The sequence below is a fragment of the Vogesella sp. genome, assembly GCF_046297735.1.
Taxonomy (GTDB): domain Bacteria; phylum Pseudomonadota; class Gammaproteobacteria; order Burkholderiales; family Chromobacteriaceae; genus Vogesella; species Vogesella urethralis.
Map to the genome: position 1 here is coordinate 1 of NZ_JBKBHK010000008.1, position 112577 is coordinate 112577.

Below are 112577 nucleotides of genomic sequence, written 5' to 3' on the forward strand. Positions count from 1 at the left end.
GGCCGCAGCAATGCGGCCAACCTTTTGCTTTTCTGGCTGCCCCGTTTTGCAGCAGCCAGGCACCATTTCAGGGCTGTTCGCCCACCAGATAGCGTTTGCTCATGCGGCGGAACAGGTCATTGCCCGATACCCGCAAGCACTCGAACAGCACCATCTCCCGCGTCACCAGCACCGCCCCGGCATCACGCATGCGCTGCAGGCCGTAATCGCGGTTCGTTTCACCCCGGCTGGACACGGCGTCTGCCACCACAAATACCTGCTTGCCCTCGGCCAGCAACTCCATCACCGTCTGCAACACGCAAACGTGGGTTTCCATACCGCACACCACCACCTGGCGCCGCATCATCAGGCTGTCGGGCAGGCATTGGCCGGCCACGCAGGAAAAGTGCAGCTTTTCCACAATCGCCGCCTGCGGTGCGGCCTCCAGCAGGCTGGGTACCGTGCCGCCCAGGCCCTGCGGGTATTGTTCGGAAAACACCACCGGCAGGCCAACATCTACAGCCATGCGCACCAGCCATTCGCAACGTGCCAGCATGCCGTCGGCGTCCAGCACCGCTGGCAACAGTTTGTCCTGAATATCCACCACCAACAGGGTGGCGACGTCTTTATCGATCAGCATGCATTGCCCTCCAGACAAGAACATCAGCTTAACGGCAGCCCCAAAGCAAGGGCAAACCCCTGATGGGTCAGCAGAAAAAGTGTGTCAACATCTGCCATCAATACAACATCGAAATCACACGCTGCCGGAGAGTGACATGCTGCAAGGTGCCTACCGCGAATTCCATCAACGTATCCTGGAAACCCTGCCGGCACGGCGCGTGTTTACCGACCCGCTGTCCACGCTGGCCTACGGCACCGACGCCTCCTGTTACCGGCTGACGCCGAAGATCGTCATCAAGACCGAAAGCGAAGCCGAGGTGCGCACCATCCTCGCCGAGGCGGCCAGCCTGCAGCTGCCGGTCACCTTCCGCGCCGCCGGCACGTCGCTGTCGGGCCAGGCGGTGAGTGATTCCATTCTGGTGGTGGCCAGCCACGGCTGGAAGAAGCTACAGGTGCTGGACGATGGCCTGGCCATCCGCCTGCAGCCGGGCGTGATCGGCGCCGAGGCCAACGCCGCGCTGCTGCCGTTCGGCCGCAAGATCGGCCCCGACCCGGCCACCATCAACTCGGCCATGATCGGCGGCATCGTCAACAACAACTCCAGCGGCATGTGCTGCGGCACCGCCGAAAACACCTACCAGACGCTGAAATCGCTGCGCATGGTACTAGCCGACGGCACGGTGCTGGACACCGGCGATGCAGCCAGCGTGACCGCCTTCCGTGCCAGCCACGCCAGCCTGCTGGCCCAACTGGACGCGCTGCGCCAGCGCATTCTGGCCGACGACACCTTGGCCGCGCGCATCCGCCGCAAGTACAAAATGAAGAACACCACCGGCTACAGCCTGAACGCGCTGCTGGATTTTGCCGACCCGGTGGACATGCTGGCGCACCTGATCGTGGGCAGCGAAGGCACGCTGGCCTTTGTGTCCGAGGTGACTTACCACACCGTGGTGGAGCACCCGCACAAAGCCTCGGCCCTGGTGTTCTACCCCGACATCAAGGCCGCCTGCGACGCCATCCAGATCCTGGCGCAGCACAAGGACGTGGTGTCATCCGCCGAGCTGCTGGACCGTGCCAGCCTGAAGTCGGTGGAAAACAAGGCCGGCGTGCCGGACTTCATCAAGACGCTGGGGCCGGACGCCGCCGCCATCCTGATCGAAACCCGCGCCGCCAGCCCGGACGCCATTGCGGCCAACGTGGCGGCCATCAGCGGCTACATTGCGCACATCACCACCGAAACCGGCATCCGCTTTACCAGCGACGTGGCCGAATACACGCAGTACTGGAACATCCGCAAAGGCATGTTCCCCAGCGTGGGGGCGATGCGTGCCGCCGAAACCACGGTCATCATCGAAGACGTGGCCTTCCCCATCGAGCACCTGGCCGAAGGCACGCTAAAGCTGCAGGCACTGTTCCGCCAGTTCCATTACCACGAGGCCATCATTTTCGGCCACGCGCTGGAAGGCAACCTGCACTTCGTGTTTACCCCCAACTTCAGCGGCCCGGCCGAGATCGCCCGCTACGAAGCGTTTATCGAAGCCGTGTGCCAGCTGGTGGCGGTGGAATACGAAGGCGCGCTGAAGGCCGAGCACGGTACCGGCCGCAATATGGCGCCGTTCGTGGAGATGGAATGGGGCCCGGCTGCCTACCGCCTGATGCAGGAAATCAAGGCGCTGTTCGACCCGCAAGGCATCCTGAACCCGGACGTGATCATCACCCACGACAAGCTGCTGCACGTGCGCGACCTGAAGCCGATTCCGGCGGTGGGCCCGCTGATCGACAAGTGCATCGAGTGCGGCTTCTGCGAGGTGATGTGCCCCAGCCGCGCCATTACCCTCACCCCTCGCCAGCGCATTGTGGCCAACCGTGAAATGGCACTACTGGAAAAAACCGGCGATAGCGAACGCCTGGGCGAGATTCGCGCCGCCTACCAGTACGCCGGCGACGAAACCTGTACCACCTGTGGCCTGTGCGAAACCGCCTGTCCGGTAGGCATCAACACCGGCAGCCTCACCAGCCTGATCCGCCAGGCCAGCCTCAGCGACGTAGGCTGGGCAGTGGCCGACACGCTGGCCGACCACTTTGCCAGCGCCACCAGCGGCGCCAAGCTGGGCCTGAAAGCGCTGGACGCAGTACACGCGGTAGCCGGCGACGGCGCCACCGGCAGCGTGATGCGCGTGTTGCGCAAGGTGGGCGGCCGCCATATCCCGCGCTGGAACCGCTACTTCCCGCGTGCCGCCGGCAAGATGAAAACGCTGGGCGTCAACGCGCACAGCCCGCGCCAGGTGGTGTACCTGCCCTCCTGCCTCACCCGCACCTTCGTGCCGTCGCGCCACATGCCTGACCAGCGCCCGCTGAACGAAGTGGTGGCGTCGGTACTGGCCAAGGCCGGCTACGGCATTGTGTACCCCGAAGGGCTGGCCAATCTGTGCTGTGGCACGCCGTTCAAGTCCAAAGGCGCGCAGGACGCGGCCGACAAGAAAGTGAGTGAGCTGGAAGCGGCATTGCTGGCCGCCAGCGACAACGGCCGCCTGCCGGTGATCATCGACAACGGCGTCTGCACTGCCGCGCTGCTGGATGGCATCCGCGACCCGCGCCTGCAGGTAATGGACGTCACCCGCTTTGTGCACGAGGTGGCCGCCGAACACCTGAGCTTTACCCCGCAAGACGAGCAGGTGGCGCTGCACGTGGTGTGCAGCATGCGCAAAAAAGGCCAGGCGGGCCTGCTGAACGCGCTGGCGCGCCGTTGCGCGACGCAGGTGCTGGAACCGCAGGGCATTACCTGCTGCGGCTTTGCCGGCGACAAAGGCTTCAGCCACCCGGAGCTGAACGAAAGCGCGCTCAGCGGCCTGCGCCAGCAGGTACGCGACTGCGGCAGCGGTTTCTCGACCAGCGCCACCTGCGAGATCGGCCTGTCGGAACACGGCGGCATTCCTTACCAGCACCTGATGGTGCTGGTGGACCGCGCCACCCAGCCGCGCCGCTAAGGTCTGCTGCTTGCGGCCAACCCTGCTGCCCGTGCCGGCTTGCCCGCACGGGCAGTTGCCATTTGACATGCGGCAATGGCAAGGTAGGGCTTCGGGCACGGCCAACCGCTGCCGCAGCCCATCAACTCCGGGAGCCCTCATGGCTTATACCATCCGTCGCCTGCAGCCCTCCGATGCGGCTGCGCTGTTCCGCCTGCGCCAATCCCCCGGCGTGGTGCGCAATACGCTGCAACAGCCGTTCCAGTCGCTGGCCGCCACCCAGGCCTTTCTCGACAACTACCCGGAAACCAGCCACGCGCTGGTGGCCTGTACCGACGACGGCGAGCTGGTCGGCTGTGGCGGGCTGCATGCCGGCCATCACAGCCCACGCCGCCGCCATAGTGCGCTGTTCTTCCTGTTTGTCCGCGATGACTGGCAGGGCAAGGGCGTAGGTAGCGCACTATTGCGGGCGGTGCTGGACTACGCCGACAACTGGCTGGATCTGAAGCGCATCGAGCTGGACGCCCTGCACGACAACCACGGTGCCATCGCGCTGTACGAGCGCTTCGGCTTCCGCCACGAAGGCGTTAGCCGCGGCTTCAACCTGCGCGAAGGGGTGTATGAAGATGCGGTGCTGATGGCGCGGTTGCGCTTTCGCGAAGGTGAGCTGGGCGCAGCGCGCGCTGAATTGCAGGACATGGCGGGCGAACGCGTGCCTGCCGGCAGCGCTTTCAGCCTGCGCCACGCCGAGCCGGGCGACGCCGCCGGCATGGCCGCGCTGATGGCTTACGACAGCACCTACGGCAACACGCTGCAGCTGCCCTACCCCAGCGCCGCCATCTGGCAGCAGCGGCTGAAACAGTCCGGCCGCACCGTGCTGGTGGCCTGCGACGCCGACGGTACCATCATCGGCCACTGCGGCGCCAGGACACCCAGCGACAACCCGCGGCTGGCGCACATCATCGGCGTGGGCATTACCGTCACGCCAGCGTGGCAAGGCCGTGGCGTCGGCAGCGCGCTGCTATCGGCCATGGTGCAGCAGGTACGCGATTACCAGCCATACCGCCGCATGGAACTGACCGTGTTTGCCGGCAACGCGCCGGCGATCGCGCTGTACCGCAAGCTGGGCTTCCAGCAGGAAGCGGTGCTGACCGGCTACGCCTATCAGGCTGGGCAATACCGCGACTGCCTGCAGATGAGTTTGTGGCTGAAATAAACAGGGTTGGCCGCACGCGGCCAACTTGCCCAAGGCAGGCACACCACCAGAAACGACAAAGCCCCGCAATGCGGGGCTGTTTTTTGACCACCTGGTGCGCTTAGCGCTTGCCGAAGTGGTAAGGCGACAGCTTGTAGTACGGGTTCAGCGGGTGCCAGCCGGACAGGGCCTTGGGCTGGCTGGCCAGGCGGGCCCGCACTGCGCCGGCCAGGAAGGCCAGCACGCCGCCTACCAGCGGCATCAGCAGGAAGTAGACCGCACACAGCACAATCAGGGTTTCCATGATGGTTCTCCAATAATGTATACACATTATCGGCCATGACAGCAGGAAAGTCGTTCAGGAACAGGACACTAGCTTTGTGCGGTGCGACATTACCCCAGCCTGGCACCAACGCCCGTCATGCCAGTCGCGATACGCACCAGCGCTGCGCCATAACAGTGCCTTCGCCCCCCACACCACCAAACAAAAAGCCGCCCGAAGGCGGCTTTTCGCGGATGTTGTCAGCGCGGATTAGGCAGCGGCAACAACAACGATCTTCACAGCAGCAACCACGTCGTGGTGCAGAGCGATTTCCAGATCGTATTCACCGATGGCCTTCAGCGGGCCGTTCGGCAGACGAACTTCGAAACGCTTAACTGCAACGCCAGCAGCGGTGATGGCTTCGGCGATGTCAACGTTGGTTACGGAACCGAACAGACGGCCGTCAACGCCGGCTTTCTGAGCGATGGTGAAGGAAGCGTCTACCAGCTTCTCGGCGCGAGCCTTGGCATCAGCCAGGATTTCAGCCTGTTTGGCTTCCAGCTCGGCACGGCGAGCTTCGAACTCTTTCAGGTTGGCTTCGGTAGCGCGTTTGGCTTTGCCTTGCGGGATCAGGAAGTTACGGGCGTAGCCGTTCTTCACGTTTACCACATCACCCAGGACGCCCAGGTTGGCAACTTGTTCGAGCAGAATGATTTGCATCTTGTCGTATCCTTATCCCGGAATTAGTGCTGGTCGGTGTACGGCAGGAAGGCCAGGAAGCGCGCGCGCTTGATGGCTTCGGACAGCTGACGCTGGTAGCCTGCTTTGGTGCCGGTGATACGGGCCGGGATGATTTTGCCGTTTTCGGCAATGAAGTCCTTCAGCAGATCAACGGATTTGTAATCGATTTCCTTGATGCCTTCCGCGGTGAAGCGGCAGAACTTCTTGCGCTTGAAGAGTTGACGAGCCATTTGATTAACCTTTAACAAATTCAACAGATTCGATGTGTAGAACCAACCGCGGATTCCGCATGCTGCGCTGATTCAGGAAGCCGGTGCAGTGCACGCTGTTTCCTGCCATCTTCCCTGCCAGCCGTTTGGCCAGTTCCCCCAGTACGACGGCCTGGATTTCACAGGTAACGTCGCGCTCCAGGGTGGCAATGGTTTGCCGAGAGTGATGCCTGAGCCACATCTCCAACACCGGCATGCCGGCGGGCGTGTGTCGCAGGGGCGCTTCAGTGGTGACCGTAGCGGTCAGTTCGAGCCGGTTCTGCAAGGGTGCAGCGTTGCCCAATTAGGCAGCGACTTCAGCCTCAGCAGCAGCTTGCTGGCCTTCCAGCAGGCTCTTGGCCTTCTCGTCCTTCATCATCGGGGATGCTTCGGTGATAGCACGAGTCATCTTGATGGTCAGGTGACGCAGTACAGCGTCGTTGAATTTGAAGGCGTGCTCGATCTCGGCCAGAGTTTCCGGAGTGCACTCTACGTTCATCAGAACGTAGTGAGCTTTGTGAACTTTCTGGATCGGGTAAGCCAGTTGACGGCGGCCCCAGTCTTCCAGACGGTGGATTTTACCGTCAGCGTTCAGGACCATGCCCTTGTAACGCTCAACCATCGCACCAACCTGTTCGCTCTGATCCGGATGGACGATGAACACGATTTCGTAATGCCGCATGTGAACTCCTTGTGGCTATAAAGCCCTTCGTCATGCGCGATAGCGAAGGGCAAGGGTTAAAAGCTGCAGATTGTACGGAGTTTGGCCAGCCATCGCAAGCCAAACGCGTGCATTTTCAGGCATTTGGCCGGCCATGCGGCCAACAGTGTCAGCCGATTACATCAAAACCGGCGTTTTCTACCGCCTGCTGCCAGGCGGCAGGCTGGGCGTCACCGTCAAAACGGATGGTTACCGCCTTGCTGGCCAGGTCTACCTGCACCTCGGCCACGCCGGCCACAGCTTGCAGTGCACGGGTTACACCCGCGGCACAACCGCCGCAGGTCATGCCGTCTACCTTGATGATTTGCTGATTCATGTCTGTTCTCCTGTTCAACGCATTTTCTTCAGCAGGGCCATCACTTCGGCGATGGCCTCGTCGCTATTCCCCTCGGTGACTGCTCGGCTCACGCAGCCCTTGAGGTGGTTTTCCAGCAGCTGCTGCGCCACGGCGTCCAGCGCCGAGCGGGCGGCGGCAATCTGGGTCAGCACATCCACACAGTAGCGGTCGCCTTCAATCATGCCAGCGATGCCGCGCACCTGGCCTTCCAGCCGCGCCAGGCGCTTGAGCAGCGCGGTCTTGTCCGGCTGCACCACGCTTTTGGGCGTGTGGCAGCAATCGTGTTGCGGTTCGGTCATGGCTTACCCCGGCAAAAAGTCGATCTGCGCCATCATGCCCTGGTCTTCGTGCTCCAGGATGTGGCAATGGAACATGCGCAGCCCCGGCAGCGTCTGCACGAAGCGCAGGCGCACCATGCCGCCGGCCGGCACGTTGACGGTGTCGCGCCAGGCCAGGAACGGCTCGTCTTCCCAGATGCCGTCCACCGTGCGTGCCAGCACCTGGAACTGCGTGCCGTGCAGGTGAAACGGGTGGTCCATGTGCGCGTCGGCGATCACTTCCCACTCTTCGATGCGGCCAACCTGGCCGGTACCGTCGATGCGGTTCATGTCGTAGCTTTTGCCGTTGATCAGGAACGGCGCTTTCGGGTCGGCCATGTTTTCCGACAGCACGATCTTGCGCCGGAAGCCCGGCGCGCCCAGCGGCGCAATCGGCCGCAGCGTGGCGGGCAGCGCCAGAGTTGGCCGCATGCCATAGGCGACGATACCGGCCAGGGTTTCGTCTTTTTCCTGCTCCGGGTGCATGCGCTTGCCGCGTTCGTACGGCTGGCTGATCAGGCCAGCTGGCTGACCCGGCTTGAAGCGCCCGGTTACCACCAGCTCGCAGCGCTCGCCCGGCGACAGCAGCACGCTGTCTACCAGCTGCGGCGCGCCGATCAGGCCGCCGTCGGTGCCCACCAGCTGCACCTCGTGCGCCGGCAGCGCCAGCTTGATGATGCGGCTGCTGGTGGCGTTCCAGATGCGCCAGCGCTGGCGCTCGCCTTCGGCCAGCGTGATCAGCGGCTGCCAGGCGCCGTTGATCAGCACGAACTGGCCTTCGCGGCCATCGTGCAGGTCGGCCATGTCGCTGGCCGGAATCTGGCGCTGCGCGTCCAGCTTGAGATCGGACAGCAGCAGGTGACGCTCCGGCAGGTGGCGCAGCGGGTCCTGCTTGCTACGGATGATCAGCGGGCCGGCCAGGCCGCGGAACGCCTGCTCGGCAGTATGGCCGTGCGGGTGCGGGTGGTACCAGTAAGTACCGGCGCAACCGGCGGGCAAGGTGTAACGGTAGCGGCGGCGCTGGCCGGGAGCGACCGGGTCTTGCGGGTTGCCGTCTTCCGCTGGCGGCACCGGCATGCCGTGCCAGTGGATGGTGGACGGCTGCGTCAGCGCGTTCTCGAACCCGATGTCCACTTCGTCGCCTTCCCACAGCTCGATCAACGGGCCGGGCACGCTGTCGTTGTAAGCCCAGAACGTGGTTTTGGCGCCGTCACCCCACAACGCCACCTGTACCGGCGCTGCACGCAGGCTGCCGACAAAGCGGCCGGCGTCGCTGCTTTCGTTCACCAGCGGCTGCAAGGCCGGCAGGCGTTCGCCGCTGGGCAGTTTCAGGCTGGCATCGGCGGCGGCCGGCATGGCGCCGTCGCTACCGTGGGCCATGTCGTGCCCCATGGCGGCGTGATCCATGCTGCTTTGTGCCAGCGCCGGTCGCAGCGCGGGCAAGGTGGCGGCCAACAGGCCGGCGGTTTTCAGGAAGTGACGACGCTGCATGACAACTCCTTGTATCAGTTACTGGTGACTATATACCCCACAAGGGTATACAGACAAGGTCGGAAACACCCGGTTCCAAGGCCATGGCAATAAAAGTCGGCCGCATGTAAAAAGGCCTGCCCGCAACAGCGGACAGGCCCCAAACCGGCAAGCAGGCAGATCAGCCTTGCTTCAGTACACGCTGGCGGCGGCTTTCACTCAACACCATGCCGGACGAGACCGAGACGTTCAGGCTTTCCACGGTACCGAACATCGGAATCGACACCAGCACATCGCAGTGCTCGCGGGTCAGGCGGCGCATGCCCTCGCCTTCGGCCCCCATCACCCAGGCCAGCGGGCCGCTGGCGTCGAAGTGGTACAGGTCGGTATCGGCTTCCATGGTGGTGCCGGCAATCCAGACGCCGGCGTCCTTGAGGTCGCGCAGGGTGCGCGCCAGGTTGGTCACCGTGATATACGGCACCACTTCGGCAGCGCCGCAGGCCACTTTTGACACGGTGGCGTTCAGCGTGGCGGAACGGTCTTTCGGGGCGATGACGGCGTGCGCGCCCATGGCGTCGGCCACGCGCAGGCAGGCACCCAGGTTGTGCGGGTCGGTCACGCCGTCCAGGATCAGCAGCAGCGGCGGCTCGGCCAGGTTTTCCAGCACATCGTCGAGGGTAACGAAGTTCTGGTTGGCGTCGATCATCGCCACCACGCCCTGGTGGCGGGCGTTGCCGGTGAGGCTGTCCAGCCGCACCTTGTCCACGATGTGGGCCTTGACGCTTTCGCTGGCGGCCTTGTCCAGCACTGCCTGGGCGCGGGCGTCCTGACGGCCGCCGGCCAGGAAGATTTCCAGCACGGATTTCGGGTTTTGCCACAGGCGGGCATTGACGGCATGAAAACCGTGAATGAGTTTCTTGTTGCTCATGAGGCATCACCAAATCGATAGAACCGCGCATTGTAGCGCTAAACGGCCGCCCTTGCCCGCCGCTGCCGGCCAGGCGGCCTGGCTGCTTACAGTTCGTCGTCGCCCTCGGCCAGCAGCGGCACCGGCTGCTGGCGTGCGGCCAACCATTGCGCCAGCTGGTCGGCCGGCAACGGCCTGCTGAAAAAATACCCCTGCAGAATGGCGCAGCCGGCGTGGCGCAGGAAGGCGCCCTGTGCCGCCGTTTCCACCCCTTCGGCGATCACGGTGAAGTGCAGCTTGCGCGCCATGGCGATGATGGCTTCGGTAATGGCGGCGCTGTCTTCGTCGGCGGGCAGGCCCTCGATGAAGGAGCGGTCCACCTTCAGGTAATCCAGCGGGAAGCGCTTGAGCGTGGACAACGACGAGTAACCGGTGCCGAAGTCGTCGATAGACAGTTTCACCCCCAGCGCCTTCAGCTCGCCCAGTAGCAAAACGGCTTCCTGCGGGTTCTGCATCAGCATGGACTCGGTGATTTCCAGTTCCAGCCGTGCCGGCTGCAGCCCGGTAGCCGCCAGCACATCGTTGACCTCGGTCAGCAGCGTTTGCTGCTCGAACTGCCGTGCCGACAGGTTCACTGCCAGCCGCGGTACCGCCAAGCCGGCTTGGTCCCAAGCCACCATCTGGTAGCAGGCCTCACGCAGCACCCAAGCGCCTATAGGCTTGATGAGGCCGGTTTCCTCGGCCAGCGGAATAAAGCGCACCGGCGCGATCAGCCCCAGCTGCGGGTGACGCCAGCGGATCAGCGCCTCCACCCCCTCCAGCGTCACGCCGTCGCACGACACCTGTGGCTGGTAGTGCAGCTCGAACTCGCCGCGCTCCAGCGCCTGGCGCAGGCCGCTTTCCATCAGCAGGCGCTCGAAAGTCTGGATGTTCATCTCGGCGTCGAAGAACTGGTACGTGTTCTTGCCCGCCTCCTTGGCGCGGTACATCGCCGCGTCGGCATTTTTCAGCAGGGTATTAGCGTCGATGCCGTCGTTGGGGTACACGCTGATACCGATACTGCCGCTGACAAACACCTCGTGCTGCTCCACGCGCATCGGGCGCGCCAGCGCCGCCAGCACTTCCTTGGCCATGCGGCCCAGGGTTTCGTGGCTATCAAAGTCGCGCACCAGCAGGGTGAATTCGTCGCCCCCCAGCCGCGCCACCAGGCCAAAACGCTGCGCCGACTGCGTCAGCCGCGCCGCGATTTCATGCAGCACCTCGTCGCCAGCCTGGTGACCGAACGAGTCATTGATCAGCTTGAAGCGGTCCAGATCGATGAACATCACCGCCAGCTGCGGCACCTCGTGGCTGGATTCGATAATGGTGTTGTCGATGGCTTCGATCAGCGCGCTGCGGTTGGGCAGCCGTGTCAGCGGGTCGTGGCTGGCCAGGAACTGCAGCCGGTCTTCCGCCTGCTTGCGGCCGGTAATGTCGGAAAACACGCCCACATAGTGGCTTAGCACGCCGTGAGTGCTGCGAACCGCGCTGATGGACAGCTCGGCCACGTAAGGGTCGCCGTTCTTGTGGCGGTCGAACATCTCGCCTTTCCAGTGGCCGTCGCGGGCCAGCGCCTCGACCAATGCCCGGTTGCGTTCGCGGTTGGCGGTGCGCAGCATGCGCGATACGCGACCGATGGCTTCGTCGGCAGCAAAACCGGTGATACGGGTAAAAGCCTGGTTCACCATCACGATGCGCCCTTCGGCGTCGGTAACCAGAATGCCCTCGGTGGCGTTGTCGAACACGGTTGCAGCCAGACGCAGCTCGGCGTTGGCCGCCACGCGGTCGGAGATGTCCATCACCACGCCGATCAGCGCCTTGCGGCCCTGGTAATCGAACAGCCGGCTGTGGATTTCTACATCCACGATCTCGCCATCCTTGCGTACTAGCCGCGTGGTGTAGTGCATGTTCTGGATATGGTCGGCAATACGGCGACGGATCTGGCTACGAATACGCTCGCCCTCGCCCGCAGGCAGCACTGACACAATATTGCGGCCAACCAGTTCTTCCGCCTCATACTGCACCAGGTCTGCCAGCTTGGGGTTGACGTACACCAGCTCTTCTTCTTGCGTGATGTAAATGCCTACCAGCGACTGCTCCACTACGGCGCGGTATTTCTCGGCAGCCTCGCGGCGCTGGCACTCCTCGGCTGCACGTTGGGTAATGTCTACCGAAATGCTACCCACACCGGATGGCAGACCCTCGCTATCAAACAGCGGAAACACGCTGGACAGCATGCGCAGGCAGGTATCGCCAACCGTAATGATTTCCTCAAACTGACGCGGCTCCAGGCTGCGCAGCACCTGCTGATCGTGCTCGGTGATGGCTTTTGCCTCATCGGCGGCATAGACGTCGCGGGCACTGCGGCCCTTGAAATACAGCGGCGAGTGGCCGAACAGGCGGGCGAAGTTGAGGTTGACCACCAGATAACGACCATCCAGGTCTTTCAGCGTCATCAGGCTGGTGCTCTGGTTCAACAAAGACTCGAAGCGCGCCTGCACGTCCTGCAACAGACGCTCGCGGCGGCGATAGCCATCACCAAACACCGCCACCATGCAGGCCAGTAACGCAAACAACACCAGCCCCGATGTAGCGGGCAAACCATGGATGACAGACCACGGTGGCTGGCCCCATACGCCGGGTAGCGACAGCAACATCAGCTGCAACACGCCTACGCCTGCCACGCCACTCATGCCGCCCCGCAAAGCAGCCATGAACAGCAAGGGTAGCAAGGCCAGCAGGCAGGAAGTCTGGCACTCCTCGTGCCCCAGCGCCCATAGCACAGCCACGACCAGTGCACTGCCCAGCATGGCAAGCAAGGTATCGCGGCGCATCAAGGAGGTAGGAAAAGCCACGTAAGCAAGTGGCAGTAATACAGCCAGCATCAGCCAGGCTTGCAGGACTGCTTGCACTAGCCAAGGCCACGATACCGCGGGCTGTGTAATGACCAAGGGCACGACAAGCAAAACGGCCGGCAGCAGCGTACGCAGTTGTAGCCACAGCATGGCCGGCAGGGTATCAAGGCGGAAGTCGGATGCCGGCACGGTAAACCACAGACCCAGCACCATGATAGCGAACGACAGGCTCCACAGGACAGCTTCCGGCAGCGGCATGGTGAGCATGGACACCAGCAGTACCGGCACGCTCCACCACCAGACCACACTCAAGCGCCCCATGGCAAAACGCCAGGCCAGTACACCGTGCGCAGCAAAGGCAGCCAGTGGCAGCCCGTCCTGCCACCTTAGCGGCCAGAACAGCATGCCCGCAGCAAAAAAAACCAGCGCGACCAGCGCGCCCAGCGTGTTTTTATCCACCACTCCCCTACCTGTTGTCTGTGTCATGCCGACCCGGCCTTCCCCCCGCAGGGACGGCAGTGTTCTTTCTTAGTCATGGAGAACTCACGGGTGGGCACCGGCTGTCGTTATCAGGATTTCGCTGTCTGGCGCAGCTGTTGTGCCGGTGTGGCTCTATAATACCCGCCTCCCCGAGAATGTGTAGCGATATGACCATCACACCGCGAGCATGGCCGGTACCCGGCCAGAAGACCCCGCTGCCCCGCCCGGCAGGCAGTGCCGACAGCGCGCTGATCGCCGACCTGCCGGAGAGCTGCCAACCACTGCTGATCCTGACCGCCAGCGCGCAGGACGCGCAACGGCTGAAGGCCGAGCTGCCGTTCTTCCGTCCGGACTGGCGCATCGCGCTGCTGCCGGACTGGGAAACGCTGCCCTACGACCACTTCTCGCCGCACGGCGACCTGGTATCGGAACGGCTGGCCACGCTGTGGCAAATCCGCAATGGCGAGTGCGACGTGGTCATTGCCCCCATCACCACCGCGCTGACGCGGCTGTCTCCGGTAAGCTTCCTGCTGGGCCGCACCTTCTGGCTGAAACAGAAGCAACGGCTGGACGTGGACCGCCTGCGCGCCGACATGGTCACGGCCGGCTACCAGCACGTGTCGCAAGTGGTGGCGCCAGGCGAGTTCTCGCTGCGCGGCGGCCTGGTAGACCTGTTTCCGATGGGCAGCGCGCTGCCGTACCGCATCGACCTGTTCGATGACGAAATCGACAGCCTGAAAACCTTCGACCCCGACACCCAGCGCACGCTGTACCCGGTACCGGAGATTCGCCTGCTGCCGGCACGCGAATACCCCACCGACGAAGACGGCGTCACCGCTTTCCGCCAGCACTATCGCGAAAAGATGGAAGGCGACCCGTCCAAGAGCCGCATCTACAAAGACGTCTCCAATAATCTGTGGCCGGCCGGTATCGAGTACTACCTGCCGTTGTTCTTCGACAGCACCGCTACCCTGTTCGACTACCTGGGCGACAACGCCCGCCTGATCGTGCACGGTGGCGTGATGGCGGCGGCGGAAGAATTCTGGCGCGACGCACACAGCCGCTACCAGATGGCCGGCGGCAACCCCGAACGGCCAGTACTGCCACCGGTAGAGCTGTTCCTGCGCCCGGACGAGCTGATGGGCGCGCTCAAGCCCTACTCGCGGCTGGAGCTGCACGGCGATGGCAACGCCGACTACCTGCCGCTGCCCGACCTGGCGGTAGACCGCCGCGCCGACAACCCGCTCACCAAACTGGACGACTTCACCCGCCGCTACAGCGGCCGGGTGCTGATTGCCGCTGAAAGCCTGGGCCGGCGCGAGACACTGTTCCACTTCTTGCAGGAACACGGCATCAAGGCCAAGGCGGTAGACGACTGGCACAGCTTTGCCCACGGCAAGATGGCGCTGGGCCTGATCCACGCGCCGCTGTTCAACGGTTTCGAGCTGCACCAGCAGCAGATCGCCATCGTTACCGAAGCCGAGCTGTACCAGCACATCGCCCGCAGCCACGGCAAACGGCGCAAGAGTGCGGCCAACAGCGACGCCATGCTGCGCGACCTGGCCGAGGTAAAAGTGGGCGACCCGGTGGTACACGAAGCGCACGGCATCGGCCGCTACATGGGTTTGGTGTCGATCGACCTGGGCGAAGGCGAAACCGAAATGATGCAGCTGGAGTACGCCGAAGGCGCCACGCTGTACGTGCCGGTAGCGCAGCTGCAACTGATCAGCCGCTACGCCGGCCACGCCAGCGACAACGTACAGCTGCACCGGTTGGGCAGCCCGGCCTGGGACAAGGCCAAGAAAAAGGCCGCCGAAAAAGCCCGCGACACCGCCGCCGAGCTGCTGAACCTGTACGCGCAGCGCGCCGCGCGCGAAGGCCACAGCTTCACGCTGAACCACCACGATTACGACGCCTTTGCCGCCGGCTTCGGCTTCGAGGAAACCCCGGACCAGGCCAGCGCTATCGAGGCGGTAATCCACGACATGACCAGCGGCCGCCCGATGGACCGCCTGGTGTGCGGCGACGTCGGCTTTGGCAAAACCGAAGTCGCGCTGCGCGCCGCCTTTGTGGCGGTGATGGGCGGCAAGCAGGTGGCGGTGCTGGTGCCCACCACACTGCTGGCCGAACAGCACTTCCAGAACTTCAGCGACCGCTTTGCCGACTGGCCGGTGCGCATTGCCGAGCTGTCGCGCTTCAAGAGCGCCAAGGAAGTGAAGCAGGCGATGGAAGGCTTGGCCGCCGGCAGCATCGACATCGTGATCGGCACCCACAAACTGGTGCAGCCGGATGTCAGCTTCAAGAACCTGGGGCTGGTGATCATCGACGAAGAACACCGCTTTGGCGTGCGCCAGAAAGAACAGCTGAAGCGGCTGCGCGCCAACGTGGACGTGCTGACGCTGACCGCCACGCCGATTCCGCGCACGCTGTCGATGGCGCTGGAAGGCCTGCGCGAGTTCTCCGCCATCACCACTGCGCCGTCGCGCCGGCTGGCAGTAAAAACCTTTGTCAGCCCGATCAGCAACGGCGTCATCCGCGAAGCCATGCTGCGCGAGTTCAAGCGCGGCGGCCAGGTGTTCTTCCTGCACAACGAGGTGGACACCATCGAGAACATGCGCGAAAAGCTGGCCGAGCTGGTGCCGGAGGCGCGCATCGGCGTGGCGCACGGCCAGTTGCGCGAGCGCGAGCTGGAACAGGTAATGCGCGACTTCCTGCAAGTGCGCTTCAACGTGCTGCTGTGCTCCACCATCATCGAAACCGGCATCGACATCCCCAACGCCAACACCATCCTGATCAACCGTGCCGACAAGTTCGGCCTGGCCCAGCTGCACCAGCTGCGCGGCCGGGTTGGCCGCAGCCACCACCAGGCCTACGCCTACCTGCTGACCGGCGAAGGCATGACCCGCGACGCGCAGAAGCGGCTGGAGGCGATCCAGGCCTCCGAAGAGCTGGGCGCCGGCTTCTACCTGGCCATGCACGACCTGGAAATCCGTGGCGCCGGCGAAGTGCTGGGCGAGGGGCAATCCGGCGAGATGCAGGAAGTCGGCTTCAGCCTGTTTACCGAAATGCTGAAGCAAGCGGTACGCGACCTCAAAAAGGGCCGCGAGCCGGACCTGGACGCGCCGCTGGGTGTTACCACCGAAATCAACCTGCACAGCCCGGCGCTGCTGCCGGACGAGTACTGCCCCGGCGTGCACGAGCGGCTGGTGATCTACAAGCGGCTGGCCACCTGCGATAGCGAAGACGAGATCGACACCATCCACGAAGAACTGATCGACCGCTTCGGCCTGCCGCCGCAAACCGTGAAGACGCTGATCGAAAGCCATCGGCTGAGGTTGGCCGCACGCGAGATGGGCATCCAGAAGCTGGACGCCAGCGAGGTGGCCATCCAGCTTACCTTCGTCCCCAACCCGCCGATTGACCCGATGAAGATCATCCAGCTGATCCAGAGCAAGCGGAACTACAAGCTGGCGGGCCAGGACAAGCTGCGGGTGGAAAGCCCAATACCGGAAGTAGCCATGCGCATCGTGCGGGTGAAGGAATTACTGCGCGAACTGCAATAAGGCGGCCAACTACTTCGCCGACACGCCCCGGACACCCCGGGGCGTTTTGCTGTCTGGCACGGTTGCAATTGTGCAGCGCAGCAGAACAGCATGTTCGCCAAATCGGCAATAACTGGTTCTCATTTGTACGACCAATTGTCATAGCATTGAAAGATCAATGCCATTTCTATAAATCGGCACAAAGAAAATAATACGCCCGCAGACGCCTAAAGGCGGGTAGCACTCGCACAACACAGCACCTGTAAGTACCTTTTCATCAATCGGTCCGAGGTGTTTCATGAAAATTGCCACCCGTCTGCAAATGCAGACCGCCGTTGCCGTCGCTGCTTTCAGCGTCATCCTGCTCATCGCCTTCGTCCAGCTCAACCGCATCCGGGATGCATCGGCCTACATCGCCGAAAAAACGGTACCCAGCGTCGAACTACTGGGCAACGCCAGCCTGAACTTCGTACAGCAGCGGGCAGCGCTGTTCAGCATGATGGGGCAGACGCCAGACAAACAAGGCGCGGTCATGCAGTCGTTCCAGCGCTACCGCAAAGAGCTGTACGACAGCCTGCAACGCTACGAAACGCTGGTGCGCGATGATGAGGAGCGCAAGCTGCTGAATGACTTCCGCCAGGGTGCCGAGCGCAGCAACCAGCACTTCGACGAGATCATCCGCACCTTTCAGGGCGGCGACGCCGCCGCTGCCATGACCCGGCTGAACAATCTGCGCGACGAGTTCCTGCAAGTACGCGACCAGGCACTGAAGCTGATCCAGCACAACCAGCAGGAAGGGCGCGACGCCCACCAACAACTGAAGGACGCCGAACACAGCGCCCTGCTATGGCTGGCCGTCACCGCCGTACTGGCCTTGCTGACGCTGGGCCTGATTGCGTGGCGCACTTACCTGCAAGTGGTGGGCAGCATCAATACGGCTGCTGCCGACATTGCCGACATGACCGAGCACCTGGACCTGTCGCGCCGCTGCAGCATTCGCCGTGAAGACGAAATCGGCGGCCTGTTGCAACACTTCAACCAGTTGACCACGCGCCTGCACGACAGCCTGCAACGGGTGGCCGACTCGTCGGCACAGGTCAGCACCACGGCGGCCAGCCTGGCCGCCGCCGCCGGCCAGGTCTCTGCCGGGTCGTCGGCGCAAAGCCAGTCGGCATCGTCAATGGCAGCCGCGCTGGAGCAAATTACCGTCAGCATCAATCACGTGGCCGACCGTACCCAGGAGGCCAACACGCTGGCGCAAGACACCGGCCACAAGGCGCGCCACGGCGAGCAGGTAATCGAAAACAGCAGCAGCACCATCCTCGGCATGGCCGACTCGGTGCGCGACGTGTCCAACCATATGGGCGCGCTGAACCAGCAGACCAACGCCATCCATTCGGTGATCAACGTCATCCGCGACGTGGCCGACCAGACCAACCTGCTGGCGCTGAACGCCGCCATCGAAGCCGCCCGCGCCGGCGAGATGGGCCGTGGCTTTGCCGTGGTGGCCGACGAGGTGCGCAAGCTGGCCGAGCGCACTGCCAGCTCCACCACCGAAATCGCACAAATGATCAATACCATGCAGGGCAAGTCGGACGACGCGACGGCGGGGGTTAGCCGCGCAGTGGGCAGCATGGAAAGCGGGGTGCAAGAAACCGAGCGTGCGCGACAGACCATGCAGGAAATCGCGGTGGCTGCCGACGACAGCAAACGCGTGGTGGGTGAAATTGCCAGCGCCATCCGCGAACAGGGTGCGGCGGCCAACAGCATTGCGCAGCAGGTAGAAACCGTGGCGCAGATGTCGGAAGAAAACGCCAGTGCGGCGCATAGCGTCACCGAGCAGGCGCGCCATCTGAACGAGCTGGCGGTACTGCTGGACCGCGAAGTCAGCAGCTACAAGTATAACCGGCAGGCCTCGCCCGCTTGCCGCAAGGCAGCGGGCAGGGCAGCTCGGCTTGCCGTCAGCTGCGCTGATACAGTACCCAGCGCTAATGCAAGGAGTTCAGTACTTGCTGCAGACTGCTGCCAAAGTAGTTCTGATAGAAATCATCCAGCTGGCCACTCTTGCGCAGGGCGGCGGCTTCGGCATCAATACCATCGCGCAGCGCCTGCAGGCCAGGGCGCAGGCTAATCGGCTGGCTGGTGCTACCTACCAACGGTTTGAGCTGGCGTACCCTGTCGCGCAGCGCTGCAGGCAGCGTGGCAGACGCCATGCTGTCGTCGAATACCACATCCACCCTCCCCCCTAGTAGCATGCGCATGCCACGCTCGGTGTCGATAACGTCAACCCGTTGCCAGTCCTGCTTCTGCTTCAACGCCACCGGATAGGCATAGGCGCCGACCCAACCTACTCGCTGGCCGCTAAAGGCATCCAGAACAGCAAAAGTATGATGGTGACTGGTAGCAGGTACCCAGGCACTGAGCAGCCAGTACACCAGCGGTTGGCGCGTTTGCACCCAGCCGGGCGGGCTGTCGGCAGCATCGGCAAAGGCCAGCATATCGACCTGGCCTTGACGGGCCAGACGCAGGCAGGCACCGGCAGATTTGAAGATATATTTGACCCGCAGGTGATGGGCCGCAGCTACCCGGCTGATGAGGTCGGCGGCAATACCGCGGGCCGGCTGCTTGTCGTCACTTTCAATAAAAGGTGCCCATGGCTCGGCGCACACACTCACCACCGGGTTGGCCGCAACAGGGGCTGCCAGGCACAACCATGCCAGCAGACTGCTACTCGCAATACGCTTGTTCATACTGCTCTCGCAATACATGACTCGATAAGTCAGATAAAGTCATTATGCGTATTTTTTATAAAAACACTACGACAGAATTACGACAGCAACCACATCACTGCCGCCTCGGCATGTAAGGCGGTGGTATCGAACAAGGGCATGTCGGTGTCGGCCGGGCCCACCAGCATCGCCAGCTCGGTACAACCCAGAATCACCGCCTGGGCACCGTCAGCACGCAAGGTGTCGATCATGCCTAGCAGGCGCTGGCGCGACCCCGCCTGCAGCTGCCCCAGGCATAGCTCGTCAAAAATGATGCGGTGCACCTCGGCACGGTCTGCGGCAGACGGCACGCAGACCGTCAAACCGGCTGCCAGCAGCCGCGAGGTATAGAAGTCGTCTTCCATGGTGAAGCGGGTACCCAGCAGCCCGACACGGCTGACGCCGGCACCTTGCAGCGCGGCGATGGTGGGGTCGGCAATATGCAGCAAAGGGATGCCCACCATCTCGGCCACCGGGGCGGCCACCTTGTGCATGGTGTTGGTACACAGCAGCAAGGCGCCGGCGCCGGCCGCCGCCAGGCCCTGCCCGGCCTGGCCCAGCACCTTGGCCGCAGCCGCCCAGTCACCGCGCTGCTGCATGTCGGCAATGGCGGCAAAATCGACACTGTGCAGCAGCAGCGGCGCCGAGTGCAGGCCGCCACGCGCCTGGCGCACGCCCCGGTTAAGGTAGGCATAGTAGTGGGCGGTGGATTCCCAGCTCATGCCGCCCAGCAAACCCAATAGTCTTGTCGTCATTTACAGTACTCCGCTCAGTGTCAGTTCATCCAGCAGCAGCCAGGCCGCCGTCGCCGCCATCGCGAGCGCCATGATGCCATTGAACACGCGGCGGGCACCGTCTTGGCTGAGGTAGCGGCGCAGGCCGTCGCCCAGTGCCGCCCACAAACAGATGCAGGGGAAGTTGATGGCCGCGCACAGCAGCGCCAGCCACAACGCCTGCGGCCAACTTGCGCCAGCCGGCAAGAACAGCAGGCTGGTGTTCACCACCATCACCCAGGCCTTGGGGTTCACCCACTGGAACGCTGCGGCGCCGATAAAGCTCATCGGCGTCACCGCGTCACGCGCCTGGGGCGCCCCGGCCAGCCACACCTGCCACGATAGCCAGAACAGGTAGCCACAGCCAGCCAGGCTGAGCAGCAGGCGCCAGTCGTTCAGCAGCGCCATCACCCAGCCCAGCAGCAGCGCCACGATCAGCACCTGGATACCGTGGCCGATGCTGATACCGAACAGGTGCGGCAGGCTGCGGCGAAAACCGAAATTGACGCCGGATGCGGCCAACATCAGGTTGTTGGGGCCGGGGGTAACCGACATCAGCGAAACGTAGCTCACAAGCGGCAAGCTCAGCATGGCACAGCTCCTTGGGGTAGGTGAGCCACCATCGTAGACAAGGCCGCTTGCCGGTGACAGGCGCAAGAATTTATTATTGTCATGGTGACAGTTTCACTTGTGATACCACTGTCACCTTTGTTTTTACCGCCTACTGTCCCAGCCGAGCCCGCCATGGAAAACGCCACCCTGTATCAGCAACTGGCCGACGATCTGTCCAGCGCCATCAATCGCGGCACCCTGCCCCCCGGCTCGCGCCTGCCATCGGTGCGCAAAACGGCGCACAGCCGCCAGTTATCGCTCAATACCGTGGTGGCCGCTTACCGCGTGCTGGAAGACCGCGGCCTGGTGGAGGCGCGGCCGCAGTCCGGCTATTACGTCAAGGCACGGCTGGCTTCGCCGGCACGTGGTGCGCTGCGCGAAGCGGGGCCGGCGCAAGGTACCGATGGCGCAGTGCTGGACCTGATCGGCGCCGCGCTGCAGGCGCAGCAGACACCCGGTTATATCGACATGGCGCTGGCCTGCCCGCGCGGCGGCGATTTCTACCCGGCCGGCAAGCTGGCACGGCTGATGGGCCAGGTGCTGCGCAAAAGCCCCGGGCTGGTCAGCAATTACGCGCTGCCGCCAGGTTCGGAACGGCTGCGTACCCAGATTGCTCGCCGTGGCCTGGAACTAGGCATGGCGCTGCAGGCCGACAACATCATCCTGACCCACGGTGCGATGGAGGCATTGCAACTGGCCTTGCGCGCCGTGTGCCGCCACGGCGACACCGTGGGCATCGAGTCGCCCACCTATTTCAACCTGCTGCCGCTGTTTGCCAGCCTGGGGCTGAAGGCAGTCGAGATTCCCACCGACCCGCAGCACGGTCTGTCGCTGGACGCCCTGGAGCTGCTGCTGAGCGAAAAGCGGGTGCAGGCGGTGGTCGCCATGCCCAATGTGCACAACCCGCTGGGCTGCAGCATGTCCACCGACAACAAGAAAAGGTTGGCCGCACTGGTGAACCGCTACCAGGTGCCGCTGATCGAAGACGCGCTGTACGCCGAACTGCAATTCGGCGACGCGCTGCAACCGGCGGTGAAAGCCTACGACCAGGACGGCTGGGTGATCGTCTGCGCCAGCTACACCAAAACGCTGGCGCCGGATTTCCGTGTCGGCTGGCTGGAAGGCGGCCGCTTTGGCGCCGACATCAAGAAGCTGAAGTTCGCCAGCTCGATCGCCGAACCGCTGGTGCTGTGCGAAACGCTGGGCGCGTTTCTGGAATCGGGCGGCTACGACCACCACCTGCGCTCGCTGAAGCGCCGCTACACGCTGCACATCGACAAGGTGCGGGCGCTGATTGCCGCCCACTTTCCGCCCGGCACCCGCGCCACCCACCCCAGCGGCGGCTTTCTGGTGTGGGTAGAGCTGCCAGACGGCTACGACACGGTAAAACTGTTCGACCTGGCCATCCACGAGCGCATCAGTATCTCGCCCGGCCCGCTGTACTCGCCCAGCGGCCGCTATCGCAACGCGCTGCGCCTCTCCTGCTGCCAGCCGCTGGACGAGCGCTTTATCAACGCGCTGCGTACCGTGGGCGAGTTGGCCGCACGCTGCCGCGCAGGGTGAAGGTGGGGGCTGTGGACAGCCCGCCACACGGCAAACCAGCCCAAGAGCCATCACGATAAATACCTGCATTGACCCTGTTCTGATGCGCTGCCGATACTGGCTGGCAGCGCGGCACATGGCTGCGCTGCGGCGAGCAGCCACACCGCCGCACACAATAAACAGAAAGGGGTTAACGGATGAATCTGCGTCAGCTTTTCCTGATCGGTACCGCCATCGGCCTGGTGCCGATCGCGCTCTCTTACGGTCTGATGCCGCAACAAAGCCTGGGTCAGCTGTTTGGCCTGCAGGTAGACAGCGTCAATGGCTTCCACATCTTTCGCGCCATCATGGGCCTGTATCTCACACTGGCGCTGTTCTGGGTAGCCGGCGCGCTGCGCCAGCCCCTGCGCCAGGCTGCCTTGCAAAGCCTGGTGGTGTTCATGTTCGGGCTGGCCATCGGCCGGGTAGGCAGCCTGCTGATCGATGGCATGCCCGACAAGGTGCTGGTGGTTTATCTGCTACTGGAGTTGGTGTGCGGTGTATTGGGTTTGTTGCTGCTGAAGCGGGCAGACTGAGGCTTTGCTTGCACAGACGGCCCGCTTGTCAGACAAGCGGGCCGGGGTCGGGCGTGTCTTTCAGGGAAACGACTCACGGTTCCACGACACCGCCTACCACACAGTCGCGACCGGCAGATTTGGCGCGGTACAGCGCCTGGTCGGCCTGGCGGATCAGACTGTCCAGCGTCAGCTCCGGCACCATGGTGGCGCAACCCATACTGACACTGAGTCGTGGCGCACCTTCCCACGGCAGGACAATGCTGGCTACTTGCTGGCGAATGCGCTGCCCCAGCGCCATGGCACCTGCCAGGTTGGTAGCGGGCAGCAGCAGCATGAACTCCTCGCCCCCCCAGCGCGCGACGCAGTCGCCTTGCCGCGCACAGGCCTGCAAGGTGGCAGCCAGCAGGCACAACGCCTCGTCGCCGCAATCGTGGCCAAAACGGTCGTTCAGCAACTTGAAGTGATCGATATCGCACAATAACAGGCTGAAAACACGGTCATGCTGCAGGAAGGCGTTACGCGCCATCTCCAGCTGCATCTGCGCTTCTCGCCGGTTGGCCAGCTGGGTGAGCGGGTCGGTAATCGACAAGCGGCGGTTTTCTTCCACCATGCAGTGCAGGTCGTGTACGTCACGAAAGGTGACGATATGCCAGGCCGGCAGGATGTCGGCCTTGATCTGGGCCGCCACGATGAACCAGCGCCGCTCGCCATTCTTGCAACGCACCAAGGCGCTCATCTCGGCTACGTTTTCGCCGCGTGCCAGGCTGAGCTCTACCGCGTGCTGCCATTCGCGCACGATCTGCTGCCGGTAAATAGGGTCCGGATAAGCCAGCTGGAACCAGCTGAGCATGTCCGGCATTTCCTCGGTGGTGTAGCCGATCTGCCGCAAAAAGGCCTTGTTGATAAACAGATGGTTGCGACGTCCCTCCGACGAGGCGTCCGACGAAGACACCAGGGCCGGGATGGGTATGACATCCAGACTATGAAACAGCACCTGCTCTATGTCGTGAGGTGCCAATGCGTGCTGACCCGTCGACATGCTTTCCCCTCTGCCACCCCTGCCTGTCAGCGGCGGCCTGCGCCAGTATGTAATAGTGCGAACCGCGCGATGGCGCCTGCCACGATTCTCATCAGATTTATACTGCGATTTATGAAGTGATGAAATAGCGCTGCGCTCAGTCGTTTAAATTCGATATAAATTACGCCAATGAGCTAACTAGCTTTATAAGCCTGACATGTAAAAAAGCCCGGCTGTGTGCCGCATGACGGGCAACAGTCCGGGCTAGGCGTGTGCAGTGCAGCATCAGGCCAGGTAACGCGCCTGCAAGTGGGCGCGGAAGTGCGCCGGGTCAAGGCTGCTGCCGGTGGCGCGCTGTACCAGATCCGGCGTGGACCACAGGCTAGCCTGCTGCCAGATATTGGCCTGCAGCCAGTCGAATACCGGTGCCAGGTCGCCAGCGGCAATGCGGCTGTCCAGGTCGGGGTAGTGCTGGCGGATGACGGCAAAGTACTGCGCGGCGTACATGGCACCCAGCGTGTAGCTGGGGAAGTAGCCAAAGCTGCCGTCGGTCCAGTGGATGTCTTGCAGGCAGCCGTCACGGTAGTTGCCGCGGGTGTCGACGCCCAGGTAGGCCATCATCTTCTCGTCCCACAGCGCCGGGATGTCTTCGGCTTCGATGTCGCCTTCGATCAGCGCACGCTCGATCTCGAAGCGCAGGATCACGTGTGCCGGGTAGGTCAGCTCGTCGGCGTCCACGCGGATATAGCCGGGGCGGACGCGGCTGTACAACAGGGCCAGGTTGGCCGCATCGAAGGCAGGCTGCTCGCCCAGGTGTTTTTTCACCAGCGGGGCAATCAGTTGCAGAAAGGCCGGGTTGCGGCCCAGCTGCATCTCGAACGACAGGCTCTGGCTTTCGTGAATGCCCATCGAGCGCGCCTGCCCCACTGGCAGGTGCACCAGCTGGCGCGGCAGGTTCTGCTCGTAACGGGCGTGGCCGGTTTCGTGCACGATGCCCATCAGGCTCTGCACGAAGTCGTCTTCACGGTAGCGGGTGGTGATGCGCACGTCTTCGGCCACACCACCGCAGAACGGGTGCACCGACACGTCCAGGCGGCCGGCGTCGAAGTCGAAGCCCAGCAGGCCCATCACTTCCACGCCCAGTGCGCGCTGCGCCGCCACCGGGAACGGGCCTTGCGCCGCCAGCGTGCTTTCGCCGGCCTGTTTGGCCATCACGTCGCGGATCAGGCCCGGCAGCCAGCTTTTCACGTCGTCGAAAATACGCTGTACCTCGGCGCTGTTCATGCCCGGCTCGTACAGGTCCATCAGCGCGTCGTAGCGCGATACGCCGGTAGCGTCGGACAGGTATTGCGCCTCTTGGCGCGACAGTTTCACCACCTCGCGGAAGTTCTGCAGAAAGCCTTGCCAGTCGTTGGCCTTGCGCTGGCTGCGCCACGCGTGTTCGCAGCGGCTGCCAGCCAGGCTCTTGGCTTCTACCAGGCTGGCGGGCAGCAGGTTGGCTTGCTGCCAGGCGCGGCGCATCTCGCGCAGGCTGGCTTGTTGTACATCGTCCAGCGTCTCGCCGGCCGCTGCATCGAACAGCGGCTTCAGCGCTGGGTCGGTCAGCGTGTGGTGCATCAGCACTTGCAGCTCGGCCATGGCAGCGGCGCGGGCGTCGTTGCCTTTGGCAGGCATCATCGCCGCCTGGTCCCAGCCGGCGATGGCGGCCAGATGCTGGTAACGGTACAGGCGGGTAAAGGCGGTTTCCAGTTGCGGGTAAGCAGTCAGGGGCATGGTTGGGCGTACCGGGCTAAACGCTGCCGGCCGGCGCCCGACGGGTGGTGGCGGGCAAAAACGGGCGCAGCAGCGCGGGGGTCGGACAAGCCGGCAGCCAGGGCGCCGGCAGGAACACTACGTTGGCCGCGATGATGCCGTGCCGCAGCCGGCTCGGCAATTGGCCGTCAGGACGGGGTGGCGGCACGTACCCCGGCACCGGGAAACGACAGCCAGTAGTAAAAGAACTCGCGGGCGATAGCGACAAAGCTGTCGCGCGCCTGGCTGTCGGCCAGGTGCAACAGCATGGCGTCGATGGCGGTGCGGAAGCTGTCCGGGTGATGCGGATGGCCGTGCAGCAGGTACAGCAAGGGGCGGATCAACGCGCCGCGCTCGGCCAGCAGCGCCTCGTCGCCGCCCTGCTCGTACAGCTGGCCGAGGTAGATGTCCAGCGACGGCGGGTAGTCGGCAAAGCCTTCGTCCTGCATGCGCTGTTGCAGTTGGTGCAGGTCGGCCAACACCGGTACGCGCACGTGATGGGTGGAAAAACCGTCGCGGGCGTGCAGTGCGGCCAACCTTTTGACGTCGTCCAGCCAGAAATAGTAGTACTCGCGTGCGGCCAGCATGGCACCGGCGCGGTCTACCGGCGCGCACAGCGACAGCAGCGCGTCCACCGCCGGGCGGTACATCGCCGCGCCACCGCGCTGGCTGCGCAGGATCTGGTTCAGCCTGGCCAGCACGCGGCGGCGAAAGTCGATCACCGCCGCCGCGGCCCCCTTGTTTTGCAGCAGGCTCAGGTACGCGTCCAGCGCGTCGTCCATCTTGTCTCGGGCCATGCTTGCTCCTACTACAACGCTTCCGGGTTGACCACACCGGCACGGCGGGCGGCGGCCACAATGGCCGCCCATTCATTATCGGACATCTCGATGCCCCTGCTGCGGGCTTCTGCCTCGCGGCGGCGCTCCGGCTCGCCGGCCAGTTGCAACGGCGGCTGCCCGGCCGGCGGCGGCGAGCTGCGGATGTACGCCGCCATCGCATCGTACTCCTGTCGCAGCCAGTCGGTATCGGCCACCGCAGCCGGGTCGATGATGACGGCGGTCAGGTTATTGACGATGCCGCCTGCACGCGGGTTGCCCGGCTGCAGCGTACCGCCGCCAGACAGCAAACCGGCCAGCAACTCGATAGCCGCCACCAGGCCGCCGCCCTTGTGCGCGGCGATCGGGCGCAGCGCACCGGTCGGCGCTTCGTGCATGGCAGCCGGGTCGGCCGTGGGTTGGCCGGCGGCGTCCAGCATCACCGGCTCGTCGAAATGCTGGCCGGCCAGGTAGGCCACCCGCGTCTTGCCGTACGCCACCATGCTGGTGGCGAAATCCAGCACAAACGCCGGTTCCGACGCGCCGGCCGGAAACGCCACGCACAGCGGGTTGGTGCCAAAGCGCGCCGCCGAGCCGCCAAACGGCGCCACCAGCGGCTGCGGGAAGTCGGTGACGTTGACGAAGAACAACCCCACCTTGCCGGCGGCGGCCACTTGCTCGCCGTAGCTGCCGATGCGGCCCATGTGGTGGCTGTTGCGCACCGTCAGCAGCACGATGCCGGTATCGGCGACACGGTCGATGGCGGCATCCACCGCCTCGCGCACCACGCGCTGGCCGTAGCCGCGCTCGCCGTCAAACTGCAGGATGGCACCGCTGTCATTCAGCAGCCAGGCCGGCTCGTTCGGTTGCAGCGTACCGGCCTGCACGCTGTCCACGTAAAACGGCAGCATACCCACGCCGTGGCTGGGGTGGCCCTTCAGGTTGGCCGCCACCAGGTGCTGCGCTACCACGTCGGCTTCGTCATCGGTAGAACCCAGTGCCAGCATGGTGGCGTGGGCAAGGCGGTACAGCGTGGCGTCGGTCAACAGCATGTTGGCAGGCTTTCCAGGGTTACAGGTAACGGGGTTGCAGGGTCAGGCGCAGGTCGGGGCCGACCATGCGGCTATCGGTGATCTGCAGCGGCAGCTTGTCGTCCAGCGACTGCAACGCCGGCCAGGCAAACAGGCCACGGGCGGCGTCGCCGGCCAGGTACGGCGCCAGGTACAGCACGATCTCGTCTACCAGCCCGGCTTGCACCAGCGCGCCGTTCAGGCCGGCGCCGGCTTCCACCATCAGTTCGTTGACGCCGTCGGCGGCCAGGCTGGCCAGCAGTGCCGCCAGGTCGACACGGCCTTGCGGGGTAGCCAGCACGCGCAGCTGCACACCACGCGCCAGATAGGGTGCGTGCCGCGCCGGGTCGGCGATGGTGGTGACCAGCAGCGTGGGGGCAGCGGTAGTGTCATAGATGCGGGCGGTGGGCGGCGTCGCCAGCGCGCTATCCACCACCACGCGCAGCGGCGGGCGCGGCACCGCCACGTCGCGCACGGTAAGCTGCGGGTCGTCGGCCAGCACGGTACCGCTGCCGGTGAGGATGGCACAGTTGGCCGCACGCAGCTGCTGCACGTCGCGACGGGCGTCGGGGCCGGTAATCCACTGGCTGACACCGTTCTGCAGCGCGGTCTTGCCGTCCAGCGTGGCGGCGGCTTTTAGCGTCAGCCACGGCCGCTGCCGCGTCACCCGCGACAGGAAACCGCGGTGCACGCGCTCGGCCTCGGCCTGCAGGCAGCCGGCCACTGCCGGTATGCCGGCGGCGTTCAGCAGGGCAATGCCGCGCCCCGCTACCTCGTGGTAAGGGTCCACCATGGCAGCCACCACGCGCGCCACGCCTTCCTTGATCAGCCGCTCGGCGCACGGCGGGGTGCGGCCGTGATGGCTGCACGGCTCCAGCGTCACGTAGGCGGTGGCGCCGGCCGGCGTCAGGCCACGGGCGTAGCAGTCCTTGATGGCCTGGATTTCGGCGTGGTCGCTGCCCACTTTCAGTGTGGCACCGGCACCGATCACCTGGCCATCGCGCACCAGCACGCAGCCGACGCCGGGGTTGGGCGCGGCGCGGCGGGTGGCGGCAGCGGCCAAGCGCAGCGCCTGCTGCATGAAAGCGTGATCGTCGCCGTTCAGCACCAGGCTCATGCGTCGGCCTCGGTGGCTTGCGGCTGCCAGTCGGCGGCCAACAGGCTGTAGATGCGGGCGTCCCAGAAGCGCTCACGGATGCGCAGGTAGCCGCGCAGCACGCCCTCCTGGCGGAAGCCGCTGCGTTCCGCCACCGCGCAGCTGCGCAGGTTGGCCGCCGCGCTGATGATGTCGATGCGGTTCAGGCCCAGCTCGGCAAACGCGGTGTGCAGCATCTGGCCCAGTGCTTGCGGCAGGTAGCCGCGGCCAACGTAGGCGTCGGCCAGCCAGTAACCGATGGACGCATGACGGTTCAAGCCGCTGATGGCGTGCAGGTCACACACGCCGGCGGGCTGGCCGTCGGCCAGGATCAGCCAGGTCAGCGCCGTGCCGCTGGCACGGTCGGCCAGCGTGCGCTGGATGAAGGCCAGCGAATCGGCCGCGCTGCGGGTGTTATCCACCCACGGCAGCCATTGCGACAGTGTGTCGCGGCTGCCGTCTACCAGGGCAAACAGGGTCTCGGCATCGTCCACTTGCAGCGGGCGTAACTGGATACGGGCAGTCATGATGCGGCTCCATGCAGGAAAGTCATGACCACAGACTAAGGTTGGCCGCCCGCCAGCGTCAAGGCTGAGCCGGCTGGCGCGCTGCCCATTCGATAGCCAGCAGGCTGTAACAGGCAGCGTCGTGCGCTTGGCCCTGCAGCCACAAGTGCTGGCGCAATACGCCTTCAAAACGGAAGCCGGCGCGCTCGGCCACCGCCGGCTTGGTAGCCGCAAACAGCTGCAACGAGATGCTAGCGCTACCAGCAAGAGAGCAGGGTCGGCAAAAGAAAACGGCAGGCGCCAGGCCTGCCGTGACAGGCAGGGCTTAACCCTGATTCTGGATTTGCTCGATGGCGTCGGTAAACTCGGAAATATCCTGGAAGCTCTTGTACACCGAGGCAAAGCGCACGTAAGCCACCTTGTCCAGCTTGGCCAGTTCGTTCATTACCATCTCGCCGATGTAGCGGCTGGACACCTCGCGCTCGCCCAGCTGCAGCAGGCGCTGGCTGATGCGGTTGATGGCGTCGTCTACCAACGGGGTAGACACCGGGCGCTTGTGCAGCGCGCGCAGGAAACTGGTACGCACCTTTTCCACGTCGAACTCGGTACGGTGGCCGCCGGTTTTCACCACTTGCGGCATGCGGACTTCGGCGGTTTCAAAGGTTGTAAAGCGCTTGTCACAGCTGGTGCAGCGGCGGCGGCGGCGGATGCTGTTGCCTTCCTCGCTGACACGGGAATCCACCACCTGGGTATCGGCGCAGCCGCAGAACGGGCATTTCATGGCTTTACGATCCTCAGTGTTTCAATAGCCGGATGTTATCAGCTATCGCTGCCTGGCAACAGCAATGCGCATTTTTTGGGCAGGACAGTGTCGTTATCCGGCGCAGCGGCCTCCGCGTCGCGCGCGTCGGCGGCCGCCAGCATGGCCAGCAAATGCTCGGGAAATACCGGCTGCGGCGGGCTGGCCAGCTGCGCGGCGTCAAACCAGCGGCCTTCGCCCATGCTGGCACGCTCCTGTGCGCTCCAGCCATCCTGGCGCAAGGCGATGCGGCCAACCCGTACGTGAAAGTAATGTTCGTCGGCCCAGACCTCGCTGCCGTCCGGCAGCCGCATGGCAAACTGGCGCCGCGCCAGCGCTTCGCCAGGGTCGGCCAGCGGGTAGCCGGTTTCCTCCAGGCATTCGCGGCAGGCGGCCCCGGCCAGGCTTTCGCCGTCCTGCACCCCACCGCCCGGGGTGAACCAGTAAGCAATACGGCCGCCCAGAGCGGGCGGCCGGTACGAAAACAGCAGTACCCGCCCGTCGGGGTCGCGCAGCAGCAAACGCGCGGCTACGCGAACCAGCAAGGCGGCGTGGCGGCTCATCGGCTCATCAGCCAGTCCACGTAGCGGTCGACGCCCTGCTCTACCGTCAGCATCGGCTCGCTGTAGCCGGCGGCGCGCAGCTTGCCGATATCGGCCTGGGTGAAGCTCTGGTATTTGCCTTTCAGCGCGTCCGGGAAGTCGATGTATTCCAGGATGCCCTGCTCTACCAGTTCAGGCAGCGTCAGCGCCGGCTTGCCTTCGTGGCGGCGGCAGGCGTTGACGGTGGCCACCGCCACGTCGTTGAACGGCTGGGCGCGACCGGAACCGAGGTTGAAGATGCCGCTCTTGTCCGGGTTGTCCAGGAAGTACAGGTTGACCTTTACCACGTCTTCCACCGACACGAAGTCGCGGCTCTGGGTGCCGTCGGCGTAGCCGTCGTGGCCGCCGAACAGCTTCACCTTGCCGGTTTCGCGGTACTGGTTGAAGTTGTGGAACGCCACCGAGGCCATGCGGCCCTTGTGCTGCTCTTGCGGGCCGTACACGTTGAAGTAGCGGAAGCCGGCCACTTGCGCGGTGAGGCCTTCGGCCATGCGACGGCGCAGGATCTGGTCGAACAGGAACTTGGAGTAGCCGTACACGTTGAGCGGGCCTTCGTACTGGCGGTCTTCCTTGAAGGTGGTGCCCTTGCCGTAGGTGGCGGCGCTACTGGCGTACAGGAAAGGGATTTCCTCGGCCTGGCAGAATTCGAACAGCTCCAGCGTGTACTGGTAGTTGTTCTCCATCATGTACTTGCCGTCGTGGTTCATGGTGTCGGAGCAGGCACCCTGATGCAGGATGGCGCTGATTTCGCCATCGAAATCGCCGCTGCCGATCAGGCTGATGAAGTCCTGTTTGTCCAAGTAGTCGCTGATCTCGCAGCCCACCAGGTTGACGAACTTGTCGCCCTTGCTGAGGTTGTCCACTGCCAGGATGTCGGTTTCGCCACGCGCATTCAGCGCCTTGACGATGTTGGAGCCGATGAAGCCGGCGGCGCCGGTTACCACGATAGTCATAGTCTGTCCTTTTATGCGTTCAGAACGCGCTGCCGGGCTGGGTCAGGAACTGCAGCTCGTCGGCGGTAGAGGCTCGGCCCAGCGCCGCATTGCGGTGCGGAAAACGGCCGAAGCGGGCGACGATCTCGCGATGCCGCCGGGCAAAATCGATCACATTGTCGCGCCCCGGGCTGCCGTGCGGCAGGCTCTCGAAGCGGCGTACGGCTTCGTCCTGGTCGGCCAGCTGCTCGCTGTGCTCCAGCGGCAGGTAGACAAACCAGCGCGCCACCGGCGGCAGGCGGATATCCAGCCGTGCCGCCAGCGCGGCGTGACAAGCCGCCAGCGCCTGCGCGTCGGTGGCAAAGGCTTGCGCCTCGCCGCGGTACAGGTTGCGCGGAAACTGGTCGGCCACGATCAGCCAGGCCAGCACCTGGCGCGCGTCGCTGGCGTCGGGCTGCAGCGTACCGGCGGCCAACTCGGCCAGCAGCGGCGCAAAGCGCTCGCGGATGATGCCGTCGAACACCGGGTCTTTCTTGAACCAGGCGTCGCGCGGCGCCGACAGCAGCTCGTCGCTGCTGCCGCCGAACCAGAATTGCAGAACCTGCTCGTACCAGGGCATGGCGCGCTCCTTTGGCGGGCTTGCGTTTACAGGGCAAACAACTCTTGCTGATGGCACACGGCGGTACCCAGCTTGGCCACCACAATGCCGGCGGCCGCGTTGGCCAGCCGCATCGCCAGCGGCAGTTCCAGGCCGGCAGCCAGCATCAGGCCCAGGGTGCCGATCACGGTATCGCCGGCGCCGGAGACATCGTAAACCTCTTGCGCGCGGGTCGGCTCGTGCACGGCACCGGCGTCGCGGTACAGCGTCATGCCTTCCTCGCTGCGCGTTACCAGCAGTGCGTCCAGCTGCAGCTGGGTACGCAGCGCCTGCGCCTTGGCGGCCAGCTGCTCGTCGCTCTGCCAGCTGCCGGCCACCTGCTTGAATTCGCTGCGGTTGGGCGTCAGCAGCGTGGCGCCGGCGTACTTGCTGTAATCGTCGCCTTTCGGGTCGATCAGCACCGGTTTGCCGGCGGCGCGCGCCAGTTCGATCATGCGGCTGACGTGGGTCAGACCGCCCTTGCCGTAGTCGGACAAAATCACCACGTCGTGGTCGGCCACGATGGCGGCGTATTCGTCCAGCTTGTCGCTCAGGATCTCGTGGCTGGGCGCGTCTTCGAAATCGAGGCGGATCAACTGCTGCTGGCGCGCCACCACGCGCAGCTTGATGGTGGTGGCAATGCCGGGGTCGCGCTTGAACGACGGGGTAATGCCGTCGCTTTCCATCAGCCGCGTCAGCGCGGTAGCGGCTTCGTCGTCGCCCACCACCGACAGGATGGTGGCCTTGCCACCCAGGCTGGCGATATTGCGTGCCACGTTGGCCGCACCGCCGGCGCGTTCTTCCATGCGGGCGATCTTGGCCACCGGCACCGGCGCTTCCGGCGAGATGCGCGACACATCGCCAAACCAGTAGCGGTCCAGCATCACGTCGCCCACCACCAGCACGCGGCTATTGGCCAGGCGGGCTTGCAGTTGTGCCGGGGTCTGGCCCAGCTGTTGCAACAGGCTCATGTGCGCTCCCCTCAGCCCAGCGTGGCCTGGTAGGCCTGGATGTCGGCGTTGATCTTGTTCAGCACCGCCAGCGGGTCGTCGGCGCGGGTAATCGGGCGGCCGATCACCAGGTAGTCGGAGCCGGCTTGCAGTGCGGACACCGGCGTCATCACGCGGCGCTGGTCGTCGGCGGCGCTGTCGGCCAGGCGGATACCCGGCGTCACCAGTTTGAACTCGCGGCCCAGCTCGGCCTTCAGCACGCCGGCTTCCTGTGCCGAGCACACCACGCCGTCCAGGCCGCTGTCTTTGGTGAGGCGCGCCAGGCGCAGCACGTGTTCTTGCGGCGGCACGGTAATGCCGATTTCCATCAGGTCGGCGCCGTCCATGCTGGTGAGCACGGTGACGGCGATAAGCAGCGGGCGCTGGCTGTACTGCGCCAGCGCCTCGGCCGAGGCTTCCATCATGCGGCGGCCGCCACTGGCGTGCACGTTCACCATCCAGACGCCGGCTTCGGCGGCCATCTTGCAGGCGTGCGCCACGGTATTGGGGATGTCGTGGAACTTGAGGTCCAGGAACACCTGGAAGCCGCGTGCGGCCAACTGCTCCAGCAGTTGCGGGCCGGCGGCGGTGAACAGCTCCTTGCCTACCTTCAGGCGGCACTGCGAGGGGTCGAGACGGGAAGCAAACGCCAGGGCGGCATCGGCGGTGGGGAAATCCAGCGCCACCAGTACCGGCGAGTTAACGTTGGCCGCAAAGCCGTGTGCCATCAACGGATTCATGTTTTCCTGTCTTTCTTGTCGCGTATTCGGTTCAGTGGTTTTCCGAGCGGTTGGGCGTAAAGCTTTCCCACTCGCTGCAGGCGGGGCAATGCCAGAAGAAGGCCCGCGAGCGAAAGTTGCAGCGCTTGCAACGGTGTACGGTCAGGCGCTGCGCATGTTTCATGATCAGCGCACGCGCCACCTCGGCGTCGAGGCGGCCTTCGGTGCTGAGCTCGTCCATCTGCGATTCCACCAGGCGGTAAACGCCCAGCAGGCTGGGGCGGGCGTGGACCGCCTCACGAGCGGCCTCCAGCGCGCGCGCCTCGCCTTCGTAGGTGGCCACTTTCTGGTACAGGAGGTCGGTCAGCTCCAGCTGCGAGAACGTGCGCTGGTAGCCGCGCAGCAGCGCGATGCCTTCCTGCGGCTTGCCCAGCGCTTCGTAGGCGTCGAACAGGCGCTCGGCCACCATGGCCAGGTATTCGAAGTTCTGCTTTTCGATGGCTTGCCACGCGGCGATGGCCGCGTCGTGATTGCCCAGCGCCGTTTCGATATCGCCCAGCAGGATGCTGGCGCGCACGCATTTGCGGTTGGCCGCAAACGCCTGCTTTACCGCCTCGCGGGCCTTGTCGTAATCGGACTGGTACAGCGCGCCCTGGGCCAGCTCGCAGTAAAACTGCGCCACTTCGTGCTGGAAACTGTGCGCATCGCTGCGCAGCTCCAGCGCGGTGGCGATGGCTTTTTCCCAGTCGCGGTCTTGCTGGTAGATGGACAGCAGCTGTTCGCGCGCGGCACGGCCCATGGTCTGGCTATCGAGCAGCTTGACCAGGATTTCCTCGGCGCGATCCACCAGGCCGGCTTTCTGGAAATCCTGCGACAGCTCGTAGCGCACCAGCGCCTTCTGTTCGCGGCTAAGGTCCGGCAGCTCCATCACTTGCTGGTGCAGGCGAATGGCGCGGTCGTTCTCGCCACGCTTGCGGTACAGCTTGCCCAGGCTAAGCTGTACTTCCAGCGAGTGCGGGTGGGCGCGCGCCACTTCCGACAGCGAACGGGCGGCGACGTCGGTCTGCTCGTCCACCAGCGCGTCCAGCCCCTTGTAAAACGCGGCAGGCACTTCGCGTGCCTGCTTCAGTACGGCACGCATGTCTACGCGTGCGGCCAGCCAGCCCAGGCCAAAGAAGGCCGGGAACAGCAACAGCCACCACAAATCGATATCCAAGATTCAACCTCGAGACAAATACGGGATGCTCAGTCGGCCAGCGCGTCGCTGGGGTCGACGACAACCTTGCTGGCACTCTGGCGCGAGCGCAGCTCTTTCTTGAGCTGGGACAGCTCGCGGCGTACGCGCAGCGAATAGGTGAAGGTGGCCACCAGGCCGATCAGGGCGCCAGCAGCAAAGAAGATCAGCAACAGCAGGATCAGCGGTGCCTGCCAGCTTTGGCCGAAGAACAGCTTGAATTCCACCACGGCGCTGTTCTGCACCGTGACGGCAATGAGCAAAACGAGCAGCAGGAGCTCGATCAAGCGGAACAGGTAACGCATCGGTACGCTTTCGCTGGGTCACAATGCTGCAAGTTTAAACGAAAGCGCAGCCCCCCCCAAGCGACGGGGGGATAAAAAAAAGCGCCGCAGGCAGGCTGCGGCGCTTTGAAGGCGGCGAAATGGCTTAATCGCTGGAATTGGTCAGGTCGACCCGTTCGCGAAGCTCTTTGCCGGCCTTGAAGTGAGGCACGTATTTCTCAGGAACGACAACGCTGGAGCCAGACTTGGGATTGCGGCCCATCCGCGGCGGGCGGTAGTTCAGATCGAAGCTACCGAAACCGCGGATTTCGATCCGCTGCCCTTTTGCCAAGCTGCTGGCCATTGCATCCAGAATGGTTTTAACAGCCAGCTCAGCATCTTTGGCGACCAACTGAGGATAACGCTCGGCAAGCCTCGCAATAAGCTCAGATTTGGTCATGTCCATCACTTATTCGTTGCCGCCGGACAGTTTAGCTTTCAGCAGCGCGCCCAGGCTGGTGGTACCAGCGGACACGTTGGCATCGCCAGCGCTGATAGCGGACATTGCGGCTTTCTCTTCCTGTACGTCCTTGGCCTTGATGGACAGGCTGATGGAGCGGGCTTTGCGATCAACAGCGATGATCACGGCTTCCACTTCTTCGCCATCCTTCAGTACCGAGCGAGCGTCTTCAACGCGGTCGCGGGACAGTTCGGAAGCACGCAGGTAGCCTTCAACGTCGGCGTCCAGGGCTACAACAGCGCCCTTGGCGTCAACAGACTTAACGGTACCTTTAACCAGGGCGCCTTTGTCGTTCATGGCAACGTAGTTGTTGAACGGATCACCTTCCAGTTGCTTGATGCCCAGGGAGATGCGTTCTTTTTCCACGTCGATGGACAGAACAACGGCTTCAACCTCGTCACCCTTCTTGAACTTGCGTACGGCTTCTTCGCCAGCTTCGTTCCAGGACAGGTCGGACAGGTGTACCAGGCCATCGATGCCGCCCGGCAGACCAACGAACACGCCGAAATCGGTGATCGACTTGATCGCGCCTTTCAGTTTGTCGCCTTTCTTGAAGTTGTCAGCGAACTCGTTCCACGGGTTAGCCTGGCACTGTTTCATGCCCAGGCTGATACGACGACGGTCTTCGTCGATTTCCAGGATCATCACTTCAACTTCGTCGCCAACCTGAACTACCTTGGACGGGTGTACGTTCTTGTTGGTCCAGTCCATTTCGGACACGTGTACCAGGCCTTCGATGCCTTGTTCGATTTCAACGAACGCGCCGTAGTCGGTCAGGTTGGTTACCTTGCCGAACAGACGGGTACCGGACGGGTAACGACGGGACAGGCCCACCCACGGATCTTCGCCCAGTTGCTTCAGACCCAGGGATACGCGGTTCTTCTCTTGGTCGAACTTCAGTACCTTGGCTTCCACTTCGTCGCCCACGGCCAGAACTTCGGACGGGTGCTTCACGCGGCGCCATGCCAGGTCGGTGATGTGCAGCAGGCCATCGATACCGCCCAGGTCAACGAACGCACCGTAGTCGGTGATGTTCTTGACGATACCTTTGATGATGGCACCTTCACGCAGGGTTTCCAGCAGCGCTTTGCGCTCTTCGCCCAGGGTTTCTTCCAGCACGGCACGGCGGGAAACAACCACGTTGTTGCGCTTGCGGTCCAGCTTGATAACCTTGAACTCGACTTCTTTGCCTTCGTACGGGGTGGTGTCTTTCACCGGACGTACGTCAACCAGGGAACCCGGCAGGAAAGCGCGGATGCCGTTAACCATAACGGTCAGGCCACCTTTGACTTTGCCGCTGATAACGCCGGACAGGATCTTGCCAGCTTCCAGAGCCTCTTCCAGGTCAACCCATGCAGCCAGACGCTTGGCTTTTTCACGGGAGAGCTTGGTTTCGCCAAAGCCGTTTTCCAGGGAGTCGATCGCAACAGTAACGAAATCGCCGATGGCAACTTCAACTTGGCCGTTGTCGTTCTTGAACTCTTCAACCGGGATCAGGGATTCAGACTTCAGGCCGGCGTTAACGGTCACGAAGTTGGAATCGATGCCAACGACTTCAGCGGTGATTACTTCACCAGCACGCATTTCTTGCAGAGCCAGGCTCTCTTCGAACAGGGCGGCGAAGCTATCCATAACGAGGGTAGTCATCAGATGTAACTCTCAGGCATGCCTTGCGTCACGCGGGGTTAGGTTTTTCATACGCCGTCAGCGCAAGGTATGACAGACGGCGGCTTACAAAAAATTAATGGCCGGTGCCACGGGTCTTGTCGAACCACGACAGTACCTGCGCCACCGCTTGTTCGATGGTCAGGTCCGAGGTGTCCAGCAAGTGGGCATCCGGCTCTTGTCTTAGCGGGGCAACCGCCCGTGCCGCGTCGCGCGCGTCACGATCGGAAATGTCCTGCTGAATCTGAACGAGATTAGCAGATTCCCCTTTTGCGATCAACTGCTTATAGCGGCGTTCTGCGCGCACGGCAGCAGAAGCCGTCAGGAACACCTTCAGTTCGGCGCGCGGAAACACCACCGACCCCATGTCGCGGCCATCGGCTACCAGGCCGGGCGGCACCAGGAAATCGCGCTGGCGGGCCAGCAGCGCGGCGCGTACCGCCGGCAGCGCGGCGACTTTGGACGCCCCCATGCCGATATCTTCGGCGCGGATGGCGGCGCTGACGTCCGCCTCGCCCAGCCAGGTCTTGCCGTCGTGGAACGACGCCGGCAACTGCGCAGCCAAGCGGGCCACGCCCTGTTCGTCTTCCCAGCTGACGCCTTCGCGCAGCGCGTACAGCGCCGTCAGGCGGTACAGCGCGCCGGAATCCAGATAATGCAGGCCAAGCTGCTGTGCCACCAGGGCAGCCACCGTGCCCTTGCCAGAGGCGGAAGGGCCGTCGATGGTAATGACGGGTTTGAGCGTAGGCATGGCAAAAACCTTGAAGCAAAACGACAGATTGTAACGCAAGCAGTACAAAAAGAGGCGTTTGCGTGGCGGTGCACAATACGGGTACAGTCGTTGCCGAGATCATCCGACGGGGCGCGAGCCCCGCAGCAAAACAGACCAGAACACCATGGAACAACTACACTTGCAGCCCATCGGGCGCCTGGCTGGCAGCATCAAGCTGCCCGGCTCCAAGAGCATTTCCAACCGTACCCTGCTGCTGGCCGCGCTGGCCGACGGCAGCACCCTGGTGCGCGACCTGCTGGATTCCGACGACATCCGCCGCATGCTGGAAGCACTGGCCACCCTGGGCGTGCGCGTCGAGCAACAAGGCGACAGCCGCGACTTCCTGGTGCACGGCACCGGCGGCGCGTTCAGCGTGAAAGACGCCGACCTGTTCCTGGGTAATGCCGGCACCGCCTTCCGCCCGCTCACTGCCGCGCTGGCGCTGATGCAGGGCCGCTACCACCTGCATGGCGTACCGCGCATGCACGAACGCCCGATCGGCGACCTGGTGGACGCGCTGCGCGTGGCCGGTGCCGATATCGACTACCTGGGCAACGACGGCTACCCGCCGCTGCAGATCAAGCCGGCCAGCCTGAACGCCGGCCAGGTCATTCCGGTAAAAGGCAATGTCTCCAGCCAGTTCCTCACTGCGCTGCTGATGGCACTGCCGCTCACCGGTGAAGACGTCACCATCGAGGTGGTGGGCGAGCTGATCTCCAAACCGTATATCGAGATCACGCTGAACCTGATGGCGCGCTTCGGCGTGCAGGTTGCGCGTGACGGCTGGCAGCGCTTTACCATCGCGCGCGGCCAACGTTACACCAGCCCCGGCGACATTCACGTGGAAGGCGACGCCTCCAGCGCGTCCTACTTCCTGGCAGCCGGCGCACTGGCTGGTGGCCCGGTGCGGGTGGAGGGGGTTGGCCGCAGCAGCATCCAGGGCGACGTGAAGTTTGCCGACGCGCTGGCGCTGATGGGGGCAGAAATCACCCTGGGCGATAACTGGATCGAGGCCCGCGCCCCGGCCGGCGGCCTGCAGGCCATCGACGTGGACCTCAACCACATTCCGGATGCGGCGATGACCATTGCCGTGGCCGCGCTGGCCGCCAACGGCACCACCACCATCCGCAACGTGGAAAGCTGGCGCGTGAAGGAAACCGACCGCCTGGCGGCGATGGCCACCGAGCTGCGCAAAGTGGGCGCCAGCGTGGTGGAAACGCAGGACAGCATCAGCGTGACGCCGCCGGCGCAGCTGACTGCCAACGCCGAAATCGACACCTACGACGACCACCGCATGGCGATGTGCTTCTCGCTGGTGGCGCTGCTGGGCACTCCGGTGGTGATCAACGACCCGAAATGCGTGGCCAAGACCTTCCCCGATTATTTCGAGGTACTGGGCAAGTTGGCCGCAGGCTGAGGCCTGCTAACACTACTTTCATGAAGAAACTCGGGCCCGAGGAGTCTTGCCATACCACGCGGCGTGCAAGGTACCGGGAAGTCCCCGGCGCAAAGCCGACAACGCCGCAATAGGCAGCGCGTGAGGCCCGTCAACAACACCCCCTGTCCGGTTTAACGGCAGGGGGTGTTGCATTTAGCGGTACCGATGCTCCCGACATGCCTTACCAGCCCAGATCCCCTATGCCGGTGCTTCCCCCAAGCGCATTCAGTTAACACTTGCCACCATAAAAACCTGCATTACCACACTCGCCTGCAAGGTATTTCCACCACTCAAGCCAGGCAAAAATCATCAAGCAAGCTACTGAATAAAAAGACTTTTTGCACTGCAAAATCAGCTTGGCTGATTTGAAGGATTCAAAAATGCGATTGGGAAGTGTCGCGATAAAGCGCGTATAGAGTAGCGTCTGTAACCGTTTGTAAGCTTTTATCGCTACCACACCCTAGAAGGATTTGTCGCCATGTCCGGAATCGAATCGGTACTGAAAGAAACGCGTAGCTTTCCCCCGGCAGCCAGCTTTGTCGAACACGCTACTGTCCCTGGCCGCGAAGCCTACAACGTACTGTGCGATAAAGCTGTCAACGACTACGAAGGCTTTTGGGGCGAACTGGCGCGTGAGTTGCTGCACTGGCAAAAACCGTTCAGCCGCGTGCTGGACAACAGCCAGGCTCCGTTCTTTCGCTGGTTTGACGATGGCGAACTGAACGCCTCTTACAATTGCATCGACCGCCACCTGCCACACAAGGCAGCCAAGACCGCCATTATCTTCGAGGCCGACGATGGCCAGGTGGAACACATCAGTTACCAGCAGCTACACGACCGCGTAGCACGCTTTGCCAACGGCTTGCTGAGCCTGGGCATCGCAAAAGGCGACCGCGTAGTGATCTACATGCCGATGGTGCCGGATGCGGTGGTAGCGATGCAGGCTTGCGCCCGCATTGGTGCCATTCATTCGGTGGTGTTTGGCGGCTTTTCCGCCGGCGCGGTGCGCGACCGCATTCAGGATGCCGGCGCCAAGGCAGTCATTACGGCCAACGAGGGGGTACGCGGTGGCAAGAGCGTGGCGCTAAAAGCGACGGTGGACGACGCATTGGCCGACGCTGCCTGCCCCAGCGTTCAGCACGTGATCGTACTGCAACGCACGGCAGCCCAGCCGGCATGGCACGCAGGGCGCGACCTGTGGTGGCACGAACTGGTACGAGGCCAGCCCGATACCTGCCCCCCCCAAGCCATGAATGCCGAGGACCCACTGTTCATCCTCTACACCTCGGGCTCTACCGGCAAACCTAAAGGCATCCAGCACAGTACCGCCGGCTACCTGCTAGGTGCGCTCAACAGCTACCGCTGGATTTTCGACGCCAAAGAAGACGACGTGTTCTGGTGCACCGCTGACGTAGGCTGGATTACCGGCCACAGCTACGTCGCCTACGGCCCGCTGGCGTTTGGCGCCACGCAGATCATCTTCGAAGGCGTACCCACCTACCCGGATGCCGGCCGCTTCTGGCAGATGATAGAACGCCACAAGGTCAGCATTTTCTACACCGCCCCTACTGCCATCCGCTCGCTGATCAAGCTGGGTGCGACGCTGCCGCAGCAATATGACCTGTCCAGCCTGCGGCTGTTGGGCTCGGTGGGCGAACCGATCAACCCAGAGGCATGGATGTGGTACTACGAAGTGGTGGGCGGTAGCCGCTGCCCTATCGTGGACACCTGGTGGCAAACCGAAACCGGCAGCCACATGATCGCACCGATGCCGGGTAGTGTGGATGTCAAGCCAGGCTCGTGCACGCTGCCGCTGCCCGGCATTCTGGCGGACATCGTTGACGAGGCGGGTGCACCGGTAGAACCGGGCAAGGGCGGCTTTCTGGTGATCAAAAAACCGTTCCCATCGCTGGTACGCACCATCTGGAATGACCCGGACCGCTTCAAGAAAACCTACTTCCCCGACGAGTTTAACGGCGAATACTACCTGGCAGGCGATTCGGCCAACCGCGACGAAGACGGCTACTTCTGGATTCTGGGCCGCGTGGACGACGTGCTGAACGTATCCGGACACCGCTTGGGCACCATGGAAATCGAATCGTCACTGGTAGCCAACCCGCTGGTAGCCGAAGCCGCGGTGGTGGGCAAACCACACGACATCAAGGGCGAGGCGGTAGTGGCCTTTGTGGTGCTGAAGGATGCGCGGCCAGAGGGGGAAGAAGCCCGCCGTATCGCCGCCGAGCTGAAAAACTGGGTCGCCCACGAAATCGGCAAGATTGCGCAGCCGGATGAGATTCGTTTTGGCGACAACCTGCCCAAAACCCGCTCCGGCAAGATCATGCGCCGCCTGCTACGCGCCATCGCCAAGGGCGAGGCCATCACGCAGGACGTCTCGACGCTGGAGAACCCGCAGATTCTGGATCAGCTGCAACAAGCGCAGTGATGGTCAGCCCCAGCAGGGGCTGGCACAAGGTTGGCCGCAAGGCCTGTTTTCAACCACGTATCAGGAAACAACGGTATCGCACGAGCATCAACCATCAGAGGAGAGTAACGAGATGTCTACAGACAATAAGAGCAAGGCGGATGCCTACTGGGCGGACACGCTGAAACTGCTCTGGATCGTGTTGGCGATCTGGGCTGGCGTGTCGTATTTCGCGGGCATTTTCTTCGCAGGTGCATTGAACAGCATCACCATCGGCGGCTACAAGCTCGGGTTCTGGTTTGCCCAGCAAGGCTCCATTTACATTTTTGTCGGCCTCATCTTCTGGTACGCGGCGCGCATGAACCGCCTGGACCAGGAGCATGACGTGCACGAAGACTAAGAAAGGAGCACCGCATGGACCTGAAGCTTCTTACCTATATTGTGGTGGGCCTGTCGTTTGCGCTGTATATCGGTGTAGCGATCTGGGCACGTGCCGGCAGCACCAAGGAGTTCTACGTAGCCGGTGGCGGCGTGCACCCGGTGGTGAACGGCATGGCGACCGCCGCCGACTGGATGTCCGCCGCCTCGTTTATTTCGATGGCAGGCATCATCGCCTTTGCCGGTTACGATGGCTCGGTATACCTGATGGGCTGGACAGGCGGCTATGTGCTGCTGGCCGTACTACTGGCACCGTACCTGCGCAAGTTCGGCAAGTTCACCGTGCCGCAGTTCATCGGTGACCGCTACTACTCGCAGTCGGCGCGCATTGTGGCGGTGATCTGCCTGATCTTCATCTCGTTCACCTACGTGGCAGGCCAGATGCGCGGTGTCGGCATCGTGTTCTCGCGCTTCCTGGAAGTGGAAATCACCACCGGCCTGATTACCGGCATGGGTCTGGTGTTCTTCTACGCCGTACTGGGTGGCATGAAGGGCGTGACCTATACCCAAGTAGCGCAGTACGTGGTGCTGATCTTTGCCTACACCGTGCCGGCTATTTTCATCTCGCTGCAGATTACCGGCAACCCGCTGCCGCAGCTGGGCTTGGGTGGCAGCGTTGCTTCCGGCGAGCCGTTCCTGAACAAGCTGGACAGCGTCGTCACCCAGCTGGGCTTTGGCGCGTACACCGTAGGCAGCAAGTCGATGATCGACATCACTGCCATTACCTTTGCGCTGATGGCCGGTACCGCCGGCCTGCCGCACGTGATCGTGCGCTTCTTCACCGTACCGAAAGTACGTGATGCGCGCTCGTCCGCCGGCTGGGCACTGGTGTTCATCGCCATTCTGTACACCACCGCGCCGGCAGTAGGCGCCATGGCACGCTACAACGTGCACGCTACCGTTAATACTGCAGTGAGCAGCGGCGGCGACCTGTTTGCACCTGAAGCCTCGCTGAAGTACGAAGAGCGCCCGGAATGGATGCAGCGCTGGGAAAAAACCGGCCTGCTGAAGTACGAGGACAAAAACGGTGACGGCCGCATCCAGTACTACAACGAAAAGAGCAAAAACGAAGCCTTCCTGGCCCAGGCTGAGGCCGCCGGCTGGAAAGGCAACGAGCTCAACGTTGACCGCGACATCATGGTACTGGCCAACCCGGAGGTAGCCAAACTGCCGAACTGGGTAATCGCGCTGGTGGCTGCCGGTGGCATTGCCGCCGCGCTGTCTACCGCTGCCGGCTTGCTGTTGGTGATTTCGGCTGCGGTGTCGCACGACTTGCTCAAGAGCGTGTTCGTGCCGGACCTGTCGGAAAAAGGCGAACTGATGGCCGGGCGGGTTGCGTCGGCGGTGGCGGTGCTGATTGCCGGTTACCTGGGCTATAACCCGCCAGGGTTCGTGGCCGAGGTGGTAGCGTTTGCCTTCGGCCTGGCGTGCTCGTCGCTGTTCCCCACCATTCTGCTGGGTATTTTCTCCAAGCGGATGAACAAGGAAGGCGCCATTGCCGGCATGCTCAGCGGCCTGATCTTTACCTTCGGCTACATTCTGTACTTCAAGGGTATCTTCATCACCCCGCTGGCAGAAAACGTACCGGCGAACTGGCTGTTCGGCATCTCGCCGGAAGGTATCGGCTCCGTGGGCGCCATCGTCAACATCATAGTGGCCTTTGTGGTGTCCCGCTTTACCGCTCCGCCGCCGGAACACATCCAGCACCTGGTGGAAGACATCCGTACCCCGCGCGGCGCCGGCCAGGCTCAAGCGCACTAAACCCGACGCCACCCTGCCCCACAGGGTGGCAGAAGGCGCAAGTCAAGCCCGCTGCCTGCAGCGGGTTTTGCTGGCTCCTTCCCCGGCCCACAGCATGCAAAGCGTTCCCAACCCGACCCTGGTCGAAGCCACGGTCAGCTTTCTGACCCAGCACAGCCCCTTCGACGCCATGGAGGCGGCGGCACTGCAGTTCCTGGGTGAGTCGCTGCAACTGGCTTACTATCCGCAGGACAGCTTCCTGCTCACCCCCGACGCAGGCCCGCCGCCGTTCTTCTTCATCGTGCAGCGTGGCAAGGTGTTGTCGCGCGAGGACGGCGATATCGCCAGCCACAACCTTACGCTGTCGGCCGGCGAATGTTTTCCCATCGGCGCCAGTAGCGGCAACCGGGCCACGGTGTGCCATTACTCGGCACTGGAAGACACCTTTTGCTACCGCTTACCCGCCCATCTGTTTCCGCAACTGCTGGCACTAAGCCCGGTATTCAACCGCTTTTGCGCCAGCTACCTGTCTACCTTGCTAGGCCAGTCGCGCCGCGACATGCAGCTGCAGTTTTCACAGCGGGCACTGGAACAGCAATCGTTGTCCACGCCGCTGCGCGATTTGCTCAAGCGTGCGCCGGTTACCGCCAGCCCGCAGCACAGCATCGAGCAGGTACTGGCCATCATGGGCGAACACAACGTCGGCTCGGTGGTGATGGTAGATGACCACGGCAAGCCGCAGGGCATCTTTACCCAATCCGACTTACTCAAGCGTGTGGTGCTGCCCAAGATCGACATGCAGCTGCCGATCAGCCAGGTGATGTCAACCCGGCCGCATACCATCAGCCGCCACGCCAGCGCCTACGACGCCGCGCTGGCGCTGGCCACGCATGGCGTACGCCACGCACTGGTGGTAGATGAAAACCAGATGTTGCAAGGGGTGGTTTCCGAACGCGACCTGTTTGCCATGCAACGCATCGGCTTGCGCCAGATCCGCTACGCGGTGGAAACCGCTGCCGACATGGATGCGCTGCACCAGGTTGGCCGCGACCTGCGGCAACTCACCACCAATATGTTGGCGCAAGGCGTAGGTGCCGAGCAGATTACCCAGTTCGTATCGGCACTGAACGACAGCATTACCGCCCGCATCATCGAATTGAACCTGCAGCAGCACGACCTGTACGGCATAGACTGGGTGTGGCTGGCCTTCGGCTCGGAAGGGCGCGAAGAACAAACCTTCAGCACCGACCAGGATAATGGCCTGCTCTACCTGTGCCCGGAAGCCTACGACAAAGACCAGGTACAGCTGCGTTTGCTGGACTTTGCTGCAGACGTCAACGCCGACCTGGACCGCTACGGCTTCCCGCTGTGCAAGGGCAACATCATGGCCAGCAACCCGGCGCTATGCCTGACCCTGGAAGAATGGCAAGAACGCTTCCGCCGCTGGATAGCCAGTCCGGACCCCAAGGCATTGCTGAACGCGGCCATCTTCTTTGACTTGCGCCCGTTATACGGTAAGCGGCATTTGGCCAACCAGCTGCAAAAGCAGTTGTTTGCCTGTAGCCGTCCCAACAGCTTGTTCCAGCGCATGCTGGCGGGCAACGCACTTAGCGTAGCGCCGCCGCTGGGCCTGTTGCGCGATTTCATTACCGAAGACCATCACGGCGAAGGGGGCTGGCTGGACCTCAAAACCAGCGGCAGTCGCCTGTTTGTCGACGCCGCGCGCGTGCTGGCGCTGTGCTACGGCATTGCCAGCAGCAATACCGCACAACGGCTGGAGCAAGCGGCCGCGCACATGGACACGCCGCGCGAAGAAGTACGCGCCATCATCGAGGCCTTCCAGTTCATCCAGATGCTGCGCCTGCGACACCAGCACCTGGAACAAGAACTGGGCCGCCAGGGTGACAACCTCATCCAGCCAGAGAAACTGAACCCGCTGGACAGACGCATCCTCAAAGAAGCATTGCGTCAGGCCCGGCGGTTGCAGCAGCGCCTGAAACTGAAGTACCAGCTATGAGCACCTGGCCACGCTGGCTGCACTGGCTGCAGCGCACTCCTACAGTCGTACTGGACGACGTGCAACGACAGCGACTGCAACACTGGCAGGCGCTGCCAGACACCGACTGGCAACAGAATGCCCGCCATACGCGGCTGCTGGTGGTGGATGTGGAAGCCAGTGGCCTGAACCTGCGCCGGGACAAGCTGATCTCCATCGGCAGCGTGGCACTGCAAGATGGCGGCATTGACCCGCGGGAAGCATTTGAAGTAGTACTGCGTCAGCAACAGGTATCATCCAGCGACAACATCCTCATCCACGGCATCAGCGGCGCGCAGCAACGCGAGGGCACACCGCCAGCCGAAGCCCTGCTGCAGTTTCTGGAATACAGCGGCAAGGCACCACTGGTGGCTTATCATGCCTTTTTCGACCAGCACATGATCGCCACGGCCATGCGCCGTCACCTTGGCCTGCACTACCAGCCGCGCTGGCTGGATCTGGCCTGGCTGCTGCCGTCACTGTTTGCCAGCCGCCAGGCCCACGTGGTGGCACTGGACGACTGGCTGCAGCGCTTTGGCATCCGCAACCACCGGCGGCACAATGCCATTGCCGACTGCCTGGCTACTGCGCAGCTGCTGCAACTGGCACTGCACCGCGCCGAAGAGCGCGGCATCACTACCCTGCAAGCGCTGGCCGCCACCGAACGCCTGCGCCGGCATAACAACCCTGTTTGACAAGGAGGCTCTATGGCAACGCTGTTCCTGATCCTGAACTGGATACTGTTCCTGCTGATTTTCATGATGGCCGGCCACTTCTTCCGGCTGGCGTTTCTGGTGGGTGTACGCCGGCGCCACGATCTGGTACGCAACTGGAAAGGCGAACGGCTGCCGGCCAGCAGCAACATGGTAAAGCGCTATGTGACATTGAACCTGCTGGCGGCAATCGCACTGCTGGCCGACGGCCTGGCCACGGTGCTGATCGGGCTGCCAATGCAAGTATGGAGCATGACCGGCGGCCTCATCCTGTGGCTGTACTTCACCAGCCTGCACCTGATGGGCTGGCGTGCACGCCAGGCCGCACAAAACGGCAGCCAAGTCTGAACGCACCCTGCGCCGCTAGCTGCGGGGCAAGCTAGCGGCGGCCTGCGGCCAACCTTTGCAGCAACTTGTCCAGCTGGGCGCCAAACGCCTGGCGGTCGCGCTGGCTGAAGGCGGCCGGGCCGCCGGTCTGCACGCCGCTGTCGCGCAGCTCGGTCATGAAATTGCGCAGTGCCAGCGCCTCGCGGATGGTGGCGTCGCTGTACAGCTCGCCGCGCGGGTTCAGCGCCAACGCGCCTTTGGCCACCACCTGCGCCGCCAGCGGGATGTCAGCGGTGACCACGATATCGCCCGGCTGCGCCTGCTGTGCGATGTGGTTGTCGGCCACGTCGAAACCGGCCGGCACCTGCACGGCGCGGATATGCGGCGACGGCGGCACGCGCAGCAGCTGGTTGGCCACCAGCACCGTCGGCGTGGCGGTGCGGTCGGCGGCGCGGAACAGGATGTCCTTGATCACAGCCGGGCACGCGTCGGCATCTACCCAGATGGTCATGCGTTGCCCCGGTTGAAGTGTTGTTGCCATTGCTGGCGGGCTTCGCGGGCGCGCTCGAAGCGGGTGGTCATCGCTTCCGCGTCGCCGTCCACCAGTTCTTGCCGCAGTGCGGCCAACGTAGCCTGGAACGCGTCCAGTTCCACCAGCAGCGCGTCGCGGTTGGCCAGCGCGATGTCGCGCCACATCTCGGGGTGGCTGCCGGCAATGCGGGTAAAGTCGCGAAAACCGGTGGCGGCAAAATCGAAGCAGCGCGCGGCGTCGGCCTTGGCCACGATGGTATCCACGTAGGCAAAGGCCAGCAGGTGCGGCAGGTGGCTGACGGTGGCAAACACCGCGTCGTGCTCGGCGGCGCTCATCTCGTAGACGCGGGCGCCGCAGGCCTGCCACAGCTCGCGCACCAGGGCGGCGGCGGCGGGGCGGGTTTCCGGCAGCGGCGTCACCACGATACGGCGGTTATCGTACAGGCCGTACTGCGCGGCGGCGGCGCCGGACAGGTCGGAGCCGGCAATGGGGTGCGCCGGCACGCAGCCGGCAAGGTGCGCCGGCAGGTGGGCGCGCATCAGCGCTACCACGTCGCTCTTGGTGCTGCCGCCGTCGGTTACCACACAGTGCGGCGGCAGGTGCGGCGCGATGTCGGCAAACACGCGCCCCATCTGCCCCACCGGCGTGGCTACCAGCACCACGTCGGCGGCGCGCACCGCTTCTGCGGCGCTGTGGCTGGCTTCGTCGATCACCCCCAGCTCGATGGCACGCTGCAGGTTGGCCGCAGAGCGCCCTACCCCGATCACTTTCGCCACCCGGCCGGCGCGGCGCAAGGCCAGCGCAAACGAGCCGCCAATCAGGCCCACGCCTATTACTACCAGGGTCAATCTGCCCTCACCCGCCTGCATGCTGTTGCCCATTGCTGTGTGTCAGAGCCGTTATCATAACCGCATTCCCGCTTGACCAAGAGGTGCATCATGTCTGCTTCGCTGTACATCTATTACCGCATTGACGGCAATTTTCTGTCTTTTGAACAATCTGCTCGCAAAATCATGGCGCAAATCGAATCAGAAATGCAGATAAAGGGCAGATTATTGCAACGTCGTGACGACGCACACACTTGGATGGAGATCTACGAGCCGGTGGCCGACCCGGCAGCCCTGACAGCGGCACTGGCCCGCGCCGTGGCTGCCGAGGCCTGCTGGCACAGTGTGGCGCGGCACGCCGAATGTTTCACGGAAATTTAAAAAAAGTGGCTGTTCAATAACCACATTGCAAACAATAGCTTGGCCACCTAGCCTGATAAAGGGAGGTAGACCATGTACCAACACTTTACCATTCGACAAAAACTGCTTGCCGCATTCGGCGTCATTCTGTTGCTGATGGCCGTGATGGCCGCGTTGGTCATGCAAAAGCTCAATGTGATCGAACACGATCTGGAAGAGATCGTAGAAGAGCTCAGCCCGGAAATGGTGCTGTCGGCCGAGCTGATGCAACTGAGCATGGACAACGCATTGCTAGCCCATCGCCGCCATCTGCAAGAAAGCACAGCGCTGCAGCAACAGATGCAGCAACGCCGCCAGCAAAGCCTGGCCAGCTTGAACAAGCTGCAGCAACTGGAACATCAGGAAGCCGGCAAACAGCAATTACAGCAGCTGCAAACCCTGCTGCAAGCCACACATGACAGCCAGCAACAGTTCGACCGCCTGCTGGCCAGCCAGGATGCTGCTGCCGGCCAATGGCTGCAAAACCGGCTGGACCCGCAAACCGAAGCGCTGGTCGTAGCGCTGCAGCAGTTCATCGCCCTGCAGCGCAACGAGATGACACGGGCGGAACAAGAAGCCATCAGTAGCTACCATGCTGCAGAACGCACACTGCTAACACTGGGCGTGCTGGCACTATTGCTTGGCATCGCCATCGCTTGGCTGTTCTCTGGCAAGCTGTCCGGGCACTTGGGCAGCATCGTGCGGGAAACCCAGCGTATTGCCGGGGGTGACCTACGACCTCGCCCTGGGCCACTTCCGGCGACCAACCGCGACGAAACCCTGCAACTGGCCCACGCCACCGAGCGCATGCGGCAACAACTGGCCGACACCTTGGGCAGCATCCGGCAGTCGTCGCTTGCCGTCAGCGACGCCTCGCACGAGCTGTCCGGCATGTCGGAGCAAGTGGCCGTGAGCGTGCAACGCCAGGCCGAAGCCACCAGCGAAGCCAGCGCCACGCTGGAGGAGCTTACCGTCAGCATCAATCATGTTTCGGATAACGCCGGCGACGCCGCCCGCCAGTCGCGGCAGGCGGGTGAACAGGCAGAACAAGGCGCTGCCGCCGTGCAGGCATCGCAACAGCTGGTGCGCCAGGTTGGCCGCAGCGTGCAGCAGACCGCCAGCGCACTGGGCGAACTGACACGCGAGGTGCAGGAAATCGACCGCATCGTCACCGTCATCCGCGAGGTGGCCGACCAGACCAACCTGCTGGCCTTGAACGCCAGCATCGAAGCCGCCCGCGCCGGCGAAGCCGGCCGCGGCTTTGCCGTGGTGGCCGACGAAGTACGCAAGCTGGCCGAGCGCACCGCCACCGCCACCGGCGACATCACCGGCATGATCGGCCGCATCCGTCAGGGCGTGGATGATGTGGAACGCCAGATGGGCAGCAGCGAACAACAAATGGCGCAGGCCGACGAGGCCACCCACGATACCGGCCACACCATCGAAGCAGCACGGCAGTACAGCCGCGAAGCCGGCAGCTCGGTGGCCGCCATCAGCGAGGCGCTGGGCGAGCAGCGCGACGCCAGCCAGCTGCTGGCACGCAGCATGGAACAAGTGGCGCAAATGGCCGAGGAAAACAGCGCCACCGTGGAAGAGCTGGCCACCACCTCCAGCCAGCTGAACGCACTGGCCGACAGCATGCAGCAGATGGTGGCGCGCTTTCAGCTGGCCTAGCACCGGGCACGCGTGCCCGGGCCAGGCTAGCGGCTGCGGCCCGTTCAGACGTTACCAGATGTATTTGAACGAGGTCGTAACACTGCGGCGGTTGCCGAAGTAGCAATAGTTTTCCGACCAGCAACCCGCCACGTAGTCTTTGTCGAACAGGTTGTTGACGCTCACCTGTGCCGACGCCCCTTTCAGCCCAGGCAACCAGCTATCCAGCGCGGTAGCGGCTGACAGGTCAACCAGCGTGGTGGCAGCCACCACCTTGCTGTTGGCTTCGTCTGCGTAAGATTTGCCGATGTAGCGCACCCCGGCACCCAAACGGGTGCCCTCTTGCGGGGTAAAGTTTACCCAGCCAGATGCCAGCTGCCGCGGGGCATTCACCGGACGCTTGCCTTCGGCAGTGGCATCCAGTGCCTGTTTCACTTGCATGCGGTTAGCGCTGTAAGCGGCTTGCAGATACCACTGCCGGTTCAGCGCCAGTTGCGCCTCCAGCTCCACACCGCGGGACGCTACGGTGCCGACCGGTACGTTGGCGCTGGCGCTGATATCCCAGCGTGCGACATTTTTCTGCTTCAGGTCGTACAGTGCCGCACTCAGCAGCACCCCCGGCTGCTGGTATTTAAGGCCGCCTTCGTATTGGGTGGCACGGGTTGGTTTCAGCAATTGCTTGCTGGCATCGGTGTTGCTGCTGGGGTCGAACGATTCGCTGTAGCTGAGGTAGGGGGCTACGCCGTTTTCAAAACGGTACAAGGCGCCCAGGCGCCGGCTCCATTCGCTATCCTGGCGCTTGGGGCTGCTGCCGGACAGCTCGGCCGACGTGGTGGCCCGGTCGTAACGAATACCGCCGGTGAGGCGCCAGTTATCGACGCTGACCTGGTCTTGCAGGTACAAGCCGGTCTGCCGGTACTGACGCTTGAAAGTGTCGGAACTGAGGTCGCTGATATTGGTATTGCCGTATACCGGCTGCAGTGCATCCAGCGCCTGCACATCCCCGTTCCACTGCGTACCGGTGGTTTTGCGCCGCTGGTAATCCACACCGGCTACCACATCGTGGCTGACCAGGCCGCCATCGAGCAGGCCCTGCACGCGGGTATCCACCGCCAGCCCCTTCAGCTTCTCGTCTGCGCCATAGTAACGGCGTGACAGCGTGGTATCGCCGGAACCGGTCCAGCCGGCCTGGTACACCTGGGCGGTGCTCAGGTCAGACTGCGTCAGACGCAGGTTCTGGCGGAAGGTCCAGTCGGCACCCAACTGGTGCTCGAACTGGTAACCCACCATGCTGACATCGCGATCGAAGCGGTCGCGCGCCGGCTCGCCATCGAAGAACGTACGATCAATCTTGCGGCCAAGGTGGCTACTGACGGCACCTTCGTACGGCACACCACTGTGATAGCCGCCTTTGGGGTCTTTTTGCAGATAGGCCTGCAGCAGCAAGGCAGTATCTGCCCCCGGCCGCCACATCAGCTGCGGCATCAGGGCTTGGCGCTCTTCCTGCGCCGGGCTTTGCATGCTGTCTGCCTGATGGTGGGTACCGGTCAGCCGGTAACTGAGGGTATTGCTCAGGCCGCCGGCAAAATCGAATGCCAGCCCGCGCTGGGCGTTATTACCCACCTCCACCTGCACTTCATGGTAGGGCTTCTGCTGTGGCTGTTTGCTGATCATGGCCACCATGCCGCCCGGCGCCGAGTTGCCGTACAGCACCGACATCGGGCCGCGTACCAGGTCGATGCGCTCGACAAAGTACGGGTCAACCTGCAAAGAGCTGTTGGTGGCCGGCTCGGATAGCAGGCGCATGCCATCCAGCAAGGTATTGGCGGCACTGGTATCGGTAAAACCACGCAGTGCCACGTAGTCATAGCGCGTGGCACCGCCGATCAGGCCCGAGAATGCACCGGGTGCATAGTTGAGCGCCTGGCCGATGGTGGCCGGGTGCTGGGCCGCGATCTGCTCTTTGCCCACCACCGTGACCGATTGGGCCAGTTCACCCAACGCCGTGGTGGTTTTGGTGGCGGCACGGCTGACGCCACTCCCCCAGTTGCCATCCGCCCGCGCCGGCTGCGCCAGAGGGGCCGCTTCTACTTTTACCGTCTCCAGCAAGACACCATCACTCGCCAGTGCCGGCAACGCCGCCAGCAGCAACCCTGCCTTGCCTAACTCCCGCACCAGTGCCTGCATGCGCCATTGTGTGTTTCCCATACGTCTCCATGCCTTTGCCATGTACAAAAACGTGTCGAATTTATCGCAAGGCTTGCGTAATGTCTATTGATAATCATTTTTATTTGCAATAGCATAAAAGCATGTACAGCAGGAAACCATCCGGCAAAGGAGAAACCGGCATGCAACAGAAGATTTACGACTTCATCGGTATCGGCATCGGCCCGTTCAACCTGGGCCTGGCCGCACTTAGCCAGCCGCTGCCCGGTGTCGATTGCCTGTTCCTGGACATGCAATCCCGCTTCAACTGGCACCCGGGCATGCTGCTCGAACACGCCACGATGCAAACCTCGTTCATTGCCGACCTCGTCACGCTGGCCGACCCGACCAACCCGTATAGCTTTCTGAATTACTCCAAACAAAGCGGCAGGATCTACGCTTTTTACATCAAGGAAGACTTTTTCCTGCTGCGCGAGGAATACAACCGTTACTGCCAGTGGGTTGCCAGCCAACTGCACAATCTGCGTTTCAACCAGAGCGTGCAGCAACTGCACTACGACGCCAAGCGGCAATGCTACGTCCTGGATTGCATCTCCACCCGCAGCGGCGAAGTGCAACAGTTGCTGGCACGCAAGGTTGTGCTGGGCACTGGAACCAAGCCACGGTTGCCTGCCTGCTGCGATGGCCTGCCAGTACTGCATAGCGGCCAGTACCTGCCACAAAAAGCGGCACTGCAAAGCAAGCAGCGCTTGGCGGTCATCGGCAGCGGGCAAAGCGCGGCCGAGATCTACCTGGACTTGCTGCGCGACGCCGGTCGCCTTGGTTACCGGGTGGACTGGCTGACACGCTCGCCACGCTTCTTTCCGCTGGAATACACCAAGCTGACGCTGGAAATGACGTCGCCGGACTACACCGACTACTTCCACGCGCTGCCGGCTGCGGTACGCGACCCGCTGCTGGCGTCGCAAAAAGGCCTGTACAAGGGCATCAACCGCAGCACCATCAATACCATCTTTGACGAACTGTACCGGCTGGGGCTGGACGGCACGCCACCCAGCACCCTGCTGACCAATACCGAGCTGCAAGACATCGCCTACCACCCGCAATCACAGCAGTTCACGCTGAGCCTGCAGCACCTTGAAACCGGCAGCAGCGGCGTAGCCAGCTACGATGCGGTGGTGGTAGCCAGTGGCTACGCCTACCAGGAGCCTGCGTTCCTGCAAGGGGTACAGGGGCGTATTGCGCGGGATGCACAGGGCCGGTTTGCCGTCCGCCGCAATTACAGCATCGACCATGACGGCTGCGAGCTGTTTGTCCAGAACGCCGAGCTGCACAGCCACGGCCTGGCCGCGCCGGACCTGACCATGGCGTGCTACCGCAACTCGGTACTCCTGCGCGAACTACTCGGCAGCGCCCCTTACCCTATCGAAGAGCGCGTGAGCTTCCAGACTTTCGGCCTGCCCAGCGCGCAGCAGCAGGAGCCGGCATGGGCTTGAGGTTCTGGCTTATCGCCATGTCGGCCGTCGCAGTGGTGGCCGACACCATGCTGTTACCGTTTTATCCGCAGTATTTTGCCGCGCGCTTCGGCGTCACCGACCCGCAGCACACCGGGCTGTACACCGCGGCCATCTGCCTGGTAGCGATGTTGGCACTACCGCTTTGGACCCGCCTGCTCAAGCCGGGGGGCACGCTGCGCCTGCTGTTGTGGACCCAACTGGCAGCCGGCTTGCTGTGTATTGCCTGCAGCTTTGTCAGCCAGTTGTGGCTGTTCTGGACGCTGTCACTGACCATGATTGCCTTCAAGGCCAGCTATCTGCTGATCTACCCCTACATGATGGAGGGTATTGCCGAGTCCGAGCACAGCCACACCATTGGCTTGCTGTCGATTGTGGTGCACTTCGGCCATATCGCCGGTGCGGTAGCCGGTGGCCTGGTACTGAGCTTCTGGCCGCTGGAGCACGCCTTCCTGTTGATGGCGCTGGGCGATCTGGTACAGATCGCGGTCTGCGCAGGCCTGATCATGGCCGGCATGGAGCGCGCAGCAACAGCCTCTGCTACCGCAGACAGCGCTGGCACCTCGCCCGGTATTCACGCGCTGGGGCTATTGATGCTGGTGTTTTACTTCAGCGAGTACCAGATCGTGCCGTTCTTCGTGGCGTACTGGCAGCAGATTGCCCCGCTGCATGGCGTGCAACTGGCATCGTGGGTTTATGCCATCCCAGCGGGCACAGGGCTGCTGGCGCTGTGGCTGAACCGGCGTTATGCACAGCTGGCGTGGGCACGCGGCATGGTGTTCTGCCTGCTGCTCGGCATCGCCGGCCTGCTGCTGCAAGCTTGCGGCCAACCCGGCTGGGTAGTGTTTGGCCGCCTGCTGTTCGGCTGGGCGTCGTTCCAGCTTACCGTCCGCCTGGACAGCATGATTTTCGAGCGCAGCTCGCCCGCCGCGTATGCGCAGGACTACAGCCGCATCAACCTGTACCAGAACATTGGCGTCTTGCTGTCGTACTACAGCGCTGGCTGGCTGGTCAGCGCCGCAGGCCCAGGCGCGCCGTTTTTGCTGGCTGCAGCCGGCCTTGTGCTCACCCTGTCACTGCTACCCGTCTTGCGGGCCCCTGCCCCTCTTGCCACTGCGGAGTCACCATCTTGAGCACACCACACCAGCAGCACGCCACGCCCTGCCACCAGCTCAGCGTTCCCGGCATCGGCTGCTTCGATTTTTATCCGCTGCACGCCGCGCACATGCCCTTGATCCGGCAATGGGTCAGCGCTCCGCGCGCCCGCTTCTGGGGCATGCAGGACCAGACACCGGAGCAGATCGACGCCGTTTACCTGAGCCAGATCGCGTCACCACACTGCCAGCCCTATCTGCTGTATTGCAACGGGCAACCGGCGTGCCTGCTGGAAAGCTACGACCCGGCCCACGACGAACTGGGCAGGTTTTATGCGGTACAGCCGGGCGATCGCGGCATGCACTTTCTGGTCGCGCCGGCCGCCGGTGCACCGGTACACGGTTTTACCCGCGCCGTGCTGCACGCCATTCTGCAGTTTCTGTTCAGTCAGCCACAGGTCAGCCGCGTGGTGGTGGAACCGGACGTCAACAACGACAAGATCCACCCGCTTAACCGCGCCGCCGGCTTCCGTTACCTGCACACCGTCATCTTGCCTTGTAAAACCGCCTGGTTCGCAGTGTGCGAACGCCACGACTACCAGACCCACGCCCTTAGCATGGAGAGCCACGCATGACCGCCCGCCACCCCCAAGCCCTGCCCGTCGACTACCCGCACCTCAACCCGGTAACGTGGCTGAAGGTTAACCGCCTGCTCGTACGCAAGGCCCTGAGCGAGTTTGCCCACGAAAGCCTGCTGCAACCGCACAGCACCGCGCCAGGCCAGTATGTGGTGCACAGTGACGACGGTCACGTCGCCTATCACTTTGCCGCCGAACAGCTGCCGCTCAACCACTGGTCGATTCCTGCCGAGTCGATACGAAAAGAACGGGACGGCATCGTGCAGGCCCTGGATGCGCTGCAGTTCATGATCGAACTGCGCCAGACCCTGCGCCTGAGCGACAAGGTACTGCCGGTATACCTGGACGAGATCAGCGCCACACTGTATGGCGCCGCCTTCAAGCACCATCGCGCCGCCCCCACTGCCGCAGCACTGCTGGACGCGGATTTCCAGACGATCGAAACCGCAATGACCGAAGGCCACCCGTGCTTTGTGGCCAACAACGGGCGACTGGGGTTCTCTGCCGCCGACTACAGTGCCTACGCCCCCGAAGCCGCCCAGCCATTCCGCATCGTCTGGCTGGCGGTACACCGGCAGCGCGCCGGCCTGTCGATTTCTGCCAGCCTGGACTACGAACAGCTGCTACAGGAAGAACTGGGCGATGTCCTGCTGCATCGCTTCCATGCCCGGCTGGCCGAGCTGGGCCTGCTGCGCGAGGACTACCTGCTGATGCCGGCCCACCCGTGGCAGTGGCAGAACAAGCTGTCAATGGCATTTGCCGCCGAGATCGCCAACCAGCAGATCGTTTACCTTGGCTGCAGTGACGACTACTACCTGGCGCAGCAGTCGATCCGTACCTTCTTCAACATCAGCGCGCCGCACAAACGCTACGTCAAGACCGCGCTGTCCATCCTGAACATGGGCTTCATGCGCGGGCTGTCGCCGTACTACATGCAGGCCACCCCGGCCATCAACGACTGGGTATACGCGCTGGTAGAAAGCGATGCCTACCTGCAGCAACAAGGCTTCCACATCCTGCGCGAGGTGGCCGCCATCGGCTATCGCAACCCCTATTACGAGGCGGCCATTAGCGAGAACAACGCCTACAAGAAGATGTTCTCTTGCCTGTGGCGCGAATGCCCGCTGCCACATCTGCAAGACGGCGAGCAGCTGATGTCCATGACCGCCCTGCTACACCTGGACAATGACGGCCAGGCGCTACTGGCAGCGCTGATCCAGGCCTCGGGCCTGTCGGCAGACCGCTGGCTGGACGGCTATCTGGACGCCTACTTTGCCCCCTTGCTGCACTGCTTCTACCGCCACGACATGATCTTCATGCCACACGGCGAAAACCTGATCATGGTCATGCATCAGCACAAGCCGGTACGGGTGTTGATGAAAGATATTGCCGAGGAGGTGGGCATTCTGAACCCCGAGGTCGTGCTGCCGGAGATCATGCAGCGCGTGTCTACCCATATCCCCGACGAGATGAAAACACTGTGCCTGTTTATCGACGTGTTTGACGGCTACCTGCGCCACATGGCCGCCATTCTGCAGGCGCAATGCCGCTACCCTGCCGAACGCTTCTGGCATGCCGTCGCCCGCTGCACCCACCGCTACCAGCAAGCCCAGCCGCAGCTGGCCGAACAGTTTGCCCGCTATGACCTATTTGCCGCCGACTTCGCGCACTCGTGCCTGAACCGGCTGCAAATGGCGAACAACCAGCACATGCTGAATCTGGAAGACCCGGCCAGCGGGCTGCAAATGGCCGGCAGGCTGGCTAACCCGCTGCACATCTGGCGCGACCCGGCCAGCATCCAGCCGGTAGGCGACTAAGCGTGCCAGCGCCGCGCCCGCTTGCCGCCGTGCTGCAGGACGTCGCCCGCCTGCTGCCGGCGCTGCACGGCCGTATTGCGGCCCTGCCGGCTGCTCAACCGGGGTTGAGCGCGGCGCTGCTGCAGTACTGGCACCAGCAGCAAGCGGAGGCCGGGCCGCATTACTGGGCCGCACGCAGCTGGAGCATGCTGATCTGGCAACCGGCGTACCTGAGCGTGCTGGCCGTCCACACGGGCCATGCCGCCTTACAACTGCACGGGCTGCAGCAAGACGTGCACAACGGTACTACCGCCGGCTTCAGCCTGCCCATGCACCAGCCGGCCACCGGCGACGAGCCGCAGCTGATCGCGCTGGCGGCGGCCCAGCTATTGGCCTACCAGCAGCAGCACCTGCCGCTACTGCAAGCCGGGCAAGCCTATTCCGGCTACCTCGCCAGCTGCATGACGGTGGACTGCGTCCTGAGCGCACTGCAAATGGCCGCACAGGACGCAGGCTGGTGCCCACTGCGGCAGCAACAGTTGGCCGCCAGCTGGCTGCAGGCGCTGCAACTGACCCGCCACGGCAACCTGATGCAGGTGGCCGTGGCACCAGGCCAGTGCCGCACCGCGCTGGCGCGCAAGGGCTGCTGCCAGCACTTCCGGCTGTCCGGTGCCGAGGCCTGTTGCGACTGCCCGCGCTGGCCGATGCCCGAACGCCTGCAACGTATCCGTCAACAATGGCAGCTTGCGGCCAACCCCTGAGCTTGCCCTTCCTCCTTGCTTACCATGTACCAGCTAACCGACGTCCGCGTACTGCGCCAGCAGCGCTGCATTCTCGACATCCCGCAACTGAACCTGCCGGCAGGCGGGCTGACCGTCATCCTCGGCCATAACGGCTCGGGCAAATCCACCCTGCTCAAACTGCTTAACGGCCAACTGGCGCCGGATCACGGCCAGGTCCTATTGCAAGGCAAACCGGTGAGCGGCTACCCGGCGCGACAGCTGGCACAGCGGCTGGCCTATATGCCGCAGCAGATTCCGCAGCCACCACAATTGCGGGTAAGGGAGCTGGTAGAACTGGGGCGCTTTACCTGGCGCGGCTGGCTACGCCGCTGGGCACCGGACGACCTGGCTCAGGTGGAACGCGCGATGCGCGACGCCGACATCGCCCCGCTGGCCGAACACGCCGTGGCGGCGTTATCGGGTGGCGAGCGCCAGCGTGCCTGGCTGGCCATGCTGCTGGCCCAGGGTACCCCCTGCCTGCTGCTAGACGAGCCGAGCGCTGCGCTGGACCTGGCGCACCAGTACCAGCTACTGGCACTGCTGCGCCGGCAAAGCCAGCAGTATCACTGCACCGTACTCGCCATCCTGCACGAACTGAACCTGGCGCTACGCTTTGCCGACCGCATCATTGCGCTGCGCCAAGGCCGGATCTGGTTCGACGGCAGCCCGGAGCAGTTGCTGCAACACCCGCAGCTGCACCAGCTGTACAGCATCGAGCTGGACATCCTGCCACGTCCGGGCAAACACGCCGTGGCGGTGGTGGCATGACGGCCCGCACACGCTGGCTGATAGCCGCCGCCCTCCCGCTGCTGGCCTGGCTGCACCTGCAATTGGGCACCACATTGCCGCTGGCGGGCCAGCTTGCGCTGCTGCACGGCAGCGCCCCGCTCACCGCGGCCGACTTCCAGTACCTGCATGCGCAGTTGCCGCGTACCGTGTTGGCGCTGTTGCTGGGTATGGCCATGGCGCTATCCGGCAGCCTGATGCAGCTGCTCACCCGCAATCCGCTGGCCTCGCCGATGACGCTGGGCACTGCCGCCGGCTCGTGGTGCGCGGTAGTGGTGGGCGGGCTGTGGTTACCCGCTGCCTGGCAGCCCGGCGTAGCGTGGCTGGCCATGGCTGGCGGGCTGCTGACCTTGCTGCTGTTGGTCTGCCTGACCGGCTGGCGGGAGCTGCACGGCCTGGGCGCGCTGCTGGCCGGCACGGCGCTGAACCTGCTGCTGGGGAGCCTGGCGAGCGTGGCCATCATGCTGAACGACCAGTACAGCCGCAGCCTGCTGGTGTGGGGCGCCGGTGATATGGCACAAAACGACTGGCACTGGGTAGGCTGGGTACTGCCCCGGCTGCTGCCGGCCCTGCTGTTGCTGCCACTGCTGTGCCGGCCCTTGCAGCTACTGCAGCTGGGCAATGCCGCTGCGGCTGCGGCCGGCCTCAATGTGGGACGCTTGGCACTGGCAGCCAGCCTGCTGGCGCTGTGGCTTAACAGCCTGGCGATCAGCGCGGTTGGCCTGATCGGCTTCATCAGCCTGCTGGCGCCGACGCTGGCACGCTTGCTGGGCGCCAACCGGCCATCAGCACACTTTACCGCCAGCGCGATGCTGGGCAGCGCCAGCTTGCTGGCCGCCGACCTGCTGGCACAATGGCTCAGCCAGTCCTTGCCCGACCTGCTGCCCACCGGCGCCGCCGCCGGCTTGCTGGGCGGCCCGCTGCTGATCTGGCTCTGCCTGCGCCTGCCACTGCCAGACAGCCAGTTCGGCCACCTGCCGCCACACCCGCGACACGCCCTGCCGGCCTGGGTATGGCTGCTTGCCTGCCTGCTGCTTGGCGGCGGCTGCCTGCTGGCCGGCCGCGACGTGGCCGGCCAATGGCAACTGGCCTGGCCCGACAGCATGATCTGGTCGCTACGCTGGCCAAGAGCGCTGGCCGCTGCTGCGGCCGGGGTCGGGTTGGCGCTGGCCGGAACCATCCTGCAGCGGGTGCTGAACAATCCGCTGGCCGGGCCTGATCTGCTGGGCATTTCATCCGGTGCCAGCCTGGGGGTACTGGCCGGCTTGCTGCTGGCTGGCAGCGGCGTGGCGGCCAACCTGCCCGGCTGGCTATTCGCCAGCCCCGGCGCCGCGCTGGTGCTGCTGGCGCTGCTGTGGCTGGCACCACGCCACCCGCCGGCCCGGCTGCTGGTACTGGGGATAGCGCTGTCGACGCTGCTGGAAGCGGCCGTACAGTTTGTGCTGGCACAAGGCAGTAGCGACAGCTTCCGCCTGCTGAACTGGCTGGCCGGCTCCAGCTACCAGCTGGACGCCGATAGCGCATTGGGCCTGGCGGCCAGCGTCGGCCTGCTTGGGCTGCTGTGCCTGCCGGCACGCCGGGTACTGACGCTGTACCTGTTAGGCGAACCGGCGGCGCAATTGGCCGGGCTGGACTGCCGACGGGCCCGGGTGGGGCTGCTGACACTGGCAGGCCTGCTGACACTGGCGGTCTGCAGCCAGTTCGGGCCGATGGCCTTCATCGGCCTGCTACTGCCCCAGTTGGCGCAACAGCTGGGCGCGCGTCATAGCGGCCAACAGCTGGCGTTGGCCGCACTGCTGGGCGCCAGCCTGCTCAGTCTGGCCGACCTGGCCAGCCGTACGCTGGTTTACCCGGCTCACATTCCAACCGGTGCCCTGGCCTCGCTGCTATGCGGTGGCATGTTACTGGCCAGCCTGTTGTACCAGACCCGGAGACAGCCATGAAAATCCTGCTGGCAGCGTGCTTGAGCTTGTGCTGGCTAAGCGCCAGCGCGGCCACCCCGCGTGTGGTCGCACTCAGTTGGGAGGCCGCGGAATACCTGCTGACGCTGGGCGTGACGCCACTGGCCATTGCCGACCGCGACGACTATCGACAATGGGTCAGCGCCACACCGTTGCCCGCGCAGGTACTGGACGCCGGCAGCCGGCTGGAACCGGGCCTGGAGCGGCTGTACGCGCTGAAGCCGAGCCTGATCGTCATCAACCCGGCACTGGCCGGCATGCAAGCCAGCCTGCAGGGTATCGCGCCCACGCTACTGCTGGACGCCTACCGGGAAGACCACGATAACCACGCCGCGGCCGAGCGTCTGCAACGCCAGCTTGCCAGCCGTTTGGGGCGTCTGGCGGCGCACCAGGCCTTTGTACAGCAGCACCAACAGCAAACCCGCCTGCTGCGCAGCCGCCTGGCAGCCCGCTTCGGCAGCGCACCACCAGCGCTGTGCGTGGTGCGTTTTGCTTCGTTGAACAGCTTCTGGGCGTATGGCGCCAACTCGCAGCCGGAAGCGGCATTGCACGCGCTGGGCTTACAGAACGCGTGCCCGCAAGCACGCAGTGCGTGGGGTGCCCGCTTGCGCAAGCTGCCGGATCTACTGACCCTGCAACGGGGCTGGCTGGTGCATATCGCCCCCTTCCCGCAGCAGGCCGAACTGGCGCGCAGCGTGCTGTGGCAAGCGCTGCCCTCGGTACGACAACAACGCGTCATCGCCCTGCCGGCGGCATGGACCAATGGCGGGCTGGCGTCGCAAGCGCGGCTGGAGCAATTGCTGGCCACCGCGCTGCTGGCTCACCCGCCGCTCAGCCCGCCGGCAGCGCCTGCTGCAGACGGCTGGTAAGCGGCCACGCCTGCCAGGTGCGGCCATCAAGCTGGCGCAGCGGCCAGACGCCGGCCAGGCTGTTGCAGACAAAAGCCTCGTCGGCCGCCAGCAGTTCGGCCGGCAGCAGACGCTGCTCGGTCACGGCAATGCCCAGCTGGCGCGCAGTGTCGATGACGCAGGCGCGCTGGGCACCAGACACGCCGCAGCGGTCCAGTGGCGGGGTGTACAGCTGGCCGTCGCGCACCCAGAACAGGTTGCTCATGGTGCCCTCCACCACCGTGCCGTCGCTGTCCAGCATCAGCCCTTCGGCGATGGCAGGGTCGTCCCACTCGCTGCGCGCCAGCACGTTTTCCAGCCGGTTCAGGTGCTTGATGCCGGCCAGGCGCGGCTGCAGGCCCAACTGCGTATCGCACCAGCGCACCACAATGCCGTGCTGCGTCCGCTCCGGCGGGTAACCGGCCCAGGCGGCAGCACTGACGATGCGGGTGGGCTGCACCTGCGCGGGTATGGCGTAGCCACGTTGGCCGCTGCCCCGCGTCAGCACCACCTTGGCCACCGCACGCGGCAAACCGGTGCAAACGGTGGCGATTTCGGCCAGCAACAGCGCCTCGTCCGGGCACGGCAGGCGCAACGCGGCGCAATCTGCGGCCAAGCGTTGCCACTGCCAGCGCCACAAGCGCGGCTGGCCTGCGACCACCTCCAGCGTGCGGTACAGGCCGTCGCCGTAGGCGAGGCCGCGATCGGTGGCCGGCAGCAGCTCGGCCTTCACGCCGTTGATCAGCATGATTGGTGATGAAGTGAAGTGACGCGCATACAGTCTCCCTGCATCTTGGATCAGGCTTGCTCGACGCCCAGCGCGCGCAGCAGGCCGCGGGCCTTGTGGCGGGTTTCCTGCAGTTCGCGTTCCGGGTCGGAGTCGGCCACGATGCCGCCGCCGGCGCGGAAGCGCAGCTGCTGGCCTTGCTGCATAAAGGTACGGATCAGGATGTTCACGTCCAGCGTGCCGTCGCGGTTGAGGTAGCCCAGGCTGCCGGTGTAGGCACGGCGGGCGCTGTTTTCCAGCTCGCGGATGATCTGCATGGTGCGCACCTTGGGGCAGCCGGTGATGGTGCCGCCGGGGAACAGCGCACGGAATACTTCTACGGTATCCACGCCGTCACGGATGCGGCCGCGCACGTTGGATTCGATATGGTGCACATAGGCGTAGCTAGCCACCGCCATCAGCTCGTTCACCTCCACGGTACCGGGCTGGCAGATGCGGCCAAGGTCGTTGCGCTCCAGGTCGATCAGCATCACGTGCTCGGCGCGTTCCTTGATGCTGCTGATCAGGCGCTGCTTCAGCGCGGCGTCTTCGGCGGCGTCGGGCGAGCGCGGGTGGGTACCGGCAATCGGGCGGGTATCCACCCAGCCGTCGTGCACGCGCACCAGGCGCTCCGGTGACGAGCTGACGATGTAGGCATCGCCCAGGTCGGCCAGCGCCGAGAATGGCGCCGGGTTGGCACGGCGCAGCGCGGCAAACAGGTCTACCGGGCGCACGCTGTGGTGCAGGGTGGCGCGCCAGCCGCGCGAGATGTTCACCTGGAACACGTCGCCTTCGTAGATATAGTCCTTCAGCCGCACCACGGCGTCGGTGTACCAGTGCGGCGGGTCTTCTTCCAGCGCCTCTAGCTGCACCGGGTTGGCCGCAAAGACCGGCACAGCCTGCAGCGCGGCTTTCAGCTCAGCCAGCTGGGCAGCGGTTTCTGCCATCAGCCAACAACGGCCGCTGGCGCGGTCCAGCTGGATGGCTGCCGGAATGCGGCACAGCGCGGCCAACGGAAAGCTGTCCGGGATAGCGGCCGGCACGCTGGGTTCAAACTCGGACAACAGGTCGTAGCCCAGGTAGACAAACCAGCCGCCGCTGAACGGCAGGCCGTGCGGGTTGGCCACCGCCGCCTCGCGCGGCAGCGCACGCACCGCCTGCAGGAACGCCGCGCCCTCGCCTTCGCCGTAAACGTGGCGCTGGCCGGGCAGGGCCATCAGGATGTCCCAGCCGATATCGCCGGACGACTGCATCAGGTAAGGGAAACGGGCGCGATCGGCGGCGTGCAAGGCCAGCAGGTCGGGTGTGGAAGCGAGCAGTTCGTAATGCATGGGTGGTGGGCGCCGCCATGACGGCAGCCGCAAAAGAAAAAGACCGCGCGAGTTTATCGCAGCGGTCTTGGGTGTCAACGTCGCCTGAGCGAGGTGTGGCTTTTACACGCGCTTGAACACCAGGGTACCGTTGGTACCGCCAAAGCCGAACGAGTTGGAGATCGCCACGTCGATCTTCAGGTCGCGCGCGGTGTTGGCGCAGTAGTCCAGGTCGCAACCACCTTCGATGTCCTGCTCGTGCAGGTTGATGGTGGGCGGGGAAACCTGGTTGTGCACGGCCAGAATGGAGTAGATGGCTTCTACACCGCCGGCGCCGCCCAACAGGTGGCCGGTCATCGACTTGGTGGAATTCACTACCAGCTTCTTGGCGTGGTCGCCGAAGGCAATCTTCAGCGCGTTGGTTTCGTTGGCGTCACCCAGCGGGGTGGAAGTGCCGTGCGCGTTCACGTACTGCACCTGGTCGGCGTTCAGGCCGGCGTCACGCAGCGCGTTCAGCACGCCGCGGGCCGGGCCGTCGGCGTTAGGCGCAGTAATGTGGTGCGCGTCGGAGCTCATGCCGAAACCGGCCAGCTCGGCGTAAATCTTGGCGCCGCGCTTCACGGCGTGTTCGTACTCTTCCAGCACGATCACACCGGCGCCCTCGCCCATCACGAAACCGTCACGGCCCTTGTCCCACGGACGGGAGGCAGTAGCCGGGTCGTCGTTACGGGTAGACAGCGCCTTCATGGCAGCAAAGCCACCAACGGCCAGGCTGCTGATAGTGCTTTCGGCACCACCAGCAATCATTACGTCGGCGTCGCCGTACTGAATGATGCGGGCAGCGTCACCGATGCAGTGCGCACCGGTGGTGCAGGCAGACACGATCGCATAGCTGGGGCCTTGGTAACCCTTCAGGATGGATACGTGACCGGAAATCATGTTGATCAGCGAACCCGGGATGAAGAACGGGCCGATCTTGCGGATGCCGCCTTCGTGGCGGGCCACGCCGGTTTCCTCGATCAGCGGCAGACCGCCGATGCCGGAACCGATATTGACGCCCACGCGGGTCTTGTCCAGGTCAGCCACGTCGTCCAGACCGGAATCGGCCACAGCTTGCAGCGCGGCAGCGATACCGAAGTGGATGAACGTGTCCATGCGACGCGCATCCTTGGGCGAAATGTACTGGCTGACGTCAAAATCCTTGACCTCGCCGGCCACCTGGCAGGCGATATCGCTGGCATCAAAGCGGGTAATGTTGCCGATGCCACTCTTGCCGGCCAGGAGATTGGCCCAGGCGGTGCTCACATCGTTGCCAACCGGGGACACGTGTCCGAGGCCGGTCACTACTACTCTGCGTTTTGACACAGGGTATCTCCGTGAAAAAAGGGAGCGGGCTCCCGATAGTCCCGAAACGGTTTGCGCATACAGTAAATCAAACGCGCGTTTCAGGGCCACTACAGCAAAAAGACCCCTGCGGGCGAGCAAATGCCACCAGCAGAGGTCCAGGCAATCCCGGAAAGGATTACTTGTTCAGGTGAGCTGTTACGTAGTCAACAGCCTGCTTAACGGTGGTGATTTTCTCGGCCTCTTCGTCCGGGATCTCGCACTCGAATTCTTCTTCCAGTGCCATTACCAGCTCGACGGTGTCCAGAGAGTCAGCGCCCAGATCGTCCACGAAGGAGGAGTCGATTTTGACTTCGGCTTCGTTCACGCCCAGTTGTTCGGCAACGATCTTCTTAACGCGCGCTTCGATGTTTTCCATTTGTTTAAACCCTTTACCTTTCTGTGCTCGGGATAACAAAACCCCGCCATTCTACAAAAAAAAACCGGTGTAGCCTACCTGAGCCGGCGATTCTTGCCGAATTACCTTGCCGGCAGGCCCTTTGTTACGTTTTATGGCGCCGGAAATGTTGCATCCGGCACCAATGCGGCCAACCCGAAGGCCGGCCTTGTCATCACGGCATCAGCATACCGCCATTCACGTGCAGTGTCTGGCCGGTGATGTAGGAAGCCTTGTCGGACGCCAGGAACAGCACGGCGTCGGCGATGTCTTGCGCGTCGCCCAGACGGCCCAGGGCGATCTGGCCAACCAGCACATCACGCTGCTCTTGCGGCAGCGCGCGGGTCATGTCGGTATCGATAAAGCCCGGCGCCACGCAGTTCACGGTAATGCCGCGGCTGCCCACTTCGCGCGCCATGGACTTGGTAAAGCCCATGATGCCGGCCTTGGCCGCTGCGTAGTTGGTCTGCCCGGCGTTACCCATCGCGCCCACCACGGAAGCGATGTTGATGATGCGGCCGCTGCGGGCCTTCATCATGGCGCGCAGTACGGCTTTGGAGGCCTTGAACACCGACTTCAGGTTGGTGTCCATGATGGCGTCCCAGTCGTCGTCCTTCATGCGCATCAGCAGGCCGTCACGGGTAATGCCGGCGTTGTTCACCAGGATGGCCACGTCGCCGTGCTCCTTGGCGATGGCGTCGATCAGCGCGTCGATGGCACCGTCTTCACCCACGTTCAGCACCATGCCCACACCGCCCCACTGCGCCAGGCGTTCGCCAATGGCGGCAGCGCCGGATTCGGACGTGGCGGTACCGATCACCTTGGCGCCGGCGGCAGCCAGGGTATCGGCAATGGCAGCACCAATGCCACGGGACGCGCCAGTGACCAGCGCTACTTTACCTTGCAAGCTCATGTTTCTCTCCTGCAGTTGGCCGCATGCGGCCAACCAGCTTTGATCGTTACGCCAGTTCGGCGCGGGCCGCGTCCAGCTTGGCGGCGTCGGTCAGCGCGTGGCAGTTGACGTTGCCGTCAATGCGCTTGGCGAGGCCAGCCAGCACCTTGCCCGGGCCGCACTCGGCCATCAGCACGATACCGTCGGCAGCCAGTTTCTGGATGGTTTCGGTCCAGCGCACCGGGCAGTACAGCTGACGGGTCAGCGCGTCGCGGATCTGTGCCGCATCGCTGTAGCTGGCCACGTCGGCGTTATGCAGCACCGGGATCTGCGGGGCCTTGATCTCTACACTGGCCAGCGCAGCGGCCAGACGCTCGGCTGCCGGCTTCATCAGCGAGCAGTGCGAGGGCACCGACACCGGCAGCGGCAGCGCACGCTTGGCGCCACGCTCCTTGCACAAGGCCATCGCGCGTTCTACGGCAGCCTTGCTGCCGGCGATCACTACCTGGCCGGGCGAATTGAAGTTCACCGGCTCGACCACCTCGCCCTGTGCTGCGTCGGCACACGCGGCGCGGATGTCGTCGTCGGACAGGTTCAGAATGGCGGCCATGGCGCCTTCGCCGGCCGGTACCGCTTCCTGCATCGCCTGCGCACGCAGGCGCACCAGGCGGATGGCGTCGACAAAGTCCAGGCTCCCGGCAGCCACCAGGGCGCTGTATTCGCCCAGGCTGTGGCCTGCCACGGTAGCCGGTACCGCACCGCCTTGCGCCAGCCAGGCACGGTAGGTGGCCACACCGGCGGCCAGCATCAGCGGCTGGGTGTTGACGGTAGCGTTGATCGCATCGGCACTGTCGGCCTGCAGCATGGCCCACAGGTCTTCACCCAGGGCGGCCGAGGCTTCGTCGAATGTCTGTTTAACCACCGGCAGGTCGGCAAAGCCGTCCATCATGTTGAGGCTTTGCGAGCCCTGACCGGGAAAGAGAAAGGCAAACGCCATTTTGGGGTCTCCTTTTGAAACGGGGGGAATGATGACTGCTTGGCGCAATTAATGCAAAGAAAACACTCAAACGCTCGTATGATCACCGACGTTCGCCGTGCTTTGCCGACATTCATTGATGAAGCGCAACACGGCTGCCCGGCGATCACGCCAGGCAGCCGGCCTCGATCAGAAGCGCAGCAGCAGCGCGCCCCAGGCAAAACCGCCGCCAATGCCTTCCATCAGCACGGTCTGGCCGCGCTGGATCTTGCCCTGGCGCACGGCATGGTCGAACGCCAGCGGAATGGACGCCGCCGAGGTATTGCCCTGCTCCGGCAAGGTGACGATGACTTTGTCCATCGACAGTTGCAGGTGCTTGGCGGTGGCTTCGATGATGCGGATATTGGCCTGGTGCGGCACCAGCCAGTCCACGCTGTCTTGCGGCACGCCGGCCTCGGCCAGGGTTTTCTCCGCAATGTCGGACAGCGCCTTCACCGCAAACTTGAACACCGCCGGGCCATCCATGTGCAGGTAAGGCGTACCTTCCACCTCGCCGTCGATGATTTGCGCTTCGGTCTTCAGGATGTCGCGGTAGCGGCCGTCTGCGGCCAACTTGGCGTGCAGGATGCCCGGCTCGTCGCTGGCCCCCACCACCACGGCGCCGGCGCCATCGCCAAACAGCACGCAGGTGCGGCGATCGTCCCAGTCCAGCAGGCGGCTCATCACTTCGGCGCCCACCACCAGCACGTTTTTGGCCATGCCGCTCTTGATGTAACCGTTAGCTGTGGCCAGCGCGTACACGAAGCCGGCGCAAACGGCCTGCACGTCAAACGCGGGCACGCCCGGAATGCCCAGCTTTTCCTGCAGGATGCTGGCGGTACTGGGGAATACCATATCGGGCGTGGTGGTGGCCAGGATGATCAGGTCGATATCGCTGGCTTGCAAGCCGGCGCTTTCCAGCGCGCGCTGCGCGGCGAGGTAGGCCAGATCGCTGGTTTTCTGATTATCTGCTGCGATGTGGCGCGCACGAATACCAGTGCGAGAGACAATCCACTCGTCACTGGTTTCGATGCGCTCGGCCAGCATCGCATTCGTCATGATGGTGTCCGGCAGGTAGCTGCCGGTACCGAGAATGCGTGAATAGGTCATGAGCTAACTTTAAGCTTCAGACTCGGAACGCTTGAGATGTTGTAGTTGGGAAGCGACCCGGTCTGCGATGTGACCAATCACATTGGCGCGGACTTCCTCGCAAGCCTGCTCCAATGCAATACGGAATCCCAGCGCGTCGGTGCCGCCGTGGCTTTTCACCACAATCCCCCGCAGGCCCAGAAAACTGGCACCGTTGTAGTGACGGGGATCAACACGGGCCTTGAACCGCTTGAGCACCGGCATGGCCGCCAGGGCGCACAGCTTGGTCCACCACGTGCTGGCAAACTCTTCGCGCAGGAAGGTAGCAATCATGTGCGCCAGCCCCTCGGATGCTTTCAGCGCAACGTTGCCGGTAAAACCGTCGCAGACTACCACATCCACTGTCGATTTGAAGATGTCGTTGCCTTCGACGTTACCGTGAAAATTGAGACCGGACTCACGCAGCAGCTCGGCTGCGCGCTTGATGGAATCTGTACCCTTGATATCTTCCGAGCCGATGTTCAGCAGGCCCACTGTCGGGTTGGGCTTGTGCGTCAGGCTGGAAGCCAGTTCGGAACCCATGATGCCGAATTGCACCAGCTGCTCTGGCGAGCATTCGACGTTAGCGCCCAAGTCCAGCACGCAGGTGCTGCCCTTGATGCCTGGCATCATCTTGGCGATGGCCGGACGGTCGATACCGGGGATGGTTTTAAGAACAAACTTGGCTGTGGCCATCAGCGCACCGGTGTTACCAGCGGAAACGGCAGCCTGGGCTTGACCTTCTTTGACGAGGTTAATCGCCACCCGCATTGACGAGTCTTTCTTGTTCTTCAACGCCAGCTGCGGCGATTCGTCCATGCCAACCACTTCGGTTGCATGATGAACGCGCACGCGCGAGCGCAAAGACACGGGAAGGTCAGTCAGTTCGGCTTCGATGGCCGTACTGTCGCCTACCAGAATCAGAGCAATGTCGGGAATGTCTTGGAGGAAACGGATAGATGCCGGGACGGTGACCTTGAGGCCAACGTCACCGCCCATTGCATCGACCGCTACGGTGATAGTCATCAACGTGAAACGGTAGTCTACCTACCTGTAGTTATGAAGGTAAGGATGAAGCGGGAGCGAATTACTCGCCTTTGGCCTTCACAACCTGGCGGCCACGGTAGAAGCCGTTCGGGCTGATGTGGTGACGCAGGTGGGTTTCACCGGTGGTCGGCTCTTTAGCGAGCGACGGAGCGGTCAGAAAATCGTGTGCGCGGTGCATGCCACGTTTGGACGGGGACTTTTTGTTCTGTTGAACAGCCATGGTCGACTCCTAAGAAATACAAGTAAAAGTTCAGGACCCGGATTTCTTAAGCGTTGCCAGTACCGCAAAAGGGTTCGGCTTGTCAGCCTTGGCGCGCTCCAGATGCTCCGTACCGCAATCGTCGTGTTTCGCCGACAGCGGCAAGCCCATAATGATTTCGTCTTCGATCAGCGCAGTCACGTCGAATGTTTCTTCGGCCAAGATGGCGTCCAGTTCGTCGTCGGCGTCTACGGCGGCTTCGAGCTTCTCTTCGCTGACAAACAGCGTGATCACCCCTTCGCTCACCAGCGTCTGCGGCATGGCCGCCAGACAACGCTGACAATTCACCTCGACATCGGCTTCCACGCGGTAACGCAACGACGGACGCCGCAAGCGGTCAATAAAACCACTTACGGTGTAACGGGCTGCGCCGGCCGTGGTAGCCAGCACCTCGTGCACGCGTACATCCATTGCCGCAATGGTGCGCTCGCCTTCCAGCGAAGCACCGTCGCGGGCAAACGCGAGCGGATCAATCAAAATCGGGTTAGACATAAACACCAGATGATATAATCGCCGCCACTATTTTGTCAAAGCAATCAGGACTTAACCCGCAACCCACTGCCGGCAGCCGTTGCGAATGCGCCCGGCCGCCGCCCCATCTGGCGTACCCACCATGCAGATTGTGCTTGCTTCTACCTCGCCCTACCGCCGCGACATCGTGGCGCGCCTGGGCCTGCCCCTCATTACTGCCGCTCCGGTCTGCGACGAAACGCCGCTACCGGAAGAAACCGCACTGCAAACCGCCGTGCGTCTGGCACGCACCAAGGCCATGTCGCTGGCTAGCCAGTACCCGGACGCGCTGATCATCGGCGGCGACCAGGTGGCCCTGCTGGACGGCCGCCAGATCGGCAAGCCCGGCAGCTTTGAAAACGGCGTGAAGATGTTGCAATGGATGAGCGGCCGCACCGTGGTGTTCCATTCGGCGCTGGCACTGTACAACAGCCGCAGCGGCCAGCTGCAAGAAGATGTCGGCATCACCAAGGTAACGCTGCGCACGCTCACCGAGCAGCAGATCCGCAACTACCTCAACCGAGAACCGGACGCATTGCACTGCGCCGGCAGTGCCAAGAGCGAAACCCTGGGTGGTGCGCTGATGCAAAAAGTGGAGGCCGACGACCCCAACTCGCTGATCGGTGTACCGCTGTTCGCGCTGGTGACCATGCTACAAAACGAAGGCGTGGAGATTCTGTAATGGCCGGCACCCTGTATCTGATCCCCACCCCGCTGGGCGATGGCGACACCCCATGGCTGCCGGAAGGCGAACGCGCCCGCGTCACCCACCTCACCCACTTTGTGGTGGAAGCCGAAAAAACCGCGCGCAAACACCTGAAGCAGCTGGGCGTCACCACGCCCATCCGCGAGCTGGTGATGCACACGCTGAACGAGCACACCAAGCCGGCCGACGTGGCCGCGCTGCTGGCACCGTTGGCCGCAGGGCAAGACCTGGGCCTGGTATCCGAAGCCGGCTGCCCGGCGGTAGCCGACCCCGGCGCACAGCTGGTGGCGCTGGCCCACGAAAAAGGCTACCGCGTCGAGCCGCTGATCGGCCCGTCGTCCATCCTGCTGGCGATGATGGCCAGTGGCGCCAACGGCCAGTGCTTTGCCTTCCACGGTTACCTGCCGGTGGATGCCGCCGAACGTGCCAAGGCCATCAAGGCACTGGAGCTGCGCTCGAAGCAAAACAACGAAACGCAGCTGTTCATCGAAACGCCGTACCGCAACAACGCGCTGCTGCAACAGCTGCGCGAAACGCTGGCCGGCAGCACCCGCCTGTGCGTGGCCGCCGACCTGACCGCACCGACGCAAACCATCGTCAGCCGTCAGGTAAAAGACTGGCCGCGCGAAGCGCCGGACTTCCACAAGCGCCCGGCCATCTTCGTTATTCACGCCTGAGCGCACACCACCGTGCAGCACGCCAGACGCTGCACGGTGGCACAAGCAGACCGCAGGCAAGCTATGATGAAACGGTTGTATAACCGGTTTGCATCTGCCTGCCCGCCATGCCCGACACCCTGCACCGCCATCTTCTGCCCAAACTGCAGCAGCTGTACCAGCACAGCGAGCTACTGGTGGCGTTGTTCGATAGCAGCGATACGCTGCGTTACGCCAACCCGGCCTTTCGCCGCACCTACCACCTGGCCAAGAACAGTTACCCCAGCTGGGTACAGCTGATGCGCGACAACTATGCCAACGGCACCGGCACCGTCATCCAGACCGACAATTTTGACAACTGGCTGAGCTCGGCACTGAGCCGGCGCGGCAAGCAGGCTTATCGCATACTGGAAACCGACCTGCACGACGGGCGCTGGCTGCTGATGACCGAAACGGTGGACGAAACCGGCTGGATGCTATGTACGGCGGTGGATATCAGCGAACTGGCAACACGCGGCCGCAGCCTGCGTACAGCACGCGACCAGGCACTGCGTGCGGCTAGCACCGACGCGCTCACAGGCCTGAGCAACCGCCGCCACATCCTGGCCTTGTTGGAGGCACTGCTGCCCAAAGCCGGCCAGCACTGCATCGCCATCGTGGACATTGATTACTTCAAGCGCATCAACGATCAGCACGGTCACCCGTTCGGCGACCTGGTACTGGTGGACTTCGCCCGTCACCTGCAAGGCCAGCTGCGGCGCAGCGATGGGGTTGGCCGCCTGGGCGGCGAAGAGTTCATGCTGATCCTGCCGGACACGCCGCTGCCGCAAGCCAGCCTGGTGCTGGGCAATCTGCTGGCCTGCCTGCAACTACCGCGCCACATTGGCGAGCAGGTAGCGTTCCGCTACCAGTTTTCCGGCGGCATCACCCGCTTGTTGCCAGATGACACCGTTCAAAGTGCCTACCACCGCGCCGACCAGGCGCTGTACCGCGCCAAGCAGAGCGGCCGCAACCGCGTCGAGCTGGGCTGACGCCCGGCCTCATGCGGCCGGCTGGCGCAAAGCGCGGGCTACCGCGGCCTGCCGCTCGTCATCCAGCCGCCCCGCCGCCAGCACCAGCGTCGCTTCGCCCAGCGCGCAGTACAAGGCATCTTCCGCCGCCGTCATTACCGCGCGGTGTCGTACCAGGGTACCCGCATCGCCGCGCACAATCGGCCCGGTCAGTGCCGCTGCCGGCCCCAACGCCAGACTGTTGGCCAGCGTTTTCTGCATCAAGTCGCCAATTACCGCCTGTGCCTGCTCGGGCACCATGCCTGCCGTGGCAGACAGCTGCAGCGCCAGCTGGTGCACGGTCACCAGATAATTGGACGCCACCGCCAGCGCCGCGTGGTAGGCCGCCTTGCCACCCGGCGCCAACAGGAAAGGTTGGCCGCCAATGGCGCGTGCCAACGCCTGCAACGGAGCAAACGCCCGCGTATCGCCCTCCAGCGCGCAGCGGGTACCGGCAAAACCCTGTACCGACCGCGCCGGGTCGGCAAACGAGAACGCCGGGTGCCAGCTGGCACAGTACAGCCCCTGCGCGGCAAGCGGGGCCAGCAACGCCGCTTCGCCGGCACCACTGGCGTGAAACACCACCTGCCCCGGCTGCAAACGGCCAACCTTGGCCAGCGCCGTTGCCACACTGGCGATATCACCATCCGGCACCGCCAGCAGGGTAAGCTCCGCCGGCGCCACCTGATGCAAGGCGGTATGCGGCTTGCCGGCCCCGATAAAGGCGCACGCCGCCTCGGCAGCCGCCACACTGCGGCACAACACGCTGCCAATGCCATAGCCGGCCTGCTGCGCCAGCCGGCCCAGCGTTTGCCCCAGGCGCCCGGCGCCAATAATGTTCAATGTCTGCATGGCTTCCTTTCTTGACATCCCCCTGCCCCGCCGCCACGATGAGCCGGCGCGGCCCACGCCGCCGCCCGCTTACGAAAGGGAAAGCAATGCCGATGTTTCTGTTCATGGCCGCGCTGGCCGTCCTGTTCTTCTACGGGGTAATGCTCTACAACAGCCTGGTGCGGCTGAAGCACGAGGTCACCCGCTGCTGGGCCAATATCGACGTCCTGCTGAAACAGCGCCACGACGAGCTACCGAAACTGGTAGACGTGTGCCGCCACTATAGCCAATTCGAGCAAGACACCCTGACGCGGGTGATGGAAGCCCGCGCCATGCTGTCGGAAGCAGCACGCAGCGCCAACGTTGGCCGCATCGGCGAGCTGGAAGGCCAGCTGCGCGGCCTCACTGGCCAGATTTTTGCTGTAGCCGAAGCCTACCCGGCGTTAAAAGCTGACGAGCAGTTCAGCCACCTGGCACAGCGCATCACCCAACTGGAAGACGGCATCGCCGACCGTCGCGAACTGTATAACGAAGCCGTGAACCTCAACAACGTGCGCATCGAACAGTTTCCCGACGTGATCGTCGCCAGCCTGTTCAGTTTCCGCCCGGCAAAACCGCTACGCTTCAGCGAAGCCGAAAAGCGTGACGTTGATGTTCGTGCCCTTTTTCAACGCTAGCCGGCTGGCCAGCGGCTGGGCCGGCCTGCTGCTGTACCTGCCGGCGTGGCCACTGTGGCTGGCCAGCCGCGACAGTTGGCCGCAAGCAATTCCGGCGGCCGTGGGTGCGCTGGCACTATGGCAATGGTGGCGCCAACACCGCCGCTACCGCTTTGTCGCCGACACGCCCACCGGCCGCTGCCACAACCCGGTACAGGGTTACGGCGAATACCACGGCCAGGCCCGCGCCTGCGGCGGCCAACCTTTGCTCACCCCTTACGGCCAGATGCGCTGCGTGTGGTACCACGCCAGCCGCCAGCAGCGAGACGACCGCCGCCAGCCTGCCGTCAGCGCGCGGCACCTCAGCAGCGACAGCGCCTTCCTGCTGCAAGATACAGTAGGTCAACTGGTGATCGAACCTGCGGGCGCAAGCGTGGAAGCGCTGCACCACCGGCAATGGGAAGATCGCGACTATCAATACCGCGAAAGCTGGATTGCCGACGGCGACCCGCTGTACGCACTGGGCAGCCTGGTCACCCTGGCCGGCGCACCCGACCGCCAGGCCTGGCGCGAGGACCTGCAGCTACTGTTGAACGACTGGAAAGCCGATCAGGCCGCGCTGCTGCAACGCTTCGACCGCGACGGCAACGGTGCGCTGGACGCCGACGAATGGGAAGCCGCACGCCAGGCCGCCGCACACAGCATCGACCGCCAGCACCGCGAGCTGGCCGCCACCCCGCCCAGCCACCATCTGCAAAAACCGGCAGACGGCCGCCCCTTCCTGCTGAGCTGGCGCACACCCGCTGCCCTGGCGCAGCGGCTGCGGCGGCTGGCCTGGAGCCACGCCGCCGTAGCCGTGCTGGCCGGCTACTGGCTGGCGCGGCTGGCTTAACGCCGCGGCAAGGTAGCGATGCGCGCCACCGCTTCGGCCAGACGTTCTACCCCGGTGGTGTACGCCACCCGCACGTAACGGCCGGCCTGATGGGCACCAAAATCCGCTCCTGGCGTAATCGCCACCTGCACCTCGTCCAGCACGCGCTGACAATAAGCAAAGCTATCGTCGGTCACCGCTGACACGTCGGCATACACATAAAATGCCCCGTCCGGCTGCGCCGGCACACGCCAACCCAGCTGTGGCAGCGCCTGCAGCAGATAATCGCGGCGGCGGCCAAACTCGGCGCGGCGCGCCTCCAGCTCGGCCAGCACCGCCGGCTGGAATGCGGCCAACGCTGCGTACTGCGCTGCCGCTGGCGCGCACAGAAACAGGTTCTGCGCCAACCGCAACGCCGGTTCCACATACGCATCCGGCACCACCAGCCAGCCCAGGCGCCAGCCGGTCATCTGGAAATATTTGGAGAAACTGTTGATCACGAAGGCGTCGTCCGCCAGCGCCAGCGCACTGAACGGTGCCTGCCCGTAGCAAAGGCCCTGGTAAATCTCGTCCACAATCAGCGCCCCGCCGCGGGTGCGGCACACGGCGGCCAACGCTGCCACCTCGTCCGCCGTCAGCATGGTGCCGGTCGGGTTGGCCGGCGTCGCCACCATCGCCGCCACGGTATTGGCCTGCCAGTGCGCGTCGGCATCGGCCGCCAGCAACTGGAAGCGGCTGGCCGCATCCACCGCCACCGCCTGCGGCTGGCCGCCCAGCAGGCTGACAAAATGACGGTTGCACGGGTAAGTGGGGTCGGCCATCAACACGCCATCGCCCTCGTCCACCAGCAAGGACAGCGCAATCTGCAAGGCCCCGGACGCACCGGGGGTTACGATGATGCGCTGCGGCGCCACCGTCACGCCAAACTGGCTGGCGTAATGCCCGGCAATCGCCTCGCGCAGTTGCGGCAAGCCCTGCGCCGCTGTATAGAAGGTGTGCCCGGCGGCCAACGCGGCCCGGCCGGCATCCACAATCGCCTGCGGCGTGGCGAAATCCGGCTCGCCGATTTCAAGGTGAATCACGTCGTGCCCGGCGGCCTGCAAGGCACGGGCTTTTTCCAGGATGGCCATCACCTGAAACGGGGCGATGGCATCCAGCCGTCTGGAGAGTTTCACTGCTGCTGTCCCTTTGCTTGTGCGGGCCTGTACGGCCTCTATCGAACTGGCAGTATGCCGCAGCCGCCGCACAGCCGGCAGGCTTGATAAAAAAATGCATGCACAGCTGTTGACAGGCTCAACAAGCCTACCTATACTTCGCAGCCTACTGAGTCGGAGAGGTGGCAGAGTGGTCGAATGTACCTGACTCGAAATCAGGCGTACGTGCGAGCGTACCGAGGGTTCGAATCCCTCCCTCTCCGCCAGTACACACTTGATAAAGTGTTGATTTAAAAGGCAATTTTGTATTTTACCGGCCACAAAAAATCAACGCAACTATCAAAGTTAATATCAAATAAGCGATGCTACCGTGCATCGCTTTTTTGCTTTTAGCCCCACCACACGGATTGCGCACTGTCCGACGCTGCAGGCTGCCAAAGTTTTACGCTCCTCGATCCAGGCTGTTTGCCGGTGATAACGTAAAAACGCCACCGTCCCTACTACTGGCTACGGCCCGGCACCACGCGCAGCCATCCTCCTTGCCCGTCTTGGGCACTCCCTGTGAATTTCGCCTTACTTGCCACATTGCGGGCAGGTGCCGCTGCGCCTTTTCCATCCGGATCAGGAGCTTCACCATGACTACCCCAACTTCTCTGCAGCCTTTGTTCAAACGCGTCGCCCAGCAAGACCGCCACGACGATCTGCTGGCCGTGATCGCCACCCTCAGCAGCAAACCTTTAGACACCGTGTACCAGCAGGCCGAAACACTGGGCATGCCCAAAGTCGGCCCGTTTTATCCGTGGCTGGACGAAACCTTGCTTGGCAAGCTGTTGGCCGCCAACAACCTGAAAGGCGGCGCATGGAAGCCGTGCACCAGCTACACGGAGCTGCCAGAAATCGCCATTGTGATGACTGACTATCACACCGACTGGGAGGTAGGCCGGTGCGTGCTCTACCACCGCAACACGGGCCAGGACGGCAAATCGGCCCAGCCTTACGTGATCGACCCCTACCCGCACGCTGACCCCAAGCTGTACCTGCGCAGCGGTGTGGGTAATATCGCCAAGCTGCGGCCTGCTTGGTATATCGGGGTCACCGAGTTGTATCGCGATGCCAAAGGCTAAGGACGGTGCACCATGCTGCTTGAAGACTTGTACTTCCAGCAGCTGCACCGCATCGAGCTGGTGGAGCCGTGGCGTCTCGATAACGGGACGCCCGGCCTGCTAGCCGGTGCCGTGTTGCTGCACTTCGAGAATGGGATGTTGGCGTGCTGGTCGCCGCTGCGTTACGGCATGCGGCCAACCGGTACTGCGCTGGGTATCGCGGCTAATGGTGTGCTGACTTCGCCAGGCTACAGGCTGAGCGTGCTGCCAACTGAGGCAGGCGATAAACGGTTCGACCTTTCCTTGCCCCGCCACTGCATCAGCGGCCACGCACTGAAAGACCTGCTGGGCACCGATACCGCCCCCAGATTGATGCTGGCAAACATGGTGCTAGACGAAGCCATGATTACCTTGCGGCTGCGTTTGGGCTTAGGTCAAAACAGCACGTGGCAGCTGGCCTACTTTCCGGCACTGGATGGTAGCGTCAGCTTCAGCCCACAGGGCCATACACTTACGATACGCACTTGGCGCGTTGAAAACGCCGACTCTCCCGCTAGCTGGTTACTGCCAGAAAGTCCTTATCCCTTCGTCTTGGCTGGCCGCCTCTGGCCATCCGCCCATCCCAACCACTGGCCATTGGCTTTACGCAAAGCTTGGCAATCACAGCCAGACAGCACCGCCTACCGCACTATCCTGCACGAAGCCCTGATCGCACGCTTCCAACAGCATGATCAGCTCAGGCAACGTTTGCTCACTATGCAGCTGCCGGAATCGGTCAAAGGACTGCCGGAAGGATTGCTAGTCGAAGTGATCGCGGCACTCAGGACTTGGCAGCGACAGATTGGGCAGCTTTGACCAATGCCCGCGACACTAACTAGCCATACAAGCCATTCGGAACGGCACAACGCCTTAGCCAGGGTTATGCGACTGCTGCCCTTACTACCACTAAAGAGCAGTTTCGAGGTCGATTATGAAGCTGCAGACCCGGATGTACTGGTGGAGATCGCCGAGCAAGGAGAAGTGGTACTGCAGCATCTGGCGAAAGGCTTGTGTGCTGTGGGCAGCTGCTTGGCCTATGCGGCCAACGCGGCGGAGAGCGAGCCGGACCGCATTTTTGTTGTGGAACTCGGAAGGCTGACTGCCGAGCTATCCGAGCTGGTATCGACACTTCTGCCACTGGTGCAAGCATGCCGATTTAACACTGTGGATTATCTAGCCCACAAAGACGAGCTTACCAAGCAAGCCATCTTCTAGGTCCTGCAAAGGTGCGTCACTCACATCTCAAAGGCAATCAAAACTACTCGGGCTGCTGATCGAGGTCTGCAACTAACTCGCTCATGGTTACGCCAAGTGCCAAAGCTAGTCTCTCGATATTGCAGATTGAAATGTTGCGCAAAGCTCGTTCAACGGAGCTGACATAGTTGGGATGCAATGAGGCAAGCTCTGCCAGCTTCTCCTGCGTCAGCTTTTTTTCCAGCCTGATACGCCTGAGGTTCTTGGCAAAGATCACTTTTGCGTTGCATTTATCGGAAGAGTTGGGCATCCCCGGAGTCTTTGTTAACCCAACCCAAAGTTCCACACACTTTGAGTTCAGTCCGATACACTCGTCTTAAAACCAAACCCAAAGTGTTAGAACAGGAGAAAACCATGTATCACTTCAATAGACTGATTTCACTCGCTGTTTGCAGTGCAGCTATCTTGCTCACGGCCTGCAGCAACAAGCCGGGGGATGCTGACATCCAGCAAGACCTAGCGGCCACTTACGAATGCCCGATTCTGCAAGTGTCGGATGTGAAGAAGGTGGATGGTGCAGAAGTTGACGGCAAGGTGTATGAAGTAGCGTTTACCTACACCGTCAGCATCAAAGGCGGTGCCGAAGCAGCCGGCAAGATGTTTGCCGAATGGAGCCATCTGGATGCACAGATGCACCCCACACAGCTGGCATTGGAGAAAGCACAGTTCGACGCTGATACTCGCATCGCCAATGGTCAAGCTAGCGGCGACCGCAATGCAGACCCGGAAGTCAGAAGACTCACCGAAGCCAAAGACCAGCTGGTTAACCGCATCAACGCCCTAGTGCCCTGCCAAACCCAAGAAGCCCTCACCCGCTTGCTCATCATGCGCGGCACAGCAGAAGAAGCTGCCAAATCTGACCAAAGCCAGATTGCAGTGCCAGTAGCGATCAAAGTGCGCGGCAACGGACATATGGGCAAAGCAGAAAGCGGCTGGCATTTTGTAGATACCCCAGCCCTGAGTACCGTGGAAGTCGTCACCGAAACAGCCACCTACCCTCGCTTCAAACAGGCAGAAGCACCCGCCACCGCACAGCCATCTGCTGCTGAGCTAGACCCGCCACCTGCACAGCTAGCCAGCATTGCCGCTACGCCTGCGGATGCGATGAGCACCACAGATGGCAGCCCCAGCTTTGACTGCGCCAAAGCCAGCACCACCGTAGAGAAGATGATCTGCGCCAACCCGAAGTTGGCCGCAGCAGATAGAGATACTGCAGCAGCCTATAAGGCAAAGCTGGCGGCAAGTGCGGATAAAAATGGATTGAAACAGCAGCAGGCGAACTGGCGCAGTACAGTGCGGGATATCTGTACAGATGCGGACTGCTTGGAGGGTTCTTACAAGCAAAGGCTGGCGGAGTTGCGTTAGTAGGTCATACAGTAGGTCCGGAGCTCGGCCAAAGCAGACGTTCAACTAGCAAATGGGCGGTACCCGCTTACCGATTAAAAGCGGACACAGATGTATCTGATAAACGTAGAGCGATTCATCTCCATTTAATACCCTATGATGAGTGGGTTGATGTTTCTCTATCTGGAAGAAAATGCAGGCAATGGCAAGAACTGATGAAATTTTCTGTGCGCTACAAGTATGGACACCTGAATTGACTGAGAGCTTTCAATCGCGGGCATAACTAGGATCAGAGCCCTCTATCAAATGGTTCAACAAATCAGAGTAGTCATCGCAACTGGAGTCTCTGATTCACTCTCACTGTGGCACCTCGATGCCGCTAATGGTAAAGGGCATCCATTCCATTAACAAAGCCTACCTGACGCAAAAAGCCCACTCAACTGAGTGGGCTTTTTTTACATCATATAATTCAACATCACTACTGAATCATATACTCGCCATCATTGAAAACAGTAAGGCAACTTTCATCCAAGCCCAACACAGCCATATCAGCAACAGGAATACTAGTAGCAATAATAACCTGTCCTTTTACCGAAAACTTTTCCTTTGATTTTTTCAGCAAAGCGATGAAACTTTCATGACTTGCCTCATGCTGTCTAGGCTCATCAAAAACAACAAACCCCCCATGCTTAACCGCATCAAACTCCACACCAAGCTCCATCAATGCTAATGTATATGCCCAAATAATTCTAATAGAGTCACTCGCAGAGATGTCAGCCACAATGTCAAATCCATCCAACTCAGGACGAAAAGTTTGACTGGAAATATCAAGGGCATGGATGTTCATGTTTTTATATGAAAAATCTTGCAGATTGGCAATTAAGCGCGACTTCAATGCATCAAAAATTTCTTTTGAGACCCCACCCAAGTCAGACTTCATTGCAATCTCAAGTGATTCAAATTTTAAAGAATGCTCTTTAAACACCCTCTCAGCATTAGCATTTAACTTATCCCGCTGTGAAATTATTTTCTGAAGCTCTCTTTCCAAGAATCTCAACTCAGCAACTTCTTTTATTTCACTTCCGAAAGCATCTAAATATTTTCTCTCTTCATCTTTAAACGAACCGATTAAAGCTTCCACTTTCTCCAATTCACTTTGCATTGATCGCTCTTGAACAATGCCAGCCCTTAACTCTTCATTATTCCGGCTACTGATAGCATCATAGAATTTTTTCTGATCTTCCAAGTATGCAATATTTTGATCTATGGTCATGGGTTCATAACCATCTTCAACTGGTATAAAACTCTCTTGCAATTTGGTGTCACATACTGGACAATTTTTCGTCTCAAAATTAATGCCATTTTTAGCGCCAACACTAATCAACCGACGAAGCTGCTTATATCTATCAAGGTCATTTTCGATAGATATAAGTTTTCTATTTATTTTTCTAGTTGTAGCCTCGATGTTGTTGTTTTTTTCTGAAAGTGCAAATATTTTTTCCGATATTAACTGTCGCTCTGTTATCGCGACCTCCAATTCACGCCCAAAACTCCAGCCCTGCAAACTCTGATCAATCTTCCTAATTCTTCTCTGCAAGTTTGATAAATATTCCCCAATCGTAACTCTATCGCCATTGCTAACATGATACAAAACACCGAGACGAACATAATTATCAGAATCTATATCGCAATCAAAATTCACCAACAGTCCGTTCAAATCACCCAATGTCTTAAAAGATGACTTAATGCTTTCCCACTGCGTTTCAAGTTGTCTTATTTCAACTTTGTATTTTTCAACATCACCACGACGACTAAAATCAGAAACGCCAAGACAAAACTCAAGTGCAGTTCTTTTGAGATTTTTTATCTTATAATAAAGTGGCGCATTGGCTTGTATTTCAGACCACCCTCTTTTTTGTTCGATAAAAAACAAAGGGAAAATGCATTCTAAATACAAAGGTGAAAGACTGCCATCGAATCTTGGGACCATCGGCAAATTCCAACCAATAAATTTTGCCAACCAGTTATGAAAACCCAGCTCACTAATAGCAGAGCCAACCGATCCTGCCGACTTCAAGAAAAAATCTTGAGCCTCACCATTAGAAACAACCGTTATTTTGTCAGGATTGCCCTTTACCTCTCGCCGCAAACAAACAATATCGCCATTCTTGTTAGATACTTCCAAGTCAACAAATGACCCAACAACAAAAAAACCTTGTTCATTATTGTTGTTTTTATTCTTATTCAAAAAAATTGCATTTGTAATTGCAGCAGGAAACGGGGCCCTTCTGCCTGGCCCTAATATAGATTCCAAGCCTAAAGCATATGCAATTGAATTGACAAAGGTAGACTTACCAGAGGAGTTTTCAGCACGAATAACATTCAAACCATCATTAAACGGAATATTTACAGAAAAATTCTTATTTTTCGTAATCACATTTATTGAAAGCCTCAGCAATTTCAAACCAAGCATATCACCCCCAAATAATAGATTTAACCACTTTGTCGGTTAGTTTAGATTTTATGTCTTGCAAAAATTCTCGCTCAGCCGATGCCACATCTACCTTTTCAGCCAATTCAATCAAGGACTTACCCATTGGCATCAACTCAATACGCCCACTATCGGACATAGAAAAGTAGCCTTTTGCAATGCCGATCTGAATAGCTCTGTCAACATTACTATCAGGCATCACTTTAGGTGATTCGTCAGAATATCCAAAAAGAAAATCTTTATATTCATGCCACCTAGCTGGCCTCAAAACCATCCAACTACCCGCTCTTATTTTTGCTGTTGGCAAGCCGATACCATCCGAACTTAATAGTTTGATACACAAGCATAGCATCAACAATCGCCATAGTGGCCGATTTTCAATTGGCACCTCATAACCAGCGTCACTGATTACAATGCGAACACTACCATTCATATCATTCATGATAATATAAAATCCATTTTACATTCAGCAATCCATTTAGAAACAAAGCCGATTGAGAATTTCTCAGAATTCTGCATAGATATTTTTTGTCTCAGACTGCTGACATTAGCTCTGTTCTTTTTTAACAAATCCATCACAAGCTCTGCAGGATCTTCCTTTGAAAAAAACGCATTTGTTTTTAATATGCTCAAATTGGCAGCAACCATTTCCGATATTTCTTTATGCAGCTCAGGAAACTCTTCCCTGTATGCCACAATCAAATCCTCCAACACCAAATAGTCACCAATCAAGCTATCAACCATAGCGTCAGGGGATGGCGCAATTTTCCCACACTTCCTAATTAAATTGTCATGGAAATTAGTATTTATAGACTTCCACTGGTCTTTTTCTTCTTGAGTAATTTCACGAACAGGGAAGTCAATTGTACTTTCGATAAGAATTCTAGCCTTGTGCTTCTCCAATGGATAAGCATCATCACTTTCAATTCTCACTTTAAAATTATTCTTATTTATAAATGACGGCGCCTTCTTCAAGAATGATTTTGTTTTTGCATTACAATAACTTATCAAATCTTTACTGCGCACACTAGGGATTAACAATAACCATTGTGTAATAACCAACCCATCGAGCAACAAACTTATTCCACTCTCATTTTTAATCAATTTATTAAGATCATCATTAATTTTCTTTTTGACCCTCAGTTTGTAATCTTCCATGCTACACGAAGGATCTGGAAAGTAGCATTGGAATAATGTCCCATCATTCGCAAAAAACTCTAGTCCATGATCGCCACGATCTGCATGAGGAACGGAAGTAAAAGATCTAACACCATAGTGTATTCTTAAAATCTTCTCGCAATAATCTTCCCAAGCAGTTCCATCCATTGCATCCTTAAAAGAAGAACTCATATTCAACCCCTGCAAATAATTTAAATATTATCAATTAACTGATTTTATCAATAGCGGCAGGCTTGGCAGGAATTTTTGCATTCAATTTATTAATTGTTGCCATTGCTAACTCTTGCATATTAATTTAAAATGCATCTTTTAAAGCCATTGAAAATCACACTGTGCAGATATCCTATCTGCCATTTCAATTTTGTTGCCACTGCTTTTCTGGCAATGTTGTCAGATATGGACTCAACGCTTTCAAAATTAGTGATGTTTGCAGCTGGCTATGGATGTTTTGCAGACTCTCTGACCAAATGTCCAGCAGGCACCAATAGAAATTATGTCATAGTCATAAAAGAGGGCCGACCCGGCAAAGGCATTCCATCGCTGGATGCTCCATGTGCTAGCACAAAATCATAATTCCAACGATTATATTGCCTCGTCATCACAACTGTCTTCGAATGTAACAAAATTTAACGGCCAAGCATTGATGACTGCCCGAAGGTTGGTCGCATGTTTTGGTCTGGGTCGAACTGCGATCCGCAACTACGCCCGCGAACACGCCTCGCAGCTACTCGAAATCACCTACTACTCACAGCTCATCGGCGAAGCGCAACGCCTCTTCCGCTTCGATATTTGCAGTCCCCCCGATACACCATCATGTAACTAGCCCTCCCTCACCGTCTGGACTCAGGCTGGTACCCTACAGCTGACACAATGTATCTCGCCCACCTTCGCCACCCAGGCCATGCCTACCGTGCGTCGCTACTTGTACGCCGCAGCCCATGTCCCAGCACAGCCCGACACCACGCTGAAAACCTTGGTCACAAACCCTGATGGCAGCCGCCTGCTGCTCAGCACAGATCACCACGGCAACATCCAGTCCGAACTAGTACCGCTGGACGCCTTCCTACAACAAACTCGGTATCTTCCGCTTCGCCACCGGCCTGATGTACCTGGCCAGCATCAAGTCGCTGGTATGCCCGGTTTGCTCTCGAATCTGCCACGGCTGTAGGCCGGCGATGGCGGCTTGGGTGCAGTAGCCTGCCCGCAAGCTGTGGCCACTCACTTGGCTGGGGTCGCCACCCGCCTTCTTCACCGCCTCTTTCAGTATTAGCGCCACGGACTGGGCGCTAAGCGGTGTGGTGGACACGTTCTCGTGGCGGTCTACCGCCCGGAACAGCCAGCCGTCTTTAATCCCGGCTACTTCGCGGTAGTGCTTTAGGGCCAGCACCGGGCAACGGTTACCGCCCGCATATGGAATAAAGCACGTGCGGCCAACGCCTTCTTGGTCTGTTTTGGACCTTCTCAGCAGTATCTCCAGCCCGTCCGGGTACTCCGTCACGTCCTCACACCGCAATGCCACCAGCTCCGAGCGCCGTAGTGCAGCCGCCCAGCCAACCAGTATCAAGGCCTGGTCACGGGCTGCTCGTATTGGCCGTTGATCACCCAGCGCGAACAGGACCTCCAGCAAGTCATCGCGCACCAAGGCTTTGACGCGGCGCTGCCGTTTGCCAAAGGTACGCCGGATGCCCTGCATGGTGCGCTTCACCAAATCGTGCTTTACCGGCGATGGGTAGCCTTGGTCAATGTGCGCCTTATGGATGGCCACCAGCCTGCGCTCTAGCGTAGCCACAGCCAGTTTGCCGGCCACTGCCACCAGGTACTGCACCAATTGCTCAGGCGTGGCCGGGATACTGCCACCAGCGCGGCAGAAGTACCGCACATCATTGGCATACTCCCGTTTCGTTGAAAGGGACTGCGCTGCCGCCATCAACTCTTCGGCCGTATAGGCAGGCTGGGCAAGGCTTTCATCTGTTGTATCCACCTGCTGCTCGGTGGTCAAAATCACGTTTTTCATGGCTTTGTCATCAATTCGAATGTTATGTTTGCGTTAGTCAGCGCATCGCAATAAAGCGGCACGCTGGCCGCTGACTGGCTAGTACTCGCAAGGGAACAGCAAAGTGGTGACGCTGCGGTCGGCTTCGGTAATAACCCAGACGCGCTTGCCGGCCATCTGATAGCTGGAAAAGATGCGCAAGCTGTTCTTCACGGCAAAGTCGTTTTCGGCGGCATCTTCGGGCGGCACATCACCCCAGTCGCCGTACTGGTGACGTTGCAGGAATGACTTGGCGTCGAACAGATTGGCCGTCAGGTGATCGAACACGCCGCGAGTAGCGACAACACTGCCGAGCGAAAAGAGTGGTGAGGATTGGGGATGCTTGGTTTGCATGGCTGGCTCCTTGAAAGGTTGGCCGCCGTGCGGCACCGGCTGCAGAAATGCAAAAAGCCAAGACGCGTGAACGTCTTGGCTTGTGGAGATGCGGTAACCGCTTGGCGGCATGGCAAAAGCTGCCGCAGCTTCAAGCTACCAGGCGGTTAGCCACAGGGCGATGGCGGTGTGACTTTGGTGAAGGCAAGCGAGAGTGTCCGCTCATTGCCAAGAACGACCACTGAAATCAAGCACAGATATAGTCTGTGCAATGCGGCGCTCAGCCATCCCTAGAGCTGGCCTTGTAGCAAAACAGAATCTGGTTACTAGGTGGCTAGCCACTCTACTCCGACTCAGTACATCTTGAGCAGGTACCTTCAGACGAAATGCGAGCTGCTCACTGCTACAGCAAGAGTGTGTTGGATTGTTAAGCTGCGCACAGGAGTGTTAACGATTGTTGCAAGCCATCTTCAAGTATGTAAATGCGAATTATTATGGCGTGATTGTAGCCAGCCAGTTGCCAGTAGCCCATCGGTTCCGTGTAGCAAGCCAGCCAAATCTAGCACCCACATAATAAGGAACGTTGAGATGGCTTTCATTAGCAGCCGGAAGCACGATGTGCCTGCTCAGGCCCACCGAACTGCGTTGTTATCCGCACTGATGCTGACTTTGCCTGCTGCCGCGTCGGCAGCGGATGCCGCTGTTGAAAATGCAGCAGACGCCGTGTTGCCCACGGTGAAGGTTGAGGCTGCCCCGGTCAAACCTGCTTACAAGACAGAATCGTCCGCTTCGAGCAAATTCACCGCTCCGCTGCTGGATACGCCCAAAACCGTCACCATCATCCCTGCCGAGGTGATTCAGCAAACCGCTGCGGCTACCCTGGCAGAGGCTTTGCGGGCTACCCCGGGTATCACCATGGGTTCCGGCGAAGGCGGTAACCCGATTGGCGACAATATCTACATCCGTGGCTTCATGTCGCAGAGTGATACCTTCATCGATGGTGTCCGCGATACGGGCTCCCAATCGCGCGAAGTGTTCAACCTGGAGCAAGTGGAAGTCAACAAGGGCCCGAGCTCTGCCTACGGCGGGCGCGGCTCTGCGGGTGGTAGCGTCAATCTCATCAGCAAAGCACCCAAGCTGGAAGAGTTCACCCGTGGTTCGCTGGGTGTTGGCACCGATGATTACAAACGTGGCACGCTGGATATCAACCGTACACTGGATGACACCACCGCTATCCGCGTGAACGCGATGGCTTATGCCTCCGATGTGGCAGGGCGTGATGCTGTCAATATGAGCCGCTGGGGGATTGCACCCAGTATCGGCTTTGGCCTGGGCACGGATACCACGGTATTGCTCAGCTACTACCACATGCAATCCGATGACTTGCCGGATAGTGGCATCCCGTTTAACAACCCCTTCAGTTCCGGCACTAACGTTGCCAAGAACGGTGACGGCCAGCCGGTCAGCGTTGACCGCAACACCTTCTACGGCCTGGCTAACCGCGACTTTCACAAGACCGAAGCCGACATCGCCACGCTGGACGTCAAACACACTTTCGGCAGTGGCATGACGCTGCGCAACGTGGCGCGCTACGGCAAGACCAGTAACGACTATGTCTGGACCCAGCCCGATGACAGCAAGGGCAACGTGGTGCTGTACGGCAATGTCTGGCGTCGTGCCAATAGCCGCTTCACCGAGACCGAAACCGCCACCAACCAAACCAGCATTGACGGCAAGTTTGAACTGGGTGGTATCAAGCACAGCTATGTGCTGGGGCTGGAGCTAAGCCGCGAGGAAACCAATCGTGGCAGCTACGTCTTCTCCCCGGGGACCAACAACCTGCTTACCGGTAACACCACCTGCGCCACCGCGGGTGCGGCGACAGGTTACAACTGCACCTCCCTGAGCAACCCCAATTACAACGACCCCTGGGTTTACACCCGCAGCATTTCACCGGCTAGAACCAATGTCGTGACCGATACCAAGTCCTTGTACGGTTTCGACACCGCCGAGCTGAGCGAGCGTTGGTCGGTCAACGCTGGTCTGCGCTTTGATGACTACACGTCCAAGCTGCATACCCCTGCTTATGTTTCCGGTAGCACAACCACCGCAGCAGTGTCGGCCCGGAACCACAGCAGCTTCTGGAACTACCAAGCCGGCGTGGTGTACAAGCCCGCTCCGCAAGGTAGCGTGTACGCGTCGTATGGTACTGCTAGCACCCCGCCTGGCAATGATGGTGGCGATGGTCTGGATGGCTTGACCACAGCAGTACAGAACCTGGACCCGCAAGAAAGCCGCAACATCGAGCTGGGCGTGAAATGGGAGCTGTTCGACCGTACCCTGCAAGTGGCCGCGGCCGTATTCGATACTGACATGAAAAATGCGCGCGTGACATCTGCAGATGGCACCAGCCAGAACGTTGGCCGCAAGCGTGTCAAAGGCTATGAACTGTCTGCCAGCGGTAACCTGACGCGCAACTGGCAAGTGTTTGCCGGTTACACCCATCTGGATGCCCGCGTGGTGGATAACGGATATGTGAACGTTGGTACAACTGCCGCACCGGTGTATGTGGCATCGCCGTACAACGGTAATCAATTCCCGACCACACCGGAAGATAGCTTCAGCCTGTGGAATACCTACCAGCTTGCCCCGGGTGTCACCATCGGTGCGGGGGCAAACTATGTTTCCAAGGTATATGCCAACGTAAACAACACCAAGTGGGTACCGTCTTACTGGCGTTACGACGCGATGGCCAGCTACGTGGTGAACAAGCACACTACACTGCAGCTGAACATCCAGAACCTGACGGATGAGGTTTACTACAACGCGGTTTCTTCTCCGCATTACGCCAATATCGCACCGGGCCGCTCTGCAACATTAACGGCCAACTTCACGTACTAAGACATCACTAGGCCATTGCGCCTTAACCGCTTATCCAGCGGCAAAACAGCCCCGGCTTCACCTGCGAGCTGGGGCTGTTTTTGTTGGTTGCGTCAGCAGGCAAGCGATCAGCAAGGAAACCGCAAGGTAAAGCAATTCACACCCGCGGCTGAGTCGACGGTAATGTGCCCACCGTGCAGCTCGACAATCGACCGGGTAATGGCCAAGCCCAGGCCTGCGCCATCGGACTCCCCCGCGACGCGTGCAGGGTCTGCTCGGTAGAACCTGTCAAACAAGCGCGGGATGGCCGCTTCGGGTATGGCGTCCCCTTCGTTGCGTACCTGGAGAGTCCTGCCGGTAGCGTCTTCTGCCATGACGATGCTGACGACACTGCCGGGATAGGCGTGGCGCAGTGCGTTGGACAGCAGGTTGCTAAGTGCCCGTCTCAGCATCAGACGGTCACCTTGCAACTGACTGTGACCCGTTTGCTGCAAGCAGATGTCTTTCTCTTCTGCTAGCGCGTCGTAAAACTCGAACAGTGCCGCGACTTCATCCTCGATGACAATCGTCTCGCGGCTAGGCAAAACCAGACCATGCTCGGCTTTGGCCAGAAAGAGCATGTCAGACACGGTGCGGGCAAGGCGCTGAAACTCTTCTGCATTGGATGCCAGTACCTCTCGATACGCTTCCGCGCTACGCGGTTGGGCGATGGCGACCTGTGTTTCGGTCAGCAGATTGCTGATGGGCGTGCGCAACTCATGGGCCAGATCGGAAGAAAATTCAGACAGTTTGTGAAAGTCGTTCTGCAGCCGGCGCAGCATGGCATTAAGGGTGTGCGCCAGGTCGGCCATTTCTGGTGGCACCGAGTCAACCGGCATTTGTGCGTCCAGATGTTGCCCGGTGATTTGCTGCGCTTTGGCTTTCATGTCACGCAGCGGGGCCAGACCATTGTGCGCCACCCACCAGGCCAGCAAACCGCCCAATAACGCCGAGAAAACGATGTATCCAAGCAGTGAGTGGCCGACGGTATGCATGAAGTGCTCATGCCTTTTGGTGTCAATCACGGCGCAGATGGTCAGCTCGGTCCGTTGCTGGTCTGCCAGTTGCCCTGTACTGCACAGGCCATGGTAGTTGGCGCCCTTGTGCTGCCAGCTCTGCATGCTCTGGTTGGTGCTGGGCCGGGTATCGGGAAAGTAAAATCCCGCTGGCACGGGGGAGGTGTACACCGGGTAGCCCAGACGCTGTAATTGCACGTAAAGGTCGCGGTGGTTATGTACCACGTCATCGAGCCGGGTAGCCAAAGCGCCAAGGTTGGCCGTGGTGCGCATGACTTCCTGAATCAGGCCAATCTTGTCGCGCAGGTCATCTGCATCTTGCTCATCGAAGTGGCGATTCACCATCACGCCGACCAGCATGCCCAGGCCTGCTAGTAACAGAACGGAGACCAGCGCGTACAGCAATGTCAGTCTGGCCGTGAGTGACAGACGGTACGTCATACATCCGTCTCCGGCACTTCCAGTACGTAACCCATGCCGCGTACGGTATGAATGAGTTTGGGTTCGAAGCCGTCATCAATTTTTACTCGCAACCGGCGTACGGCCACATCGATGACATTTGTATCGCTATCGAAATTCATGTCCCACACTTGGGAAGCGATCAGGCTGCGCGGCAGGACCTCGCCTTGGCGGCGCATGAGCAGTTCCAGCAAGCCGAACTCTTTGGCAGTCAACGTAATCCGCTTGCCTTCGCGGCAGACCCGTCGCCGTAGCAGGTCCAGCTCCAGCCCGGCAATCTGGAACGTTGTCGTCTCTTGCTGGCTGCGACCACGGCGCAAGATGGTGCGTACCCTGGCCAGCAATTCTGCGAACGAAAAGGGTTTGACCAGATAATCGTCTGCGCCCAGCTCCAGGCCCTTGACCCGGTCCTCCACCTGGTCGCGTGCAGTCAGGAAGAGGGCCGGCATGGTTTTATGCCGCAGCCGCAACTGCGTCAGCACTTGCCAACCATCCATGGTAGGCAGCATCACGTCCAGAATCAGCAGGTCATACATCCCCTCCAGGGCAAGGTAAAACCCCTCCTGCCCGTCTTGTGCCAGATCCACTGTAAAGCCAGCCTCGCGTAGCCCCTGGCGCAAATACTCCCCGGTCTTGAGTTCGTCTTCGACAATCAGAATTTTCATCGCCATTCCCGTATCAAGCCGACAGTTTGCCATTTCCCGCGATGGAATGCGCCAGATGACAGATTTGTAATCTGACTGTCAGTTTGTTGTTGGCTGCCGTCGGCCAGACTAGGCGTACTGAATACGGACCTGATTTTCTGCCAACGCGACGCAAGGTTTGGGCGGTGGCAGAAAAGGAGAGTGGAGTATGAATAAACACACAACATGGCTAGCCATCCTGCCACTGCTGGCCAGCCTGGCGCAGGCACAGCAAGCCCCGGAAAGCGAGTGGCGGCAAGCCAACCGGCGCGTGGCCGAATTCCCGCGCGGGCATGCAGATGTTTTGAAATGGGAACAGCAGCAGGCAGTCGCTGCCGTGCCAACTGTCACCAACGCTGCCCCATTGCGGATTGGGCAACTCGCCGAGGGAGTACGCCTGGCTTGGCAAGCTCACCCTGAACTGGCGAGATCACTGAACCAGCTTGGCACCGAGCAAACCGAGCTGCTAGCGACTGGGCAATGGCAGGCCTTGTCGCTGACACAGTTGCGCCGAGTGGAAGATGCCGCAGAACTGATCGAGATTGCTCACGCTACGCGCAAGGTTCTGCTCGCCGCCGTTGCCGCAACACAAGCGCAGCCCTATCAGCATCAAATCCTGAAAGCCGCCGAAGCCGCATCCGAGCTGGGTGAGCGTATGGCGAAAACCGGTAACTGGAGCCAGCTACAGGCGGCACAGCGGCAGCTCATTCATCTTGATGCGCAGCAGCAGTGGCAGCGCGACCAGTATGCCGTGACGCAGAACGAGATGGCGCTACTCAAGACAATGCAGCAATGGGCTCGCACCACCCCACGCAGCTTGCAGCTGCCAACCGCACTGCCCGAACTGCCGGTTACTCCGCTGAGCGAGCAAGCCATGCAAAGCCGGCTGGCTCAGGTGCGAGATACGCTGCCTCAGCGTGAAAAAGTCACTGCGCTTCCCAATGCCGAGATGGCCTACCGCGCCTACCGTACCGCCCATGCGCTGGCTAGCAAACAGCAGCAGATACTGACATTGAAGCAGTTTGTGTATGACGAAACGGTGCTGCGTTACAACGGCATGCTGATGAATACCTGGGAATTGCTGGACGAGGCGCGAGCCTTGGCGGAAGCAAGGGTCCGGGCCATCAACGCCATCCGCGACTTCTGGCTGGCAGAGGCAGACCTGCAACTGGTTCTGCTGGGTGGTCAGCCCGAAAGCTTTGTAACGTTGGCCGCAGGCAGTGGTGATAGCCCTGCTGCTGCGGGACATTGAAAGGATAAGGCATGAGTATTGATCAATCCCGCCGCCAATTTTTTGCGGGCGCTGCCACCGCCGTCGTTGGTGCTACTGTCGCCCGTTCGGCACTGGCTGCGTTACCGGAGCCAGTCATTCAGACCTCGGTAGAAACCGCGCCACCACTCATTCCCGATAGCGGCCGCCCGTACAACCCGGTGGTGACCCTTAATGGCTGGACGCTACCCTGGCGAATGAACAATGGCGTCAAGGAGTTTCACCTGGTCGCCGAGCCGGTAGAACGCGAAATGGCCCCCGGCTTTACTGCCCAGCTGTGGGGCTACAACGGGCAGAGCCCGGGGCCGACCATTGAGGTTGTCGAAGGTGACCGCGTACGTATCTTCGTCACCAACAAGTTGCCGGAGCATACCAGCGTGCACTGGCATGGCCAGCGCCTGCCTAACGGCATGGACGGGGTGTCCGGGCTGACCCAGCGCAGCATTAAACCCGGTAAAACCTTTGTTTACGAGTTCGAAGCACGGCGCCCGGGGACATTCATGTACCACCCGCATGCCGACGAAATGGTGCAGATGGCCATGGGCATGCATGGTTTCTGGGTCACCCACCCCAAGGGCAAGCACCCGCTGATCGATGAGGTCGACCGTGACTTCTGCTTCCTGCTTAATGCCTTTGATGTAGAGCCCGGCAGTAAGACGCCCAAGGTCAATACCATGACCGATTTCAATATCTGGGCATGGAACAGCCGCATCTTCCCGGGTATCGATTCGCTGAATGTGTGCCTGAACGACAAGGTGCGCATCCGGGTGGGCAACCTGACCATGACCAACCACCCGATCCACCTGCATGGCCACGAGTTCCTGGTGACCGGCACCGATGGCGGGCCAACACCCAAATCCACCCGCTGGTACGAAGTCACCACTGATATTGCCGTCGGCCAGATGCGCCAACTGGAGTTCATTGCGGACGAGGAAGGCGATTGGGCCATCCATTGCCACAAAAGCCACCACACCATGAACGCCATGGGGCATGACGTACCAAACATGATTGGTGTCGATCACCGAGGACTGGTGGGCAAGATCCAGCAAGTAGCACCGGATTACATGCTGATGGGCGAGCGTGGCATGGCGGATATGGGGGAGATGGAAATGCCGATTCCCGATAACACTGCACCCATGATGACCGGGCAAGGCCCGTTTGGCCCGCTGGAGATGGGGGGCATGTTCAGCGTGCTGAAGGTGCGCAAAGACCAGCCTGCCGGCAGCTACAAAGACCCGGGCTGGTTTCAGCACCCGGCGGGTACGGTGGCGTACGAATACCGGGGGGAATTACCCGCGGCCTCGCGTCAGCCCGCAGCGGCCAACCCGGCCGCTGCCACGGTAAAAGCCAAAAAACCGGGGACAACGCCCGGTCACCACTAATCACACCCTCAGGAATAGACCACATGAAAACTACCCGCCAATTGATCGCCATTGCCTTGCTGGCTAGCGTGGGGATTGCCCCAGCCTGGGCTGCCGGCAGTCATGCAGGCAGCCATGACGAATCTGCCATTGGTTTGCCGGGTAAGGCTGCCAATGTCACTCGCACCATCCAGATGGACATGTCTGACAACATGCGCTTTTCAGCGCCGTTGATTCGTGTGAAGCAAGGCGAGACTGTCCGTTTCGTTGTGCAAAACCTGGGCAAGGTAAAGCACGAGTTCAGTCTGGGGACAGAAAAAGAGCTGCTTGAGCACTACGAGCAAATGAAGAAATTTCCGGACATGGAGCACGACGAGCCCAGTAAGGTATCGCTCGCACCTGGCGCCAAAGGCGAGGTGATCTGGCAGTTCACCAAGGCAGGTACGGTTCACTTTGCCTGCCTGCACCCCGGGCACTACGATGCCGGCATGAAAGGCTTGGTCAAAGTAGACAAGAAGTAAAACCAAGCGGGCGAGCAGAAAGCCTGCCCGGCGTATTGATGTTTGAGGAGTATGAAACCATGACCATTCGTACCGTGTTTTTCGCTACCGCTTTGGGCTTGGCTGCGTTCAGCCCTGTCGTTCAAGCTACCCAGCACACCATGGCAGGCAGCCACATGAGCGCCAGCAATCACATGAACATGATGGCTGACGGTGAAGTCCGCAAACTGGACCTGGCTGCCGGCAAAATCACCATCAAGCATGGCCCGATTGCACACATGGACATGCCAGGCATGACCATGGTGTTCACCGCCAAAGACAAAGCATTGCTGGATAAGGTCAAAGTGGGGGACAAAATCCGCTTCATGGCCAGTCATGAGGACGGCAAGATGATGGTTACCGACATCCAGCCAGCCAACTGATACCCGTGCGGCCGTGTCACCACGGCCTTTTTCACCTTTCAGGATGTCGACTCAATCATGTCGTTGCTGACGTCTAAACAGAAAATAGCCTTCATCGTGTTACTCGGGCTGGTGGCTACAGGGGTTGCCGTTTATTTGACGACCGATCCCGGTCCGGCGGCACAACCGTTTGCACTACGCCCGGATGATGCGGCACTGGTGACGCGTGGCCATCAGGTGTACCTAGAAAACTGCGCCAGTTGTCACGGCAGCGAGCGTGAAGGGCAGGCGAATTGGCGTGAGCGTAACGCTCAAGGCATGTTGCCGGCGCCGCCACACGATGAAAGCGGCCATACCTGGCACCACCCTGACGAGATGCTGTTTGCGCTGACCAAGTACGGCGTTGCCAAGGTGGCCAATATGCCGGGCTACCAGTCCGCCATGCCAGCATACGAAGGCAAGCTCAGTGATAGCGACATCATCGCGGTGCTGTCCTGGATAAAAAGCCAGTGGCCAGAAGAAACGCGCAAGCTACACGATCAGGTAAATCAACGCGCACAGGTAAAGTGAGGGCATTGCCATAGCCTTTAGCGAGGCTTTAGTTTGGTGTCCGATTGCCATCAGGTTGCTGATTGGAGAGTGCCATGATGGCTATTGCCTTTGGTGTGGCATTTCTTTTTGCTCGAACAGCCCATCACCTCTCTGTGCTAACCACTGCTATTTATTAAATCCAGCGGCTACTTGCTTGGTTGTATCCTCCCGGGTAGGATTCTGCACCATGAGCACACACACTTCCCATCCCGACATTATCAAGCGGCTCAAGCGTGCCGAAGGCCACCTCAGGAGCATCATCACTATGCTCGAAGAGGGGCGCAGCTGCCTGGAGATCGCCCAGCAGCTACAAGCCGTAGAAAGCGCCGTGACCAATGCCAAAAAGACGCTGGTTCACGACCATATCGAGCACTGTCTAGAGCATGCCGTACGCGAAGGCGCGCAGACTGCAGACGATACCCTGCGCGAATTCAAAGCCATCACCAAATACCTCTGAGGCGCTACCTGCATGACTGAGTTTGCTACCCTTCTGCAGCAGGGCAATGCCTGGCTGTTTGTCCCTAGCGCCATCCTGCTGGGGGCGTTGCACGGTTTGGAGCCGGGTCATTCCAAGACCATGATGGCTGCTTTTATTGTGGCCATCCGCGGAACGCTGGGGCAGGCGGTGTTGCTGGGCTTGTCGGCTACCTTGTCGCACACCGCCGTGGTGTGGGCTGTGGCCATGACTGGGCTTTACTTTGGCCAGAACTGGGACCCTGGCAAGACTGAAGCCTATTTTCAGCTGGCATCTGCCGTGATTATTGTCGGTGTAGCCGCCTGGATGATCTGGCGCACTTGGCGCAACCAGCAATGCGCACACGACCATGACCATCATCACGACCATGACCATGATGAAGACCAGACCATTGATACCGGTCACGGCAAGGTAAGGCTGCAGGTATTCGAAGATGGCGTGCCGCCTCGTTTTCGCTTATATCACGCAAGCCAGCGCGGCCATGTGTGGGAGGCTGGGCATATCCGCGTGGAAACCCTGCGTCCCGATGGGCAACGGCAGGCTTTTACTTTTGTGCAGCGAGATGGCTTTGTGGAGTCCGAGCAGTTCATTCCCGAGCCGCACCAATTCGTGGCACGTCTGAGCCTGGGGCACGGGCAGCATAGCCACAATTACGAAGTGCAATATCTAGAACATGGCCACGATCACGCTGTTAATGACTCGGATGGCCTGAACGTATCGGCAGACGGTTACCAAGACCCGCACGAATTAGCCCATGCAAACGATATCCGCCGCCGCTTTGCCGGGCGGGAGGTCACTACCGGGCAGATTGTCATGTTTGGCCTGACTGGCGGGCTGATTCCGTGCCCTGCCTCGATTACTGTCTTGCTGCTGTGCCTGCAGTTGAAGAAAGTCGCACTCGGTGCGGCGCTGGTGCTGTGTTTCAGTATTGGCCTGGCGCTGACCATGGTGGCTTCGGGGGCGTTGGCCGCACTCAGCGTACGCCATGCCCGAAAACACTGGGGCGGCTTTGGGGATTTTGCGCGTAAAGCGCCTTATTTCTCTGGTGGCCTGATCATGCTGGTGGGGCTGTACGTGGGCTATCACGGCTGGCTCGCGTTGCCAGCGGCCTAGCAAAGTACCGGCAAAGATTGTTCTGTGATGCGATGCAAGGCCATGGCCGCCATGGTGAGCACTCCCGATGAAACGCCATGGCAAATCGTCATGGCGCAATTGCCATTGGCTTTTGGGCTGGCAGGCCATAATTTTCTGGTACTGCTGGATGGCAACGCGTATGTGGTGTCAGAGGTCAACGGCTTGGCCATAGGTCGGGATGGCAGCGTGCGCGCGGTAGGCTGGCGGCCTGGCGACCGATTGCGGGCGGTGGTCAGTAGCGGGGCCTGTTACTACCGGGCAGATTTGGGCCAAGCGGTGCTGTATGCTGGCCCAAGGCAAGCAGCCATGGATCTGTGGCTGAAAGCCGAAGAGAAAGCATGTGCCATCAACACCCTGGCCCTGAAATATCCGTTTTTAGGCTGCGGGAAAAACAGCAACTCAGTGGCCAGTACCTTAATCCATGCCATGGGTCTGCCAGAGTGTCAGCCATCCCGGTCTGCAGTCATCGATTTTGGCCGTGGCATGCTTGTGGTTTGATCACTTTCAGGCTGTTACCGTCCGTGACCGGACTGGTTCTTGGCCAAAGGAGGCATTCATTCAGTTGTTACGTACCAGATACAGGCAGCAATCGGCGCCAGCAGCGGGGTCGGTAGAGGCGATAATGCCTTAGCTATCTGCATAAAGCGCATTGGCATCGAAACTGACCTTGCGGGCGTCGACGCGTAAAATCAGCCTCAGCTTGCCAATGTCCCTCAGCTCAAAGTCCGTTGAATAAGCAAGCCTATGCCAGCTCATGTAGCAGCAATACAGCCCGGTACTGGCTTTGGTCGGTGCCGGGTTTGTTTTTGGCAGGCTTACCATTGGTCACCTCCCCACTCTGCGGTGTCGGTGATACTGGCAGCGGGTTCGGTGCTTTCAGCGGGGCAAGCCGTTCCGACCGGTCGCACGCGAATGTCCCCGTTATCCAGTAAGCGGACGGAAACGTAGTGACCTGCGGCCAACCCTGCGGCTTGTAGCAAGGCTGCGGGCAAGCGCAGGCCGGTTGAGTTGCCCCAGCGGCATAAGCGGACGGTCATGGTTTTCTCCTTGTATCGCCAATGACAATCAACAAATTGCCGTGGGGCGTGGCGAGCTGGCTTAGCCGAGTGGCGGTACGTAGCACGCAGTACCGTGTGCCCAAGCAGGTACCGGCAGCACGTTGTCGGGGCTGAACAACTCGGCCAGATCGACGGCGGGCAAGCGTTCTGGTCGGCGGTGGCTGAGGATGTTGATGCCGGTTTTGCGCTCGATGCTGCCAACGTACTTGTGCACGCTGCTGCGGCTACGGAACAAGGATTTGACGTCGCGCCCGTGTAGCCATGCTTCGTAGACGTTGCGTTCGGGCAGGGTCAGCATGACGAGTTCGTCGTCGGTGAGCAGGCGCTGGATGGCGTGGCGCAGACGGTAATGGCGCAGACCGCGAAAGTACAGCTCAGCGAGGTCGAGGTCCCACCACGCACGGCCGCTTTGCAGCTTCAAGTACGCCAGCCCTTGCGAGTACAGCTTGAGTTCCACCCGCAGTGCATCGCGGAAGTCGGCCAGAATGCGCTGTTGCAGCGGGCCGGGCTTGCGCCAGTGTTGTTGCAGCTCCTGGTACTTGTCGTAGAGGGTGAGCACGTGGTGGGTGCTGCGGCGTTTGCGGGTAAAGCCCAGGCTGATTTCGCTGTCACCGTTGCGGTGCTTGCCCTTGCCGTGGTGCTGGTCCACCGCGTCGATGATGGGCTGCAGCAGCTCGCGCTGGCAGGCAAAGTTGGCGGTGAGGTGGACTTCGGTAAGCCAGTACAAGCCGTCCAGCCAGTACTGCCGCTCTCGCGGGTCGACGGTGATGTGGTAGCGGTGGGTCAGCAGATCAAAGATACGGCAGACGTAATCATGCAGATTGCCGTGCCCGAACACATTGTGACGCTGCAGCAGCTTGGGTGGGCACACGTGGATTTCCAGCTGGCCTGCCATGCCATTGCACACCTTGCGCGAGCGGACATAGAACTGGCTGTCGGGGTGATCGAGCTTGCCGTTTAAGCCGTTGCCGGCGTGACGGATTTCGCCGCTATCAAAGTCGATGTACTCCCACTGGCCACCGCCCAGCACGCTATGCGTGCAGGGTCCGGTAACGCGGAAGCGGTCGATGTGGATATTGGCTGGCTGGGTGCTGGTGATGCTAGAGGTAGCGGTGAACATGGCAGAGAGGGCTTGAGGGCCTGGTTGGTGAGTGACATGTTCAAATTGCGTACAAATCTGATGTGGTATAGCGGTTGGCATGCCATTGCGGCCAACCTCGCCGTGGTCCGTTTGATGCAAATATGCATGCATGCGGACGATGCATCAGACACCGCCGCCTGCATCAACGCTGCTCAGCTTTGCCCGCCACGCCCCAGCGTACGCGCCACCGTGGACTGATGAATGCCCAGGCACTTGGCGATTTCGCGCTGCCGCCAGCCCGCGGCGGCGTACTGGCGGATCAGCAACTGGCGCTCGGCCAACGCCACCTGTTTGGCGGTGCGCTCGTCTTCCGGCTCCGGAATCTGCCAGCCGGTGTGGAATTCGCCTTCTTTCACCAGCCACCACCACTGGATGCAACGCGGCAAGGGCTCGTGCAGGCCGCGATGCGTTCGCTGCAGGCGCAAGCCGCCGCCAATCTCTGCCGGCGCACACGTATCGGGCGTGAGGCACACCTCGTGCATGCGATGCGCCAGATGTTGCTGACAAAAGCGGTCACCCGCTTTGCCGTTGGCCGCAAATAGCACCAAGGCGATGCCGCGCTTGTCCAGGTCTTGCAGCACCAGCTCGACGCGCACCTTGTCGTGAGGTGGCGACTTGCTATCGCTGAACCAGCTCAGCATGTTATCCACGATCACCACCTTGGTGCCGGGCTGCAGCGAGGCCAGCAAGGCGTTGCGGCCTTCTGCGCTATCTAATAGTACGGACTCGTCTTGTTGCTGAGCGCGGTGATAGAGGTGTAGGTGCTGGCGCGTATCGGTAACCGTCCAGTCCGCATCGTAGCTTTGCAGGGCGGCCACGTAGGCGGCATCGGAAGGCAGCAGGCCGTTACTTACCAGCAGCAAGGTACCGGCCGCGCCTTGGGTCTGAAACGGCCCCAAATCGACGTCGGATGCCAGTGAACGCGCCAGCAGATACATGAACTCGCGCCACGCCGTACCGGGCTGGTGCCGGAACACCGTGATCTCGCCGGGGTAGATCAAACCCTGCATCAGGTACGGCGGGGTGTGCTGGGCCAAAGCGGCCAACTCGTCCAGCGTGCTGAGTTGAAACTGGCTAAGGCGATGGAACTCGTCTTTGGGCGATGCCATCATGCCTCCTCCTGTGCGGTGGCGGCCTGCTGCGCGGCGGTACTACGACGCGCCATCAGCTTGGCCGCCCAGGCGACCACCTCCGCTTCTACCCAGCGCACGGCCGCACGGCGGCTGCTGCCCAAGCGAATCGGCTCCGGAAAGTCTGGCTGTTCGTACACAAAACTCTTCTTGAAACCGATGATCTCGGTGACGCGGGCCAGGGTAATCAGGCGCAAAGGCGGTGGCGTGTCGGGCGCAAGCGGTGGTGCGCAGCTCACCGTCAGACGGCTGGCGTAACGCGGTGGCTTCTTCACCGGGGTGCCATCGTGGTGGCGGATGCGCACCGGCACGGCATGACGATGCGGGTCCAGCACCGTGTGCACACCATTAGGCGATACGTCATGGTGCAGGCTGGGGCGTACCGGGTCTTGCACGATATAGCGGCGGCTATCTTGCAGTACCGGTTTGAACAGCGCCGCGTATTCGGCACTGACCAGTACCAAGGTACCGGCAGGGCTTTGTGCAATACGGGCCATGATGACGTCGCGGCTCAAGGTTGGCCGCAAAGCAGCGGGTTTGGCGGTATGGGACATGGTGTTTCCTTTGCAGCGGGGGCCGGAATGACAAACGCCAACCAGCCCGGTTAGGGTTAGTTGGCGTCATTCGGTCCTGCCCGCTACTGCAGCGGATTCAAGCCATGCTTCAGCGGTGCTGAAGGATCGCCTCGACAATAAAGCAGTGTCGATTCAAAGACATCCGTGTGGATGTCGGGAGTATTTTTTGCCCGCGAAGGGCGATTTGTCAATGCAGCCTCAGCAACTAATTTCCGCTGATGTTGATACCGGCAATTCTGGCCAAGGCCTTCACATAGGCTTCGGCGTTTTCGCGCTTGTCTACCGCCAACACCAGCACGATCAGTTCGCCGTCCTCCACCCGATACACCAAGCGGTAGCCGGCTTTGCGCAGCTTTATCTTGTAGCAATGGCGCAACCCGCCATGAAGCTCCGCACCGGGCACATGTGGCTGCAGCAGCCGCTTGGCCAGCAGCTTTTTGAGTTCTTTCTTGACCGAGCCATCCAGCGCCTGCCACTCGTCAAGCGCCTCGGGTACAAACTTCAGCTTGTATGGGTAGGCCTGCGGCGGCGCTTGCTCAGAGGTCATTGATATCTACTTCTACTGCCTTGTCGGCACGAGCCAGCCGGTCATTGAGCAGAGGCAGTAATTCAATGTCGGCCAGCTTCTCGATCATCTCCTCGTAGACCTCCGGGGGGATCATGTAGAAAGCCGGCTTGTTATGACTCAGTACCGCCACCGGCTCATCACCGGCCTCGCGCAGCACCTTGGCCGGATTCTTCTTGAAGTCCGACATGCTGACTGCCAGATTGGTCAATACGGCTTGCATAGCAATGTTTCCTCGTCAGATATCAGGGTTGTAGACAGGTAGCGACAACGCAAGTGCTACCACATTGTAGCAAAATAAAGCGCCAAAATAAGAGCTTATATAAGCGCGATATTTATCCGGATCGGGATGCCACAGCCCCATGCGCAGTCTTGCTTTGTAACTTGGTACGTGGCCTTAGCTCTCCGATAAACAGTACTTTTCCCAGTCAGCCAGCAAACTGACTCGTTTGTCGTAAAAGTCGGAGCGCAGATACGCCGCCGCTACGGCATCCGGTAGCCGATGCGCCAACGCTTGCTCGCAGACTTCGAACGGGTAAGTCGTCTGCTCGCCCGCCCAGCAGCGGAAGGTCGATCTGAAACCGTGAACAGTGACGTGCCCATACCCCATGCGCCGTAACAGCTGCTGCATCACGCTACCGCATAACGGCCGGTCTTGACGATGTGCGGTAAACACAAAAGTCGGACCATTAAGGGCACGCACATACCGCAAGATCGCCATCGCCCGCTCGCTCAGCGGCACACGGTGAGCAACACCTGCTTTCATGCGGTGCTTGGGAATAGTCCACATTTTCTTGTCGAGGTCGATTTCGTCCCAACGCGCCCCCAGCACTTCCCCCGTCCGTGAGGCGCACAAGATCAGAAACTCCAATGCAAAAGAACTGGCCCCCTCTTGCTGCCGTAGCTGCGCCAAAAAACCGGGCAACGCCTCGTAAGGCAGTGAAGGGAAGTGTCTTTTGCGATCTGCCCTCAGCTTAGGCAAGCGGTGCTGCAGCAAACCTTTGTAACGAGCAGGATTATCGCCTTCCCGGTAGCCATTGGCCGTGGCCCAGTCGATCACGGTCTCGATTCTGGCTCGCACGCGGGTGGCCGTTTCCGTCTTGGTTTGCCAGATCGGTTTCAACACAGCCACTACGGCATCGGTTTTCACCGCCTCAATCGGCATATTGCCCAGCACAGGGTAGGCATAAGTCGCCAAGGTACTGCTCCACTGCAGTGCATGCTTGTCATTGCGCCAACTGGAACGAGCCAAGTCGATATAGGCGGCTGCACAGTCGCGAAACGTCATAATGGGCGCTGCCGGCGGTTCAGGCGCTCGCGCTACTGGCTTTTTACGCCGTTTACGATGTACGCTGAGGTCATGCCCTCTCGCCCGGGCTTCGCGTAACTGCTGCGCCGATTCGCGAGCCAGGTGCAAGCTGGTTGACGGATACGCGCCCAAGCCCAGCGATTTCGCCGTACCTGCTTCCATGTAGCGAAACAACCAACTGGCCGCGCCGTTCTTATTGATACTGAGATACAAACCATCGCCATCCCCAAGCAAGGTGCACTTCGGGGCAGAGAATGCAAGTTTCTGGATCTGCTTGATACGTCCTCGAATCTTGTTATCAGTGAGTTTGTTTCTGGCCATCTTCATCACCATTCCTGCAGGTTGAAAAATGTGCCCTTCAATCAAATCACATATCAAGTCAGCGCGTTTGATAGTAGCCTTAGGCGGAAAATGGCGGAATCACCCCAACAGCTAAGCTGTTGAATTTACGCGACAAAATGGCAAAAAGGACAATGGCGAACTTCAATTTTCTTGCCTCCCTCTCCGCCAGTACACACAGCTAAGCCCTTGAGCAATCGAGGGCTTTTTTGTTTTGTACTGCGGCCAACCCGGCCGCCTTGCCCGCCCGTAGCTCCTGCCCCCTTGGCAAACTCACGCACGGCGGGTTGCCACCAGCCGCAGCCCAGGCAGCCGACTCCGGCAAGCAGCGCACGGCTATCCCCGGTTGACACGCCCCGGCAGAGCTGCCACCCTTCCCGCCTCGTTTTTTAGGGGAACCACCATGAAAATCACCCAGAACTGCGCCGTTACCGTGCGCATGAAAGTCACCGACAGCCAGGGCAATGTATACGACGACGGCAAACAGCCGGTGTCCTACCTGCACGGCGATTACGACAACCTGTTCCCCAAGCTGGAAGCAGCCCTGGAAGGCCAGGAAGCCGGCTTTGAAACCGTGGTGCAGCTGGCCAGCGCCGATGCTTTCGGCGAGCGCGACGAAGCACTGGTTACCACCATGCCGAAGGCCGACTTCCCGCCCGGTATCAAGGTAGGCGGCCAGATCCGCCGCATGGGCCCGGATGGCGAGCCGCGTTACTACTTCGTGACCAAGATCAAGGGCCCGACCGTGCTGCTGGACGGCAACCACCCGCTGTGCGGCAAGTCGCTGCGCTTTGCCATCAAGGTACTGGACGTGCGCGCTGCCACCGAAGAAGAAATCGCGCACCAGCACGTACACGGCGAACACGGTCACCAGCACTGATTGCTGCCAAGCCGGCCAGCAAACAGTCTGAGCAAAAAAAGCCCTCCCGTTGCGGGAGGGCTTTTTCGTATCGGCGGCAGCTGCGTGTTTACAGCGCGGCGCGGTAGATGGCTTCCACCTCGGCCTGCGTCGGCTGGATCGGGTTGGTCAGGCCGCAGGCGTCTTTCAGCGCGTTGGCCGCCAGCGTGGCGATGTCTTCGTCTTTCACCCCCAGCTGGGTCAGGCCGGCCGGAATGCCGACATCGGCCGCCAGTTGACGGATGGCGGCCAGTGCCGCGTCAGCCGTCGGCTCGGCGCCCAGCGCCACCGCCACGTCGGCCAGGCGAGCCGACGCCACGCGGGCATTGAACGCCTGCACGTGCGGCAGCAGTACCGCGTTGCACACGCCGTGCGGCAGGTCGTAGAAGCCGCCCAGCTGGTGCGCCATCGCGTGCACATAGCCTAGCGACGCATTATTGAATGCCATGCCGGCCAGGAACTGGGCGTAAGCCATCTGCTCGCGCGCAGCCATGTCCTTGCCGTTGCTGACGGCGGCACGCAGGTTGGCCGCAATCAGGCTGACCGCTTTCAGTGCGCAGGCGTCGGTAATCGGGTTGGCCGCAGTCGAGACATAGGCTTCCACCGCATGCGTCAGCGCGTCCATGCCAGTGGCGGCGGTCAGGCTGGCCGGCATGCCAACCATGGTTTCCGGGTCGTTTACCGACAGGATGGGCGTGGTGTGCTTGTCGACGATGGCCATTTTGATGTGGCGCGACTCGTCGGTAATGATGCAGAAGCGGGTCATTTCACTGGCGGTGCCGGCGGTGGTGTTGATCGCCACCAGCGGCAGCTGCGGCTTGGCCGATTTGTCCACGCCTTCGTAATCCTGGATCTGGCCGCCGTTCACCGCCACCAGTGCGATGGCTTTGGCACAGTCGTGCGGCGAACCGCCGCCCAGCGAGATCACGCTGTCACAGGCTTTTTCTTGCAACAAGGCCAAACCGGCGCCCACGTTGGCGGTGGTAGGGTTCGGTTGTACGCCGTCGAACACGAAAGACTGAATGTCGGCAGCGGCCAACTGCTGTTGCAGCTGGGCCACCAGGCCGGCTTTCACCAGGCCGCCGTCGGTCACGATCAGGGTGCGGCGCAGACCGCGGGATTGCATGGCGTCGACCGCCTTCTGTACGCTACCGGCGCCCATCAGGTTGAGTGCGGGGATGTGGAATTCGCTAACAGCCATTTTCTTGCCCTTTCATGAAAACGATTTCATGCCTTCAGGCTACGCTGTCTGGCCAAGCGTTTTTTGCGCCAAATCAACTACCGTGCACGCAATAATTTATTAGCATCGGCAATGAACTTGGCGAGGTTTGATCTGTCACGCTGCAAAGCACCCCAAATGCCGAACCGTACTGTTGCCCACAGCGTGCATGCTATTACCGCATTGCAACAAAATACTGGCATCGATACCAACAATAAGGCAGGCATGAAAAAGCCGCCCGCAGGCAGCATTCTCCCTCCCGCCCCACGCCGCTAACCGCACGCCCCCACGTGGCCGCAGGCGGTGCAGAACTCGCAGCCGTCTTTCTTGATCAAGGCGCGGTTGCCGCACTCCGGGCAGGCTTTGCCGGCCATGGTGGCGGGGGCCGGCGTTACCACGCTGCTGCCGAACAGCTCGCCCTGCTCCGGCACCATCACCCCCATCTCCTCCACCGGCACACCTTCCTCGCTGAGGATGCCCAGCATCGCGTAACGGTGGATCAACAGCCGCGCCAGGTACGCCTCGGTAGACGGCCAGCTTTGCGACTTGTCGCTGCCGGGCACGCGGGCAAAAAAGTCGGCTTGCGGCTCGGCGTAGCTCAAGAGCTTGCGCAACTTCATGCCTATCCACGCCGGGTCGATCACGCGCATGTCCAGGCTCAGCATCTTGCACAGGCCGTCCAGCTCGCGCGGGTAGTGGCCGGCCAGCCACATCGAGTACGGCCGGCGCTGGCCGTTGGGCAACACCAGCTCTTTGACGAACAGCACGAAGTCGTCGCCGGTTTGCGGGTTCACCACGTCCACCGACCAGCTGATGGTGCCGTCGGTGCCGGATTTCGGCTCCTTGCGCGCAAACAGCGCGTCCATCACCGGGCTGGCCTCGCCGGCGGCTTGCGCCAGCGCGCCCAGCTGCGCCACGCGGTACTTCACCACCCGCGCCAGCGCGGCGGCAGCGGCGCTGCTTTGCAAGGCGCCATCCGCCAGTTCCAGCCGATAATGGCGGTCGCCGCGGGTGGCGGCCAGCGCGTCCAGTTTGGCCGCCAGCCAGGCGCGGTCGCGGCAACGCATGTCCATCGATAGCGTCTTGGCGATGGCGCCCAGGCCACGCGGCACGTCGCCGTTGACCCAGCATTCGAACGGCAGCGCCGCCTCGCCAGGCTGGCTGCCATCAAGGTGCCCCACCATCACGGCAAAGTCGCCCTCAGCGCCTTCTACCATATAGGTCCACGACGGGTTGCCGTGCTTCAGCTTGGGCCGGTGCGGCCACTTCAGGCTGGCCAGCGCCGGGCTGGGGGCGCTGTTCAGCGTGATGCGGCGGTCGGGGTCGCTCTGGTTCAGGTCTTGCGGCAACGTCTGGCTGCCAGAGTTGGCTGCAGAGGGCTCCAGCGACAGTACCGAGCCCAGCACGCTGTTGGGGCGATAGGTGGTAATGCCCTTCAGGCCGGCGCGCCAGGCTTCCAGGTACAGGCTTTCAAAATCGTCAAACGGGTAGTCGGCCGGCACGTTCACCGTCTTGGAGATGGCGGTATCGATGAACGGCGCCACCGCCGCCACCATGCGCATGTGGTCCAGCGCGCTCATCTGCAGGGCGCTGACGAAGTAATCGGGCAGCGCGTCGGTGTCGCCGCCCTGCATGCGGTACACGCGGTAGGCGTGGTCTTCTACCAGGTATTCCTGCTGGCTGCCGTCGGCCATGCGCTTTTTGCGGCTATAGAACCAGCTGAACGGCGGCTCGATGCCGTTGGACGCGTTGTCGGCAAAGGCCAGCGAGATGGTGCCGGTGGGCGCAATCGATAGCAGGTGCGAGTTGCGGATGCCGTGCTGGCGGATGCGCGCCTGCAGCGCCGCCGGCAGCCGGCTGGCGCAGTGCGGTGCCGCCAGGTAGCGCTCGGCGTCAAACAGCGGAAACGGCCCTTTTTCGATGGCCAGATCCACCGATGCCTCGTACGCCGCGTCACGCAGGCTTTCAGCAATGCTGGCGGCCAACCTTCTGCCTTCCTCACTGTCGTAGCGCACGCGCAGCATGATCAGCGCGTCACCCAGGCCGGTAAAGCCCAGCCCGACACGGCGCTTGTTGTGCGCCTCCTGCGCCTGCTCCGGCAGCGGCCATACGGTGAGGTCCAGCACGTTGTCCAGCATGCGGATGGCGGTGCGCACCACCTGGCGGAAGCCAGCGTCGTCAAAGCTGGCGTGTGCGCTGAACGGCTGGCGCACAAAGCGGCACAGGTTGATCGAGCCCAGGTCGCAGCAGCCGTAATCGGGCAGCGGCTGCTCGCCGCACGGGTTGGTGGACTCGATCACCTCGCAGTACGACAGGTTGTTGTCGGCGTTGATCTTGCTCATGAACAGCACGCCGGGCTCGGCGTGGTCGTAGGTGCTGTGCATGATCTGCTGCCACAGCGCGCGGGCGCGCACGGTGCGGTACACCCACAGGCCATCGTCGCGCTGGTAGCTGTCGGGGAAGGCGCTGCTGTCGGGCGCCACGCTGTGGGTGAGCGGCCAGTCGGCGTCGGCCTCCACCGCCTGCATGAAGGCGTCGGACACGCCCACCGACATGTTGAAATTGCGCAGGTCGCCCTGGTCTTTGGCGTGGATGAAGTCTTCGATGTCGGGGTGGCTGATGTCCAGCACCCCCATTTGCGCGCCACGGCGGGCACCGGCCGACTCCACCGTTTCGCAGCTGCGGTCGAACACGCGCATATACGATACCGGGCCGGAGGCACGGCTGTTGGTGCCTTTCACCCGCGCCCCGCGCGGGCGGATGCGGCTGAAGTTGTAGCCGACGCCACCGCCACGGCGCATGGTTTCAGCCGACTGCAGCAGCGCCTCGTAAATGCCCACCTTGCCGTTGTCGCGCTGCGATACCGCGTCACCTACCGGCTGCACGAAGCAGTTGATCAGCGTGGCTTTCAGGTCGGTGCCCGCCGCCGAGTTGATGCGCCCGCCGGGGATGAAGCCCTGGTCCAGCGCGTCAAAAAAAGCCTGTTCGAACTGCGCCGGCACCGCCTCTTGCGCGGCCAGCGCCCGTGCCACGCGCCAGCGTACCTCGCTGACGCTCTGCTCGCCGCCCTTGGCATACTTTTCCAGCAGCACTTCGCGCGAAATGTCTTGTTCCACCCATGCCATTGCCTGCTCCCCGCTCATCGCCTCAACACCATATGTAGCACTCAATGGCATTGATTACACAATTTTTTGTGTCAAACGGGGTTGATGGGTATCAACAGTCCAGCTGCCGGCATGCCCGGCCAACTATATGGCAGCCCTTATACCCGGAAACGCTGAACCGCCTGCCTGAGGCTTTCGGCCTGCTGGTGAATGGCTGCCACTTGCTCAACAGCTTGTTGTGCCGACGACAGCGCGTCTTCCACCACGCCGGCCACTTGCTCCACACTGCCGGCGATGCTGGTGCCGGCCTTGCTTTGCTCGGCCATGGCCTGCGCTACCGAGCGGATGCGCGACAGCGAATCCTGGGCGCGGTGGTTGATGGTCTGCAGTGCCGACGACGCTTCCTGCACCCGTGCCACGCCCTGCTCTACCACCGGGGCAATGCTCTGCACCTGGCCAGACACGGTGCCGGTATCGGCCACCACCGCCTGCACAATGGTGCCGATCTCGTCGGTAGCCAGCGCGGTGCGTTCGGCCAGCTTGCGTACTTCGTCGGCCACCACGGCAAAACCGCGGCCGGTTTCGCCAGCACGGGCGGCTTCGATGGCGGCGTTCAGTGCCAGCAAGTTGGTCTGGTTGGCAATCTCGCGGATGGTTTCGGCAATGCCGCTGATGTTGCGGGTTCGCTCCGACAGCGACTGTACCTGGGTATTGACTTCGCCTACCTGGCTGGCAATCAGTTCGATATGGCGGCTGGCTTCGGCGGTTAGCGTGCTGCCACTGGCGGCCTCTTCCACCGTGTGCACGGCGTCGTTTTCGTTGTCGCGGGCGCTGGCGGTCACGTGGTCGATACTGACCGACAGCTGCTCGATGGCCGCCGCTGCCGACGAGGTAGATTCACTGGCATTGTGCGACACGCTTTGCAGGTGGCCCATGTGCTGCTTGAGCTGGTTGCCGGCGTCGGCAATGTCGTGGCTGCCCTGACGGATCTCGCCGATGATCTGCACCAGCTTGTGCTGCATGGTACGCATGCTGCCCAGCAGGCTGTGCTCGGGGCCGTTGACGTCAATCTGCTCGGTGAGGTCGCCCTCGGCGATGCGGCGCACCACCCCGGCAGCGTAGGCCGGGTCGCCACCCAACGAACGCAGGATGCTGCGCGACAGCAACCAGGCAAGCCCCCCTACCGCCAGGACACCCAACACCACAAAGGCCAGCATCAGACGCGCGGCGTGCCAGAACGCCTCGTCGATATCGTCAACAAAAAAGCCGGTGCCAATCACCCAGCCCCAGGGCTGGGCACGCACCACACCGTTCAGTTTGGGGATATCGACATCGCTGCCGGGCCGCGCCGCTACCACGTACACCAGCCCGTACTGCGCTTTGCTCAGCGCCTCGGCATAAACCTCTACCGAAGTACGGCCATCCGGTCCTTTGCCGCCGTCATCCACTTTGCCGATACGCGAGGTCTTGGGGTGATACAACATGACGTTACCGGGGTCACGCACAAAGTAGTAAACGTCATCGGTCGCCACATGGGCCAGCGCCTTCAGCGCCTGCTGCTTGGCCTCCGCTTCCGGCAGCTTGCCCTCCGCCACCAGCTTGGCGTGGCGGGCTACGATATTCTCGGCGATCTGCAGCAGTTGAGTGATCTGTAGCTCCTTCTCCCGCAACAGATCCTGTTTCTTGAAATACAGCGACATGCCACCCAGCAGCAGCAAACCAAACAGGCTGACGGCGGTGAGGATGGCAAGACGGGTTGATAGTTTCATGCGAATCTCCGTTTCTTATCGTTATCAGTGGGGTAGATAAACCGCTACCCCCGTTGGCAGCAAAGGCAAGTCAGCCATCGCTCTTTTATTGCTATTGCTGTGGTATGAACCAGCCCAGTGCAATAGGCAAGCCAGCACGCACCATGATGGGCACTGTAGCTGTCAGCAGGCTTTCAATAGACAACGCGGGCAGCTGACCGAAAGTGCAGCTGCCCGCGTTGTCTGTGCCGCAGTGTGACGTGGTTTTATTGCAATTTCAGCAGCAGCGGCACGCCGTCGGCGCTGGCGCGGCCCGCCTGCGGCGGCAAGAGCGTGATGCGCTCGGCCAGCGCCGGCTGTGCGGCCAACAAGAGCTGACGGGCGGCGCGGGCGCGGGCGTCGGCCAGCGCTTGCAGCGCCTTGTCGTCTACCTTGCGGGCGGCCAGCAGTTCTGTGCGCATGGCCTGCGCCCGCGCCGGGGTGTCGGCGGTGGTGGCCACATGCTTGAGCCAGGCTATACGACCGAACTGCACACTGTAGGCGTCGCCGACCGCACTGCGCACCGCCGGGTCACCCAGGTCGGGCACCGGTAGCGGCTCGTCGGCGTGCAGCTTGTACGCGGCACGCTGCAGGATGTCGCGGTCCACCTGCTGCCGTACCAGCGCAGCCACGTCGGCGTCGGCATCGTAGCCGCCGCCCAGCGCCAGGCTCAGCTTGGGCCGCTTGGCCAGTACCTCGGCCAGCTTGTGCAGTTTTTCGCGCTCTGGCGGCGGGATGCGGTCGTCGCCGGCGTCGGCATAGATCTCGTCAAAGCCTTCGCCGCCAAACAGCGCCCGCAGCGGCGCTGTGGCCACCTTCACCAGCACATTGCGCAGCGCCTGCCATACAAGGTGGCCGTAGCTGAAGTCCGGCGCGTCCAGGCTGCCGGCCACCGGCAGCGACAGGTCGATGCGGCCGTCGCTGTCTTCCAGAATGGCCACGGCCAGCCGCAATGGCAGACGCGTGCCCTGATAGTCGGCCACTTCCTCGCCCAGCTGGATGTTGTCCACCACCATGCGGTTGTCGCCCTTCAACTGGCGGTCTTGCAGCAGGTAGCGCAGCTCGGTGCCCAGACGGCCGTCGGTAATCTTCCAGCCGGCAAAGGTCATCGCGTACGGGTTGAGGCTGCCCAGCGGGATGTTGCGGAAATTCAGCGCCATGTCCAGATCGCGGGTGACGTCCAGCGGCGACAGGCTGCCGCGGATGCGCACGTCGCCGTATTGGTCGACGCGGCCATCCAACGCTACCGTGCCACGACGGCCCGGCTGGCTGGACAAGCCCAGCACCGTGCCGGACAGGCTATGGATACGGGTACCGAACGCCGGGTTCAGGCCGCGATCGGCAAAATCCAGCCGCGCGTCACGCACCCGCACCGCCCGCACGTCCACCACCGGTACCGCTGCCGGTTTGGCGGCAGGGTTGGCCGCAACCGGTGCGGCGGCGGTGGCAGGCTTCGGTTTCAGCACGTGGGTAAAGTTGGGTACCCGCTGTTCGTCCAGGATAAAGCGCAGCTGCGGTGCCACCAGCCGCACGTCGCCCACGCTGATGCGCTGCGGCCGCGCGCGGATACCGTCCAGCTGCAGGCGCTGCCAGCCCAGCAGCGGCTCGCGCTGGCCGGGCTCGTACAAGGCCAGGCGGGCCAGCGCCAGCTGGCCGTCAGCCTGCCAACGCTGCGCTCGCCAGCTGCCTTT

107 protein-coding genes, 1 tRNA gene and 1 pseudogene (1 of these 109 running past the window's edge) are annotated in these 112577 nt (G+C 61.7%); 43 read left to right on the forward strand and 66 right to left on the reverse strand.

Annotated elements, in window-relative coordinates:
* Positions 1-67: 67 nt before the first annotated feature.
* Positions 68-619, reverse strand: a complete 552-nt coding sequence (locus tag ACK4FZ_RS11115) for a hydrolase (protein WP_409820855.1) — start codon at positions 617-619, stop codon at positions 68-70.
* A 136-nt stretch (positions 620-755) separates the two neighbouring features.
* Here ACK4FZ_RS11115 and ACK4FZ_RS11120 point away from each other — a divergent pair, with 136 nt between their 5' ends.
* Both ACK4FZ_RS11120 and ACK4FZ_RS11125 read left to right on the forward strand, forming a co-directional pair.
* Positions 756-3587 (forward strand): FAD-binding and (Fe-S)-binding domain-containing protein, encoded by a 2832-nt coding sequence (locus tag ACK4FZ_RS11120; RefSeq protein ID WP_409820858.1) that lies wholly within the window; start codon positions 756-758, stop codon positions 3585-3587.
* A gap of 139 nt (positions 3588-3726) precedes the next feature.
* Positions 3727-4782: a GNAT family N-acetyltransferase gene (locus ACK4FZ_RS11125; RefSeq protein WP_409820860.1), complete on the forward strand. Its 1056-nt coding sequence runs from the start codon at positions 3727-3729 to the stop codon at positions 4780-4782.
* Positions 4783-4882: 100 nt separating this feature from the next.
* Here ACK4FZ_RS11125 and ACK4FZ_RS11130 read toward each other — a convergent pair whose 3' ends face one another.
* The 10 genes from ACK4FZ_RS11130 to ACK4FZ_RS11175 form a co-directional block, all read right to left on the reverse strand.
* The gene (locus ACK4FZ_RS11130) at positions 4883-5065 is read right to left on the reverse strand and encodes a hypothetical protein (protein ID WP_144371120.1); all 183 of its coding nucleotides are present in this window, start codon (positions 5063-5065) and stop codon (positions 4883-4885) included.
* Between the two features lie 228 nt (positions 5066-5293).
* Complete coding sequence (rplI, locus tag ACK4FZ_RS11135; RefSeq protein WP_144371121.1) at positions 5294-5743, reverse strand: 50S ribosomal protein L9; 450 nt, start codon at positions 5741-5743, stop codon at positions 5294-5296.
* Positions 5744-5766: 23 nt separating this feature from the next.
* Positions 5767-5994: a 30S ribosomal protein S18 gene (gene rpsR, locus ACK4FZ_RS11140; protein ID WP_017509979.1), complete on the reverse strand. Its 228-nt coding sequence runs from the start codon at positions 5992-5994 to the stop codon at positions 5767-5769.
* A 4-nt stretch (positions 5995-5998) separates the two neighbouring features.
* On the reverse strand, positions 5999-6298 hold the full coding sequence (gene priB / locus ACK4FZ_RS11145) for a primosomal replication protein N (RefSeq protein ID WP_144371122.1): 300 nt from the start codon (positions 6296-6298) through the stop codon (positions 5999-6001).
* Positions 6299-6316: 18 nt separating this feature from the next.
* On the reverse strand, positions 6317-6694 hold the full coding sequence (rpsF, locus tag ACK4FZ_RS11150; RefSeq protein WP_144371123.1) for a 30S ribosomal protein S6: 378 nt from the start codon (positions 6692-6694) through the stop codon (positions 6317-6319).
* 148 nt (positions 6695-6842) lie between these two features.
* Positions 6843-7049 (reverse strand): heavy-metal-associated domain-containing protein, encoded by a 207-nt coding sequence (locus ACK4FZ_RS11155; RefSeq protein WP_144371124.1) that lies wholly within the window; start codon positions 7047-7049, stop codon positions 6843-6845.
* Positions 7050-7063: 14 nt separating this feature from the next.
* A complete protein-coding gene (locus tag ACK4FZ_RS11160) occupies positions 7064-7369 on the reverse strand; it encodes a metal-sensitive transcriptional regulator (RefSeq protein WP_144371125.1) in 306 nt (101 codons plus the stop codon).
* A 3-nt stretch (positions 7370-7372) separates the two neighbouring features.
* A complete protein-coding gene (locus tag ACK4FZ_RS11165) occupies positions 7373-8878 on the reverse strand; it encodes a multicopper oxidase family protein (RefSeq protein ID WP_409820864.1) in 1506 nt (501 codons plus the stop codon).
* Between the two features lie 160 nt (positions 8879-9038).
* On the reverse strand, positions 9039-9785 hold the full coding sequence (gene rlmB, locus ACK4FZ_RS11170) for a 23S rRNA (guanosine(2251)-2'-O)-methyltransferase RlmB (protein ID WP_409820866.1): 747 nt from the start codon (positions 9783-9785) through the stop codon (positions 9039-9041).
* Positions 9786-9871: 86 nt separating this feature from the next.
* On the reverse strand, positions 9872-13144 hold the full coding sequence (locus ACK4FZ_RS11175) for an EAL domain-containing protein (RefSeq protein WP_409820868.1): 3273 nt from the start codon (positions 13142-13144) through the stop codon (positions 9872-9874).
* A gap of 161 nt (positions 13145-13305) precedes the next feature.
* On the opposite strand from ACK4FZ_RS11175, the gene mfd reads away from it, so the two are divergent.
* Positions 13306-16701 carry a transcription-repair coupling factor gene (gene mfd, locus ACK4FZ_RS11180; protein ID WP_409820870.1) on the forward strand — a complete coding sequence of 1132 codons (3396 nt, stop codon included), beginning with the start codon at positions 13306-13308 and terminating at the stop codon, positions 16699-16701.
* A gap of 277 nt (positions 16702-16978) precedes the next feature.
* Positions 16979-18469 (forward strand): annotated as a pseudogene (locus ACK4FZ_RS11185) (methyl-accepting chemotaxis protein); the annotation flags it as partial.
* A 199-nt stretch (positions 18470-18668) separates the two neighbouring features.
* Here ACK4FZ_RS11185 and ACK4FZ_RS11190 read toward each other — a convergent pair.
* The 3 genes from ACK4FZ_RS11190 to ACK4FZ_RS11200 all read right to left on the reverse strand — a co-directional run bounded on the left by ACK4FZ_RS11190 (position 18669) and on the right by ACK4FZ_RS11200 (position 20812).
* On the reverse strand, positions 18669-19430 hold the full coding sequence (locus ACK4FZ_RS11190) for a substrate-binding periplasmic protein (RefSeq protein WP_409820873.1): 762 nt from the start codon (positions 19428-19430) through the stop codon (positions 18669-18671).
* Positions 19431-19507: 77 nt separating this feature from the next.
* Positions 19508-20203 (reverse strand): aspartate/glutamate racemase family protein, encoded by a 696-nt coding sequence (locus ACK4FZ_RS11195; protein WP_409820875.1) that lies wholly within the window; start codon positions 20201-20203, stop codon positions 19508-19510.
* The gene (locus ACK4FZ_RS11200; RefSeq protein ID WP_409820877.1) at positions 20204-20812 is read right to left on the reverse strand and encodes a LysE family translocator; all 609 of its coding nucleotides are present in this window, start codon (positions 20810-20812) and stop codon (positions 20204-20206) included.
* Between the two features lie 153 nt (positions 20813-20965).
* Between ACK4FZ_RS11200 and ACK4FZ_RS11205 the strand changes: the two genes are divergently transcribed.
* Positions 20966-22396: a PLP-dependent aminotransferase family protein gene (locus ACK4FZ_RS11205; RefSeq protein ID WP_144371135.1), complete on the forward strand. Its 1431-nt coding sequence runs from the start codon at positions 20966-20968 to the stop codon at positions 22394-22396.
* 176 nt (positions 22397-22572) lie between these two features.
* Positions 22573-22950, forward strand: a complete 378-nt coding sequence (locus tag ACK4FZ_RS11210) for a DUF4345 domain-containing protein (RefSeq protein WP_409820879.1) — start codon at positions 22573-22575, stop codon at positions 22948-22950.
* A 73-nt stretch (positions 22951-23023) separates the two neighbouring features.
* Here the strand turns inward: ACK4FZ_RS11210 and ACK4FZ_RS11215 are convergent, their stop codons facing one another.
* The 18 genes from ACK4FZ_RS11215 to cmk form a co-directional block, all read right to left on the reverse strand.
* Complete coding sequence (locus ACK4FZ_RS11215) at positions 23024-23971, reverse strand: sensor domain-containing diguanylate cyclase (RefSeq protein ID WP_409820881.1); 948 nt, start codon at positions 23969-23971, stop codon at positions 23024-23026.
* A gap of 264 nt (positions 23972-24235) precedes the next feature.
* On the reverse strand, positions 24236-25723 hold the full coding sequence (locus ACK4FZ_RS11220) for a carboxypeptidase M32 (RefSeq protein WP_409820883.1): 1488 nt from the start codon (positions 25721-25723) through the stop codon (positions 24236-24238).
* 167 nt (positions 25724-25890) lie between these two features.
* Complete coding sequence (locus ACK4FZ_RS11225) at positions 25891-26538, reverse strand: hypothetical protein (RefSeq protein WP_409820885.1); 648 nt, start codon at positions 26536-26538, stop codon at positions 25891-25893.
* An 11-nt stretch (positions 26539-26549) separates the two neighbouring features.
* Positions 26550-27608 carry a malate/lactate/ureidoglycolate dehydrogenase gene (locus tag ACK4FZ_RS11230; RefSeq protein WP_409820888.1) on the reverse strand — a complete coding sequence of 353 codons (1059 nt, stop codon included), beginning with the start codon at positions 27606-27608 and terminating at the stop codon, positions 26550-26552.
* A 19-nt stretch (positions 27609-27627) separates the two neighbouring features.
* Positions 27628-28743 (reverse strand): bifunctional diaminohydroxyphosphoribosylaminopyrimidine deaminase/5-amino-6-(5-phosphoribosylamino)uracil reductase RibD, encoded by a 1116-nt coding sequence (gene ribD / locus ACK4FZ_RS11235; protein WP_409820890.1) that lies wholly within the window; start codon positions 28741-28743, stop codon positions 27628-27630.
* Positions 28740-29288, reverse strand: coding sequence for a GNAT family N-acetyltransferase (locus ACK4FZ_RS11240; RefSeq protein ID WP_409820893.1), 549 nt, complete (start codon positions 29286-29288; stop codon positions 28740-28742). The genes ribD and ACK4FZ_RS11240 overlap by 4 nt, the downstream gene beginning before the upstream one ends.
* 58 nt (positions 29289-29346) lie before the next feature.
* On the reverse strand, positions 29347-29511 hold the full coding sequence (locus ACK4FZ_RS11245) for a GNAT family N-acetyltransferase (RefSeq protein ID WP_409820895.1): 165 nt from the start codon (positions 29509-29511) through the stop codon (positions 29347-29349).
* An 81-nt stretch (positions 29512-29592) separates the two neighbouring features.
* Complete coding sequence (gene nrdR, locus ACK4FZ_RS11250; protein ID WP_144371144.1) at positions 29593-30048, reverse strand: transcriptional regulator NrdR; 456 nt, start codon at positions 30046-30048, stop codon at positions 29593-29595.
* Positions 30049-30086: 38 nt separating this feature from the next.
* Positions 30087-30629, reverse strand: a complete 543-nt coding sequence (locus tag ACK4FZ_RS11255) for an NUDIX hydrolase (protein ID WP_409820897.1) — start codon at positions 30627-30629, stop codon at positions 30087-30089.
* Positions 30626-31621, reverse strand: a complete 996-nt coding sequence (gene rfaD / locus ACK4FZ_RS11260) for an ADP-glyceromanno-heptose 6-epimerase (RefSeq protein ID WP_409820899.1) — start codon at positions 31619-31621, stop codon at positions 30626-30628. The genes ACK4FZ_RS11255 and rfaD overlap by 4 nt, the downstream gene beginning before the upstream one ends.
* A gap of 19 nt (positions 31622-31640) precedes the next feature.
* On the reverse strand, positions 31641-32219 hold the full coding sequence (locus tag ACK4FZ_RS11265) for a DUF924 family protein (RefSeq protein WP_144371147.1): 579 nt from the start codon (positions 32217-32219) through the stop codon (positions 31641-31643).
* Between the two features lie 26 nt (positions 32220-32245).
* Positions 32246-33208, reverse strand: coding sequence for a D-glycero-beta-D-manno-heptose-7-phosphate kinase (gene rfaE1 / locus ACK4FZ_RS11270; RefSeq protein WP_144371148.1), 963 nt, complete (start codon positions 33206-33208; stop codon positions 32246-32248).
* Between the two features lie 11 nt (positions 33209-33219).
* Positions 33220-33966 carry an orotidine-5'-phosphate decarboxylase gene (pyrF, locus tag ACK4FZ_RS11275; RefSeq protein ID WP_409820902.1) on the reverse strand — a complete coding sequence of 249 codons (747 nt, stop codon included), beginning with the start codon at positions 33964-33966 and terminating at the stop codon, positions 33220-33222.
* A gap of 31 nt (positions 33967-33997) precedes the next feature.
* Positions 33998-35161 (reverse strand): lipopolysaccharide assembly protein LapB, encoded by a 1164-nt coding sequence (gene lapB / locus ACK4FZ_RS11280; protein ID WP_409820904.1) that lies wholly within the window; start codon positions 35159-35161, stop codon positions 33998-34000.
* A 29-nt stretch (positions 35162-35190) separates the two neighbouring features.
* On the reverse strand, positions 35191-35484 hold the full coding sequence (locus tag ACK4FZ_RS11285; RefSeq protein ID WP_144371151.1) for a lipopolysaccharide assembly protein LapA domain-containing protein: 294 nt from the start codon (positions 35482-35484) through the stop codon (positions 35191-35193).
* A gap of 124 nt (positions 35485-35608) precedes the next feature.
* The gene (locus ACK4FZ_RS11290) at positions 35609-35902 is read right to left on the reverse strand and encodes an integration host factor subunit beta (RefSeq protein WP_144371285.1); all 294 of its coding nucleotides are present in this window, start codon (positions 35900-35902) and stop codon (positions 35609-35611) included.
* Between the two features lie 9 nt (positions 35903-35911).
* Positions 35912-37594, reverse strand: coding sequence for a 30S ribosomal protein S1 (gene rpsA, locus ACK4FZ_RS11295; protein ID WP_144371286.1), 1683 nt, complete (start codon positions 37592-37594; stop codon positions 35912-35914).
* Positions 37595-37703: 109 nt separating this feature from the next.
* Positions 37704-38378, reverse strand: a complete 675-nt coding sequence (gene cmk / locus ACK4FZ_RS11300; protein ID WP_144371152.1) for a (d)CMP kinase — start codon at positions 38376-38378, stop codon at positions 37704-37706.
* Positions 38379-38523: 145 nt separating this feature from the next.
* Between cmk and aroA the strand changes: the two genes are divergently transcribed.
* The 7 genes from aroA to ACK4FZ_RS11335 all read left to right on the forward strand — a co-directional run bounded on the left by aroA (position 38524) and on the right by ACK4FZ_RS11335 (position 47533).
* Complete coding sequence (gene aroA / locus ACK4FZ_RS11305; protein WP_409820906.1) at positions 38524-39816, forward strand: 3-phosphoshikimate 1-carboxyvinyltransferase; 1293 nt, start codon at positions 38524-38526, stop codon at positions 39814-39816.
* A gap of 499 nt (positions 39817-40315) precedes the next feature.
* Positions 40316-42280 carry an acetate--CoA ligase gene (gene acs / locus ACK4FZ_RS11310; RefSeq protein ID WP_409820908.1) on the forward strand — a complete coding sequence of 655 codons (1965 nt, stop codon included), beginning with the start codon at positions 40316-40318 and terminating at the stop codon, positions 42278-42280.
* A gap of 112 nt (positions 42281-42392) precedes the next feature.
* Positions 42393-42659, forward strand: a complete 267-nt coding sequence (locus tag ACK4FZ_RS11315; RefSeq protein ID WP_147692626.1) for a DUF4212 domain-containing protein — start codon at positions 42393-42395, stop codon at positions 42657-42659.
* 14 nt (positions 42660-42673) lie between these two features.
* The gene (locus tag ACK4FZ_RS11320; protein WP_409820911.1) at positions 42674-44458 is read left to right on the forward strand and encodes a sodium:solute symporter family protein; all 1785 of its coding nucleotides are present in this window, start codon (positions 42674-42676) and stop codon (positions 44456-44458) included.
* A 94-nt stretch (positions 44459-44552) separates the two neighbouring features.
* The gene (locus ACK4FZ_RS11325) at positions 44553-46454 is read left to right on the forward strand and encodes a DUF294 nucleotidyltransferase-like domain-containing protein (RefSeq protein ID WP_409820914.1); all 1902 of its coding nucleotides are present in this window, start codon (positions 44553-44555) and stop codon (positions 46452-46454) included.
* Positions 46451-47167 (forward strand): PolC-type DNA polymerase III, encoded by a 717-nt coding sequence (locus ACK4FZ_RS11330; protein WP_409820917.1) that lies wholly within the window; start codon positions 46451-46453, stop codon positions 47165-47167. Before ACK4FZ_RS11325 ends, ACK4FZ_RS11330 begins: the two co-directional genes overlap by 4 nt.
* 12 nt (positions 47168-47179) lie before the next feature.
* Positions 47180-47533 carry a hypothetical protein gene (locus ACK4FZ_RS11335; protein WP_409820919.1) on the forward strand — a complete coding sequence of 118 codons (354 nt, stop codon included), beginning with the start codon at positions 47180-47182 and terminating at the stop codon, positions 47531-47533.
* A 31-nt stretch (positions 47534-47564) separates the two neighbouring features.
* Here the strand turns inward: ACK4FZ_RS11335 and ACK4FZ_RS11340 are convergent, their stop codons facing one another.
* Both ACK4FZ_RS11340 and ACK4FZ_RS11345 read right to left on the reverse strand, forming a co-directional pair.
* A complete protein-coding gene (locus ACK4FZ_RS11340; protein WP_409820921.1) occupies positions 47565-48023 on the reverse strand; it encodes a YaiI/YqxD family protein in 459 nt (152 codons plus the stop codon).
* On the reverse strand, positions 48020-48913 hold the full coding sequence (locus ACK4FZ_RS11345) for a prephenate dehydrogenase (RefSeq protein WP_409821165.1): 894 nt from the start codon (positions 48911-48913) through the stop codon (positions 48020-48022). The genes ACK4FZ_RS11340 and ACK4FZ_RS11345 overlap by 4 nt, the downstream gene beginning before the upstream one ends.
* Before the next feature lie 69 nt (positions 48914-48982).
* Between ACK4FZ_RS11345 and ACK4FZ_RS11350 the strand changes: the two genes are divergently transcribed.
* Both ACK4FZ_RS11350 and ACK4FZ_RS11355 read left to right on the forward strand, forming a co-directional pair.
* On the forward strand, positions 48983-49252 hold the full coding sequence (locus ACK4FZ_RS11350) for a DUF4936 family protein (RefSeq protein ID WP_409820923.1): 270 nt from the start codon (positions 48983-48985) through the stop codon (positions 49250-49252).
* Between the two features lie 72 nt (positions 49253-49324).
* On the forward strand, positions 49325-50944 hold the full coding sequence (locus ACK4FZ_RS11355; protein WP_409820926.1) for a methyl-accepting chemotaxis protein: 1620 nt from the start codon (positions 49325-49327) through the stop codon (positions 50942-50944).
* A 51-nt stretch (positions 50945-50995) separates the two neighbouring features.
* Here the strand turns inward: ACK4FZ_RS11355 and ACK4FZ_RS11360 are convergent, their stop codons facing one another.
* On the reverse strand, positions 50996-53131 hold the full coding sequence (locus tag ACK4FZ_RS11360) for a TonB-dependent siderophore receptor (RefSeq protein WP_409820928.1): 2136 nt from the start codon (positions 53129-53131) through the stop codon (positions 50996-50998).
* A 140-nt stretch (positions 53132-53271) separates the two neighbouring features.
* On the opposite strand from ACK4FZ_RS11360, the gene ACK4FZ_RS11365 reads away from it, so the two are divergent.
* From ACK4FZ_RS11365 to ACK4FZ_RS11400, 8 genes are read left to right on the forward strand one after another with little or no spacing between them, the layout of a single operon-like run.
* Complete coding sequence (locus ACK4FZ_RS11365; RefSeq protein ID WP_409820931.1) at positions 53272-54585, forward strand: lysine N(6)-hydroxylase/L-ornithine N(5)-oxygenase family protein; 1314 nt, start codon at positions 53272-53274, stop codon at positions 54583-54585.
* Positions 54586-54602: 17 nt separating this feature from the next.
* Positions 54603-55736: an MFS transporter gene (locus ACK4FZ_RS11370; protein ID WP_409820934.1), complete on the forward strand. Its 1134-nt coding sequence runs from the start codon at positions 54603-54605 to the stop codon at positions 55734-55736.
* Positions 55733-56332 carry a GNAT family N-acetyltransferase gene (locus tag ACK4FZ_RS11375; RefSeq protein ID WP_409820937.1) on the forward strand — a complete coding sequence of 200 codons (600 nt, stop codon included), beginning with the start codon at positions 55733-55735 and terminating at the stop codon, positions 56330-56332. The genes ACK4FZ_RS11370 and ACK4FZ_RS11375 overlap by 4 nt, the downstream gene beginning before the upstream one ends.
* Positions 56329-58152 (forward strand): IucA/IucC family protein, encoded by a 1824-nt coding sequence (locus ACK4FZ_RS11380; RefSeq protein WP_409820940.1) that lies wholly within the window; start codon positions 56329-56331, stop codon positions 58150-58152. Before ACK4FZ_RS11375 ends, ACK4FZ_RS11380 begins: the two co-directional genes overlap by 4 nt.
* Positions 58153-58154: 2 nt before the next feature.
* Entirely contained in the window at positions 58155-58892 is a 738-nt protein-coding gene (locus tag ACK4FZ_RS11385; protein WP_409820942.1) for a siderophore ferric iron reductase, read from the forward strand.
* A 24-nt stretch (positions 58893-58916) separates the two neighbouring features.
* Positions 58917-59681 carry an ABC transporter ATP-binding protein gene (locus ACK4FZ_RS11390; RefSeq protein WP_409820945.1) on the forward strand — a complete coding sequence of 255 codons (765 nt, stop codon included), beginning with the start codon at positions 58917-58919 and terminating at the stop codon, positions 59679-59681.
* A complete protein-coding gene (gene fhuB, locus ACK4FZ_RS11395; protein WP_409820947.1) occupies positions 59678-61642 on the forward strand; it encodes a Fe(3+)-hydroxamate ABC transporter permease FhuB in 1965 nt (654 codons plus the stop codon). The genes ACK4FZ_RS11390 and fhuB overlap by 4 nt, the downstream gene beginning before the upstream one ends.
* Positions 61639-62529 (forward strand): ABC transporter substrate-binding protein, encoded by an 891-nt coding sequence (locus ACK4FZ_RS11400; RefSeq protein ID WP_409820948.1) that lies wholly within the window; start codon positions 61639-61641, stop codon positions 62527-62529. The genes fhuB and ACK4FZ_RS11400 overlap by 4 nt, the downstream gene beginning before the upstream one ends.
* On the opposite strand, the gene pabC is transcribed toward ACK4FZ_RS11400, so the two are convergent.
* The 10 genes from pabC to ACK4FZ_RS11450 all read right to left on the reverse strand — a co-directional run bounded on the left by pabC (position 62492) and on the right by ACK4FZ_RS11450 (position 71236).
* Entirely contained in the window at positions 62492-63295 is an 804-nt protein-coding gene (gene pabC / locus ACK4FZ_RS11405) for an aminodeoxychorismate lyase (protein ID WP_409820951.1), read from the reverse strand. The genes ACK4FZ_RS11400 and pabC overlap by 38 nt on opposite strands.
* 50 nt (positions 63296-63345) lie before the next feature.
* A complete protein-coding gene (locus tag ACK4FZ_RS11410) occupies positions 63346-64644 on the reverse strand; it encodes an aminodeoxychorismate synthase component I (RefSeq protein ID WP_409820954.1) in 1299 nt (432 codons plus the stop codon).
* Positions 64645-64746: 102 nt separating this feature from the next.
* Positions 64747-65988 (reverse strand): beta-ketoacyl-ACP synthase II, encoded by a 1242-nt coding sequence (gene fabF, locus ACK4FZ_RS11415; RefSeq protein WP_409820957.1) that lies wholly within the window; start codon positions 65986-65988, stop codon positions 64747-64749.
* 157 nt (positions 65989-66145) lie between these two features.
* A complete protein-coding gene (gene acpP, locus ACK4FZ_RS11420; protein ID WP_017509934.1) occupies positions 66146-66385 on the reverse strand; it encodes an acyl carrier protein in 240 nt (79 codons plus the stop codon).
* A gap of 193 nt (positions 66386-66578) precedes the next feature.
* Positions 66579-67316 carry a 3-oxoacyl-ACP reductase FabG gene (gene fabG / locus ACK4FZ_RS11425; protein ID WP_409820960.1) on the reverse strand — a complete coding sequence of 246 codons (738 nt, stop codon included), beginning with the start codon at positions 67314-67316 and terminating at the stop codon, positions 66579-66581.
* 46 nt (positions 67317-67362) lie between these two features.
* The gene (gene fabD, locus ACK4FZ_RS11430) at positions 67363-68292 is read right to left on the reverse strand and encodes an ACP S-malonyltransferase (protein WP_409820962.1); all 930 of its coding nucleotides are present in this window, start codon (positions 68290-68292) and stop codon (positions 67363-67365) included.
* A 168-nt stretch (positions 68293-68460) separates the two neighbouring features.
* On the reverse strand, positions 68461-69420 hold the full coding sequence (locus tag ACK4FZ_RS11435) for a beta-ketoacyl-ACP synthase III (protein WP_144371163.1): 960 nt from the start codon (positions 69418-69420) through the stop codon (positions 68461-68463).
* Positions 69421-69429: 9 nt separating this feature from the next.
* Positions 69430-70464 carry a phosphate acyltransferase PlsX gene (gene plsX / locus ACK4FZ_RS11440; protein ID WP_409820965.1) on the reverse strand — a complete coding sequence of 345 codons (1035 nt, stop codon included), beginning with the start codon at positions 70462-70464 and terminating at the stop codon, positions 69430-69432.
* 61 nt (positions 70465-70525) lie between these two features.
* Positions 70526-70705, reverse strand: a complete 180-nt coding sequence (gene rpmF, locus ACK4FZ_RS11445; RefSeq protein WP_017509929.1) for a 50S ribosomal protein L32 — start codon at positions 70703-70705, stop codon at positions 70526-70528.
* A 30-nt stretch (positions 70706-70735) separates the two neighbouring features.
* On the reverse strand, positions 70736-71236 hold the full coding sequence (locus ACK4FZ_RS11450) for a YceD family protein (protein WP_409820969.1): 501 nt from the start codon (positions 71234-71236) through the stop codon (positions 70736-70738).
* Between the two features lie 121 nt (positions 71237-71357).
* Here ACK4FZ_RS11450 and ACK4FZ_RS11455 point away from each other — a divergent pair, with 121 nt between their 5' ends.
* From ACK4FZ_RS11455 to ACK4FZ_RS11465, 3 genes are all read left to right on the forward strand, one after another.
* The gene (locus ACK4FZ_RS11455) at positions 71358-71936 is read left to right on the forward strand and encodes a Maf family protein (protein ID WP_409820972.1); all 579 of its coding nucleotides are present in this window, start codon (positions 71358-71360) and stop codon (positions 71934-71936) included.
* The gene (locus ACK4FZ_RS11460; protein WP_409820975.1) at positions 71936-72637 is read left to right on the forward strand and encodes an SAM-dependent methyltransferase; all 702 of its coding nucleotides are present in this window, start codon (positions 71936-71938) and stop codon (positions 72635-72637) included. The genes ACK4FZ_RS11455 and ACK4FZ_RS11460 overlap by 1 nt, the downstream gene beginning before the upstream one ends.
* A 107-nt stretch (positions 72638-72744) precedes the next feature.
* Positions 72745-73647, forward strand: coding sequence for a GGDEF domain-containing protein (locus ACK4FZ_RS11465; protein WP_409820977.1), 903 nt, complete (start codon positions 72745-72747; stop codon positions 73645-73647).
* Between the two features lie 9 nt (positions 73648-73656).
* On the opposite strand, the gene ACK4FZ_RS11470 is transcribed toward ACK4FZ_RS11465, so the two are convergent.
* Positions 73657-74517 (reverse strand): Rossmann-like and DUF2520 domain-containing protein, encoded by an 861-nt coding sequence (locus ACK4FZ_RS11470; RefSeq protein ID WP_409820980.1) that lies wholly within the window; start codon positions 74515-74517, stop codon positions 73657-73659.
* Between the two features lie 86 nt (positions 74518-74603).
* Here ACK4FZ_RS11470 and ACK4FZ_RS11475 point away from each other — a divergent pair, with 86 nt between their 5' ends.
* Together ACK4FZ_RS11475 and ACK4FZ_RS11480 are read left to right on the forward strand one after the other, a co-directional pair.
* Complete coding sequence (locus ACK4FZ_RS11475) at positions 74604-75173, forward strand: LemA family protein (RefSeq protein ID WP_409820984.1); 570 nt, start codon at positions 74604-74606, stop codon at positions 75171-75173.
* Positions 75139-76044: a hypothetical protein gene (locus ACK4FZ_RS11480; RefSeq protein WP_409820987.1), complete on the forward strand. Its 906-nt coding sequence runs from the start codon at positions 75139-75141 to the stop codon at positions 76042-76044. Before ACK4FZ_RS11475 ends, ACK4FZ_RS11480 begins: the two co-directional genes overlap by 35 nt.
* Here ACK4FZ_RS11480 and ACK4FZ_RS11485 read toward each other — a convergent pair.
* A complete protein-coding gene (locus ACK4FZ_RS11485) occupies positions 76041-77198 on the reverse strand; it encodes a pyridoxal phosphate-dependent aminotransferase (RefSeq protein WP_409820990.1) in 1158 nt (385 codons plus the stop codon). The genes ACK4FZ_RS11480 and ACK4FZ_RS11485 overlap by 4 nt on opposite strands.
* A 155-nt stretch (positions 77199-77353) precedes the next feature.
* Here ACK4FZ_RS11485 and ACK4FZ_RS11490 point away from each other — a divergent pair.
* The 4 genes from ACK4FZ_RS11490 (at position 77354) to ACK4FZ_RS11505 (ending at position 79534) form a co-directional block, all read left to right on the forward strand.
* Positions 77354-77443 (forward strand) — tRNA-Ser (locus ACK4FZ_RS11490).
* 369 nt (positions 77444-77812) lie between these two features.
* Entirely contained in the window at positions 77813-78301 is a 489-nt protein-coding gene (locus ACK4FZ_RS11495; protein WP_409820992.1) for a hypothetical protein, read from the forward strand.
* Between the two features lie 12 nt (positions 78302-78313).
* Entirely contained in the window at positions 78314-79135 is an 822-nt protein-coding gene (locus ACK4FZ_RS11500) for a hypothetical protein (RefSeq protein WP_409820994.1), read from the forward strand.
* A gap of 66 nt (positions 79136-79201) precedes the next feature.
* Complete coding sequence (locus ACK4FZ_RS11505) at positions 79202-79534, forward strand: hypothetical protein (protein ID WP_409820997.1); 333 nt, start codon at positions 79202-79204, stop codon at positions 79532-79534.
* Between the two features lie 43 nt (positions 79535-79577).
* On the opposite strand, the gene ACK4FZ_RS11510 is transcribed toward ACK4FZ_RS11505, so the two are convergent.
* Positions 79578-79823, reverse strand: coding sequence for a helix-turn-helix domain-containing protein (locus tag ACK4FZ_RS11510; RefSeq protein ID WP_409820999.1), 246 nt, complete (start codon positions 79821-79823; stop codon positions 79578-79580).
* A gap of 104 nt (positions 79824-79927) precedes the next feature.
* Between ACK4FZ_RS11510 and ACK4FZ_RS11515 the strand changes: the two genes are divergently transcribed.
* Complete coding sequence (locus ACK4FZ_RS11515) at positions 79928-80938, forward strand: lysozyme inhibitor LprI family protein (RefSeq protein WP_409821002.1); 1011 nt, start codon at positions 79928-79930, stop codon at positions 80936-80938.
* A 457-nt stretch (positions 80939-81395) separates the two neighbouring features.
* On the opposite strand, the gene ACK4FZ_RS11520 is transcribed toward ACK4FZ_RS11515, so the two are convergent.
* The 5 genes from ACK4FZ_RS11520 to ACK4FZ_RS11540 all read right to left on the reverse strand — a co-directional run bounded on the left by ACK4FZ_RS11520 (position 81396) and on the right by ACK4FZ_RS11540 (position 86973).
* The gene (locus ACK4FZ_RS11520; RefSeq protein WP_409821005.1) at positions 81396-83390 is read right to left on the reverse strand and encodes an AAA family ATPase; all 1995 of its coding nucleotides are present in this window, start codon (positions 83388-83390) and stop codon (positions 81396-81398) included.
* 1 nt (position 83391) lies between these two features.
* Positions 83392-83850 carry a hypothetical protein gene (locus tag ACK4FZ_RS11525; protein WP_409821008.1) on the reverse strand — a complete coding sequence of 153 codons (459 nt, stop codon included), beginning with the start codon at positions 83848-83850 and terminating at the stop codon, positions 83392-83394.
* Positions 83847-84758, reverse strand: coding sequence for a hypothetical protein (locus tag ACK4FZ_RS11530; protein WP_409821010.1), 912 nt, complete (start codon positions 84756-84758; stop codon positions 83847-83849). Before ACK4FZ_RS11530 ends, ACK4FZ_RS11525 begins: the two co-directional genes overlap by 4 nt.
* An 892-nt stretch (positions 84759-85650) precedes the next feature.
* On the reverse strand, positions 85651-86601 hold the full coding sequence (locus ACK4FZ_RS11535) for a site-specific integrase (RefSeq protein WP_409821013.1): 951 nt from the start codon (positions 86599-86601) through the stop codon (positions 85651-85653).
* A gap of 78 nt (positions 86602-86679) precedes the next feature.
* Complete coding sequence (locus ACK4FZ_RS11540) at positions 86680-86973, reverse strand: type I restriction endonuclease subunit M (protein WP_409821015.1); 294 nt, start codon at positions 86971-86973, stop codon at positions 86680-86682.
* A gap of 639 nt (positions 86974-87612) precedes the next feature.
* On the opposite strand from ACK4FZ_RS11540, the gene ACK4FZ_RS11545 reads away from it, so the two are divergent.
* The gene (locus ACK4FZ_RS11545; protein WP_409821017.1) at positions 87613-89853 is read left to right on the forward strand and encodes a TonB-dependent receptor; all 2241 of its coding nucleotides are present in this window, start codon (positions 87613-87615) and stop codon (positions 89851-89853) included.
* A gap of 107 nt (positions 89854-89960) precedes the next feature.
* Here ACK4FZ_RS11545 and ACK4FZ_RS11550 read toward each other — a convergent pair whose 3' ends face one another.
* On the reverse strand, positions 89961-91328 hold the full coding sequence (locus ACK4FZ_RS11550; protein WP_409821019.1) for a heavy metal sensor histidine kinase: 1368 nt from the start codon (positions 91326-91328) through the stop codon (positions 89961-89963).
* The gene (locus ACK4FZ_RS11555; protein ID WP_409821022.1) at positions 91325-92011 is read right to left on the reverse strand and encodes a heavy metal response regulator transcription factor; all 687 of its coding nucleotides are present in this window, start codon (positions 92009-92011) and stop codon (positions 91325-91327) included. Before ACK4FZ_RS11555 ends, ACK4FZ_RS11550 begins: the two co-directional genes overlap by 4 nt.
* 289 nt (positions 92012-92300) lie before the next feature.
* Here ACK4FZ_RS11555 and ACK4FZ_RS11560 point away from each other — a divergent pair, with 289 nt between their 5' ends.
* The 8 genes from ACK4FZ_RS11560 to ACK4FZ_RS11595 all read left to right on the forward strand — a co-directional run bounded on the left by ACK4FZ_RS11560 (position 92301) and on the right by ACK4FZ_RS11595 (position 98259).
* The gene (locus ACK4FZ_RS11560) at positions 92301-93281 is read left to right on the forward strand and encodes a hypothetical protein (RefSeq protein ID WP_409821024.1); all 981 of its coding nucleotides are present in this window, start codon (positions 92301-92303) and stop codon (positions 93279-93281) included.
* Positions 93282-93292: 11 nt separating this feature from the next.
* Positions 93293-94681, forward strand: coding sequence for a multicopper oxidase family protein (locus ACK4FZ_RS11565; protein WP_409821026.1), 1389 nt, complete (start codon positions 93293-93295; stop codon positions 94679-94681).
* 23 nt (positions 94682-94704) lie between these two features.
* Entirely contained in the window at positions 94705-95181 is a 477-nt protein-coding gene (locus ACK4FZ_RS11570) for a plastocyanin/azurin family copper-binding protein (RefSeq protein ID WP_409821029.1), read from the forward strand.
* A gap of 59 nt (positions 95182-95240) precedes the next feature.
* Positions 95241-95582 carry a copper-binding protein gene (locus ACK4FZ_RS11575; protein WP_409821032.1) on the forward strand — a complete coding sequence of 114 codons (342 nt, stop codon included), beginning with the start codon at positions 95241-95243 and terminating at the stop codon, positions 95580-95582.
* A gap of 57 nt (positions 95583-95639) precedes the next feature.
* The gene (locus tag ACK4FZ_RS11580) at positions 95640-96131 is read left to right on the forward strand and encodes a c-type cytochrome (protein ID WP_409821034.1); all 492 of its coding nucleotides are present in this window, start codon (positions 95640-95642) and stop codon (positions 96129-96131) included.
* Between the two features lie 208 nt (positions 96132-96339).
* Positions 96340-96609, forward strand: coding sequence for a metal-sensing transcriptional repressor (locus ACK4FZ_RS11585; protein ID WP_409821036.1), 270 nt, complete (start codon positions 96340-96342; stop codon positions 96607-96609).
* A gap of 12 nt (positions 96610-96621) precedes the next feature.
* A complete protein-coding gene (locus ACK4FZ_RS11590; RefSeq protein ID WP_409821038.1) occupies positions 96622-97740 on the forward strand; it encodes a nickel/cobalt efflux protein RcnA in 1119 nt (372 codons plus the stop codon).
* A gap of 42 nt (positions 97741-97782) precedes the next feature.
* The gene (locus ACK4FZ_RS11595) at positions 97783-98259 is read left to right on the forward strand and encodes a hypothetical protein (protein WP_409821040.1); all 477 of its coding nucleotides are present in this window, start codon (positions 97783-97785) and stop codon (positions 98257-98259) included.
* A 317-nt stretch (positions 98260-98576) separates the two neighbouring features.
* Here ACK4FZ_RS11595 and ACK4FZ_RS11600 read toward each other — a convergent pair whose 3' ends face one another.
* The 7 genes from ACK4FZ_RS11600 to ACK4FZ_RS11630 all read right to left on the reverse strand — a co-directional run bounded on the left by ACK4FZ_RS11600 (position 98577) and on the right by ACK4FZ_RS11630 (position 103866).
* Positions 98577-98798 carry an AbrB/MazE/SpoVT family DNA-binding domain-containing protein gene (locus tag ACK4FZ_RS11600; protein ID WP_409821043.1) on the reverse strand — a complete coding sequence of 74 codons (222 nt, stop codon included), beginning with the start codon at positions 98796-98798 and terminating at the stop codon, positions 98577-98579.
* A 61-nt stretch (positions 98799-98859) separates the two neighbouring features.
* Positions 98860-99939 (reverse strand): phage/plasmid replication protein, II/X family, encoded by a 1080-nt coding sequence (locus tag ACK4FZ_RS11605; protein WP_409821045.1) that lies wholly within the window; start codon positions 99937-99939, stop codon positions 98860-98862.
* 173 nt (positions 99940-100112) lie between these two features.
* Positions 100113-101072: a helix-turn-helix domain-containing protein gene (locus ACK4FZ_RS11610; RefSeq protein ID WP_409821048.1), complete on the reverse strand. Its 960-nt coding sequence runs from the start codon at positions 101070-101072 to the stop codon at positions 100113-100115.
* Positions 101069-101644, reverse strand: coding sequence for a helix-turn-helix transcriptional regulator (locus ACK4FZ_RS11615; RefSeq protein WP_409821051.1), 576 nt, complete (start codon positions 101642-101644; stop codon positions 101069-101071). The genes ACK4FZ_RS11610 and ACK4FZ_RS11615 overlap by 4 nt, the downstream gene beginning before the upstream one ends.
* A 226-nt stretch (positions 101645-101870) precedes the next feature.
* Positions 101871-102212, reverse strand: coding sequence for a type II toxin-antitoxin system RelE family toxin (locus ACK4FZ_RS11620; RefSeq protein WP_409821053.1), 342 nt, complete (start codon positions 102210-102212; stop codon positions 101871-101873).
* Positions 102202-102453: a type II toxin-antitoxin system Phd/YefM family antitoxin gene (locus ACK4FZ_RS11625; protein ID WP_409821056.1), complete on the reverse strand. Its 252-nt coding sequence runs from the start codon at positions 102451-102453 to the stop codon at positions 102202-102204. The genes ACK4FZ_RS11620 and ACK4FZ_RS11625 overlap by 11 nt, the downstream gene beginning before the upstream one ends.
* A 174-nt stretch (positions 102454-102627) precedes the next feature.
* Positions 102628-103866: a tyrosine-type recombinase/integrase gene (locus ACK4FZ_RS11630; RefSeq protein ID WP_409821059.1), complete on the reverse strand. Its 1239-nt coding sequence runs from the start codon at positions 103864-103866 to the stop codon at positions 102628-102630.
* A gap of 415 nt (positions 103867-104281) precedes the next feature.
* On the opposite strand from ACK4FZ_RS11630, the gene ACK4FZ_RS11635 reads away from it, so the two are divergent.
* Complete coding sequence (locus ACK4FZ_RS11635) at positions 104282-104758, forward strand: peptidylprolyl isomerase (protein ID WP_409821062.1); 477 nt, start codon at positions 104282-104284, stop codon at positions 104756-104758.
* An 88-nt stretch (positions 104759-104846) separates the two neighbouring features.
* Here ACK4FZ_RS11635 and yiaY read toward each other — a convergent pair whose 3' ends face one another.
* The 4 genes from yiaY to ACK4FZ_RS11655 all read right to left on the reverse strand — a co-directional run.
* Positions 104847-105977: an L-threonine dehydrogenase gene (gene yiaY, locus ACK4FZ_RS11640; protein WP_409821065.1), complete on the reverse strand. Its 1131-nt coding sequence runs from the start codon at positions 105975-105977 to the stop codon at positions 104847-104849.
* Between the two features lie 290 nt (positions 105978-106267).
* On the reverse strand, positions 106268-109120 hold the full coding sequence (locus ACK4FZ_RS11645; protein ID WP_409821068.1) for an adenosylcobalamin-dependent ribonucleoside-diphosphate reductase: 2853 nt from the start codon (positions 109118-109120) through the stop codon (positions 106268-106270).
* Between the two features lie 137 nt (positions 109121-109257).
* Positions 109258-110868 (reverse strand): methyl-accepting chemotaxis protein, encoded by a 1611-nt coding sequence (locus ACK4FZ_RS11650; RefSeq protein ID WP_409821071.1) that lies wholly within the window; start codon positions 110866-110868, stop codon positions 109258-109260.
* A 245-nt stretch (positions 110869-111113) separates the two neighbouring features.
* Positions 111114-112577, reverse strand: partial view of a DUF748 domain-containing protein gene (locus tag ACK4FZ_RS11655; RefSeq protein WP_409821073.1) — the 3' end only. 1821 nt of this gene lie beyond the right edge of the window; 1464 of the gene's 3285 nt are visible here — the last part of the coding sequence; the start codon falls outside the window, past its right edge; its stop codon occupies positions 111114-111116.

What these genes read in the sequence shown, in the direction of transcription:
- ACK4FZ_RS11115 (WP_409820855.1), bottom strand. Translation starts at nt 619, where the DNA reads ATGCTGATCGATAAAGACGTCGCCACCCTGTTGGTGGTGGATATTCAG.
- ACK4FZ_RS11120 (WP_409820858.1), top strand. Translation starts at nt 756, where the DNA reads ATGCTGCAAGGTGCCTACCGCGAATTCCATCAACGTATCCTGGAAACC.
- ACK4FZ_RS11125 (WP_409820860.1), top strand. Translation starts at nt 3,727, where the DNA reads ATGGCTTATACCATCCGTCGCCTGCAGCCCTCCGATGCGGCTGCGCTG.
- ACK4FZ_RS11130 (WP_144371120.1), bottom strand. Translation starts at nt 5,065, where the DNA reads ATGGAAACCCTGATTGTGCTGTGTGCGGTCTACTTCCTGCTGATGCCG.
- rplI (WP_144371121.1), bottom strand. Translation starts at nt 5,743, where the DNA reads ATGCAAATCATTCTGCTCGAACAAGTTGCCAACCTGGGCGTCCTGGGT.
- rpsR (WP_017509979.1), bottom strand. Translation starts at nt 5,994, where the DNA reads ATGGCTCGTCAACTCTTCAAGCGCAAGAAGTTCTGCCGCTTCACCGCG.
- rpsF (WP_144371123.1), bottom strand. Translation starts at nt 6,694, where the DNA reads ATGCGGCATTACGAAATCGTGTTCATCGTCCATCCGGATCAGAGCGAA.
- ACK4FZ_RS11155 (WP_144371124.1), bottom strand. Translation starts at nt 7,049, where the DNA reads ATGAATCAGCAAATCATCAAGGTAGACGGCATGACCTGCGGCGGTTGT.
- ACK4FZ_RS11160 (WP_144371125.1), bottom strand. Translation starts at nt 7,369, where the DNA reads ATGACCGAACCGCAACACGATTGCTGCCACACGCCCAAAAGCGTGGTG.
- ACK4FZ_RS11165 (WP_409820864.1), bottom strand. Translation starts at nt 8,878, where the DNA reads ATGCAGCGTCGTCACTTCCTGAAAACCGCCGGCCTGTTGGCCGCCACC.
- rlmB (WP_409820866.1), bottom strand. Translation starts at nt 9,785, where the DNA reads ATGAGCAACAAGAAACTCATTCACGGTTTTCATGCCGTCAATGCCCGC.
- ACK4FZ_RS11175 (WP_409820868.1), bottom strand. Translation starts at nt 13,144, where the DNA reads ATGACACAGACAACAGGTAGGGGAGTGGTGGATAAAAACACGCTGGGC.
- mfd (WP_409820870.1), top strand. Translation starts at nt 13,306, where the DNA reads ATGACCATCACACCGCGAGCATGGCCGGTACCCGGCCAGAAGACCCCG.
- ACK4FZ_RS11190 (WP_409820873.1), bottom strand. Translation starts at nt 19,430, where the DNA reads ATGAACAAGCGTATTGCGAGTAGCAGTCTGCTGGCATGGTTGTGCCTG.
- ACK4FZ_RS11195 (WP_409820875.1), bottom strand. Translation starts at nt 20,203, where the DNA reads ATGACGACAAGACTATTGGGTTTGCTGGGCGGCATGAGCTGGGAATCC.
- ACK4FZ_RS11200 (WP_409820877.1), bottom strand. Translation starts at nt 20,812, where the DNA reads ATGCTGAGCTTGCCGCTTGTGAGCTACGTTTCGCTGATGTCGGTTACC.
- ACK4FZ_RS11205 (WP_144371135.1), top strand. Translation starts at nt 20,966, where the DNA reads ATGGAAAACGCCACCCTGTATCAGCAACTGGCCGACGATCTGTCCAGC.
- ACK4FZ_RS11210 (WP_409820879.1), top strand. Translation starts at nt 22,573, where the DNA reads ATGAATCTGCGTCAGCTTTTCCTGATCGGTACCGCCATCGGCCTGGTG.
- ACK4FZ_RS11215 (WP_409820881.1), bottom strand. Translation starts at nt 23,971, where the DNA reads ATGTCGACGGGTCAGCACGCATTGGCACCTCACGACATAGAGCAGGTG.
- ACK4FZ_RS11220 (WP_409820883.1), bottom strand. Translation starts at nt 25,723, where the DNA reads ATGCCCCTGACTGCTTACCCGCAACTGGAAACCGCCTTTACCCGCCTG.
- ACK4FZ_RS11225 (WP_409820885.1), bottom strand. Translation starts at nt 26,538, where the DNA reads ATGGCCCGAGACAAGATGGACGACGCGCTGGACGCGTACCTGAGCCTG.
- ACK4FZ_RS11230 (WP_409820888.1), bottom strand. Translation starts at nt 27,608, where the DNA reads ATGCTGTTGACCGACGCCACGCTGTACCGCCTTGCCCACGCCACCATG.
- ribD (WP_409820890.1), bottom strand. Translation starts at nt 28,743, where the DNA reads ATGAGCCTGGTGCTGAACGGCGACGATCACGCTTTCATGCAGCAGGCG.
- ACK4FZ_RS11240 (WP_409820893.1), bottom strand. Translation starts at nt 29,288, where the DNA reads ATGACTGCCCGTATCCAGTTACGCCCGCTGCAAGTGGACGATGCCGAG.
- nrdR (WP_144371144.1), bottom strand. Translation starts at nt 30,048, where the DNA reads ATGAAATGCCCGTTCTGCGGCTGCGCCGATACCCAGGTGGTGGATTCC.
- ACK4FZ_RS11255 (WP_409820897.1), bottom strand. Translation starts at nt 30,629, where the DNA reads ATGAGCCGCCACGCCGCCTTGCTGGTTCGCGTAGCCGCGCGTTTGCTG.
- rfaD (WP_409820899.1), bottom strand. Translation starts at nt 31,621, where the DNA reads ATGACTATCGTGGTAACCGGCGCCGCCGGCTTCATCGGCTCCAACATC.
- ACK4FZ_RS11265 (WP_144371147.1), bottom strand. Translation starts at nt 32,219, where the DNA reads ATGCCCTGGTACGAGCAGGTTCTGCAATTCTGGTTCGGCGGCAGCAGC.
- rfaE1 (WP_144371148.1), bottom strand. Translation starts at nt 33,208, where the DNA reads ATGAGCCTGTTGCAACAGCTGGGCCAGACCCCGGCACAACTGCAAGCC.
- pyrF (WP_409820902.1), bottom strand. Translation starts at nt 33,966, where the DNA reads ATGAATCCGTTGATGGCACACGGCTTTGCGGCCAACGTTAACTCGCCG.
- ACK4FZ_RS11285 (WP_144371151.1), bottom strand. Translation starts at nt 35,484, where the DNA reads ATGCGTTACCTGTTCCGCTTGATCGAGCTCCTGCTGCTCGTTTTGCTC.
- ACK4FZ_RS11290 (WP_144371285.1), bottom strand. Translation starts at nt 35,902, where the DNA reads ATGACCAAATCTGAGCTTATTGCGAGGCTTGCCGAGCGTTATCCTCAG.
- rpsA (WP_144371286.1), bottom strand. Translation starts at nt 37,594, where the DNA reads ATGGATAGCTTCGCCGCCCTGTTCGAAGAGAGCCTGGCTCTGCAAGAA.
- cmk (WP_144371152.1), bottom strand. Translation starts at nt 38,378, where the DNA reads ATGCCTACGCTCAAACCCGTCATTACCATCGACGGCCCTTCCGCCTCT.
- aroA (WP_409820906.1), top strand. Translation starts at nt 38,524, where the DNA reads ATGGAACAACTACACTTGCAGCCCATCGGGCGCCTGGCTGGCAGCATC.
- acs (WP_409820908.1), top strand. Translation starts at nt 40,316, where the DNA reads ATGTCCGGAATCGAATCGGTACTGAAAGAAACGCGTAGCTTTCCCCCG.
- ACK4FZ_RS11315 (WP_147692626.1), top strand. Translation starts at nt 42,393, where the DNA reads ATGTCTACAGACAATAAGAGCAAGGCGGATGCCTACTGGGCGGACACG.
- ACK4FZ_RS11320 (WP_409820911.1), top strand. Translation starts at nt 42,674, where the DNA reads ATGGACCTGAAGCTTCTTACCTATATTGTGGTGGGCCTGTCGTTTGCG.
- ACK4FZ_RS11325 (WP_409820914.1), top strand. Translation starts at nt 44,553, where the DNA reads ATGCAAAGCGTTCCCAACCCGACCCTGGTCGAAGCCACGGTCAGCTTT.
- ACK4FZ_RS11330 (WP_409820917.1), top strand. Translation starts at nt 46,451, where the DNA reads ATGAGCACCTGGCCACGCTGGCTGCACTGGCTGCAGCGCACTCCTACA.
- ACK4FZ_RS11335 (WP_409820919.1), top strand. Translation starts at nt 47,180, where the DNA reads ATGGCAACGCTGTTCCTGATCCTGAACTGGATACTGTTCCTGCTGATT.
- ACK4FZ_RS11340 (WP_409820921.1), bottom strand. Translation starts at nt 48,023, where the DNA reads ATGACCATCTGGGTAGATGCCGACGCGTGCCCGGCTGTGATCAAGGAC.
- ACK4FZ_RS11345 (WP_409821165.1), bottom strand. Translation starts at nt 48,913, where the DNA reads ATGCAGGCGGGTGAGGGCAGATTGACCCTGGTAGTAATAGGCGTGGGC.
- ACK4FZ_RS11350 (WP_409820923.1), top strand. Translation starts at nt 48,983, where the DNA reads ATGTCTGCTTCGCTGTACATCTATTACCGCATTGACGGCAATTTTCTG.
- ACK4FZ_RS11355 (WP_409820926.1), top strand. Translation starts at nt 49,325, where the DNA reads ATGTACCAACACTTTACCATTCGACAAAAACTGCTTGCCGCATTCGGC.
- ACK4FZ_RS11360 (WP_409820928.1), bottom strand. Translation starts at nt 53,131, where the DNA reads ATGGGAAACACACAATGGCGCATGCAGGCACTGGTGCGGGAGTTAGGC.
- ACK4FZ_RS11365 (WP_409820931.1), top strand. Translation starts at nt 53,272, where the DNA reads ATGCAACAGAAGATTTACGACTTCATCGGTATCGGCATCGGCCCGTTC.
- ACK4FZ_RS11370 (WP_409820934.1), top strand. Translation starts at nt 54,603, where the DNA reads ATGTCGGCCGTCGCAGTGGTGGCCGACACCATGCTGTTACCGTTTTAT.
- ACK4FZ_RS11380 (WP_409820940.1), top strand. Translation starts at nt 56,329, where the DNA reads ATGACCGCCCGCCACCCCCAAGCCCTGCCCGTCGACTACCCGCACCTC.
- ACK4FZ_RS11390 (WP_409820945.1), top strand. Translation starts at nt 58,917, where the DNA reads ATGTACCAGCTAACCGACGTCCGCGTACTGCGCCAGCAGCGCTGCATT.
- fhuB (WP_409820947.1), top strand. Translation starts at nt 59,678, where the DNA reads ATGACGGCCCGCACACGCTGGCTGATAGCCGCCGCCCTCCCGCTGCTG.
- ACK4FZ_RS11400 (WP_409820948.1), top strand. Translation starts at nt 61,639, where the DNA reads ATGAAAATCCTGCTGGCAGCGTGCTTGAGCTTGTGCTGGCTAAGCGCC.
- pabC (WP_409820951.1), bottom strand. Translation starts at nt 63,295, where the DNA reads ATGCTGATCAACGGCGTGAAGGCCGAGCTGCTGCCGGCCACCGATCGC.
- ACK4FZ_RS11410 (WP_409820954.1), bottom strand. Translation starts at nt 64,644, where the DNA reads ATGCATTACGAACTGCTCGCTTCCACACCCGACCTGCTGGCCTTGCAC.
- acpP (WP_017509934.1), bottom strand. Translation starts at nt 66,385, where the DNA reads ATGGAAAACATCGAAGCGCGCGTTAAGAAGATCGTTGCCGAACAACTG.
- fabG (WP_409820960.1), bottom strand. Translation starts at nt 67,316, where the DNA reads ATGAGCTTGCAAGGTAAAGTAGCGCTGGTCACTGGCGCGTCCCGTGGC.
- fabD (WP_409820962.1), bottom strand. Translation starts at nt 68,292, where the DNA reads ATGGCGTTTGCCTTTCTCTTTCCCGGTCAGGGCTCGCAAAGCCTCAAC.
- ACK4FZ_RS11435 (WP_144371163.1), bottom strand. Translation starts at nt 69,420, where the DNA reads ATGACCTATTCACGCATTCTCGGTACCGGCAGCTACCTGCCGGACACC.
- plsX (WP_409820965.1), bottom strand. Translation starts at nt 70,464, where the DNA reads ATGACTATCACCGTAGCGGTCGATGCAATGGGCGGTGACGTTGGCCTC.
- rpmF (WP_017509929.1), bottom strand. Translation starts at nt 70,705, where the DNA reads ATGGCTGTTCAACAGAACAAAAAGTCCCCGTCCAAACGTGGCATGCAC.
- ACK4FZ_RS11450 (WP_409820969.1), bottom strand. Translation starts at nt 71,236, where the DNA reads ATGTCTAACCCGATTTTGATTGATCCGCTCGCGTTTGCCCGCGACGGT.
- ACK4FZ_RS11455 (WP_409820972.1), top strand. Translation starts at nt 71,358, where the DNA reads ATGCAGATTGTGCTTGCTTCTACCTCGCCCTACCGCCGCGACATCGTG.
- ACK4FZ_RS11460 (WP_409820975.1), top strand. Translation starts at nt 71,936, where the DNA reads ATGGCCGGCACCCTGTATCTGATCCCCACCCCGCTGGGCGATGGCGAC.
- ACK4FZ_RS11465 (WP_409820977.1), top strand. Translation starts at nt 72,745, where the DNA reads ATGCCCGACACCCTGCACCGCCATCTTCTGCCCAAACTGCAGCAGCTG.
- ACK4FZ_RS11470 (WP_409820980.1), bottom strand. Translation starts at nt 74,517, where the DNA reads ATGCAGACATTGAACATTATTGGCGCCGGGCGCCTGGGGCAAACGCTG.
- ACK4FZ_RS11475 (WP_409820984.1), top strand. Translation starts at nt 74,604, where the DNA reads ATGCCGATGTTTCTGTTCATGGCCGCGCTGGCCGTCCTGTTCTTCTAC.
- ACK4FZ_RS11495 (WP_409820992.1), top strand. Translation starts at nt 77,813, where the DNA reads ATGACTACCCCAACTTCTCTGCAGCCTTTGTTCAAACGCGTCGCCCAG.
- ACK4FZ_RS11500 (WP_409820994.1), top strand. Translation starts at nt 78,314, where the DNA reads ATGCTGCTTGAAGACTTGTACTTCCAGCAGCTGCACCGCATCGAGCTG.
- ACK4FZ_RS11505 (WP_409820997.1), top strand. Translation starts at nt 79,202, where the DNA reads ATGCGACTGCTGCCCTTACTACCACTAAAGAGCAGTTTCGAGGTCGAT.
- ACK4FZ_RS11510 (WP_409820999.1), bottom strand. Translation starts at nt 79,823, where the DNA reads ATGCCCAACTCTTCCGATAAATGCAACGCAAAAGTGATCTTTGCCAAG.
- ACK4FZ_RS11515 (WP_409821002.1), top strand. Translation starts at nt 79,928, where the DNA reads ATGTATCACTTCAATAGACTGATTTCACTCGCTGTTTGCAGTGCAGCT.
- ACK4FZ_RS11520 (WP_409821005.1), bottom strand. Translation starts at nt 83,390, where the DNA reads ATGCTTGGTTTGAAATTGCTGAGGCTTTCAATAAATGTGATTACGAAA.
- ACK4FZ_RS11525 (WP_409821008.1), bottom strand. Translation starts at nt 83,850, where the DNA reads ATGAATGATATGAATGGTAGTGTTCGCATTGTAATCAGTGACGCTGGT.
- ACK4FZ_RS11530 (WP_409821010.1), bottom strand. Translation starts at nt 84,758, where the DNA reads ATGAGTTCTTCTTTTAAGGATGCAATGGATGGAACTGCTTGGGAAGAT.
- ACK4FZ_RS11535 (WP_409821013.1), bottom strand. Translation starts at nt 86,601, where the DNA reads ATGAAAAACGTGATTTTGACCACCGAGCAGCAGGTGGATACAACAGAT.
- ACK4FZ_RS11540 (WP_409821015.1), bottom strand. Translation starts at nt 86,973, where the DNA reads ATGCAAACCAAGCATCCCCAATCCTCACCACTCTTTTCGCTCGGCAGT.
- ACK4FZ_RS11545 (WP_409821017.1), top strand. Translation starts at nt 87,613, where the DNA reads ATGCTGACTTTGCCTGCTGCCGCGTCGGCAGCGGATGCCGCTGTTGAA.
- ACK4FZ_RS11550 (WP_409821019.1), bottom strand. Translation starts at nt 91,328, where the DNA reads ATGACGTACCGTCTGTCACTCACGGCCAGACTGACATTGCTGTACGCG.
- ACK4FZ_RS11555 (WP_409821022.1), bottom strand. Translation starts at nt 92,011, where the DNA reads ATGAAAATTCTGATTGTCGAAGACGAACTCAAGACCGGGGAGTATTTG.
- ACK4FZ_RS11565 (WP_409821026.1), top strand. Translation starts at nt 93,293, where the DNA reads ATGAGTATTGATCAATCCCGCCGCCAATTTTTTGCGGGCGCTGCCACC.
- ACK4FZ_RS11570 (WP_409821029.1), top strand. Translation starts at nt 94,705, where the DNA reads ATGAAAACTACCCGCCAATTGATCGCCATTGCCTTGCTGGCTAGCGTG.
- ACK4FZ_RS11575 (WP_409821032.1), top strand. Translation starts at nt 95,241, where the DNA reads ATGACCATTCGTACCGTGTTTTTCGCTACCGCTTTGGGCTTGGCTGCG.
- ACK4FZ_RS11580 (WP_409821034.1), top strand. Translation starts at nt 95,640, where the DNA reads ATGTCGTTGCTGACGTCTAAACAGAAAATAGCCTTCATCGTGTTACTC.
- ACK4FZ_RS11585 (WP_409821036.1), top strand. Translation starts at nt 96,340, where the DNA reads ATGAGCACACACACTTCCCATCCCGACATTATCAAGCGGCTCAAGCGT.
- ACK4FZ_RS11590 (WP_409821038.1), top strand. Translation starts at nt 96,622, where the DNA reads ATGACTGAGTTTGCTACCCTTCTGCAGCAGGGCAATGCCTGGCTGTTT.
- ACK4FZ_RS11595 (WP_409821040.1), top strand. Translation starts at nt 97,783, where the DNA reads ATGGCCGCCATGGTGAGCACTCCCGATGAAACGCCATGGCAAATCGTC.
- ACK4FZ_RS11600 (WP_409821043.1), bottom strand. Translation starts at nt 98,798, where the DNA reads ATGACCGTCCGCTTATGCCGCTGGGGCAACTCAACCGGCCTGCGCTTG.
- ACK4FZ_RS11605 (WP_409821045.1), bottom strand. Translation starts at nt 99,939, where the DNA reads ATGTTCACCGCTACCTCTAGCATCACCAGCACCCAGCCAGCCAATATC.
- ACK4FZ_RS11610 (WP_409821048.1), bottom strand. Translation starts at nt 101,072, where the DNA reads ATGATGGCATCGCCCAAAGACGAGTTCCATCGCCTTAGCCAGTTTCAA.
- ACK4FZ_RS11615 (WP_409821051.1), bottom strand. Translation starts at nt 101,644, where the DNA reads ATGTCCCATACCGCCAAACCCGCTGCTTTGCGGCCAACCTTGAGCCGC.
- ACK4FZ_RS11620 (WP_409821053.1), bottom strand. Translation starts at nt 102,212, where the DNA reads ATGACCTCTGAGCAAGCGCCGCCGCAGGCCTACCCATACAAGCTGAAG.
- ACK4FZ_RS11625 (WP_409821056.1), bottom strand. Translation starts at nt 102,453, where the DNA reads ATGCAAGCCGTATTGACCAATCTGGCAGTCAGCATGTCGGACTTCAAG.
- ACK4FZ_RS11630 (WP_409821059.1), bottom strand. Translation starts at nt 103,866, where the DNA reads ATGAAGATGGCCAGAAACAAACTCACTGATAACAAGATTCGAGGACGT.
- ACK4FZ_RS11635 (WP_409821062.1), top strand. Translation starts at nt 104,282, where the DNA reads ATGAAAATCACCCAGAACTGCGCCGTTACCGTGCGCATGAAAGTCACC.
- yiaY (WP_409821065.1), bottom strand. Translation starts at nt 105,977, where the DNA reads ATGGCTGTTAGCGAATTCCACATCCCCGCACTCAACCTGATGGGCGCC.
- ACK4FZ_RS11645 (WP_409821068.1), bottom strand. Translation starts at nt 109,120, where the DNA reads ATGGCATGGGTGGAACAAGACATTTCGCGCGAAGTGCTGCTGGAAAAG.
- ACK4FZ_RS11650 (WP_409821071.1), bottom strand. Translation starts at nt 110,868, where the DNA reads ATGAAACTATCAACCCGTCTTGCCATCCTCACCGCCGTCAGCCTGTTT.